This window comes from Serratia sp. PF-27 (genome assembly GCF_030053255.1).
Taxonomy (GTDB): Bacteria; Pseudomonadota; Gammaproteobacteria; order Enterobacterales; family Enterobacteriaceae; genus Serratia; species Serratia bockelmannii.
The window spans coordinates 428992-544334 of sequence record NZ_JASGBT010000022.1 but is presented as its reverse complement, the minus strand read 5'-3'; the positions used below and the strand labels follow the sequence as shown (position 1 = coordinate 544334).

99 protein-coding genes and 4 tRNA genes (1 of these 103 running past the window's edge) are annotated in these 115343 nt (G+C 59.9%); 33 read left to right on the top strand and 70 right to left on the bottom strand.

The window, feature by feature from the left end; genetic code table 11:
• Positions 1–1250 carry the 5' portion of a methyl-accepting chemotaxis protein gene (locus QMZ29_RS21975; RefSeq protein ID WP_282981000.1) on the bottom strand. The gene continues 304 nt to the left of window position 1, outside the view, so the window shows 1250 of its 1554 coding nt (coding positions 1–1250); the start codon lies at positions 1248–1250; its stop codon lies beyond the left edge, outside the window.
• Between the two features lie 261 nt (positions 1251–1511).
• Between QMZ29_RS21975 and ppa the strand changes: the two genes are divergently transcribed.
• Positions 1512–2042: an inorganic diphosphatase gene (gene ppa / locus QMZ29_RS21970; protein WP_004933594.1), complete on the top strand. Its 531-nt coding sequence runs from the start codon at positions 1512–1514 to the stop codon at positions 2040–2042.
• Positions 2043–2095: 53 nt separating this feature from the next.
• Here the strand turns inward: ppa and QMZ29_RS21965 are convergent, their stop codons facing one another.
• From QMZ29_RS21965 to tamA, 3 genes are read right to left on the bottom strand one after another with little or no spacing between them, the layout of a single operon-like run.
• Positions 2096–2443 (bottom strand): gamma-glutamylcyclotransferase family protein, encoded by a 348-nt coding sequence (locus QMZ29_RS21965; RefSeq protein WP_025159589.1) that lies wholly within the window; start codon positions 2441–2443, stop codon positions 2096–2098.
• A 2-nt stretch (positions 2444–2445) separates the two neighbouring features.
• On the bottom strand, positions 2446–6264 hold the full coding sequence (gene tamB / locus QMZ29_RS21960) for an autotransporter assembly complex protein TamB (protein WP_099817058.1): 3819 nt from the start codon (positions 6262–6264) through the stop codon (positions 2446–2448).
• Positions 6261–7979, bottom strand: coding sequence for an autotransporter assembly complex protein TamA (gene tamA / locus QMZ29_RS21955; RefSeq protein ID WP_169540592.1), 1719 nt, complete (start codon positions 7977–7979; stop codon positions 6261–6263). Before tamA ends, tamB begins: the two co-directional genes overlap by 4 nt.
• A gap of 304 nt (positions 7980–8283) precedes the next feature.
• On the opposite strand from tamA, the gene msrA reads away from it, so the two are divergent.
• Together msrA and paeA are read left to right on the top strand one after the other, a co-directional pair.
• Positions 8284–8925 (top strand): peptide-methionine (S)-S-oxide reductase MsrA, encoded by a 642-nt coding sequence (gene msrA, locus QMZ29_RS21950; RefSeq protein WP_043139288.1) that lies wholly within the window; start codon positions 8284–8286, stop codon positions 8923–8925.
• Between the two features lie 180 nt (positions 8926–9105).
• Positions 9106–10437, top strand: a complete 1332-nt coding sequence (gene paeA, locus QMZ29_RS21945; protein ID WP_004933603.1) for a polyamine export protein PaeA — start codon at positions 9106–9108, stop codon at positions 10435–10437.
• 69 nt (positions 10438–10506) lie between these two features.
• On the opposite strand, the gene QMZ29_RS21940 is transcribed toward paeA, so the two are convergent.
• Positions 10507–10713 (bottom strand): DUF1107 domain-containing protein, encoded by a 207-nt coding sequence (locus QMZ29_RS21940; protein ID WP_004933604.1) that lies wholly within the window; start codon positions 10711–10713, stop codon positions 10507–10509.
• Between the two features lie 330 nt (positions 10714–11043).
• Here QMZ29_RS21940 and QMZ29_RS21935 point away from each other — a divergent pair, with 330 nt between their 5' ends.
• Positions 11044–11601, top strand: a complete 558-nt coding sequence (locus tag QMZ29_RS21935; protein WP_025305036.1) for a YtfJ family protein — start codon at positions 11044–11046, stop codon at positions 11599–11601.
• A 1-nt stretch (position 11602) separates the two neighbouring features.
• Here QMZ29_RS21935 and cysQ read toward each other — a convergent pair whose 3' ends face one another.
• The gene (gene cysQ / locus QMZ29_RS21930; protein ID WP_033644177.1) at positions 11603–12343 is read right to left on the bottom strand and encodes a 3'(2'),5'-bisphosphate nucleotidase CysQ; all 741 of its coding nucleotides are present in this window, start codon (positions 12341–12343) and stop codon (positions 11603–11605) included.
• A gap of 255 nt (positions 12344–12598) precedes the next feature.
• Between cysQ and QMZ29_RS21925 the strand changes: the two genes are divergently transcribed.
• Entirely contained in the window at positions 12599–14551 is a 1953-nt protein-coding gene (locus tag QMZ29_RS21925; RefSeq protein ID WP_147823154.1) for a bifunctional 2',3'-cyclic-nucleotide 2'-phosphodiesterase/3'-nucleotidase, read from the top strand.
• Positions 14552–14664: 113 nt separating this feature from the next.
• Positions 14665–15330: an iron-sulfur cluster repair protein YtfE gene (gene ytfE, locus QMZ29_RS21920; RefSeq protein ID WP_025305034.1), complete on the top strand. Its 666-nt coding sequence runs from the start codon at positions 14665–14667 to the stop codon at positions 15328–15330.
• A 43-nt stretch (positions 15331–15373) separates the two neighbouring features.
• Here ytfE and bamJ read toward each other — a convergent pair whose 3' ends face one another.
• Positions 15374–15994 carry a BamJ family beta-barrel-assembly machinery protein gene (gene bamJ / locus QMZ29_RS21915; RefSeq protein WP_004933618.1) on the bottom strand — a complete coding sequence of 207 codons (621 nt, stop codon included), beginning with the start codon at positions 15992–15994 and terminating at the stop codon, positions 15374–15376.
• Positions 15995–16261: 267 nt separating this feature from the next.
• Here bamJ and QMZ29_RS21910 point away from each other — a divergent pair, with 267 nt between their 5' ends.
• On the top strand, positions 16262–16933 hold the full coding sequence (locus tag QMZ29_RS21910) for an OapA family protein (RefSeq protein ID WP_060433981.1): 672 nt from the start codon (positions 16262–16264) through the stop codon (positions 16931–16933).
• Positions 16934–16936: 3 nt separating this feature from the next.
• On the opposite strand, the gene QMZ29_RS21905 is transcribed toward QMZ29_RS21910, so the two are convergent.
• The 5 genes from QMZ29_RS21905 to rpsF all read right to left on the bottom strand — a co-directional run bounded on the left by QMZ29_RS21905 (position 16937) and on the right by rpsF (position 18850).
• Positions 16937–17290, bottom strand: coding sequence for a DUF488 domain-containing protein (locus QMZ29_RS21905; protein ID WP_025305032.1), 354 nt, complete (start codon positions 17288–17290; stop codon positions 16937–16939).
• A gap of 111 nt (positions 17291–17401) precedes the next feature.
• Positions 17402–17854 (bottom strand): 50S ribosomal protein L9, encoded by a 453-nt coding sequence (gene rplI, locus QMZ29_RS21900; protein ID WP_004933629.1) that lies wholly within the window; start codon positions 17852–17854, stop codon positions 17402–17404.
• A gap of 39 nt (positions 17855–17893) precedes the next feature.
• Positions 17894–18121: a 30S ribosomal protein S18 gene (gene rpsR, locus QMZ29_RS21895; RefSeq protein WP_000135199.1), complete on the bottom strand. Its 228-nt coding sequence runs from the start codon at positions 18119–18121 to the stop codon at positions 17894–17896.
• Positions 18122–18125: 4 nt separating this feature from the next.
• A complete protein-coding gene (gene priB, locus QMZ29_RS21890) occupies positions 18126–18443 on the bottom strand; it encodes a primosomal replication protein N (protein ID WP_049233092.1) in 318 nt (105 codons plus the stop codon).
• A gap of 8 nt (positions 18444–18451) precedes the next feature.
• Positions 18452–18850, bottom strand: a complete 399-nt coding sequence (gene rpsF, locus QMZ29_RS21885) for a 30S ribosomal protein S6 (protein ID WP_004933634.1) — start codon at positions 18848–18850, stop codon at positions 18452–18454.
• Positions 18851–19304: 454 nt separating this feature from the next.
• Between rpsF and QMZ29_RS21880 the strand changes: the two genes are divergently transcribed.
• Positions 19305–19571, top strand: coding sequence for a YdgH/BhsA/McbA family protein (locus QMZ29_RS21880; RefSeq protein WP_043139300.1), 267 nt, complete (start codon positions 19305–19307; stop codon positions 19569–19571).
• A 99-nt stretch (positions 19572–19670) separates the two neighbouring features.
• On the opposite strand, the gene QMZ29_RS21875 is transcribed toward QMZ29_RS21880, so the two are convergent.
• Positions 19671–20045 carry a hypothetical protein gene (locus QMZ29_RS21875; RefSeq protein ID WP_197769220.1) on the bottom strand — a complete coding sequence of 125 codons (375 nt, stop codon included), beginning with the start codon at positions 20043–20045 and terminating at the stop codon, positions 19671–19673.
• A 123-nt stretch (positions 20046–20168) separates the two neighbouring features.
• On the bottom strand, positions 20169–20921 hold the full coding sequence (gene yjfP, locus QMZ29_RS21870; RefSeq protein ID WP_261425383.1) for an esterase: 753 nt from the start codon (positions 20919–20921) through the stop codon (positions 20169–20171).
• 127 nt (positions 20922–21048) lie between these two features.
• Here yjfP and bsmA point away from each other — a divergent pair, with 127 nt between their 5' ends.
• Together bsmA and QMZ29_RS21860 are read left to right on the top strand one after the other, a co-directional pair.
• Positions 21049–21357, top strand: coding sequence for a biofilm peroxide resistance protein BsmA (bsmA, locus tag QMZ29_RS21865; RefSeq protein WP_164068210.1), 309 nt, complete (start codon positions 21049–21051; stop codon positions 21355–21357).
• A gap of 123 nt (positions 21358–21480) precedes the next feature.
• Entirely contained in the window at positions 21481–21756 is a 276-nt protein-coding gene (locus QMZ29_RS21860) for a YdgH/BhsA/McbA family protein (RefSeq protein WP_025305027.1), read from the top strand.
• Here the strand turns inward: QMZ29_RS21860 and QMZ29_RS21855 are convergent.
• From QMZ29_RS21855 to nnr, 16 genes are all read right to left on the bottom strand, one after another.
• Positions 21753–22151, bottom strand: a complete 399-nt coding sequence (locus tag QMZ29_RS21855) for a DUF350 domain-containing protein (protein WP_015376394.1) — start codon at positions 22149–22151, stop codon at positions 21753–21755. The genes QMZ29_RS21860 and QMZ29_RS21855 overlap by 4 nt on opposite strands.
• Before the next feature lie 66 nt (positions 22152–22217).
• Complete coding sequence (locus QMZ29_RS21850) at positions 22218–23846, bottom strand: isovaleryl-CoA dehydrogenase (protein ID WP_261425387.1); 1629 nt, start codon at positions 23844–23846, stop codon at positions 22218–22220.
• 116 nt (positions 23847–23962) lie between these two features.
• Positions 23963–24694, bottom strand: a complete 732-nt coding sequence (gene rlmB, locus QMZ29_RS21845) for a 23S rRNA (guanosine(2251)-2'-O)-methyltransferase RlmB (RefSeq protein ID WP_025305025.1) — start codon at positions 24692–24694, stop codon at positions 23963–23965.
• Positions 24695–24755: 61 nt separating this feature from the next.
• Positions 24756–27230 carry a ribonuclease R gene (gene rnr, locus QMZ29_RS21840; protein WP_282981122.1) on the bottom strand — a complete coding sequence of 825 codons (2475 nt, stop codon included), beginning with the start codon at positions 27228–27230 and terminating at the stop codon, positions 24756–24758.
• A 59-nt stretch (positions 27231–27289) separates the two neighbouring features.
• The gene (nsrR, locus tag QMZ29_RS21835; RefSeq protein ID WP_025305023.1) at positions 27290–27715 is read right to left on the bottom strand and encodes a nitric oxide-sensing transcriptional repressor NsrR; all 426 of its coding nucleotides are present in this window, start codon (positions 27713–27715) and stop codon (positions 27290–27292) included.
• Positions 27716–27948: 233 nt separating this feature from the next.
• Positions 27949–29247 carry an adenylosuccinate synthase gene (locus QMZ29_RS21830; protein WP_025305022.1) on the bottom strand — a complete coding sequence of 433 codons (1299 nt, stop codon included), beginning with the start codon at positions 29245–29247 and terminating at the stop codon, positions 27949–27951.
• 98 nt (positions 29248–29345) lie between these two features.
• A complete protein-coding gene (locus QMZ29_RS21825; protein ID WP_004933666.1) occupies positions 29346–29546 on the bottom strand; it encodes a DUF2065 domain-containing protein in 201 nt (66 codons plus the stop codon).
• Between the two features lie 63 nt (positions 29547–29609).
• On the bottom strand, positions 29610–30614 hold the full coding sequence (hflC, locus tag QMZ29_RS21820) for a protease modulator HflC (RefSeq protein WP_004933669.1): 1005 nt from the start codon (positions 30612–30614) through the stop codon (positions 29610–29612).
• A gap of 3 nt (positions 30615–30617) precedes the next feature.
• Complete coding sequence (hflK, locus tag QMZ29_RS21815; protein ID WP_025305021.1) at positions 30618–31868, bottom strand: FtsH protease activity modulator HflK; 1251 nt, start codon at positions 31866–31868, stop codon at positions 30618–30620.
• Between the two features lie 68 nt (positions 31869–31936).
• On the bottom strand, positions 31937–33217 hold the full coding sequence (gene hflX, locus QMZ29_RS21810; RefSeq protein ID WP_004933675.1) for a ribosome rescue GTPase HflX: 1281 nt from the start codon (positions 33215–33217) through the stop codon (positions 31937–31939).
• 98 nt (positions 33218–33315) lie between these two features.
• Positions 33316–33624 (bottom strand): RNA chaperone Hfq, encoded by a 309-nt coding sequence (gene hfq, locus QMZ29_RS21805; protein WP_004933678.1) that lies wholly within the window; start codon positions 33622–33624, stop codon positions 33316–33318.
• A gap of 114 nt (positions 33625–33738) precedes the next feature.
• On the bottom strand, positions 33739–34680 hold the full coding sequence (gene miaA / locus QMZ29_RS21800) for a tRNA (adenosine(37)-N6)-dimethylallyltransferase MiaA (RefSeq protein ID WP_261425391.1): 942 nt from the start codon (positions 34678–34680) through the stop codon (positions 33739–33741).
• The gene (mutL, locus tag QMZ29_RS21795) at positions 34673–36556 is read right to left on the bottom strand and encodes a DNA mismatch repair endonuclease MutL (protein ID WP_261425392.1); all 1884 of its coding nucleotides are present in this window, start codon (positions 36554–36556) and stop codon (positions 34673–34675) included. The genes miaA and mutL overlap by 8 nt, the downstream gene beginning before the upstream one ends.
• Positions 36557–36578: 22 nt before the next feature.
• A complete protein-coding gene (gene amiB, locus QMZ29_RS21790; RefSeq protein WP_261425393.1) occupies positions 36579–38390 on the bottom strand; it encodes an N-acetylmuramoyl-L-alanine amidase AmiB in 1812 nt (603 codons plus the stop codon).
• A gap of 7 nt (positions 38391–38397) precedes the next feature.
• Complete coding sequence (gene tsaE, locus QMZ29_RS21785) at positions 38398–38868, bottom strand: tRNA (adenosine(37)-N6)-threonylcarbamoyltransferase complex ATPase subunit type 1 TsaE (protein WP_025305017.1); 471 nt, start codon at positions 38866–38868, stop codon at positions 38398–38400.
• A 10-nt stretch (positions 38869–38878) separates the two neighbouring features.
• Positions 38879–40450 carry a bifunctional ADP-dependent NAD(P)H-hydrate dehydratase/NAD(P)H-hydrate epimerase gene (gene nnr, locus QMZ29_RS21780; RefSeq protein ID WP_282981140.1) on the bottom strand — a complete coding sequence of 524 codons (1572 nt, stop codon included), beginning with the start codon at positions 40448–40450 and terminating at the stop codon, positions 38879–38881.
• Here nnr and queG point away from each other — a divergent pair.
• The gene (gene queG, locus QMZ29_RS21775) at positions 40449–41588 is read left to right on the top strand and encodes a tRNA epoxyqueuosine(34) reductase QueG (RefSeq protein WP_025305015.1); all 1140 of its coding nucleotides are present in this window, start codon (positions 40449–40451) and stop codon (positions 41586–41588) included. The genes nnr and queG overlap by 2 nt on opposite strands.
• Before the next feature lie 311 nt (positions 41589–41899).
• On the opposite strand, the gene QMZ29_RS21770 is transcribed toward queG, so the two are convergent.
• The 4 genes from QMZ29_RS21770 to orn form a co-directional block, all read right to left on the bottom strand.
• Positions 41900–41975: transfer RNA gene (locus tag QMZ29_RS21770), tRNA-Gly, on the bottom strand.
• A 54-nt stretch (positions 41976–42029) separates the two neighbouring features.
• Positions 42030–42105, bottom strand: a tRNA-Gly gene (locus QMZ29_RS21765).
• Positions 42106–42171: 66 nt separating this feature from the next.
• Positions 42172–42247: transfer RNA gene (locus QMZ29_RS21760), tRNA-Gly, on the bottom strand.
• Positions 42248–42439: 192 nt separating this feature from the next.
• The gene (gene orn, locus QMZ29_RS21755; RefSeq protein WP_004929689.1) at positions 42440–42985 is read right to left on the bottom strand and encodes an oligoribonuclease; all 546 of its coding nucleotides are present in this window, start codon (positions 42983–42985) and stop codon (positions 42440–42442) included.
• Between the two features lie 245 nt (positions 42986–43230).
• On the opposite strand from orn, the gene rsgA reads away from it, so the two are divergent.
• The 3 genes from rsgA (at position 43231) to mscM (ending at position 48611) form a co-directional block, all read left to right on the top strand.
• Positions 43231–44280 (top strand): small ribosomal subunit biogenesis GTPase RsgA, encoded by a 1050-nt coding sequence (rsgA, locus tag QMZ29_RS21750; RefSeq protein ID WP_004929686.1) that lies wholly within the window; start codon positions 43231–43233, stop codon positions 44278–44280.
• A gap of 76 nt (positions 44281–44356) precedes the next feature.
• Entirely contained in the window at positions 44357–45250 is an 894-nt protein-coding gene (gene asd / locus QMZ29_RS21745) for an archaetidylserine decarboxylase (RefSeq protein WP_025305014.1), read from the top strand.
• A gap of 13 nt (positions 45251–45263) precedes the next feature.
• On the top strand, positions 45264–48611 hold the full coding sequence (mscM, locus tag QMZ29_RS21740; RefSeq protein WP_197769214.1) for a miniconductance mechanosensitive channel MscM: 3348 nt from the start codon (positions 45264–45266) through the stop codon (positions 48609–48611).
• A gap of 67 nt (positions 48612–48678) precedes the next feature.
• On the opposite strand, the gene epmA is transcribed toward mscM, so the two are convergent.
• On the bottom strand, positions 48679–49656 hold the full coding sequence (gene epmA, locus QMZ29_RS21735) for an elongation factor P--(R)-beta-lysine ligase (RefSeq protein ID WP_261425401.1): 978 nt from the start codon (positions 49654–49656) through the stop codon (positions 48679–48681).
• Positions 49657–50041: 385 nt separating this feature from the next.
• On the opposite strand from epmA, the gene frdA reads away from it, so the two are divergent.
• The 5 genes from frdA to blc all read left to right on the top strand — a co-directional run bounded on the left by frdA (position 50042) and on the right by blc (position 53962).
• Positions 50042–51838 (top strand): fumarate reductase (quinol) flavoprotein subunit, encoded by a 1797-nt coding sequence (frdA, locus tag QMZ29_RS21730; RefSeq protein WP_167324740.1) that lies wholly within the window; start codon positions 50042–50044, stop codon positions 51836–51838.
• On the top strand, positions 51831–52565 hold the full coding sequence (locus QMZ29_RS21725; protein ID WP_004929676.1) for a succinate dehydrogenase/fumarate reductase iron-sulfur subunit: 735 nt from the start codon (positions 51831–51833) through the stop codon (positions 52563–52565). Before frdA ends, QMZ29_RS21725 begins: the two co-directional genes overlap by 8 nt.
• A gap of 14 nt (positions 52566–52579) precedes the next feature.
• Positions 52580–52972, top strand: a complete 393-nt coding sequence (gene frdC / locus QMZ29_RS21720) for a fumarate reductase subunit FrdC (protein ID WP_025305010.1) — start codon at positions 52580–52582, stop codon at positions 52970–52972.
• Positions 52973–52984: 12 nt separating this feature from the next.
• On the top strand, positions 52985–53344 hold the full coding sequence (gene frdD, locus QMZ29_RS21715) for a fumarate reductase subunit FrdD (protein ID WP_004929672.1): 360 nt from the start codon (positions 52985–52987) through the stop codon (positions 53342–53344).
• A gap of 84 nt (positions 53345–53428) precedes the next feature.
• The gene (blc, locus tag QMZ29_RS21710; RefSeq protein ID WP_148123060.1) at positions 53429–53962 is read left to right on the top strand and encodes an outer membrane lipoprotein Blc; all 534 of its coding nucleotides are present in this window, start codon (positions 53429–53431) and stop codon (positions 53960–53962) included.
• On the opposite strand, the gene sugE is transcribed toward blc, so the two are convergent.
• The 4 genes from sugE to efp all read right to left on the bottom strand — a co-directional run bounded on the left by sugE (position 53956) and on the right by efp (position 55486).
• Positions 53956–54273: a quaternary ammonium compound efflux SMR transporter SugE gene (sugE, locus tag QMZ29_RS21705; RefSeq protein WP_004929669.1), complete on the bottom strand. Its 318-nt coding sequence runs from the start codon at positions 54271–54273 to the stop codon at positions 53956–53958. The two genes, blc and sugE, sit on opposite strands and share 7 nt — an antisense overlap.
• Before the next feature lie 192 nt (positions 54274–54465).
• The gene (locus QMZ29_RS21700) at positions 54466–54597 is read right to left on the bottom strand and encodes an entericidin A/B family lipoprotein (protein WP_004929668.1); all 132 of its coding nucleotides are present in this window, start codon (positions 54595–54597) and stop codon (positions 54466–54468) included.
• Positions 54598–54717: 120 nt separating this feature from the next.
• Positions 54718–54849, bottom strand: coding sequence for an entericidin A/B family lipoprotein (locus tag QMZ29_RS21695; protein WP_004929667.1), 132 nt, complete (start codon positions 54847–54849; stop codon positions 54718–54720).
• 70 nt (positions 54850–54919) lie between these two features.
• Complete coding sequence (gene efp / locus QMZ29_RS21690; protein ID WP_004929666.1) at positions 54920–55486, bottom strand: elongation factor P; 567 nt, start codon at positions 55484–55486, stop codon at positions 54920–54922.
• Positions 55487–55528: 42 nt separating this feature from the next.
• On the opposite strand from efp, the gene epmB reads away from it, so the two are divergent.
• Positions 55529–56557 (top strand): EF-P beta-lysylation protein EpmB, encoded by a 1029-nt coding sequence (gene epmB, locus QMZ29_RS21685; RefSeq protein ID WP_049205239.1) that lies wholly within the window; start codon positions 55529–55531, stop codon positions 56555–56557.
• Between the two features lie 86 nt (positions 56558–56643).
• Here epmB and QMZ29_RS21680 read toward each other — a convergent pair whose 3' ends face one another.
• The 5 genes from QMZ29_RS21680 to QMZ29_RS21660 all read right to left on the bottom strand — a co-directional run bounded on the left by QMZ29_RS21680 (position 56644) and on the right by QMZ29_RS21660 (position 61805).
• Positions 56644–56988 carry a DUF4156 domain-containing protein gene (locus QMZ29_RS21680; protein WP_025305007.1) on the bottom strand — a complete coding sequence of 115 codons (345 nt, stop codon included), beginning with the start codon at positions 56986–56988 and terminating at the stop codon, positions 56644–56646.
• Between the two features lie 303 nt (positions 56989–57291).
• Positions 57292–58917: a methyl-accepting chemotaxis protein gene (locus tag QMZ29_RS21675; protein WP_261425407.1), complete on the bottom strand. Its 1626-nt coding sequence runs from the start codon at positions 58915–58917 to the stop codon at positions 57292–57294.
• A 225-nt stretch (positions 58918–59142) separates the two neighbouring features.
• On the bottom strand, positions 59143–60789 hold the full coding sequence (gene groL, locus QMZ29_RS21670; RefSeq protein WP_004929662.1) for a chaperonin GroEL: 1647 nt from the start codon (positions 60787–60789) through the stop codon (positions 59143–59145).
• A gap of 44 nt (positions 60790–60833) precedes the next feature.
• Entirely contained in the window at positions 60834–61127 is a 294-nt protein-coding gene (locus tag QMZ29_RS21665) for a co-chaperone GroES (RefSeq protein ID WP_004929661.1), read from the bottom strand.
• A 189-nt stretch (positions 61128–61316) separates the two neighbouring features.
• Positions 61317–61805: an FxsA family protein gene (locus tag QMZ29_RS21660; RefSeq protein WP_004929660.1), complete on the bottom strand. Its 489-nt coding sequence runs from the start codon at positions 61803–61805 to the stop codon at positions 61317–61319.
• 370 nt (positions 61806–62175) lie between these two features.
• On the opposite strand from QMZ29_RS21660, the gene aspA reads away from it, so the two are divergent.
• The 6 genes from aspA to QMZ29_RS21630 all read left to right on the top strand — a co-directional run bounded on the left by aspA (position 62176) and on the right by QMZ29_RS21630 (position 68017).
• On the top strand, positions 62176–63612 hold the full coding sequence (gene aspA, locus QMZ29_RS21655; RefSeq protein WP_004929659.1) for an aspartate ammonia-lyase: 1437 nt from the start codon (positions 62176–62178) through the stop codon (positions 63610–63612).
• Between the two features lie 125 nt (positions 63613–63737).
• Entirely contained in the window at positions 63738–65039 is a 1302-nt protein-coding gene (locus QMZ29_RS21650) for an anaerobic C4-dicarboxylate transporter (RefSeq protein ID WP_016929379.1), read from the top strand.
• A 109-nt stretch (positions 65040–65148) separates the two neighbouring features.
• Positions 65149–65472, top strand: coding sequence for a divalent cation tolerance protein CutA (gene cutA, locus QMZ29_RS21645; RefSeq protein WP_004929657.1), 324 nt, complete (start codon positions 65149–65151; stop codon positions 65470–65472).
• Positions 65448–67163, top strand: a complete 1716-nt coding sequence (locus QMZ29_RS21640; RefSeq protein WP_261425408.1) for a protein-disulfide reductase DsbD — start codon at positions 65448–65450, stop codon at positions 67161–67163. Before cutA ends, QMZ29_RS21640 begins: the two co-directional genes overlap by 25 nt.
• 42 nt (positions 67164–67205) lie before the next feature.
• Positions 67206–67781: a division control transcriptional repressor DicD gene (gene dicD / locus QMZ29_RS21635; protein WP_004929655.1), complete on the top strand. Its 576-nt coding sequence runs from the start codon at positions 67206–67208 to the stop codon at positions 67779–67781.
• A gap of 160 nt (positions 67782–67941) precedes the next feature.
• Positions 67942–68017, top strand: a tRNA-Phe gene (locus tag QMZ29_RS21630).
• A gap of 995 nt (positions 68018–69012) precedes the next feature.
• Here the strand turns inward: QMZ29_RS21630 and QMZ29_RS21625 are convergent.
• The 10 genes from QMZ29_RS21625 to QMZ29_RS21580 all read right to left on the bottom strand — a co-directional run bounded on the left by QMZ29_RS21625 (position 69013) and on the right by QMZ29_RS21580 (position 77530).
• Positions 69013–69297 carry a hypothetical protein gene (locus tag QMZ29_RS21625; protein WP_043143788.1) on the bottom strand — a complete coding sequence of 95 codons (285 nt, stop codon included), beginning with the start codon at positions 69295–69297 and terminating at the stop codon, positions 69013–69015.
• A gap of 136 nt (positions 69298–69433) precedes the next feature.
• Positions 69434–69970, bottom strand: coding sequence for a helix-turn-helix transcriptional regulator (locus QMZ29_RS21620; protein ID WP_060433953.1), 537 nt, complete (start codon positions 69968–69970; stop codon positions 69434–69436).
• A 252-nt stretch (positions 69971–70222) separates the two neighbouring features.
• Positions 70223–71035: an MrpH family fimbial adhesin gene (locus tag QMZ29_RS21615; RefSeq protein WP_164068724.1), complete on the bottom strand. Its 813-nt coding sequence runs from the start codon at positions 71033–71035 to the stop codon at positions 70223–70225.
• Positions 71036–71205: 170 nt separating this feature from the next.
• Positions 71206–71718: a fimbrial protein gene (locus QMZ29_RS21610; protein WP_164068726.1), complete on the bottom strand. Its 513-nt coding sequence runs from the start codon at positions 71716–71718 to the stop codon at positions 71206–71208.
• Positions 71719–71728: 10 nt separating this feature from the next.
• Complete coding sequence (locus QMZ29_RS21605) at positions 71729–72301, bottom strand: fimbrial protein (protein WP_197811764.1); 573 nt, start codon at positions 72299–72301, stop codon at positions 71729–71731.
• 10 nt (positions 72302–72311) lie between these two features.
• Positions 72312–72926, bottom strand: a complete 615-nt coding sequence (locus QMZ29_RS21600; RefSeq protein ID WP_197781679.1) for a fimbrial protein — start codon at positions 72924–72926, stop codon at positions 72312–72314.
• A gap of 47 nt (positions 72927–72973) precedes the next feature.
• Complete coding sequence (locus QMZ29_RS21595; protein WP_147823585.1) at positions 72974–73723, bottom strand: fimbria/pilus periplasmic chaperone; 750 nt, start codon at positions 73721–73723, stop codon at positions 72974–72976.
• Positions 73724–73753: 30 nt separating this feature from the next.
• On the bottom strand, positions 73754–76309 hold the full coding sequence (locus QMZ29_RS21590; protein ID WP_173890587.1) for an outer membrane usher protein: 2556 nt from the start codon (positions 76307–76309) through the stop codon (positions 73754–73756).
• A gap of 29 nt (positions 76310–76338) precedes the next feature.
• Positions 76339–76884 carry a fimbrial protein gene (locus tag QMZ29_RS21585; protein WP_147823587.1) on the bottom strand — a complete coding sequence of 182 codons (546 nt, stop codon included), beginning with the start codon at positions 76882–76884 and terminating at the stop codon, positions 76339–76341.
• Between the two features lie 85 nt (positions 76885–76969).
• Complete coding sequence (locus QMZ29_RS21580) at positions 76970–77530, bottom strand: fimbrial protein (protein ID WP_147823588.1); 561 nt, start codon at positions 77528–77530, stop codon at positions 76970–76972.
• Positions 77531–77955: 425 nt separating this feature from the next.
• On the opposite strand from QMZ29_RS21580, the gene QMZ29_RS21575 reads away from it, so the two are divergent.
• Entirely contained in the window at positions 77956–78714 is a 759-nt protein-coding gene (locus QMZ29_RS21575) for a winged helix-turn-helix domain-containing protein (protein ID WP_060433939.1), read from the top strand.
• A gap of 66 nt (positions 78715–78780) precedes the next feature.
• Here the strand turns inward: QMZ29_RS21575 and QMZ29_RS21570 are convergent, their stop codons facing one another.
• The 11 genes from QMZ29_RS21570 to fes all read right to left on the bottom strand — a co-directional run bounded on the left by QMZ29_RS21570 (position 78781) and on the right by fes (position 93070).
• The gene (locus QMZ29_RS21570) at positions 78781–79272 is read right to left on the bottom strand and encodes a FidL-like protein (protein ID WP_197781681.1); all 492 of its coding nucleotides are present in this window, start codon (positions 79270–79272) and stop codon (positions 78781–78783) included.
• Entirely contained in the window at positions 79253–79987 is a 735-nt protein-coding gene (locus QMZ29_RS21565; RefSeq protein ID WP_230201419.1) for a winged helix-turn-helix domain-containing protein, read from the bottom strand. Before QMZ29_RS21565 ends, QMZ29_RS21570 begins: the two co-directional genes overlap by 20 nt.
• A 325-nt stretch (positions 79988–80312) precedes the next feature.
• Positions 80313–80933 (bottom strand): DUF2238 domain-containing protein, encoded by a 621-nt coding sequence (locus QMZ29_RS21560; RefSeq protein ID WP_049204134.1) that lies wholly within the window; start codon positions 80931–80933, stop codon positions 80313–80315.
• A 122-nt stretch (positions 80934–81055) separates the two neighbouring features.
• Positions 81056–82120 (bottom strand): 7-bladed beta-propeller protein YncE, encoded by a 1065-nt coding sequence (yncE, locus tag QMZ29_RS21555; RefSeq protein WP_261425414.1) that lies wholly within the window; start codon positions 82118–82120, stop codon positions 81056–81058.
• Between the two features lie 61 nt (positions 82121–82181).
• A complete protein-coding gene (locus QMZ29_RS21550; RefSeq protein ID WP_004930014.1) occupies positions 82182–83042 on the bottom strand; it encodes an isochorismatase in 861 nt (286 codons plus the stop codon).
• A 3-nt stretch (positions 83043–83045) separates the two neighbouring features.
• Entirely contained in the window at positions 83046–84674 is a 1629-nt protein-coding gene (locus QMZ29_RS21545; protein ID WP_197781682.1) for a (2,3-dihydroxybenzoyl)adenylate synthase, read from the bottom strand.
• 7 nt (positions 84675–84681) lie between these two features.
• Positions 84682–85887 carry an isochorismate synthase gene (locus QMZ29_RS21540; protein WP_261425415.1) on the bottom strand — a complete coding sequence of 402 codons (1206 nt, stop codon included), beginning with the start codon at positions 85885–85887 and terminating at the stop codon, positions 84682–84684.
• A 212-nt stretch (positions 85888–86099) separates the two neighbouring features.
• Positions 86100–87356 carry an enterobactin transporter EntS gene (gene entS / locus QMZ29_RS21535; RefSeq protein ID WP_173890395.1) on the bottom strand — a complete coding sequence of 419 codons (1257 nt, stop codon included), beginning with the start codon at positions 87354–87356 and terminating at the stop codon, positions 86100–86102.
• 176 nt (positions 87357–87532) lie between these two features.
• On the bottom strand, positions 87533–91477 hold the full coding sequence (locus tag QMZ29_RS21530; protein WP_261425416.1) for an enterobactin synthase subunit F: 3945 nt from the start codon (positions 91475–91477) through the stop codon (positions 87533–87535).
• 32 nt (positions 91478–91509) lie between these two features.
• Complete coding sequence (locus tag QMZ29_RS21525) at positions 91510–91716, bottom strand: MbtH family protein (protein WP_048325765.1); 207 nt, start codon at positions 91714–91716, stop codon at positions 91510–91512.
• Complete coding sequence (fes, locus tag QMZ29_RS21520) at positions 91691–93070, bottom strand: enterochelin esterase (RefSeq protein ID WP_141971567.1); 1380 nt, start codon at positions 93068–93070, stop codon at positions 91691–91693. The genes QMZ29_RS21525 and fes overlap by 26 nt, the downstream gene beginning before the upstream one ends.
• A 284-nt stretch (positions 93071–93354) precedes the next feature.
• Between fes and QMZ29_RS21515 the strand changes: the two genes are divergently transcribed.
• Positions 93355–95637, top strand: coding sequence for a TonB-dependent siderophore receptor (locus QMZ29_RS21515; RefSeq protein WP_141971570.1), 2283 nt, complete (start codon positions 93355–93357; stop codon positions 95635–95637).
• A 58-nt stretch (positions 95638–95695) separates the two neighbouring features.
• Here the strand turns inward: QMZ29_RS21515 and QMZ29_RS21510 are convergent, their stop codons facing one another.
• The 3 genes from QMZ29_RS21510 to QMZ29_RS21500 all read right to left on the bottom strand — a co-directional run bounded on the left by QMZ29_RS21510 (position 95696) and on the right by QMZ29_RS21500 (position 102058).
• Positions 95696–96928: a YncE family protein gene (locus QMZ29_RS21510; protein WP_025304962.1), complete on the bottom strand. Its 1233-nt coding sequence runs from the start codon at positions 96926–96928 to the stop codon at positions 95696–95698.
• Between the two features lie 47 nt (positions 96929–96975).
• Positions 96976–99885: a condensation domain-containing protein gene (locus QMZ29_RS21505; protein ID WP_261425418.1), complete on the bottom strand. Its 2910-nt coding sequence runs from the start codon at positions 99883–99885 to the stop codon at positions 96976–96978.
• 79 nt (positions 99886–99964) lie between these two features.
• Positions 99965–102058, bottom strand: a complete 2094-nt coding sequence (locus tag QMZ29_RS21500; protein WP_033638948.1) for a TonB-dependent receptor — start codon at positions 102056–102058, stop codon at positions 99965–99967.
• Positions 102059–102593: 535 nt separating this feature from the next.
• Here QMZ29_RS21500 and QMZ29_RS21495 point away from each other — a divergent pair.
• Entirely contained in the window at positions 102594–104204 is a 1611-nt protein-coding gene (locus tag QMZ29_RS21495; RefSeq protein ID WP_261425420.1) for a condensation domain-containing protein, read from the top strand.
• 33 nt (positions 104205–104237) lie between these two features.
• On the top strand, positions 104238–107333 hold the full coding sequence (locus tag QMZ29_RS21490) for an amino acid adenylation domain-containing protein (protein ID WP_261425422.1): 3096 nt from the start codon (positions 104238–104240) through the stop codon (positions 107331–107333).
• Positions 107334–107375: 42 nt separating this feature from the next.
• Here QMZ29_RS21490 and QMZ29_RS21485 read toward each other — a convergent pair whose 3' ends face one another.
• Together QMZ29_RS21485 and gltP are read right to left on the bottom strand one after the other, a co-directional pair.
• Positions 107376–108719 (bottom strand): condensation domain-containing protein, encoded by a 1344-nt coding sequence (locus tag QMZ29_RS21485; RefSeq protein ID WP_025304957.1) that lies wholly within the window; start codon positions 108717–108719, stop codon positions 107376–107378.
• Between the two features lie 273 nt (positions 108720–108992).
• On the bottom strand, positions 108993–110309 hold the full coding sequence (gene gltP, locus QMZ29_RS21480; RefSeq protein ID WP_043142347.1) for a glutamate/aspartate:proton symporter GltP: 1317 nt from the start codon (positions 110307–110309) through the stop codon (positions 108993–108995).
• A 901-nt stretch (positions 110310–111210) separates the two neighbouring features.
• Here gltP and acs point away from each other — a divergent pair.
• The 3 genes from acs (at position 111211) to actP (ending at position 115222) form a co-directional block, all read left to right on the top strand.
• On the top strand, positions 111211–113169 hold the full coding sequence (gene acs, locus QMZ29_RS21475; protein WP_282994210.1) for an acetate--CoA ligase: 1959 nt from the start codon (positions 111211–111213) through the stop codon (positions 113167–113169).
• Between the two features lie 92 nt (positions 113170–113261).
• Positions 113262–113573: a DUF485 domain-containing protein gene (locus tag QMZ29_RS21470; protein ID WP_004930047.1), complete on the top strand. Its 312-nt coding sequence runs from the start codon at positions 113262–113264 to the stop codon at positions 113571–113573.
• Positions 113570–115222: a cation/acetate symporter ActP gene (gene actP, locus QMZ29_RS21465; protein ID WP_089181546.1), complete on the top strand. Its 1653-nt coding sequence runs from the start codon at positions 113570–113572 to the stop codon at positions 115220–115222. Before QMZ29_RS21470 ends, actP begins: the two co-directional genes overlap by 4 nt.
• Positions 115223–115343: the final 121 nt, after the last annotated feature.

The window sequence follows — 115343 nt, the reverse complement described above, 5'->3', positions numbered from 1 at the left end:
ATCTCTTTCGCCGACTGGGCGCTACGCTGCGCCAGACTGCGCACTTCACCGGCCACCACCGCGAAACCGCGGCCTTGCTCGCCGGCACGCGCCGCTTCCACCGCCGCGTTCAGCGCCAGGATATTGGTCTGGAAGGCGATGCCGTCCATCACGCTGATGATGTCGGCGATGCGGCGCGAACTGTCGGTGATCGCCTGCATCTTGCTCATCACCTGGCTGACCACGTCACTGCCCTGGTTGGCGATATCGGACACGCTCAGCGCCAGTTGGTTGGCCTGCTCGCAGTTCTCGGCGTTCATTTTCACCGTCGAAGTCAGCTGTTCCATGCTGGCGGCGGTCTCTTCCAGCGAAGCGGCCGACTCTTCGGTACGCTGCGCCAGATGCAGGTTACCGGCCGCCAGTTCGCGTGAACCGGTGTCGATCTGGCTGCTGGCATCGCGCACTTTGCTGACCGAACTGGCCAACGCCTGCTGCATACGCTGCATCGCCCGCACCAAGCGGCCCATCTCGGTATCACCCTCACCGCGGATCTCATGGGTCAGATCGCCGCCGGCGATGTGTTCCAACTGCGCGATGGACTCGTCCAACGGGCGCAAAATGATCACGCGCAGCGCGAACCAGGCCAGCACCGCCAGCAGCACGCTGAGCAGGCCCGCCACCACGATCAACGAGATCTTGGTGCTGGCGTTGTTTTCCGCGTCATACACCTGCTTTTCGCCGAGCTTCATGGCAAAGCTGCGGAAATCGCTGAGATCCTTTTCAAACGCGATGCTCAGCGCAGAGATGCGGGTCTCCTGAATATGGTAATACTCATCGATTTTGCCGGCCTTGATGGCGGCAGTCATCGGCTTCACGCCCTGCTCGAGGTAGGCGCGATAGCTGTTTTGCAGACGATTGGAGAGTTCGCGGCCACGATCGGTCACGGTGCCGACGCCGACAAAGCGCGCCATTTCCTTGTTTGACTGATCGAGGTAACCGTAGATGCGGCCCACGGTGGCGTCGGACACATCGATCTGGCCGATCTCCCGTTGGCGCACCGCCAACGAAGCGGCGGTTCGGGCGCGCAGCGTCAGGTTGGAGCTGTTGGCCAGCGAGCCCAGCTCTTCACCGAGGATCTGGTTCAAGGTATGGATCGATCGCGATCCTTCGTTAATCGCGTTGACGCCAATAACGCTGACCATGATCAGCAACATGGTCATCAGGCTCAGCAGGGCGATCAGCCCAGCCTTCACCGTAATCTTTTTTAGCATGAGTTCTTCCCGGCTTCAGAAATTGTGAGATCAGACGTAGTAGGGGTGGCAAAACGCGGAGCCAGCTTTGCTAGCTCATTATTGTTTGTTGAAGTTATCGGCAGGCGAAGGCAAAACTTCATGCCGCGGCGGGATTAATCTGGAAATTATCCCTGCGCCGGCACACTGGGTTTTCGACGATGAAAAGGGCAGGAAATCGCAAAAGAGTCCGCTATAATAGCCGCCACTCCATTTCTGGTTTGATGATTAAAGGAAACCGACATGAGCTTGAATCTGGTCCCTGCTGGCAAAGACCTGCCGGAAGACATCTACGTAGTAATCGAAATCCCGGCCAACGCCGATCCAATCAAATACGAAATCGACAAAGAAACCGGCGCGCTGTTCGTTGACCGTTTCATGTCCACCGCGATGTTCTACCCGTGCAACTACGGCTACATCAACCACACCCTGTCTCTGGACGGTGACCCGGTTGACGTGCTGGTCCCAACCCCATACCCGCTGCAGCCGGGCTCCGTGATCCGCTGCCGCCCGGTTGGCGTACTGAAGATGACCGACGAAGCCGGTGAAGACGCCAAGCTGGTTGCGGTACCGCACAGCAAGCTGACCAAAGAGTACGATCACGTGAAAGACGTGAACGACCTGCCGGAACTGCTGAAAGCCCAGATCGCTCACTTCTTCGAGCACTACAAAGATCTGGAAAAAGGCAAATGGGTGAAAGTGGAAGGCTGGGCAGACGCTGCCGCGGCTAAAGCGGAAATCATCGCCTCCTTCGAACGCGCTGCCAAGAAGTAATTCCAGCCGCCGTCCGATGAAAAAACACCGCTCATTGAGCGGTGTTTTTTTTCTTACTGTTCTTCGAGACGTTTCAGCCAGTCGCCGCTGGTTATTCGCGGGTAACCGTCCACGCTGTGTTTGTACAGGTAGATCCACGCACTCCCATAAGGCGTCTGAATCAGCTCGCGCTTATAGTCCTTGGTGTTGCTTTTCAGTTCGTCCAGCTCTGCCAGAATCGATGAGTTAATACGATACACCTCGCAATGTATCGTGCCCTCTCCAGGGATCGCCGCCGGGTAATGGCCCAGATTATAAATCTGATAGCCTTCGAGCTCGTGCTCGCCGAGCCATTGGGCGTTGGTCATCCAATGGCTGTTTCCCTGTTTGCGCCGTAAACTGCCGTAGACAATTATTCGCATCGCTAAAACTCAAACTGATAGAGCAAATCTAATGCCTGGTCGAGACCAGACACCGCTTCAAGATACAACTTAGGCATCAGGCGATAACGCAACGTCAGCGTGGCCAGCGAGTCGAAAATGCCCACCCCATATTTTACTTGTAAGCCTGGGAGGACATAGCCGCTCACGACAACCTGGGAATTGTCGCCAACCCCTTGAGTGTCCAGAGCCAAATTACTCACGCCGAATGCCTCGCCGATTTTACCCACAAGTTGACCACTTTGTGCAACCCCCATGCCGATTAACATCGACGTCATGGCGTTGCCGTCGGCGCCGGAGCTGCTCAAGCCCTGGCCGCGCAGCAGATAAGACAAGGCTTCCTGTTGCGATTTGGCCGGATCGGAGAACACTTCCAGCTTCGGTGCATCCGCCAGGCCGGTCACGCGCACGCCGGCAGTCACGTCGTCCTCGGTGGATTCCGGGTTGCGGATCGCTTCAATATTGAGCAGCGGCTGATCCGGCGGGCCGGAGAACATCAGCTGCCCTTTACGCACGATCAAATCCTGACCATAAGCATGGAAGCGACCGGAAGGGATGTCAATCTGGCCGTTGAGGCCCAGCCCTTTCTTGTCCTGTACCACTTTCAAATCGCCCTTCAAGCGGGCTTTCAGGCCGAAGGCGTCCAGCCGCACGTCATTGCCGACGTGGATCATCAGGTTGCTGTTGATCGGGATCGAAGCGGTCTTCGGCTGAATCGGCTTCAGCTGATCGTCCAGCATCACCTCGTCGGAAGAGACGCCCACCGCGCTTTCCGGCAGCTCCTGCACCGTAATGCGCGCCCAAGGGATATCGACCTTGCCGTTGAGCGAGAACAGCTGCGGCGTGGCTTCGAACACCAGATCCGGCGACACGTCGATGCGGATCATCGGCGGCACCGTCACCCGCAGCTTGTCGCCCTTGGCGGCAATGCGCGCACGCCAGGCGTTGATGTCACGCCAGTCTGCATCGCCCGCCAGATTCAGCTGGCCGCGGGTGGTGCTGAGCAGCCCCTCCAGCGTCGAGGTCATGCCGTTGAAATTCACCGCCAGCCGCGCGTCGGTCATATCGAACGGCATCCAGTGCCCCTGCACCTTCGCCCGATCCAACGCCAGACGCCCGAACACCAGCGGCTTCTGCGCGCTGCCGCCCAGACGCAGGTTGGCGTTCAGCATGCCCGCTGCACTTTCGCCCTTCATCAGCGCCGGGTTGATCAGCGCCAGCGAGATGTTGGTGATATTGACGTTGCCGCTGATGGTGCGCCGCACCTGCGGATCCACCACCTGGATATTGCCGTCAAACTGGCCGTTGTTGGTCAGTTTGATCCGCCAGTCGGCCTGCGCGCGACCGTTGTTCAGGCCGGCGTTGAGGGTCAGCGTATCGAAAGCGATAGGCAGCGCGTTGCCCTGCACCTGCTGTACCACCTTGACGCCGTTGCCGGCCAGCGTGACTTTCGCCTCCGGCAGCGCGCCGCCCGGTTTCCAGCTGACGTCGGCCCGGCCGGTGAACACGCCGCTCAGGGCGGTTTCCGGGCCGAGAAACGGCTTGATCATCGCCAGGTCGAACCGATTGAGCACCACGCTAGCCTGGCCGCTCTGGCCGGCTTCAATGGTCTTCGGCACGCACAGCTCGGCGTTCGGGTTCTGCCAACAGTGCGGCCCGATGCTGATTTTCTGCGCGGTGTTCAGGTAATCCAGCGCGATGGCGCGCGTCAGGCGCCACTCCCCTACCGGCGTATCGAAGCGGGTATTGTTCAGATTGCCGCGCCAGCGCTGCTGCTGACGATCGAAGCTGCCCTGCAGCGCCAGCTGGCCGGAGACCGGTTTGCCGTCGATCTTCAACTGCAGCTGATGCTGCTTCTCGCTGCCTTTGGCGTCGAGGGTCAGCAGGCTGACTTCCAGCGCGTCCTGCTTCAGCTGCTCGACGCGTACCGCCAACTGCCCCTGGATCTGATCCGTGGAGCGCACGTCGCCGTCTATTTTCACGCGGTTGATGCGCAGCGCCTGCCACTGCAAGCCGGAGGCGGTCAAATCCGCCAGCAGCTGCGGCGCCTGCAGATTGCCGCGCAGTTTCAACAGCCCTTTGGCGGTGCCGCCCAGGCCCGGCAGCGCGCCGTCCAGACGCGGCGCGTCGATGTTGGCGTCCAGGTTCCAGCTTTTCTCATCCAGCTGCCCTTTGACGTTCAGCTGGTTGCGCCCCAGCGTCAGATCGATGCCGGGGATTTTCCACTGCCCGGCGGCGTTGCCGCTCAGCGTACCGCGCGCCGTGACCTTGTTCTGCTTCACGTTGCCGTCCAGCTGCAGCACCGGCACCTGCAGCTGCCAGCTGCCGCCGTGCAGGCTGCCGCGCGTGGTGATCTTGCCATCCAGCTTCGCCGGCCATTCCGGCCACTGCTTGGCGGTATTGATGCCGCTCAGCGTCAATTGCGAGTTCCAGCTGATGGCCTTGCTCCAGTCCACCAGCGCAGTGAGATCGGTATTGCCCTGCAGCGCCGCCAGCCGCAGGCGCTCCAGCTTGAACTGCTCAACGTTGCCTTTGCCGTCCAGCGTCAGCACCGCCGGCGGCAGATCCTGGCCTTTCAGATTGGCGCGTGTCGACAGCGCATAGTCGGTCGCCTTGCCGTTAAAGCGCAGGCGAAAATCGTTGACCTGGTACTGCGCCTCGCCGCTCAGCGGCCATTTCAGCTGTTTGCTCTGCAACGTCAGCGCCAGCGGCAGGCCGGCTTCGGCCAGCCGGGTTTGCACATCGAGCTGGGCGCCGACCGGGCCGGACAGGTTCAGCGCGACCTTCAGCTCATCACGCAGCCCGCCACCGATGTTCAGCTTCACCTTCTCGCCCTTCAGCGGTTCGATGTTCAGCGCGCTGTTGGCGGTCAGGGCCACCGGCCAGTCGCCGGTCAGGGTCGCCTGCCCCTGCACCGACAGCGTGCCCTGCGGCGACTTCACGTCGAAGTTGTCCAGTTGGATATGCTGATCCTGCGTGCTGGCCTGCAGCAACAGACTCGTGATCAGCACGTCGGTATCGCCGGTCAAGCGCAGCTGTTCGCCGCTGATCTCTTTGACGGTGATATCCAGCGGCAGGCGGATGTCCGGCAGATCCGGCAACAGCGGTTTGGCGAACAGTTCCTTCAGCGTTTCGCCGAGCGGCTTCTCTTCCGGCTGCGGCGCCGGTTTCGCCGCGTCGGTAACCTGCTCACCGACCTTTTTCGCTACCTCAACCGCCGGTTGCACCGCTTCCGGCAACGGATTTTGCGGCGTTTTCGGCAAGGCGATCAGCAACGAGCCGATCTTGGTTGGCATCAGCGTCAGCGCGCGCTCTTGCCACTGTGCGCCGGTGCGGAACTCGGCCAGAGAAATGGCGGTGTCGTCGACGGTGACCTTGACGTTGTTCAGCGCCAACAGGCGCAGGGTGATCGGATAAGGGGTGCTGAGATTGGTGGTCGGCTCACTGCTCTCCTCCACCGGCGTGGAGGGCGCCATCTCTTTGGTGTTCACCGCCACGTCCACGTCCTGAGCGGTCAAGGCGTTGACGCACAGCGAGCTGCGTTTAAAGCAGGAGAGATCGAGGGACAGATGGAATTGCCCAGCGTTGACCGTCACGCCCGGCATCTGATACTTCACGCCCTTCAGCGTCAGATCGCGCCAGCCGCCGCTGACGCCGGCGATCTCCAGCCCCGGCACCCAACGCGCCGCGCCGTTGATGACCATATGCAAACCGGTGGTAGTGCCCACCAGAAAGGCCAGCCCGCCGATCAGCAACAGCAGGACGACCAGAAATCCGAGACAAATCTTTTTAACCAGGCTCATAGTTCAGGCCCCAAACCGATGTAGAACTGCATCCCGTGAGTGTCCTTGTCCCCCACGGGCGCGGCGATATCCAACTTCACCGGCCCCACCGGCGACTGCCAGCGCACGCCGACACCGGCGCCGGTCTTGAAGTTGCTTTTCTTGATATCGTTCACCGCTTCACCGGAATCGACGAACATTGCCCCCCACCATTTGCCGGTCACGTTGTATTGATACTCCAGCGAGCCGGTCAGCATCTTGGAGGCGCCGGTCAGCTTGCCATCGTCGCCGCGCGGCGAAATGTCTTTGTACTTGTAGCCGCGAATGCTGCGGTCACCGCCGGCGAAGAAGCGCAAATCCGGCGGCACCTTGTCGAAGTCGTTGGTTTCTATCCATCCCACCTGCCCGCGCGCCACGAAACGATGCTTGTCGGCAAGCGTGCGGATCCAGACGTTTTGCGCCTGCATCAGCGCGAAGTCCACGCCGGAGCCCCAGGTGGTGTCGGACACGTCGATGGAGTAGCGTTGGCTGTCGCCCCAGGTCGGCATCAGGCCACCGCGTGAGCGGGTGCGGTTGAAGCTGACGCCGGGGTACAACAGCATGGTAGTGTTGCTGACGTTGCCCTGGGTAAAGTTATCCCAGCGCCAGGTCAGGTTGATCGCCCGCTGCCAGCCGCTGGAGAGATCCCAGTTGCGCGAGGCCACCACTTTGGAGGTCACGGATTTGGTGTCGTTAAGATCGACGTTCTTGAGCCCGCCCTGCAGCAGGTAATACTGCTCCAGCGGATTCTTCAGCAGCGGGATCTTATAGGTCAGATCCAGTTGCTGCTCCGGCGCCGACACGCTGGCGCTGGTTTCCAGGCTGTGGCCGCGATCGTTGAGCCAGGGCTTTTTCCAGGTGCCTTTCACCCGCGGGCCGACGTCGGTGGAGTAACCGATACCGGTTTCGATGGTATTGCGCGTACGCGGCGTTACCAGCGCGTCCAACGGCAAAATCTTGTTCTCTTTGGCATCGTTGAAATCAGGGGACACCACCACCGAGTTGAACCAGTTGGTAGCGGACAAACGGCGGTTCAGCTCGGCCAAATCCTCCGAACTGTAGTAATCCCCCTGATGAAAGGGCACCAGATTTTGCAGATAGTCTTCGCGGATTTGCGAACCGGTGAATTTCACCTTGCCGAAGCGGTAACGTTCGCCGCTGTTGAAATCGATGTCCCAAAACGCCTTGTGCAGATCTTCGGCCACGCCGAGCTGGCTTTTGGTCATGTCGGCGTCGAAATAGCCTTTGCGCAGCGCCAGGCCGGTGAGCGAGCCTTTGAAACTGTCATACTTGCCGTGGTTGAGGATCTCGCCGATGGTCGGCCGCCCCTTCTTTACCAGCGTCAGGTAGTCTTCATCGGTCTTCGCGCCGCCCTCCAGCACGATATTGGCGCCGGCGATACGCACCGGCTCGCCCGGATTGACCTTGGCATGCAGCACCGGGCGCGACATTCCCGGTCGGTCGTCCAGCGTAAACTCGATGGTCGGCTGGTAATAGCCGAGCGCGCGCAGCCCCTGGCGCACCGCCTCATCCACCCGCGCGCGGAAGCGGCCGTCGGTGCCGACCTCTTCAGGCGTGATCGACGACAGGCGCACCCGGACGTTTTTTTCCAACTCTCCGCTTAACCCCTCCACCTGCAGCCGCACGTTCGCCGCATAGGCCGCAGGTGCCGCAAGCAACACAGATATCAAGCACATGACCGGGTACTTTGGCACGTGTTCTCCTTATTGATTTTACTTTCCTGTTATGGTGTTTGCTCCGGGGCCAGGGCAGACTCCGCGCTATCATGACGGCAGCCCTCTTCAACCTTATTCCGGACGCCGCCCGCCGCGCTTTGCCACCGCCGCGCAACAGGCGAATTCTTCACTTTTGGCGCTCAAAATACTGCGTTAAGCTTATACAAAATCCAACTTGCCACTTATTGTGGGCAAAGACGCGGTGAGATACAACCGAACCGCCGCCATGTAGGGTCAATTCTTACTGTGACAACAGGAGTCAACCGTGGTGCCATTTTTTGATAAATCACAAACCGTCGATAAGGCAAGCGCGCTGCCTGGCCGCACCACGCCAATGCCTGTCGCAACGCTCAACGTGGTCACCGAACACTCGATGACCCAGGTGCCGGCAGGCATGGAAGTGGCGATCTTCGCCATGGGCTGTTTCTGGGGCGTTGAGCGTCTGTTCTGGCAGCAGCCGGGCGTCTACAGCACCGCCGCCGGCTACAGCGGCGGCTATACGCCGAACCCGACCTACCGCGAAGTGTGCAGCGGCCAGACCGGCCACGCCGAAGTGGTGCGCGTGGTGTTCGATCCGCAGGTCGTCAGCTACAAACAGCTGCTGCAGGTATTCTGGGAAAATCACGATCCGGCGCAGGGCATGCGCCAGGGCGGCGACGTCGGCACGCAGTACCGCTCGGCGATTTATACGCTGAGCCCAGAGCAGCAGGCCGAGGCGGAAAGCAGCCTGCAACGCTTCCAGCAGGCGATGGACGCGGCGGGCGACAAGCGCGTCATCACCACCGAGATCGCGCCGGCGCTGCCGTTCTATTATGCGGAAGACGATCATCAGCAGTACCTGTTCAAAAACCCGGAAGGCTACTGCGGGCTGGGCGGCATCGGCGTTTGCCTGCCGCCGCAGGGCTGATCCGATGCTAGCCGGCGGCACTTTTTTAACCGCTGGCGGCCCCTGTGGGGCAACTGCTATACTATGCGGGCCGCTTCTGCGGCCCGATAGCTTCCCTTCTGGTTGTTATCGCTGCTTTTTTTACTATGTACTACCCTTCCTCAAGAGCGCCGTCATCCCGTCGGCACGTATGGATAGATTATGTTAAACAGTATTTTACTGATTCTTTTTCTGATCGCGGTGAGTGCGTTCTTCTCACTGTCGGAAATCTCTCTGGCCGCCTCGCGCAAGATCAAACTGAAGCTGATGGCCGACGAAGGTAACGTCAACGCCGCCAGAGTGCTCAAGCTGCAAGAAACCCCAGGCATCTTCTTCACCGTGGTGCAGATCGGCCTGAACGCCGTGGCCATCCTCGGCGGTATCGTCGGCGACGCGGCTTTCTCTCCCACCTTCAAGGTGTTGTTCGATCGCTTCCTGTCGCCTGAACTGGCAGAACAGGTCAGCTTCATCTGCTCCTTCGTGCTGGTGACCAGCCTGTTTATCCTGTTCGCCGATTTGACCCCGAAGCGCATCGGTATGATTGCACCAGAGACGGTCGCCGTCCGGATCATCAACCCGATGCGTTTCTCCATCATGATCTTCCGCCCGCTGGTGTGGTTCTTCAACGGCATGGCCAACCTGATCTTCCGCATGTTCAAGCTGCCGATGGTGCGTAAGGACGATATCACCTCCGATGACATCTACGCGGTGGTGGAAGCCGGCGCCCTGGCGGGCGTGCTGCGCAAGCAGGAGCACGAACTGATTGAAAACGTGTTCGAGCTGGAATCGCGCACCGTGCCGTCTTCGATGACCTCACGCGAAAGCGTGGTGTACTTCGATCTGCGCGAAAGCGAAGAAAGCATCAAGGAGAAGGTCTCGACCCATCCGCACTCCAAGTTCCTGGTGTGCGACGGCCATATCGATCAGGTGGTGGGTTACGTCGATTCCAAAGACCTGCTGAACCGCGTGCTGGGCAACCAGAGCCTGGTGCTGAGCAGCGGCGTGCAGATCCGCTCAGCGCTGATCGTGCCGGATACGCTGACGCTGTCCGAAGCGCTGGAAAGCTTCAAAACCGCCGGCGAAGACTTCGCGGTGATCCTCAATGAATATGCGTTGGTGGTGGGCATCATCACCCTTAACGACGTGATGACCACGCTGATGGGCGATCTGGTCGGCCAGGGCCAGGAAGAACAGATCGTGGCGCGCGACGAAAGCTCATGGTTGATTGAAGGCGGCACGCCGATCGACGACGTGATGCGCGTGCTGGACATCGACGAATTCCCGCAGGCGGGCAACTACGAGACCATCGGCGGCTTTATGATGTATATGCTGCGCAAGATCCCGAAACGCACCGACTTCGTCAAATACGCCGGCTACAAGTTCGAGGTGGTGGATATCGACAGCTACAAGATAGACCAGTTGCTGGTCACCCGGCTGAGCGACAAACCGGCGGCGGTGCTGCCGAAAGCGCCAGACGACACCCCGGCGGCCTGACGGCGCGAAGGACAGAAACATCAGCGGCCCCATCGGGGCCGCATTTTTTTACCGCTGTCAGCGAGGTGTTCACCCCATCTCGGTCTGCAACAGCAGCACCTGACGGTTCACTTCAGACATCACGCTGAAATGGCGCTTGTCGCGAATCTTCGGCGGCAGGATTTTCCCTTCGTCGAATTCAAATGCGCCTACGTCCTTGATATACAGCCTTCCACGAAACAGGGTCTTAACGTACTTTGCCACTTTCAAAGGGTTATAACGCTGGAAGATTCTCATTCTTTTACGCTCCTCCCGTTGATCCATGCGCTCAGCGAGCCGCCAAAGGTGGCAGCCTCGAAATTCAGAACGCAACTTGATTGCATGTAGTAGACCCAGTAAAGACCAGAACGTTCACTTCTGCCTGGTTATCTACGCTGGATTTACACTTTTTGACAGAATTGTATATGATAATTTATAACGTTTTCAGGATATCCCTTCAAAATCTGATGATTAGCGAACCAAGGGAAAATCTGCGATCCGGTTAACAGGACAGACCTCTTATCACATCCTATGCTTTAGGCTGTCGAAGTGCTGTCGCACAAATTCCCCCCATTACAAGGAGAAAGCATGAAAACAAGTCGCATGCTGATGGTATCCCTGCTGCTCGCCCCACTTTTCGCTTCCGCGCACAACTTCCAGCTCCAGCAGCGCGTAGCGCCGGTTGGCGTCAGCGACAAAGGAGAGCTCAACTACGCTGACGGTAATTTTAGCTACCAAAACTGGAACAGCGCGCAGCTCAGTGGAAAAGTGCGAGTGATACAACATATTGCCGGCCGCAGCTCCGCCAAAGACATGAACGACCCACTGATTGAAGCGATCAAGAAAGCGAAGCTACCACACGATCGTTACCAAACGACGACAATCGTCAACACCGACGATGCCCTGATGGGCACCGCGATGTTCGTGCGCAGCAGCATTGAAGACAGCAAGAAGGAGTTCCCGTGGTCGCAGTTTATCGTCGACAGCGACGGTAACGTGCGCAAGGCCTGGGATTTGCAGCCGAAAGGCTCAGCCATCGTGGTGCTGGATAAGCAAGGGCGCATTCAGTTTGCTAAAGACGGCGCGCTGACGCCGGAAGAGGTGCAGCAGGTGATATCCAAACTGCACCAGCTGTTGGCGAACTAACTCAGAACAGCGACACCCGGAAGCCGGGGTTGAGGAAAGATTCACGCGGGGTATAGAGCAACGGCTTGCCCTGCCAATCGTGAATTTGCGCCCCGGCAGCCACCGCCACCGCATGCCCTGCGGCGGTATCCCAAATGTTGGTCGGCCCAAAGCGCGGATAAAGCTGCGCCTTGCCTTCCGCCACCAGGCAAAACTTCAGCGAGGAACCGACGGACACGGTCTGGTGCTCGCCCAGTTGCTGAAGGTAATCTTTCAGCTCGTCGTCGATATGCGAGCGGCTCACCACCACCAGCGGCGGATGCGCGTTGCTGACGCCGATCGCCTGCCGCACGCCCTTCTCTTCTTTCCAGGCCTTGCCGCGCTCCGCCAGATACAGCACGTCGATCGCCGGGGCATACACCACGCCCATCACCGCCTGCCCGTCTTCAATCAGGGCGATATTGACCGTGAACTCGCCGTTGCGGTGCAAAAACTCTTTGGTGCCGTCCAACGGATCGACCAACCAGTAGCGCGTCCAGTTGCGGCGCTCTTCCCACGCCGGCGGATCCTCTTCCGACAGCAGCGGCACCTCCGGCGTCAGGGCCGCCAGGCCGCGCTTGATGATGTGATGCGCCGCCAGATCGGCCGCCGTCACCGGTGAGTCATCTTTTTTCTGTGCGACATCAAGCGGTTGTTCACCGTCGTACACCGCCATGATCGCCGCCCCCGCCTCGCGGGACAGTTGGCAAATTCGCTCTAACATCATGCACCTCAACTCTGCATCTCCGTGGGAAATTTCCCTCTGTCTCTGCTAGCAGACTAGTTTTTTTTACGCCGAATATCCATCTCAACCGGCTAAGCCACGGGAAATCCTCAGATCTTGTTGGGCACAACTGTGAACTTCCCCGCGTTACCTGCTCCCGTTTTCTGCCACACTTCACAGTTTACTGTGGCAAGCAGTGTTAATTACATTTCCCTCTGCGATAACACTCGAATAATGGAATGGAGAGAACCCCAAATGATGAAGCATCCACTGACGCTGTCCGCGCTTGCGCTGCTGGTGTGCGCCTCGGCGCAGGCGGCGACCGTCGATCTGCGCGTGCTGGAAACCACCGATCTGCACAGCAACATGATGGACTTCGATTACTACAAGGACACGCCGACCGACAAATTCGGCCTGGTGCGCACCGCCAGCCTGATCCAACAGGCGCGCCAGCAGGCCGCCAACGCGGTGTTGGTGGACAACGGCGACATCATTCAGGGCAGCCCGCTCGGCGACTACATGGCAGCCAAGGGGCTGAAACCGGGTGACGTGCACCCGGTCTATAAGGCGATGAACACGCTGGACTACGTCGTCGGCAACATCGGCAACCATGAGTTCAACTACGGGCTGGACTATCTGAAGAACGCCATCGCCGGCGCCAAATTCCCGTACATCAACGCCAACGTCATCGACGCCAAAACGCAAAAACCGCTGTTCACGCCGTACATCATCGTCGATACGCCGGTGAAAGACCGCGACGGCAAGGCGCATACGCTGCGCATCGGCTATATCGGCTTCGTGCCGCCGCAGATCCTGGTGTGGGACAAAGCCAACCTGCAGGGCAAAGTGACAGTGGACGACATCACCGCCACCGCCAAGCGCTACGTGCCGCAAATGCGTAAACAGGGCGCCGATCTGGTGGTGGCGATCCCGCATTCCGGGCTGTCCAGCGAGCCTTACAAGGCAATGGCGGAGAACTCAGTCTACTACCTCAGCCAGGTGCCGGGCATCGACGCCATCATGTTCGGTCACGCCCATGCGGTGTTCCCGAGCAAAGACTTCGCCAACATCAAAGGCGCGGATATCGACAAAGGCCTGCTGAACGGCGTACCGGCGGTGATGCCGGGCCAATGGGGCGATCATCTCGGCGTGGTCGATCTGCAGCTCAACAACGATAACGGCAGTTGGAAAGTGACCGCCGCCAAAGCGGAAGCACGGCCGATCTACGATAAAGAGAACAAGACATCGCTGGCGGCGGAAGATGCCGCGCTGGTGAAGGTGTTGGCGGACGATCACAAAGGCACGCGCGAGTTCGTCAGCCAGCCGATCGGTAAATCCGACGGCAACATGTACAGCTACCTGGCGCTGGTGCAGGACGATCCGACGGTGCAGATCGTCAACAATGCGCAGAAGGCCTACGTCGAACATTACATCCAGGGCGATCCGGACCTGGCCGCTCTGCCGGTGCTGTCGGCGGCGGCGCCGTTCAAGGTCGGCGGCCGCAAGAACGATCCCGCCAGCTTCGTCGAAGTGGAAAAAGGCCAGCTCACCTTCCGCAACGCCGCCGATCTCTATCTCTACCCCAATACGCTGGTGGTGGTGAAGGCCAGCGGCAAAGAGGTGAAAGAGTGGCTGGAGTGCTCCGCCGGCCAGTTCAACCAGATCGACGTCAACAGCGCCAAGCCGCAGGGCTTGATCAACTGGGACGGCTTCCGCACCTATAACTTCGACGTGATCGACGGCGTCAACTACCAGATCGACGTCAGCCAGCCGGCGCGTTACGACGGCGAATGCCAGCTGATCAACGAGAAGGCGGAGCGTATCAAACAGCTGACCTTTAACGGCAAGCCTATCGATCCGAACGCCACCTTCCTGGTTGCCACCAACAACTATCGCGCCTACGGCGGCAAGTTTGCCGGCACCGGCGACAAACATATCGCCTTCGCTTCGCCGGATGAAAACCGCTCGGTGCTGGCGACCTACATCAGCGCCGAAACCCAGCGGCATGGCGCGGTGCGCCCGCAGGCGGACAACAATTGGCGTTTGGCTAACTTCAGCAGCAAGCAGCCGCTGGATATTCGCTTCGAGACCTCGCCTTCGGACAAAGCGACGGCGTTTATCAAAGAGCACGCCCAATACCCGATGACCACCGAAGGCAATGACCGTATCGGTTTCGCGGTCTATCGCATCGATTTAAGCGCGAAATAATCACCAGGCCGGGGCACTCCCCCGGCCATCACCTCTATTTTCCCGCTGGCGCGCCCTTTAAATTGCATTTAAAATGCATGTTATAAAATCCCTTCGTTTAAAGAGGCACTACCATGGATTACCGCAATCAATCCCTTGGCGCGCTCGCTATCGCCATTCCCCGGGCATCCCGCCTGTTTCGCCAGCATCAGCTGGATTTCTGCTGCGGAGGCCGGCAATCGCTGGCACGCGCCGCCGAGCGCAAAGGGCTGGATATCGACACACTGGAAAACGAACTGGCCGCCTTGGCCGCCACACCGGAGCAGAGTCGGGACTGGCGCACGGCGCCGCTCGGTGAAGTAATTGATTACATTCTGCCGCGCTTTCATCAGCGGCACCGCGAGCAGCTGGCCGAACTGGTGCTGATGGCGGAAAAAGTCGAACGTGTGCACGGTGACAAACCCACCTGCCCGCGCGGACTGGCGAAGCAGCTGAACCTGATCCGCCTGGATCTGGAGAATCACATGATGAAAGAGGAACAGATCCTGTTCCCGCTGATCAAACAAGGCATGGGGCCGCAGGCCGCCGGACCGATCTCAGTGATGGAACATGAGCATGACGAGGCGGGTGAACAACTGGAGGTGGTGAAGTTCCTCACCGATAACGTGACGCCACCGGAGGGCGCCTGCACCACCTGGCGGGCGCTGTACAACGGCCTCGACGAGTTCATCGGCGATCTGATGGAGCACATCAGCCTGGAAAACAATCTGCTGTTCCCGCGCGCGCTGAGCGGCGCATAAAACAAGGGCGCCATAAAGGCGCCCAGAGCAATCTTCGGTAGGATTACAGGATTTCCAGCAGCTCGACGTCGAACACCAGCGCGCTGAACGGCGGGATGGACGCGCCTGCGCCACGTTCGCCGTAGGCCAGGTTGTGCGGGATATACAGCTGCCATTTGGAACCGACCGGCATCAGGGTCAGCGCTTCAATCCAGCCTGGGATCACGCCGCTGACCGGGAATTCTGCCGGCTGGCCACGCTCGACCGAGCTGTCGAACACGTCGCCGTTGATCAGACGACCGGTGTAGTGCACACGCACGCGATCCTGACGGGACGGGATTGGGCCGTTGCCCTGCTCCAGTACGGAGAACTGCAGGCCAGACTCGGTCAGCGTCACGTCGTCGCGCTTAGCGTTGTCGTCCAGGAATTTCTGGCCTTCAACGGCCATCGCCTGCTGGCGCTCGCGGCGCACCGCATCCGCACGCTCGTGGATTTCACGCAGCGCACGGTGCACCACGTCTACCGGAACCGCCGGGGCATTCCCTTCCAGCGCGTCGCGCAGACCCGCCAGCAAAGCTTCCGGTTGCAAACCTTCCAGCCCGGACTCTTGCAGCTGCTGGCCGACCTGTAAACCAATCCCGTAACTTGCTTGCGCTTCAACGCTGTCAAAAGAAGGGGTTGTCATGGGGTTTTCCTTAAGTCTGTAAAAAGTCGAAAGCGCAGCATAACAGCGCGTCAATGCCGGGTAAAATCTTGTGTGGAGAATGATGACTTTTGTCGTAGAAAAAGAAACAATAACCTTCTGTTAACGCCCGCAGCCGCAAACGCCGGCCCTGCCGCTCAGCCGCCTTTCACTTCAATCAGTTAGCGGACTATACTGAAAGCAGGATATCGGGCAGGCAACGCGCTTGCCGCGCCGCGCTCATTATTACGCCGTCGAAGAGAGGTCACCATGGGCAGAATCGCGCCCAGGAGAAGGAAAACCACCCGCATCTACCAGCCGCTGCTGCGCACCTGGCTGAACGTCAGCCAGCGCCTGAAACCGGGCGCCGCACCCACGTCTGAAGGCGCGGAACCGCCATCGGAGCCACCGCCGGCCAACGACAAAATGCAGCAGGTCAAAGCGCTGCTGGCCAAAGTCTGGCATCTGCCGGACGGTTTCCATTGGATGGAGCCGCTGCCCTACTTTCACCGCCGCTGGGTGCTGATCTTCGGCATCATCCTACTGTTGGCGTTGCTGTGGCCCTATTCGCCCGAAAGACAGCCGTTCCCGGTCTCCCACCAAGAAACCAGCGTGCCACTGCAGGCCGATCTGCAAAACGACGGCGGTACCACTTCAGCCAACGAACCGACGCCGGCAGGCAACTGGCAGCGTTACCAAATCCAGCCAGGCCAGACCCTGGCCCAGCTGTTTCGCGATAACAATCTGCCGGTAAATGAAGTGTTTGCCATGGCGCAGGTGGAAGGCGGCGACAAGCCGCTGAGCAACATGAAAGCCGGCCAGGAAGTGCGTATCGAACGCGACGCTAACGGCGTGATTAACGCGCTGTCAGTCACCACCGTGGACAACAGCCAGGCGCTGTTCCGCCGCCAGGCCGACGGCAGCTACCGCCGGGAACGCTAATCCCTACAGCTGCGCCAGCAAAAACTCGCGCAGCACCACGCCCTGGTTGTGCTCGGTGTCCTTGCTGCCATACAGCAGCGTCAGCGTTTTCCCCTGCCGTAAGAGCGCCACCAGCGGCTGCCAGGCGTCGTTGGTAGCCAGCTGTTGGCGGTAACGCTCTTCGAAGACTGTCCACTGGTCGGTATGCTGATGGAACCACTTGCGCAGTTCGTCATCCGGCGCCACCTGTTTCAGCCACTGCACGCCCGTCAGCCGCTCCTTGCTGATACCGCGCGGCCATAGCCGGTCTATCAGATAACAGTGTTCCGGCGCCGGCGCGCTGAAGTCATAAACCCGCTGCAGCATAATCTTTGCCATCGCTCGCTCTCCTTTTCATCCCGTCTTCAAGCGTAGCGCGTTTTGCCGGGCGCAGAAAAGCAAAACGCCAGCGCGAGGCTGGCGTTTTAACCGGGTTAACAGCAGCGTAAATTACGCTTCTGCAACCACAACTACATTCAGCTGTGCGAACACGTCGCTGTGTACCTGGAAGTGCACTTCGTGCTCACCAGTGGTACGCAGAACGCCGTTCGGCAGACGAACTTCGCTCTTGGCAACTTCAACGCCTGCCGCAGTCACTGCGTCAGCGATGTCGCGGGTGCCGATAGAGCCGAACAGTTTACCTTCGTCGCCAGATTTGGAAGCGATGGTCACTGAACCCAGTTCGTTGATCTTGGTTGCGCGAGCTTCAGCAGCAGCCAGAACGTCAGCCAGTTTGGCTTCCAGTTCAGCACGGCGTGCTTCGAAGAACTCAACGTTTTTCTTGGTAGCAGGAACAGCTTTGCCCTGTGGTACCAGGAAGTTACGAGCGTAGCCCGCTTTAACGTTAACTTGATCACCCAGGCTGCCCAGGTTTGCTACTTTATCAAGCAGAATAACTTGCATTACCTTATCCTCTCAAAGTCGTTAATGGACAGTGGCCGATTACTGATGACGATCAGTGTACGGCAACAAAGACAGGTAGCGCGCGCGCTTGATAGCACGGGCCAGCTGGCGCTGATATTTTGCACGAGTACCGGTGATACGGCTCGGTACAATTTTACCACTTTCGGTGATGTAGTTTTTCAGCGTAGCGATGTCTTTATAGTCAATCTCTTGAACGCCTTCCGCGGTGAAACGGCAGAACTTGCGACGACGGAAATAACGTGCCATTTGGCTAGTCTCCAGAATCTATCAATTCAATCTGCTCGGCATGCAGAACCAATTTGCTCAGCCCGTTGCGCCCTTGATGGCAGCTTACAAAGCCTTGCACGGTAATCTGACTGCCGACCGTTAATCTTTGAGTTAGTGCTTGTGACTGTTGTCCGCTGACAACCACGGGCATTCGGCACCATGCTTGTCTGCTGAATCCGGCTTCCATCTGCTGCGAACGGTGCTCTAGCACAAATTGGCAGTGCGGTATCCCGGAAGGACTCACTTTTCGAACCGGCGCCTTGCACACAGTGCCCGACAAGACCAGACGATTAGCCGTCACGACGGCAATTACTCTTCAGAATCCCCAGCATCTGCATCATCTGCGGTTTCGTTAGCGAAGTCTTCGCGGCGATCGCCACGACGTTCGTCTTTCGCTTTAACCATCGGAGATGCTTCAGTTACCGCGTGCTTAACGCGCATAACCATGCTGCGGATAACGGCGTCGTTGAAGCGGAAGTTAGTTTCCAGCTCATCGATCGCTTCCTGCGGCGCTTCAACGTTCAGCAGAACGTAGTGAGCTTTGTGCAGTTTGTTGATCGGATAAGCCAGCTGACGGCGGCCCCAGTCTTCCAGACGGTGAATCTGACCTTGCGCGTTAGTGATGGTAGCACTGTAACGCTCGATCATGCCCGGAACCTGTTCGCTTTGGTCAGGATGGACCATAAAAACGATTTCGTAATGACGCATCGAATTGCTCCTTACGGATTATTCAGCCTCCTGTCAGGGTCAACCGCGGCCCATGGAAGCAAGGAACGTGTTTAGTGTGCGGCTGAAAAATGACGCGTAATCATACTGACGCAGGGCGGGAAACTCAAGGACTGCGTGGGTTTTATTCGCGTTAATGCGAGGCGCTATGGGAAATAGCACGATTTGCTCGTGGGTGAACCTATGTACGCCGATCCATGGGTTTCAAAAATCTTTCAATGAAATCAGCGCTGAGTCACAAATCTATTTCATTTTTTTTGAAAGAGGTCATCAAAACACCCCACTTTTTAATCCGCAGTAACGGACTAAAATTAACCATATCCGCCGCAGACAGCGCGACGAAAAAGATTTCAGGTTATTCAATGCAGATAAATGACTTTTTGCCGCAGCGACACTCGCTGTCAGGCCGTAACGGCAAAGGGTTAAGAGAGGCACTATGAAACGCATTATTCTCGCGACGGCGCTGGCCGCCCTGTTCTCCGCCAACGTGATGGCCGCGACGGAGATTAGCTCGCACCAGGCCGATCAACGCCAGAGCGTTGGCTTCGTCACCCTGAACCAGAACGTGGTTTCGCCGGATGACGCCAGCAGCCAGGTCAGTAAAATCGCCGATCAACGCGGCGCGACCTCTTATCGCATCATCGCCCTGCACGAACCGGGCGACAACAGCACGATGCACGTCAGCGCCGAGCTGTACCGCTAAAAAGACGCGCCACGCCAGGGAAATCCCCAGGGCTTCATCAGAAAGCCCGCTCAATCTTCGCCGGAGCGCCGCTTGTCGGGCGCTCCACTTTCTCACCTGTCACAGCTTGAGCAACGCCGGCGCGCTGAACGCTTTGCCCGGATTGTGCAATTGCAGCGCCATCCGCAGATAGTTTGTCCGCGTTTGCAGCAGCTCGGCGCTTTGCGTCAGCGTCACCCGCTGCTCGAAGGAGAGCGTACCGGCCGCCGCGGTGTGAGTGGCCGCCGCTTTCGGCGCGGAGGCAAACAGCGCCGTCATGTTTTGCACCGTCTGCGCGGTGATGCGCGACAGCGGATCCGCCTTGTTTTGCCGCACCTTGCCGTCGGCTGCCCCCAACATCTCGCTGAAGGCCGCTGAGTTAAGATCGGCGCGCACTTTCATCGTTCCCACCAGCCCGCGCGCTGTCTCGGCCGTATTGCTGATACCCTTTATCATGCTCTCCGCTCCTTGCTGCCCTGAAAGAATTCACGCTGACATTCTCCTCCGCCATGCGTCAAACAATGACCGAAACAGCCCGCAGAGAGCGGCGCAATTCCACGCATCGCGCCCGGATGCGTATTACAGCTCGCGGAGGAAGAAATCGGTGGTAGCGGACAGCGCCAGCGGCGTGATGCGGTGCTTCACGCCCGGCTCGACGAACGACGTCAAGCGGCCATCTGCGCCTTGCTGCCGCAGTTCAGCCGCCAAACGCAGGCTGTCCGCCGCCGGCACCACGTCGTCCGTCTCGCCGTGCCACAGCAGCAGCGGCCGCCCGGCGATCGTCTCCAAACGCCCTTCCAGCTCATACTCCGCCAACACAGCGGTGCGCGCCGCAAACGCCGCCGGCGAGAGCGCCTCGCCCTCTTCACCCAACGGCGGATACAGCGTTTGCGCCAGCGAACGGTAATAGCCGGACCCCATCAGGCTGGCCGCCGCCCGGATCCACGGGAAGCGCGCGAAGGCGCCCAGCGCGGTCATGCCGCCCATAGAGGCGCCGGCGACGCCGATACGCCCGTCGGCAATCAGGCCGAGCCGCTCGAAATGCGCCTTGATCTGCGGCAGTTCGTCGATATTGCTGCGCAGGATCGCCCAAAACGAGGCCAGACGCCGTGCCTCATCGCCGTCGAACCGCTCGCCGTGCCGATCGGCATCCGGCAATACCACCCGAAAACCAACGCGCGCCAGCGCATAGGCGAAGTAGGCGTACACCTCTTTCGACGAGGTATAGCCATGGCAGAAGAACACCGTCGGCAAGGGCCGGTGATAGTGCCCGGCGGGAACGGCATGGATCACCGCAATATCGCCCACCCGCTCGTCATGAATTTCGATCATCCGTTCATCCTCAACCCACCTGTTGGCATTCATCATGACAAACTTGCGCCAGCCAGCGTTAGCTCAATCTGTTCCAGCTTATATTGCGTTACACTGAAGCCATCGTACCGGCACTTTCGAGGTCACCATGACGCTAGTCCGCACACTCATCGCCCTGACGCTGGCCGCACAGCTTTCCGCCTGCGGCATCATGACCACCACGCCGAAACCGCCGCCGCCGCCCACCGCACAGGCGCAGGAGATCGTCCGCGCGCAGACCGCCGAGCTGGTGAAAATCGGTACCATCACCGCCGTGGTGCGCGGCAGTCCGATGGACGTGGAAGCGGAGATCCAACGCAAGGCCACCGCCGCCGGCGCCCGTTATTACGTGATCATCATGAACAGCGAAACCGTCGTGCCGGGCCAATGGTATTCCCAGGCGATCCTGTATCGTTAAGGCGGGGATTTTTTAAGCAGATTTACACTGGCTTTGCACTGGCTGAAGAAGGGTGTTGCACACTGAGGGACAGCATGCCGCATGTTGCGGGTGTCGATTCAGGATCTGACGAAGGGGAACGCCATGAAACGCTCCACCGCACTCACCTCCCTCTTGCTTTCCATGGGATTGCTCAGCACCGGCGCACAGTCCGCCGAGCTGGCGCCCGCCGATCGTGTGACGCCGCTCAGTGAAATCGCCGAGATCACTTTCAACGATCTGCCCGGTTCGCCGCAGGAAGCGGAACTGGCCATTGCCCGCACCGCCGACCAACACGGCGCCAGCTATTACCGCATCCTGCGGATGGAAGAACAGGCGCACCCGCTTGGCTGGCGCGCCTCCGCCATCTTATACCTTTAATAGCTCATGCAAGCCGCATTCAACACGCCGCCGCTGACGGAGACGCCCCCCAGGAAAATCCCGGCGGCCAGGTGATTCGCTTCTATCTTGTCGCTGATGCGCGGCATGTAGATCTTCACGGCGGCGAACAGCAGCAGTTGCACCACCAGCGCCACCACGCCCCACAGCAGGTAATCCAGCAGGCTGATCGAGTTGATCGCCGCGCTGGCCAACGGGATCACATACCCCAGGCAGGCGCCGATGAAAGCAAAGGCGGCGGATTGATTATCGGCCTTGATCAGCGCCCATTCATCGTGCGGGGTGATACGGGTATAGACGAACAGAAACACCAAAATCATGGCGAAGCCGCTGAAGAAGTAAGAGGCAAACGCCGCCAACGCGCTGAGAATATCCATGTGCATTTTCCTGTCAGAGTGAGGCTGAATTAAAAAGGTTTTCGCCGCCGGGCGCCACCCTTTTCCCTAACCGCCGATGGCGCGACTCAGCAGCAGTTCGCACACCTCGGCCGACAGCAGGCTCTCGCCACGGTGATCCAGCGTCAGATGACACCAGGCGTCGGCGATCTGCGGGCTGGCGTGCTGCAGCAGCTGCGCGGCGCAGCACAGGTCGAACAGCTGCTGGGTCAGCAGCCGCCCCATCTCTTCACGCGGTTGCCGGGCACGCTGCTGCCACTGCCGCCAGGCGCGCTCGAACAACCGATTCTGGCCGCGCACCGGCTGCAGCTCGAACTGCAACATCTCGAGCGCGCCCGGCAGTTTGTGCAGGCTGCGCAACACGTCCAGACACATGATGTTGCCAGAGCCCTCCCAGATGCTGTTCACCGGCATTTCACGGTACAGGCGCGGCAGTTCACTCTCCTCGCAGTAACCGATGCCGCCCAGCACCTCCATCGCCTCGGCGATGAACGGCATGCCCTGGCGGCAAATGCTGTATTTGGCCGCCGGCGTCAGCAGACGGCTGTAGATCAGTTCGCCTTCATTGCTGCGGCTTTCCCAGGCACGAGCCAGCCGGAACAGCAACGCGGTATGCCCTTCCAGCCGCAGCGCCATGCGCGCCAAGACCTGGCGCATCAGCGGTTGTTCTATCAACAGCTTGCCGAACGCCTGCCGCTGCAGAGCATGATACAGCGCCACCGACAGCCCGCGGCGCATCAGGCCGTGGCTGCCCAGCGAACAGTCGAAACGAGTCAGGCCGCCCATCTTCAGGATATGCCGCACGCCGTCGCCCTCATCGCCCAGCAGCCAGGCCGTGGCGTCCTGAAACTCCACCTCGCTGCTGGCGTTGGAGCGGTTGCCCAGCTTGTCTTTCAACCGCTCAAGGCGAATGGCGTTGCGGCTGCCGTCCGGCAAAATGCGCGGCAGGAAGAAGCAGGACAGCCCGCCTTCGGCCTGCGCCAGCACCAGGTGCGCATCGCTCTGCGGCACCGAGAAGAACCACTTGTGCCCCACCAGCCGGTAGGCTTCGCCCGGCCCGCGCGCGCCGAGCGGCGTGGCGGTGGTGGTATTGCTCAAGACATCGGAGCCGCCCTGTTTCTCCGTCATGCCCATGCCGATCAGCAGGCCGCGCTTTTGCCCGCCCGGCAGCAGGTGAGCGTCATAACGGTCCGACAGCAGCGGCGTCAGCCAGGAGCGAAACTCGGCCGGTAACGCCTGCAGCAACAGCGGCGTGGCGCCGAAGGTCATGGTCACCGGGCACAGCGTGCCGGCCTCGACCTGCGCATGCAGCATAAAGCGCGCGGCGCGCGCCACGAAGGAACCGATGCGCGCATCCTCCTGCCAGGGCAGGTTGTGCACCCGATTGGCGATCAGGCCCTGCATCAGAATATGCCAGGCGGGGTGAAAGCGAACGTCGTCCAGCCGCTGGCCAGTGGCGTCGTAGCGCAACAGTTCCGGCGGGTTGGCGTTAGCCAGCCGCCCCAGCTCCAGCGACTCCTGGGTACCGAGCTGCTGGCCCAGCGAGGCCAATACCTCGGCGTCCCAACCGCCTTGTTCACGCTGCAACGCTTCGCGCAGCGGCGTATCGGAGAGAAACAGGTTGCTGTTGCCCAGCGGCTTGGGTTGGTTAAAAACGGTGTGCGTAGTCCAGACCATGAGAGTGCTCCCTGAAAAAAGCGTCAGGGATAAGTATGGTCGGCGCAGAGATTTCTGCCGCAGGCGGGATCACAAGAGGGGGAATTAACGGGGGCACGGGGCCCCCGTCAGAAGAATCAGCCGCGCTGACGCACCGCTTCGAACAGGCAGATGCCGGTGGCGACCGACACGTTCAGCGAAGAGACGGTGCCGGCCATCGGGATGCTGATCAGCTCGTCGCAGTGTTCGCGAGTCAGGCGACGCATGCCTTCGCCTTCCGCGCCCATCACCAGCGCCATCGGGCCGGTCATTTTGCTCTGATACAGCGTATGGTCGGCTTCGCCGGCGGTGCCCACCACCCAGACATTCATCTCTTGCAGCAGACGCAGCGTACGTGCCAGGTTGGTCACGCGGATCAACGGCACGTTTTCGGCGGCACCACAGGCCACTTTCTTGGCGGTGGCGTTCAGCTGGGCGGAACGGTCGCGCGGCACGATCACCGCGTGCACGCCGGCTGCGTCGGCGCTGCGCAGGCAGGCACCGAGATTGTGCGGGTCGGTCACGCCGTCCAGCACCAGCAGGAACGGGGTCGCCACGCTTTCCAGCAGGCCCGGCAGATCGTTCTCCTGATACTGACGCCCTTCGCGCACCCGGGCGATGATCCCCTGGTGCACCGCGCCTTCAACCTTGTCATCCAGCCATTGGCGGTTCGCCACCTGGATCACGATGCCGGTCGCTTCCAGCTCGGCGATCAGCGGTTGCAGACGGCGATCTTCGCGGCCTTTCAGGATAAACACTTCCAGGAAGCGTTGCGGATCGCGCTCTAACAGGGCTTTGACGGCGTGGATGCCGTAAATAATTTCGCTCATGATGCTCTTTTAAATTCGTGCGGCCGGCGATAACCGGCCGATGATAACGATGTGCGGCAGGTTAAGCCTGCTCGGCACCTTTCTTCTTGGCTGTGCGTTTGGCTTTGGTCGCCGCCGCGATTTTCCGCGTTTTGTCGGACGCTTTCTTGGCTTTCTTTTTCGCCTTCTTCACGTTGTCCGCGGGCTTGGCGTCATCCTGCTTACGGAAGGCGCTGTCCGGCTCGAAGTTGGCCGGCGGTTTGCCGCCGCGGCGTTTGCCGCGCCCCGCATTGCCACTGTCGCGCAGCGTGCGTTGGCCGCCCTTCTTGGCGCGATCGCGCTCGGTTTTGCCTTCACCGCGTGCTTTGCGGGTGCTGGACACCAGCGCGAAGTCGATCTTGCGCTCGTCCATATGCACCGCATCCACGCGGATCTCCACCGTATCCCCCAGGCGATAGACCGTGCCGGAAGACTCGCCGATCAGGCGCTGGCCGATATTATCGTAGCGATAGTAATCATTATCCAGCGTTGATACGTGCACCAGCCCGTCGATGAACAGATCGTTCAGGCGCACGAAGAAGCCGAAGCCGGTCACGCTGGAGATGATGCCGCTGAACACTTCACCGACGTGATCCTGCATGAAGTCGCACTTCAGCCAGTCGGCGACGTTGCGCGTCGCTTCATCCGCACGGCGCTCGGTCATCGAACAGTGCTCGCCCAGCTGCAGCATCTCTTCGAATTCGCTGTGCCAGCCGCCGGTCGGCGTCCAGCGCTCTTTCGGCTCGCCGTGTTCTTTGGCCAGCTGGTATTTGATCGCGCGGTGCAGCGCCAGATCCGGATAACGACGGATAGGCGAGGTGAAGTGGCCGTAAGACGCCAGCGCCAGACCGAAGTGGCCGCGGTTTTCCGGATCGTAAATCGCCTGCTTCATCGAACGCAGCAACATGGTTTGCAGCATTTCGTGGTCAGGGCGCTCGGACACTTCATCCATCAGCACCGCATAGTCCTTCGGCTGCGGCTTGTTGCCGCCGCCCAGCGTCAGCCCCAGCTCGCTCAGCACGCTGCGCAGCGCGGAGATGTGGTCATCGCTCGGACGATCGTGCACGCGGTACAGCGCCGGCTCGTTGCGTTTCTCGACAAAGCGCGCGGCCGCCACGTTGGCCATGATCATGCACTCTTCGATCAGCTTGTGGGCGTCGTTGCGCACCGTCGGCTCCACGCGCTCGATGCGGCGTTCGGCGTTGAAGATGAACTTGGCTTCTTCGGTTTCAAACGCGATGCCGCCGCGCTCGGCGCGCGCCTTATCCAGCACCTTATACATCGCGTGCAGCTCTTCCAGGTGCTTGACCAGCGGGTGGTAATGCTCGCGCAGCTCCTGATCGCCCTGCAGAATGTGCCACACCTTGTTATAGGTCAGGCGGGCGTGCGAGCTCATCACCGCCTCGTAGAATTTGGCCGTGGACAGGCGCCCCTGGGCAGAGATGGTCATCTCGCATACCATGCACAGGCGATCGACCTGTGGGTTCAGGGAGCACAGTCCGTTGGACAGCACTTCCGGCAGCATCGGGATCACCTGCGACGGGAAGTAGACCGAGTTGCCACGGCTGCGCGCTTCGTCATCCAGCGCGGTGCGTGGACGCACATAGTAGCTGACGTCGGCTATCGCGACCCACAGGCGCCAGCCGCCGCCGCGTTTTTTCTCGCAGTACACGGCGTCGTCGAAGTCGCGCGCGTCTTCACCGTCGATGGTGACCAACGGCAGTTTGCGCAGATCGACGCGGCCCTTCTTGGCCGCTTCCGGCACCTGCTCGCTGAGATCGGCCACCTGCTTTTCCACCTGCGGCGGCCAGGTATGCGGGATCTCATGGGTGCGCAGCGCGATGTCCACCGCCATGCTGGTGCCCATTTTGTCGCCGAGGATCTCGACGATCTTGCCGACCGCCTTAGTACGGCGGGTCGGGCGCTGAGTCAGCTCCACCACCACCATAAAGCCCATGCGCGCGCCGCTGACGCTGTCGGCTGGGATCAGAATATCGAAGCTCAGACGGCTGTCGTCCGGCACCACGAAGCCGGTACCGGCGTCCATGAAGAAGCGGCCGACAATCTGGCTGGTTTTCGGCACCAGCACGCGCACGATGCGCGCTTCGCGGCGCCCTTTACGGTCCGCACCCAGCGCCTGCGCCAGCACCACATCACCGTGGATCGCCATTTTCATCTGTTCGGCAGACAGGTACAGATCGTCTTTGCTGCCTTCAACGCGCAGGAAGCCGTAGCCGTCGCGGTGGCCGATCACCGTGCCGCGCAGCAGATCCAAACGCTCCGGCAGCGCATAGCACTGGCGGCGGGTAAACACTAACTGGCCATCGCGCTCCATGGCGCGCAGGCGGCGACGCAGCGCTTCCAGCTGCTCTTCACCGCTGAGGCCCAATTCGTTGCCCAGTTCTTCGCGACTGGCCGGCGTTTCTCGTTTCGCCAAATGGGCCAGGATATATTCACGGCTGGGGATAGGGGATTCGTATTTTTCTGCTTCTCGTTCCAGGAATGGATCTTGTGACATTGCGGTTCCTCCGTTGTCATCAGCAGGATGACGTTGAGCCTTGTCTTCTCAACGTCGTTTTATTCGACAAGCAATAGCTTGTAGAGCGGCGGATTGTCTTCGACCATGTCGGCCAACGTATGCTTATCCAGCTCTTCAAGGAAATTCTGTACGCCCTGTTGGAGCACCTGCTTCAATCGGCAGGCAGGGGTGATGTGGCAAAAATCACTGCTGCAGTTAACCAGCGCAAGCGGCTCCAGCGCCCGCACGACGTCACCGAGGCGAATGCTCTCGGCCGGTTTACCCAAACGAATGCCGCCATGCTTGCCGCGCACCGCCGTGACAAAACCGACCCGGCTCAACTGATTGATGATCTTCACCATATGGTTGCGGGACACGCCATAAACCTCAGTCACTTCCGAGATGTTGGTCATCTTGTCCTGCGGCAACGAGGCCATGTAGATCAACGCCCGCAGGCCATAATCAGTAAAACTTGTTAACTGCACATCTTACCTCTGGGTATCACTTTACCCGTCTGATACGCCGCTTTTCGGCGCTATTCAAAAGATTACTCATTGGATAATAAACCAGCCGGAGAGTTCGTCGCTAATTATTTAGCGGATCCCGCGCCCTAAGGCGAGTTTATGAAAGGATTTTTTGACGTGAAACCGCAATCGGAGGGAGTCAGGATAAAAACAAACCGGGACGCGCCCGGTTTGTTTAATGCCGCAAAGCCTGATTATGCGTCGAACGGGTCGCGCAGGATCATGGTTTCGCTGCGGTCCGGGCCAGTAGAGATGATGTCTACCGGTACGCCGGTCACTTCTTCGATGCGCTTGATGTAGTTCAGCGCAGCCTGAGGCAACTTGCTGTGCTCTTTCACGCCAAAGGTCGTTTCGCTCCAGCCCGGCATGATTTCGTAGATAGGCTCGATGCCTTCCCAACCTTCAGCCGCCAGCGGAGTGGTGTCCACTTCGCGGCCGTCCGGCATGCGGTAGCCCACGCAGATCTTCACTTCTTTCAGGCCGTCCAGGACGTCCAGTTTGGTCAGGCAGAAGCCGGACAGGGAGTTGATCTGCACGGCACGACGCACCGCTACCGCGTCCAACCAGCCGGTACGACGACGACGGCCGGTAGTGGCGCCGAACTCGTTACCCTGCTTGCACAGGTACTCGCCGGTTTCATCGAACAGTTCGGTTGGGAACGGGCCTGCACCCACGCGAGTGGAGTAGGCTTTCACGATGCCCAGCACGTAGTCCACATAACGTGGGCCGATGCCGGAACCGGTAGCCACGCCGCCGGCAGTGGTGTTGGAAGAGGTCACGTACGGATAAGTACCGTGGTCGATATCCAGCAGGGTGCCCTGAGCGCCTTCGAACATGATCAGGTCGCCACGCTTGCGTGCGCCGTCCAGCAGTTCGGAAACGTCAACCACCATGGCGGTCAGGATGTCGGCGATAGACAGTACGTAGTCCAGCGTCGCCTGATAATCGACGGCTTCAACTTTGTAGTAGTTGACCAGCTGGAAGTTGTGGTAATCGACGATCTCTTTCAGCTTAACGGCGAAGGTTTCTTTATTGAACAGGTCGCTGACGCGCAGGCCGCGACGAGCCACTTTATCTTCGTAAGCCGGGCCAATGCCGCGACCGGTGGTGCCGATCGCTTTCGCGCCGCGCGCTTTCTCACGCGCGTTGTCCAACGCAACGTGGTAAGGCAGGATCAGCGGGCAAGCTTCAGAGAGTAACAGACGTTCGCGTACCGGGATGCCACGCGCTTCGAGTTCACCCATTTCTTTCATCAACGCGTCCGGCGCCAGAACAACACCGTTGCCGATGATGCTGGTGACGTTTTCACGCAGAATACCTGAAGGAATTAAATGAAGGACGGTTTTTTCACCGTTGATTACCAGAGTGTGGCCAGCGTTATGGCCACCTTGGTAGCGCACAACATATTGAGCCCGTTCAGTCAGCAGGTCTACAACCTTGCCTTTACCTTCGTCACCCCATTGGGTGCCCAGTACGACGACGTTCTTACCCATTTTTCAAAATCACCGATTGCTTAAAAATGGATTCTACCACCGTAATTTTCGATTTTCAGCACTTTTAGCATACGATTGCATAAATTTTGGGCTAGACTTTAAAGACCCGTGCGGCCGCTCAACATGTAGTAGATCACGCAGCCCGCAACCACTATTCCACCACCAAATCGCCGCAGCGTCGCGTCCGGCAGCTGCGACATCGCCACAATCATTTTGCGCCAGGCCTGCGGAAACAGCATCGGCCCTAACCCTTCCAGCACCAGGACCAGCCCGAGCGCCAGCCAAATCGTTGAGTTCATGCATCCCCCAAAAACGAGAAAGGGCCCGCGTAAACGGGCCCTCGGTCAGATTGCCTGCCGCGCTTATTTGCGCAGGGTATCAGGCGACTTCATGTAGCGGAAGAAATCGCTGTCCGGGCTCAGTACCAGCACGTCCTGGTTGTCCTTGAAGCTGGCCTCATAGGCACGCAGGCTGCGGATAAAGGCATAGAAGTCCGGATCCTGGCTGAACGCGTTGGCGAACAGTTTAGCCGCTTCGGCATCGCCTTCACCGCGGGTGATACGCGCCTGACGCTCGGCTTCCGCCAAGGTACGGGTCACTTCGTAGTCCGCGCTGGCGCGCAGTTTCTCAGCTTCTTCCTGGCCCTGCGAGCGCAGACGACGGGCTACCGCTTCACGCTCGGCGCGCATACGCTGGTAGATGGCGTCGGACACTTCGGCCGGCAGGTTGATCTGCTTGATACGCACGTCGATCACCTCGATGCCCAACGCCGCCATGCTGTTCGGGTTAACCTGCGGCTGTTTGCCGGTGGTTTCCCGTTCAACGCGCGCCGCCGCAGAGGCGATAGCGTCATCGGCTTCGGTGGTCGCCACTTCTTCGCCGTCACCCACGGTGCCGGTGTTCAGCGCGTCACGCACGTCAGACATCAGCTTGCCGCGCGAGTCGGTCACGATGTCTTTCACGTCCAGGCGGCCGATTTCGGAACGCAGACGGTCGCTGAACTTGCGTTTCAGCAGCACTTCGGCCTGGGAGACGTCGCCGCCGCCGGTCGCCAGATAGTAGCGGCTGAAGTCGCTGATGCGCCACTTCAGATAGGAATCGACGATCAGGTCTTTCTTCTCGCTGGTCACGAAGCGATCGGCCTGGTTGTCCATGGTCTGAATACGCGCATCCAGGTTCTTCACGGTCTCAATGAACGGGATCTTGAGGTGCAGACCCGGCGCATACACCAGCGGCTTGTTTTCGCCGTCGCGCAGAACCTTGCCGAAGCGCAGCACGATGCCGCGCTGGCCTTCCTGCACCACGAACAGCGAAGCGTACAGCACCACCAGCACCGCGAGGACAATAACTACAAAAGACTTACGCATTGATTACTCTCTCCCTACGCGAGTGGTGTCGTCACGCTGCGCATTCGCCCGGCGCTGATCCATAATCGAACCGCCGCTGGTACGCGGAGCGCTGCTGTTGGCAGCCGGCGCAGGATTCGGATTGAGGCGAATCAGGCTGGTATCCTTGTTGCCGCTCTCCGTTGCCGCGCCTTGACCGCGCAGCATCTGATCCAGCGGCAGCACCATCAGGTTGTTGCCTTTGTCGCTCACCAACACCTTACGGGTATGGCCCAGCACTTTTTCCATGGTTTCGATATACAGACGCTCGCGAGTAATCTGCGGTGCGGACTTGTATTCCGGCAACAGCTTGGCAAAGCGCGCCACCTCACCCTGAGCTTCCAGGACGGTACGGTCTTTATAAGCCTTGGAGTCTTCCAGCAGACGCTGCGCCTGGCCGTTCGCACGCGGCTGAACTTCGTTGGCGTAAGCTTCCGCTTCACGGATGTATTGCTGCTCGTTCTCACGCGCAGCGATCGCATCGTCGAACGACGCCTTCACCTCTTCCGGTGGACGCGCCGCCTGGAAGTTGACGTCCAGCAACGTGATACCCATGTTGTAAGGACGAATAGTCTCTTCCAACATGCGCTGCGTATCGTTACGCACCACGGTACGGCCTTCGGTCAGGATGCGGTCCATCGAGTATTTGCCGATCACGCCGCGCAGGGCGCTGTCGGTCGCCTGGCTCAGGCTGTCGTCGGCATTGACGACGCTGAACAGGTACGCTTCCGGGTTGGTCACGCGGTACTGCACGTTCATTTCCACGCGCACCACGTTTTCATCGGAGGTCAGCATCACGCCGGACGCCGCCAGCTCGCGCACGGACTCCACGTTCACCGGACGCACGTCATCGATGAAGGTCGGCTTCCAGTTCAGGCCCGGCTGCACCAGGTGGCTGAACTTACCGAAACGCGTCACAACGCCGCGTTCGGCTTCCTTGATGGTGTAGAAGCCGCTGGCGGCCCAGATCACCACCACGGCAACCGCCGCGATACCGATAATGCGGCCGCTGAAGCCCGGACCAGAGGTGCCGGTACCGCCGCTATTGCTGTTGGAGCCTTTGCCCCCGCCGAAACCGCTCAATTTCTTGCTCAGTTTGCGGAAGATATCGTCCAAATCAGGTGGCCCTTGATCACGACCGCCTTTGTTGTTACCGCCAGAGTTGCCGCCATTATTATTGCTGCTCCCCCACGGGTCGCGGTCCTGTCCGTTATTACCGGGCTGATTCCACGCCATGTTTTAGCTCCATATTCTGTGATTGGGTACTTCAGGCTTTCGCGAAGCATAAATGTAACAGGATATGATCATACGATAAAGTCAATCAGGTCCTGTTCTTGCTTGCAGAGACGACGCCATTCGACGATCGGCATTCGCACCACCACGCCAATGCTGCCGTCCTCTTCGTTCCACTCTTTTTCAATCGCCTGAAGCTGGTAAAAACGGCTGCGAAGACGGCCTGCCCGTGGCGGTAAGCGCAATTCGTAATGCGCGATCTCCCCCGATAAGCGCTCCGTCAACGCCTGATACAGCAACGGAATACCCTCTCCGCTGGCGGCGGACAGCCACACCCGGATCGGCAGGTTTTCGTCGTTGCGGTCGATACGCGGCACAAAATCGTCCAGCATATCTATTTTGTTCATCACTAACAGTGTAGGAATTTCATCCGAGTCTATCTCCGCCAGCACGGTGTTCACCGCTTCGATGTTCTCATCGACGCGCGGATCTGCGGCATCGATGACGTGCAGTAGCAAAGACGCCTGGCGCGTTTCCTGCAGCGTCGCCTTGAAGGCGGCCACCAGATCGTGCGGCAGGTGCCGGATAAAGCCTACGGTATCCGCCAACACGGTATCCCCCACGTCCGGCACGTCAATGCGCCGCAACGTAGGATCCAGGGTGGCAAATAGCTGGTCCGCCGCATACACCTCGGCAGACGTTATTCGGTTAAACAGGGTGGATTTGCCGGCGTTGGTGTAGCCCACCAGCGATACGGTCGGCACATCGGCACGGGTCCGCGCGCGTCGGCCTTGTTCACGCTGCTTTTCTACCCGCTCGAGGCGGCGCAGAATCAAGCTGATGCGATCGCGCAACAGGCGACGGTCGGTCTCAAGCTGGGTTTCCCCCGGCCCGCGCAGGCCAATCCCCCCTTTTTGCCGCTCCAGGTGCGTCCAACCGCGTACCAGACGCGTGGCGATGTGACGCAACTGCGCCAGCTCCACCTGCAGCTTACCTTCATGGGTGCGGGCACGCTGGGCGAAGATGTCTAAAATCAGCCCGGTGCGATCGATCACCCGGCATTCGCACAGGCGCTCGAGGTTTCTTTCCTGCGCCGGGGAAAGGGAATGATCAAACAGGACAACAGACGCGCCGCTGGCTTTCACCGCATCTGCAATTTCTTCGGCCTTTCCTTCGCCGACAAAGTACTTCGGATGCGGGGCTTTGCGGCTACCAGTCACCACTTGCAAAGCTTCGACACCGGCTGAGGAAACCAACGATTCGAACTCGTTGAGGTCTTCCGTATCTTTGTCTTGCGAGAAATAGATATGAACCAGTACGGCCTGCTCACCGGCTTCATAACGGTCAAACAAGCGTGCAACCTCTCAAACGGACACTCACCGTGAGTTTGGGGGACATAAACAGCCCGCGGCTGCTTATGCTCCCCGTCATGGTTGACTTGCAACGCGCTTTATTCAGCGTCATCGCTTTCCTGCTGCGGCTGTTGCTGCGCAGACGGATTGTTGCCATGGTGATAGTTGCTTGAACCGCCGCTCGGGTTGTTGCTGTGATGCGAAACCGGGCGTGACGGGACGACGGTAGAGATAGCGTGCTTGTACACCATCTGGCTAACCGTGTTCTTCAACAGGATGACAAACTGGTCAAAAGACTCAATCTGGCCTTGCAGCTTAATACCATTCACCAAATAAATAGAAACCGGAACACGTTCACGACGCAATGCGTTCAGGAACGGATCTTGCAAAGATTGCCCCTTAGCCATTCTATCTTTTCCTTATTTGCTTGTTGTTTGTAACTAAGAACCTGTCGGCTCTAAAATAAACGACGTAAAAAATTTGCGCGCTGAATACTCAGCAATTGTACACAATCACCCAACCTATGCACTAACAACCTGTGTCACCGAGTCCAAAGCCTCTCCCGGCTTTTCACTGTCCAACCAATGGACCGACTCCCAACCCCGTAACCAGGTCATCTGACGTTTAGCCAACTGACGTGTTGCGCAAATACCACGATAAACCATCTCATCGTAACTAATTTCACCAGACAAGTATGACCACATCTGGCGGTAACCGACACAGCGAATGGAGGGCAAGTCCGTATGCAAATCACCCCGTGCGAAAAGTGCACGCGCTTCCGTCTCAAAACCCGCCGCCAACATTTGATGGTACCGCAGCTCGATGCGTTGATGGATCAACTCACGGCTGGTCGGCGCTATCGCAAATTGGTGAACTTGATACGGTAACGATTCACCCGAAATTTGAGTCAGTTCCGTTAAAGTTTTACCCGAAATAAAAAAAACTTCCAGTGCTCTGGACAGTCTCTGCGGATCATTCGGATGAATTCTCACTGCCGCGACCGGATCGATCGCCTGCAACTGACGGTGCAGCGCCTCCCAGCCCTGCACCGCCGCTTGGCGTTCGATGCGCTCGCGCACCGCGGGATCGGCGGAGGGCAGCGGCGACAATCCTTCCAGCAACGCCTTGAAATACAACATGGTGCCGCCGACCAGCAGCGGAATGCGCCCGGCGGCGGTGATATCGGCCATCTCCTTCAGCGCGTCGGCGCGGAACTCCGCGGCCGAGTAAGCTTCGGCGGGATCGCGAATATCGATCAGCCGATGCGGCGCCTGCGCCAATTCTTCGGCGCTCGGCTTGGCGGTGCCGATATCCATGCCGCGGTAAATCAGCGCGGAATCGACGCTGATCAGTTCCACCGGCAGGCGTTCGCGCAGCGCGATCGCCAGCGCGGTCTTGCCTGAGGCGGTCGGCCCCATGATGAAAATAGCCGGGGGACGTGGTGTCATTTCAGTGTTAGTCATGCTTGAGGGCCGCCAGTGCGGCCTGTAAATCAACGGGTTGTAAAAGTCCGCTCGGTGGCGATTTGACCAGCTGCGGGCAAAGTCGTTCAACGTCGGTCAGCAATTGTATCGCTTGCGAGGTGTTCCACTGTTCATGTTCGCTGCCAAGACGGCGAGCGAGCCAGGTGGCCAGCACCGCGGGCGACATCTCCTGATGTTCGGCCAGATAGCCTAACAGTTCGGGTATCAGTTTTTGTAAATTTTGTTGGCGTAATGGTAAAGGCACTGCGCGCAGCGTCACACGGCCGTGATCCGTCTGCAGATCCAGCCCCATCATCGTCAGCAGCGCCTGATGCCGTGCAATGGCCGCCGCTTCGTTCTTATCCAACGTCAGCTTGATCGGTATCAGCAGCGGTTGCGGCCGCAGCCCTTCCGTCGGCGGATTGAGCTGCGCCTGGCGCAGCCAGCGTTCGGCCACCGTCAGATTGAGCAACGCCGGCTGCTGGCGCTGTTCAATCAGCGCGTAGCACGGCGGATGGATCATCAGCACCCGGCCAAAGCTGTGTTGTCCGCTCGCCAACGGCGTTTCCACGGCGGCTTTCGCCGGCGGGAACAGCGGCGGCTTGCTCGAAACTTCCGGCGCCGCATCGGCCGGTGGCTCGGTGGCGGGCTTCATCAGTTTGCCGTACAGCTCGCCTTCGCGTTTCTGGTAACCGCCCGCCGTTTGCCAACCGGGCTGCGGCGCGCGCTCGCGGACGGCGCCGGCCGATGACGGCGTTTCGCGACGCGGCGCCGGCTGAGAAAAATGGTTGCCGCCGGCGGCGACGCGGTTTTCCTGCTGCCAGACCGGCGCGGGCGCTTCGTCGGGCGTTTCCGCCAGCGGCAGCGACGGTGTCTGACTGGCCTGTTGCAGCACGGTGGTCACCGCCTGGTAGATAAAATCGTGTACCAGCCGCGCCTGATGGAAACGCACCTCGTGTTTGGCGGGATGAACGTTGACGTCCACCTGGTGCGGGTCGACTTCCAGATACAGCACGTAAGCGGGCTGCTGATCGTCTTTTAGCTGATCCTGATAGGCCTGACGAATCGCGTGATTGATCAAGCGATCGCGCATCATGCGGCAATTGACGTAGCAGTATTGCATCTCACCCAGCTGGCGCGCCCCCGCCGGATCCGCCACCCAGCCGCGGATGCTCAGATCGCCGTGTTGCCAGTCGATGTTCAGCGCATGCTGTAAAAACGCCGGGCCGCAGATGCTGCCCAAACGGCGTTCGTGCTGGCTCTCTTCTTTCGCCGCCCGGTATTGGCGGATCAGTTTGCCGTTGTGGCTGAGGTTGATCGCCACATCGAAACGCGCCAGCGCGATGCGCCGCACCACTTCATCGATATGGCCGAATTCGGTTTTCTCGGTACGCATGAACTTGCGGCGCGCCGGCGTGTTGTAAAACAGATCCAGCACTTCCAGCGTGCTGCCGACCGGGTGCGCGGCGGGTTTGACCGTCACCGCCTGCTCGCGCCCTTCGGCATAGGCTTGCCACGCCTCGCTTTGTTCGGCGGTGCGCGACGTCAGGGTCAAACGGGAAACCGAGCTGATACTGGCCAGCGCTTCGCCGCGAAAACCGAGGCTGACGATCGCTTCCAGGTCATCGAGCGTGCTGATTTTACTGGTAGCGTGCCGCGCCAGCGCCAGCGCCAAATCGTCCTTGCCGATGCCGCAGCCGTTATCGCGAATGCGGATCAGCTTGGCACCGCCGCGTTCGATATCGATATCGATGCGCGTCGCACCGGCGTCCAGACTGTTTTCCACCAGCTCTTTGACGACCGACGCGGGGCGTTCAACCACCTCTCCGGCGGCGATCTGGTTGGCGAGCTGTGGCGGTAACACCTGGATAGGCATGCTGACTCCTGTAGCGGTGGCGCTAGGCCTGCGGAATGGTCAGCGTCCGGTCCAGCGGCGCGACGTCCGACTTCAGATTATTGACCCGTTTCAGATCGCCGACGCTGACCCCATAACGAGAAGCGATAGAGGACAGCGTGTCCCCGCGGGCCACTTTATGTTTAGACGGCTTCTTCGCCGGCGTTTTCGCCTTGGCGACGGCGGTGACGGCGGCGGTTTTCCCCGCCGGCACCTTCAGACGTTGCCCGACCCACACGCCGTCTTTTTTCAGTTTGTTCAGATCCCGCAGCGCCGCCATGGTCGTGCCGTAGCTGTCGGCGATGCCGGACAGCGTCTCCGCCCGTTTCACCACATGGATCTGAGTCTTGCCGCTTACGCTGCGGCTCGCGCCGGCCGAGCTCACGATAGGCTCCGGCTGGCGCACGTCTGGTGTTGAGGTGTTAACCGCCGCTGCGACGTCCAGCGGTCGGTTTTCCACCTTTGGGTCGGCTTGCAGCGGATGCGCCAGGAAGTAGCTGCGCAGGCCGTTATGAATAGCCTTGGCAATCTTCTCCTGATACGCGCTACTGCCCAGCAGCCGCTCCTCCGTGCTATTACTGATAAATCCGGTTTCCACCAGCAGCGAGGGAATATCCGGCGAACGCAATACACCCAGGCTGGCGTGTTCCGGCCGGCGTTTATGCAACGATCCGACGCTCTGCAGCTGCTGCAGCACCTTCACCGCCACATCGTACCCGACGCGCTGCGAGTGGCCGAACTGCAGGTCCAGCACCGCCTGGCTCAGATAAGGATCGGCCTGGCTGTTGGCCAGCAAATCGCCGGCGCCGCCGAGCAACTCAGACTGCTTCTCATGCTGTTCGAGCCAGCCGGCCATTTCGCTGTTGGCGCGGCGATTGGACAGCACCCAGACGGAAGCCCCGCTGGCGCTGCGGTTTGGCGCGGCGTCGGCGTGGATGGAGACCAGTACGTTGGCGCCCTGTTTACGCGCAACGTCGGAACGTCCCATCACCGAAATAAAATAGTCACCGTTACGCGTCAGCACCGGTTTAAACTGCGGATCGGCGTCCAGCATCGCCTGCAGGCGGCGCGCGATGGCGATGGTGACGTTCTTTTCTTTCAGTCCGCTCGGGCCAATGGCGCCCGGATCCTGGCCGCCGTGGCCGGCGTCGATCGCTACCACCACCCGATCGCCGGAACCGGCGGAAACGCGGCTACTGCGCGGCGTCACCTCGGTGGCGGTGCCTGCAACCACGGTCTGTTTATGGGTAAAGGGATTCGATCCCGTCGGCGCTTTGCGCAGCGGCGGCTCCGGCGCTTCACGCACCGCCACCGGCGCCTGGCGCGGTGGCTGGCTGACCGTGACGGGTGCCTGACGCGGCGGTGGATTGACCGCAACCGGCGCTTTACGCACTACGGTATTGGCACTGCCTTCGGCCGTGATAGTGAACACTACGGTGTGCACGCCGCCGTTCTGGCGGGTGGCGACGCGGGTTTTGGCGTGCTGCGTCAGATCAAACACCAAACGCACGCTCTGAGCGTCTTTCGGCGCGCTGGAGCGAATGCTCTTCACCAGGTTTTGGCCGCTGAAATTGAGCGGCAGGCCGCCGACCTTGCCTTTCTGGTTGACGTCAAGCACCACGCGCTCCGGGCCGTGAAGCGGGAAAAACGCGTAGTCCGGTGGACCATTGAAGCTCACCGACACCGTCGCTTCGCGTTGGGCGTTGGACACTTTGATATCGGACAGCGAGGACGCCGCCAGCACGTTCAACGCGCCGAGCGGCCCCAGCACGGCGATCAGCATGATGACCGCAAATTTTTTCAACACATGCGTCATTGCAGCATCATCCCTGTGATCCATGAATGCGGTCTAACAGCTGGCTGCCGTATGCGGAAATCGCCTCGATCTTCGCCTCTCGCCCCTCGCCCTGATAGCTGAGGTGCAGCGCCAGATCCGGCTCCGGCAGCACGCCAGTGCCCTGCTGCGGCCATTCGACCAGGCAGATGGCGTCTTGCGCGAAGTAATCGCGAATGCCCATAAATTCAAGCTCTTCCGGATCGGCCAGGCGATACAGATCGAAGTGATACACCGCCAGCGGCTGCAAGGCATAGGGTTCCACCAGCGTGTAGGTTGGGCTTTTGACGTTGCCCTGATGCCCCAACGCCTGCAGGAAACCACGGCTGAAGGTGGTTTTACCGGCGCCCAGGTCGCCGTAGAGATAGATGACGCTGGCGCGATCGCAGGCCTTGGCCAAAGTGGTGCCCAAAGCGACAGTCGCTGCCTCGTCCGGCAGAGGTAAAACGAGTTCTTTCATTCGATAAAGTCTATTTTGCCCACTCAGGGTTAACGAAATGAAGGATGTCCGGCAGTAAATCGGTCGCCAACATGCCTCTTGTTCCTTGTCTTTCCGCTACGCGATCGCCGGCCGCGCCGTGTACGACGCAGCCCGCACAGGCGGCATCATACAGCGAGAGCTTTTGCGCCAGCAAACCGCCGATGATGCCCGACAGCACATCGCCCATGCCGCCGGAGGCCATGCCGGCGTTGCCGACGTCGGCGATCGCCATCTGCCCCTGCTCATCGGCGATCAGCGTACCGGCGCCTTTTAGCACCGCCACGCCGCCGTAGCGTGCCGTCAGCTTACGCACGGCAAGTAAGCGATCACTCTCGATGTCGACAGTGCTGCAGCTCAACAGCCGCGCAGCCTCTCCAGGATGCGGAGTCATCACGCGATTCTGCCGTTTCTCGGGATTTAATGCCAGCAAGTTCAGCGCATCGGCGTCCCACAAGGCCGGTTTATCGCTGGTTTGCAGCACGTTCAAGGCATTTTTGCCCCACTCAGCCTGGCCAAGCCCCGGACCGATCACCAGCACATCCGCCCATTGCATCGCCTGCCGAAGCGTCGTCTCGTCCAGCGCCTGCGCCATTAACTCCGGCCTGGCCGCCAGCAGCGGCGCGACGTGCTCAATGTGAGTAAGCACTCGCACCAATCCAGCCCCGCTGCGCAGCGCCGCTTCCGCCGCCATGCGAATGGCGCCGCCGAATCCGCGGTCGCCGCCCACCAGCAGCAGACGGCCATGCTCGCCCTTATGGGCGCAGGGGCGCCGCGGATGCAGCCAGCGCGGCAACGCCTCGGCGGTAAGCCGCTGAATCTGTTCCGGTTGCTTCGCCAGCCAATCCGATAAGCCTAGCGTATTCTGATGAAGTTGCCCGACCCAGTCGCGCGCCTGCCCGGTCAGCAAACCCGGCTTGAGGCCAATGAACGTGATGGTGTGCGCGGCACGCACGACCGGACCCGGCGTCGCGCCACTTTCCGCCAGCAGGCCGGACGGGATATCGAGCGCCACCACCGGCGCCGAATGGCGGTTGACGGCCTCGATCAGCGCGTCGTAGGGCGCACGCGGCGCGCTGCCCAGGCCGGTGCCTAGCAGGCCATCAATGATGAGCGAAACAGACGCCGGCCAGCGGCTGTTCGCCGGCAGAATGTCGCCGCCGGCAGCCAGCCAGGCCTCGCGGGCCGCTGCGGCCTCCGGCGGCAAAGGGCGTGCGCCTTCGCAGGCGGAGGCCTCGCGGGCCGCTGCGGCCTCCGGCGGCAAAGGGCGTGCGCCTTCGCAGGCGATCACCGTCACCTGCACGCCCGCCGCCTTCGCCAAACGCGCCACCACATAGCCGTCGCCGCCGTTGTTGCCGTGGCCACAGAGCACCAGCCAGTGGTTGCAGGAGGGATAAGTGTCGCGCGCCAGAACGTAGGCCGCCTGACCGGCGCGCAGCATTAAATCGTAAAGAGAAAGACCGAGCGAGGCCGCCGCCGCGGGTTCCGAGCGACGGATCCAATCCGCAGGCCAGACAGAGTGTGGTAAACTGTCAGCGTATGCTTTTTCACTGTGGCCCGTCATGACGCACCCCCTCGATCTCCATCAACTCGCCCAACATATCAAGCAATGGGGGCAATCGCTAGGATTCCAGCAGGTTGGCATCTGCGATACCGATCTGAGCCTGGAAGAGCCGAAGCTGCAGGCCTGGCTCGACAAGCAGTACCACGGCGAGATGGAATGGATGGCGCGCCACGGCATGTTGCGCGCGCGCCCTCACGAGCTGTTGCCGGGCACGCTGCGGGTGATCAGCGTGCGCATGAACTACCTGCCGGCCAAGGCGGCGTTTGCCAGCACCCTGCAGAACCCGCAACTGGGCTACGTCAGCCGCTACGCGCTGGGGCGCGACTATCACAAGCTGTTGCGCCAGCGTCTGAAAAAGCTGGGCGATCAGATCCAGGAATACTGCGGCGAGTTGAATTTTCGCCCCTTTGTCGATTCTGCGCCGGTGATGGAGCGCGCGCTGGCCGCCAAAGCGGGCATTGGCTGGGTTGGTAAACACTCACTAATTCTCAACCGTGAAGCCGGGTCGTGGTTTTTCCTCGGCGAACTGCTGATCGACCTGCCATTGCCGGTGGATCAGCCGCAGGAAGAGCAGTGCGGCCGCTGCGTTGCCTGCATCACCACCTGCCCGACCGGCGCCATCGTCGCGCCCTACACCGTCGATGCCCGGCGCTGCATCTCCTACCTGACCATCGAGCTGGAAGGCGCGATCCCGGAAGAATTCCGTCCGCTGCTCGGCAACCGCATCTACGGCTGCGACGACTGCCAGCTGATTTGCCCGTGGAACCGCTTTTCTCAGCTCACCGACGAAGACGATTTCAGCCCCCGCGCCGCGCTGCATGCGCCGCAGCTGCTCGATCTGTTCAACTGGACGGAAGAAAAATTCCTGCGCATCACCGAAGGCTCGGCGATACGCCGCATCGGCCACCTGCGCTGGCTGCGCAATATCGCCGTGGCGCTGGGCAATGCGCCCTACGAAGACAGCATCGTGCTCGCACTGCGCACGCGTTTGGGCCAAGACGCCATGCTGGATGAACATATCCACTGGGCGCTGGCGCAACAGCTCGCTCGCCGCGAAGCGCAGGGTATCGAGGTGCAGACGGCGCAGAAAAAGCGGCTGATACGGGCTGTGGAAAAAGGTTTGCCAAGGGACGCCTGACGGCGTGCGCCATTCGGGCCTATCGCCGGAAGACTCACTCTGTGGATTTGTGCATAAAAATAAAAACACGTTGTCTTTCAAATGCAACAAAAAGAGCAAGTGATCGGCATAACGTTTTGGGATAAATAAATAAACATATAAATCAAATAGATAAATATTTAATTTGTATGACGTTGATTTTTCAGGCAGGCGAGTTTATGTACAGAGGCTGTGGATAACTCTGTTTACAACATTTTTACCTGGCGTGTAAAACGGGACAAAAACCCGCGCCGAATAAGGCGTTGGATTTGAGTTTAAAACGAAGAGAAAATTGGAGCGGGAAACGAGACTCGAACTCGCGACCCCGACCTTGGCAAGGTCGTGCTCTACCAACTGAGCTATTCCCGCATTGAGATGCTTTTGGCATCCGGCCACCAAACACTGGCGTGACCTTTGAATTTTTGGAGCGGGAAACGAGGCTCGAACTCGCGACCTCAACCTTGGCAAGGTTGCGCTCTACCAACTGAGCTATTCCCGCGTCGCATAGGTACTGCTTGATACTGCTTTATTTATTCATCATGCCGCATCGCGACATTGTTGAATTTGGAGCGGGAAACGAGACTCGAACTCGCGACCCCGACCTTGGCAAGGTCGTGCTCTACCAACTGAGCTATTCCCGCCCGGCGTATCGATGGTGGAACGTTACGAAATTCTTCATCGGTACGGGGTGCGCATTATACGAGAAATCCTTTTTGTCGCAAGCCCCTGAAAGCAAAAAAACGCGATTTTTGTTTGATTGCCGATTAAAGCGCCAGATTGGCGAATTAAGCGGCTAAAAACGGCGTTTTTTCCCCGCAGGGGCCGTCATCGCCTTAAAGCTGAATGAAATGTTCGCGGTAATAAGCCAGTTCGGCCACCGATTCGCGGATGTCATCCAGCGCCTGATGGGTGCCCTGCTTCTTAAAGCCGCCGAGAATTTCAGGCTTCCAACGGCGCGCCAGCTCCTTCAGCGTGCTGACGTCCAGATAGCGGTAATGGAAGTAGGCCTCCAGCTCCGGCATATAACGGAACAAGAAACGGCGATCCTGGCCCACGCTGTTGCCGCAGATCGGCGATTTGCCGGCCGGTACCCACTGCTGCAGGAAGGCTATCGTTTCCAGCTCAGCGGCGCGATCGTCCTGGCGGCTGGCTTTCACCCGCTCCACCAGCCCGCTGCCGGTATGGGTGCGCACGTTCCACTCGTCCATCAAGGCCAGCTGCTCGTCGGATTGGTGCACGGCGATCACCGGCCCTTCCGCCAGGATGTTCAGGTTGGCGTCGGTGACCAGCGTGGCGATCTCAATAATGCGGTCACGCTCGGGATCCAGCCCGGTCATCTCCAAATCGATCCAAATCAGGTTATTTTCGTTTCCTGTCATGATGTTTCCTGCCTAAAAGCCGAGAGAAAAACGCTGTGCGGACGAGACGACGGGCGCCGCCGGTGGCAACGCGCCGCAGCCGGCGGCTAACAACGGTTATTTAATATAAAATAGCGTGTATCATAGTCTTTTTGGTCGCCATCGGCGACATATACCCTGACGGGTTCAAGGCTGCGCCCGGGGCTAGTCCCTCGCCGCAGCTGTGCGTATACGTAAAGGTATAAAACCGATTCAAGTGAGGCGCAGTGAGTAAGAACAAACTGTCCAAAGGTCAGCAACGCCGCGTGCAGGCGAACCATCAGCGCCGTCTGAAACGCGCTGATAACAAACCGGAACCGGATGATTCCCAGCTGGGCGAGCCGCAGGAAGGCGTCGTCATCAGCCGTTTCGGCATGCACGCCGACGTTGAGGCGCCGGATGGCACTCAGCACCGCTGCAATATCCGCCGCACGCTGCGTTCGCTGGTCACCGGCGATCGCGTGGTGTGGCGCCCCGGCCTGGGCACCCATGAAGGGGTAAAAGGCATTGTGGAAGCGGTGCACGAGCGCACCTCGGTGCTGACGCGCCCGGACTTCTACGACGGCGTGAAACCGATCGCCGCCAATATCAATCAGATCGTCATCGTGTCAGCGATCCTGCCCGAGCTGTCGCTGAACATCATCGACCGCTATCTGGTGGCCTGCGAAACGCTCGAAGTCGAGCCGCTGATCGTGCTCAACAAAATTGACCTGCTGGACGCCGAAGCGCGCAAGCTGGTCGACGGCATGATGGATATCTATCGCAAGATTGGCTACCGGGTGCTGGAAGTCTCCAGCCAGACGCGGGAAGGCATGGCGGAATTCGAACAGGCGCTCGCCGGGCGCATCAGCATCTTCGCCGGCCAGTCGGGAGTCGGCAAGTCCAGCCTGCTGAACGCGCTGCTGCCGCCGTCTGAAGAGCAAATTCTGGTAAATCAGGTTTCCGACGTCTCGGGCCTCGGGCAACATACCACCACCGCCGCGCGGCTGTACCATTTCCAGCACGGTGGCGACGTGATCGACTCCCCGGGGGTGCGCGAGTTTGGCCTGTGGCACCTGGAGCCGGAACAAATCACCCGCGGCTTTGTCGAATTCCGTGATTATTTAGGCGGTTGCAAATTCCGCGACTGCCGCCACGATACCGATCCCGGCTGCGCCATCCGCGCGGCGATGGAGAAAGGCGATATCGCGGAAGAGCGTTTCGACAACTATCACCGCATTCTGGAAAGCATGGCTCAGGTGAAGGTTCGCAAGAACTTCACGGACGCCGCAGACTGACACTGACGGGCGAGCATTGACGACGGCGAGGCCCTCGTTACAATGCGCGCCCTTTACCCTGATTCACGAGGTTAACGTGCTGGATAGCATCAAGATTAAACTGCAATATTGGCTACCGAAGCTGGCGCTGACCCGCCTGGCGGGCTGGGGCGCCGACAAACAGGCAGGCTGGCTGACCCAACTGGTGGTCAAAACCTTCGCCCGCTACTACCGCGTGGACATGCAGGAAGCGCAAAACCCGGACCTGACGTCTTACGCCACCTTCAACGACTTCTTCGTGCGCCCGCTGCGCGATGGCGCGCGCCCGATCATCGCCGACGCCAACTGGCTGGCGCTGCCTGCCGATGGCGCCATCAGCCAGCTCGGCCCGATCCGCGAGGATCAAATCTTCCAGGCCAAAGGCCACCACTACAGCCTGGAAGCACTGCTGGCCGGCAACTACCTGTTGGCCGAGCCGTTCCGCAACGGCCTGTTCGCCACTACCTACCTGGCACCGCGCGACTATCACCGCGTACACATGCCGTGCGCCGGCGTACTGCGCGAAATGATCTATGTGCCGGGCGATCTGTTCTCGGTCAACCCGCTCACCGCCGCCAACGTGCCTAACCTGTTCGCTCGCAACGAGCGCGTGATCTGCGTATTCGACACTGACATCGGGCCGATGGTGCAAATCCTGGTCGGCGCCACCATCGTCGGCAGCATCGAAACCATCTGGGCCGGCACCGTCACGCCGCCGCGCGAAGGCATCATCAAACGCTGGACCTACCCGGCCGCCGGCGAAGAAGGCGCCATCGCGCTGGAAAAAGGCGCCGAGATGGGCCGTTTCAAACTCGGCTCCACGGTGATCAACCTGTTTACCGCAGGCAGCGTGCAGTTTGCGCCGCAGCTGCATAACGGCACCGTCACCCGCATGGGTGAGGCCTTCGCCGAAATCCCGGCCGCCGCTGAAACACCACAGACCCCGCTCTAAAGGAATCGACGCCGTGCGCCTGATCATCACGCTTTTGCTCGGTTGCCTGCTGTGGCAACCGGCGCTGGCCGCCCCCGTGCCGACCGAGAACCAGCTCAAACAGGAGCTGAAGCAGGCGGAAAGCAGCAAAAACGCGCCGAATCAGGCGGAAACCACCGAGGCGCTGCAAAGCGCCCTCAACTGGCTGACGGAGCGTAAAGAGTCGCAGACTCGCTCCGAGCAGTATCAGAGGGTGATCGACGATTTCCCGAAGATGACGCAGGAGCTGCGCCGTCAGCTGGTGCTGGAAAGCAACAAGATCCTGCCGAACGGCGACGATCTGCCGGCCGCCGAGCTGGAACAGCAGATTCTGCAAACCAGCAGCCTGCTGCTGGAACAGGCGCGCCTGCTGCAGCAAGAGCAGGATCGCACGCGGGAAATCAGCGATTCGCTCGGCCAGTTGCCGCAGCAGCAGACCGACGCCCGCCGCGCGCTGACCGAAGTGCAGCGCCGTCTGCAGGCGCAGCCCGCCAACCCGACCACCCCGTACGCGCAGGCCGCCCTGGCCCTGCTGCAGACCGAAGCCGCGGCGCGCAAAGCCAAAGTGGACGAGCTGGAGCTGGCGCAGCTGTCGGCCAACAACCGTCAGGAGCTGGCGCGCATGCGCGCCGAGGTCTATAAAAAGCGCCACGAGAAAATAGACGTTCAGCTGCAGGCGCTGCGCAACAACCTCAACGCCCAGCGCCAACGCGAAGCGGAACTGGCGCTGGAAAAAACCGAGCAGCTGGCCGAGCAGAACGGCGACTTGCCAAAAAGCCTCAGCCAACAGCTGCAGATCAACCGCGAACTGTCCGCCGCGCTGAACAGCCAGGCGCAGCGCATGGATCTGATTTCATCGCAGCAGCGGCAGGCGGCGGCGCAGACGCTGCAGGTGCGCCAGGCGCTGAGCACCATTATCGAACAGGCCCAGTGGCTCGGCTCGTCGTCGGCGTTAGGGGAAACCCTGCGCGCCCAGGTGGCAACGCTGCCGGAAATGCCCAAGCCGCAACAGCTGGACGGCGACATGGCCCAGCTGCGCGTGCAGCGCCTGCAGTTTGAAAATCAACTGGAAAAACTGTCGCAGCGCGAATTCAAACGCGACGACGGCAGCGCGCTGACCAACCAGGAGCAGCGCATCGTCGATGCTCAGCTGCGCACCCAGCGCGAACTGCTCAACTCGTTGCTGTCCGGTTGCGACACCCAAATCCTCGAGCTGACCAAGCTGAAGGTGGCCAACACCCAGCTGATCGAAGCGTTGAACGAGATCCGCGACGCCACCCACCGCTATCTGTTCTGGGTGCCGGACGTTAATCCGATCAACTTTTCCTACCCGCTCAACGTGGCGCACGATCTGACCCGCGTCCTGTCGCTGGACACGCTGTCGCAGCTCGGCGGCGCCTTCATGATGATGGTGACCAGCCGCGAAACGCTGATCCCGATCTTCGGCGCCCTGCTGCTGGTGATTTTCAGCATCAGTTCGCGCAAGCACTATCACGCCTTCCTCGAGCGCGCCAGCAGCCGCGTCGGCAAGGTGACGCAGGACGAATTCTTCCTGACGGTGCGCACCGTATTCTGGTCGATTCTGGTGGCGATGCCGCTGCCAGTGCTGTGGGCCGCGCTCGGTTACGGCCTGCAGAGCGCCTGGAACTACCCGGTGGCGGAAGCGATCGGCAAAGGGGTGACCGCCACGCTGCCGATCCTGTGGATCTGCATGATCTGCGCCGCCTTCGCCCACCCTCAGGGGCTGTTCATCGTGCACTTCCGCTGGCCGGCGAAGCAGGTTTCGCGCGCCATGCGCTACTACAAGATGTCGATCTGGCTGATCGTGCCGCTGATCATGGCGCTGATCACTTTCGATAGCCTGAAAGAACGCGAGTTCGCCAACACGCTGGGACGGCTGTGCTTCATCCTGCTGTGTCTGGCGCTAGCGCTGGTCACCCACAGCCTGAAGCGCGCCGGTATCCCGCTGTATCTGGATAAAAACGGCTCCGGCGACAACATGCTCAACAGCGCCTTCTGGGGGCTGCTGCTGTCGGCGCCGCTGTTGGCGGCACTGGCCTCGACCGTCGGTTACCTCACCACCGCGCAGGCGCTGTTGGCGCGCCTGGAAACCTCGGTGGCGATCTGGTTCCTGCTGCTGGTCATCTACCACATCATCCGCCGCTGGATGCTGATCCAACGGCGGCGCATCGCCTTCGATCGCGCCAAACAGCGCCGCGCCGACATCCTGGCCCAGCGCGCCCGCGGCGAAGACGAAACCTCGCATACCCCGAACAGCACTGAAGGCGCCATCGATCCGGACGATTCGGACTTCGATCTGGACACCATCAGCGCCCAGTCGCTGCGGCTGGTGCGCTCGATCCTGACGCTGATCGCGCTGGTGTCGGTGATCGTGCTGTGGTCGGAGATCCACTCCGCGTTCGCCTTCCTGGAAAACATCTCGCTGTGGGACGTGACCTCGACGGTGAACGGCGTGGAAACCGCCCATCCAATCACTCTCGGCGCGGTTCTGATCGCCATTCTGGTGTTGATCATCACCATGCAGCTGGTGCGCAACCTGCCGGCGCTGCTGGAGTTGGCAGTGCTGCAGCACCTGGATCTGACGCCGGGCACCGGCTACGCCATTACCACCATCACCAAGTACCTGCTGCTGGTGTTCGGCGCGGTGCTCAGCTTCGCCTGGATCGGCATCGAATGGTCGAAACTGCAGTGGGTAGTTACCGCGCTCAGTCTGGGATTGGGCTTCGGCATGCAGGAGATCTTCTCCAACTTCATCTCCGGCCTGATCATCCTGTTCGAGAAACCGATCCGCATCGGCGACACCGTGACGATCCGCAACCTGACCGGCACCGTCACCAAGATCAACACCCGCGCCACCACCATCTCGGACTGGGACCGCAAAGAGATCATCGTGCCGAACAAAGCCTTCATCACCGAGCAATTCGTCAACTGGTCGTTGTCGGATAACCTGACCCGTGTGGTGCTGACCGTACCGGCGCCGGGTGAAGCCAACAGCGAAGAGGTGACCAAGATCCTGATGAACGCCGCCGAGCGCTGCGCGCTGGTGCTGGATAATCCGGCGCCGGAGGTTTACCTGGTCGATCTGCAGCAAGGTATCCAGATCTTCGAGATGCGTATTTACGCTGCCGAGATGGGCCACCGTATGCCGCTGCGCCACGAGATCCACCAGCTGATCCTGGCGGGCTACCGCGAGCACGGCATTACGCTGCCGTACCCGCCGTTCCAGGTGCGCACCGAGACGCTGTCGCGGCTGACCAATAACGGCCGCACGCCGCCGTCCACGCCGGCACCGAACACCAAGCGCGACGCCGGGGGCCTGTAAGCGGTTCTCGCGATAAAAAAAGGGTCGGCAAATGCCGACCCTTTTTGCTTTTCTCACCGCCTGAAACTCAGGCGATCCCGACCGGGAAGGCCAACACGTCGCTCAGGCTCTTGGCGCCCAGCGCCAGCATCACCAGGCGATCCACGCCCAGCGCCACGCCGGAACATTCCGGCATGCCGTGCTGCAACGCCGCCAACAGGTTGTAGTCGATCGGCTGCTGCGGCAGGCCGCGCTCCGCGCGCTTGCGGTTGTCCTGCTCGAAACGCTGCTGCTGTTCACGGCCGTCGGTCAGCTCGCGGAAACCGTTCGCCAGCTCGATGCCCTTGAAGTACACCTCAAAACGCTCCGCCACGCGATGGTCTTCGGTGCTGATCTCCGCCAGCGCCGCCTGGCTGGCCGGGAAGTGGTACACGAACGCCGGCTTTTCACGGCCGATATGCGGCTCCACGCCCACGGTAAACAGCAGCTGCAGCAGCGTATCGCGATCTTCTTCGGTATCGGCGATGTTGCTCAGATCGAGTTTGGCTGCCGCTTCACGCAGCTGCGCCTTCTCCGCCGACAGCGGATCGATGTCCAGATGGCGCAGGAACGCCTGCTGATAGGACAGGGTCTCCGCGCTCTCGCAGTCCAGCACCTGTTGCAGCAGATCGTCCACCTCGTTCATCAGGCGGTACATGTCGTAGTGCGGACGGTACCACTCCAGCATGGTGAATTCCGGGTTGTGATGCCGCCCGGCTTCTTCATTGCGGAAGCTGCGCCCCATTTGGTAGATCGGGCCGCTGCCCGCCGCCAACAGGCGCTTCATGTGATATTCCGGGCTGGTCATCATGTATAGCGTCAGGCCCTCTGCCGCCCCCGGCCCGACGAAACGCGTCTCGAACGGGAACAGGTGAACGTCGGTGACCGTCGCCTGGCTCATAGTGGGCGTCTCAACTTCCAGCACGCCACGATCGGCGAAGAAACGCCGGATCTCAGCCAGAATCGCTGCGCGTTTCAACAAATTGGCGATGGGTGCACTAGGCTGCCAGCTTGCCGTTTCGCTCATGGTAATTAACTCCGAAATCAAACAGGGGATGCAGTCTACTCGCATCCTTGCAGCCAAACAAATTCTTCACGATACATAACCGGCCATAACGCCAATTTCCGATAAATAGGCGGCAAAAGCGCGTTAAAAAGGGTAAAGCACGCCGAACACGCGAAAAGGCAGGCAAGCCTGTTGGTCGAGCGTTAATCGACAAAACAATCGATCACATCAAATTTCGACTACTTAACTTTAGGTATAGTTAATTCCCCATTATTGGTGGGAGATATCTATCCTTAACCTTTAAGCAACATTAATCGGTTCAATTAGTTAGCACCCGAAGAGTTCGCTAAATTTTAAGCATAGATATTTAACTTGCCGTTCTTAATAAGAACATTGGAGGAATGCAGTGCAAACCTTTAACGCCGATCTTGCCATTATTGGGGCCGGGGGCGCTGGTTTACGTGCAGCAATAGCCGCAGCGGAAGCCAATCCCCAACTGAAAATCGCGCTGATCTCTAAGGTCTACCCGATGCGCAGCCACACGGTCGCCGCCGAGGGGGGCTCCGCCGCCGTCACCCAGGATCACGATACCTTCGACTACCATTTCCACGACACCGTCGCCGGCGGCGACTGGCTGTGCGAACAGGACGTGGTCGATCACTTCGTGCATCAGTGCCCGCGCGAGATGACCCAGCTTGAGCAATGGGGCTGCCCGTGGAGCCGCAAACCGGACGGGTCGGTCAACGTGCGGCGCTTCGGCGGCATGAAGATCGAACGCACCTGGTTCGCCGCCGACAAGACCGGCTTCCACATGCTGCACACCCTGTTCCAAACCTCGCTGAAATACCCGCAGATCCAACGCTTCGACGAGCACTTCGTGCTGGATATCCTGGTGGATGACGGCCAGGCGCGCGGCCTGGTGGCGCTCAACATGATGGAAGGCACCCGCGTGCAGATCCGCGCCAACGCGGTGGTGATGGCCACCGGCGGCGCCGGGCGCGTTTATCGCTACAACACCAACGGGGGCATCGTTACCGGCGACGGCATGGGCATGGCGTTCCACCACGGCGTACCGCTGCGCGACATGGAGTTCGTGCAGTATCATCCGACCGGCCTGCCCGGTTCCGGCATCCTGATGACCGAGGGCTGTCGCGGCGAAGGTGGCATCCTGGTGAACAAAGACGGCTACCGTTACCTGCAAGACTACGGCATGGGTCCGGAAACCCCGCTGGGCGAGCCGAAGAACAAATACATGGAGCTGGGCCCGCGCGATAAAGTGTCCCAGGCCTTCTGGCATGAATGGCGCGCCGGCCGCACCATCGCCACCCCACGCGGCGACGTGGTCTACCTCGATCTGCGCCACCTGGGCGAGAAAAAGCTGCTGGAGCGGCTGCCGTTCATCTGCGAACTGGCCAAGGCCTACGTCGGCGTCGATCCGGTGAAAGATCCGATCCCGGTGCGCCCTACCGCGCACTACACCATGGGCGGCATTGAAACCGACCAGAACTGTGAAACCCGCATCAAGGGGCTGTTCGCGGTCGGCGAGTGCTCCTCCGTCGGCCTGCACGGCGCCAACCGCCTCGGCTCCAACTCGCTGGCGGAACTGGTGGTGTTCGGCCGCGTCGCCGGTGAACACGCCGCGCGCCGCGCGCTCGAGACCGCGCCGGCCAACGGCAGCGCGCTGGATGCGCAAACCCGCGACGTCGAAACCCGCCTGAGCAACCTGATGAAGCAGGAAGGCAACGAAAACTGGGCGAAGATCCGCGACGAAATGGGGCTGTCGATGGAAGAAGGCTGCGGCATTTACCGCACGCCGGAGCTGATGCAAAAAACCATCGATAAGCTGGCCGAGCTGAAAGAGCGTTTCAAGCGCGTCAACATCACCGACAACACCAGCGTCTTCAATACCGATCTGCTGTACACCATCGAGCTGGGCTATGGCCTGGACGTCGCCGAATGCATGGCGCACTCCGCGTTTAACCGCAAAGAGTCGCGCGGCGCCCACCAGCGCCTGGACGAAGGCTGCACCGAGCGTGACGACGTCAACTTCCTCAAGCATACGCTGGCGTTCCATAACCCGCAGGGCGCGCCGCGTCTCGAATACAGCGACGTGAAAATTACCAAGCTGCCGCCGGCCAAACGCGTCTACGGCGCAGAAGCCGAAGCGCAGGAGAAAAAGAATAAGGAGCAGGCAAATGGCTGAGATGCAAACCCTGAAGATCGACGTCATGCGCTATAACCCGGAAAGCGACGCCGAGCCGCATTTCGTCACTTACGCCGTGCCTTACGACGAACAGACCTCGTTGCTCGATGCACTGGGCTACATCAAGGATAACCTGGCGCCGGACCTCTCCTACCGCTGGTCTTGCCGCATGGCGATCTGCGGCTCCTGCGGCATGATGGTCAACCGCGTGCCGAAGTTGGCGTGCAAAACCTTCCTGCGCGACTACGTCGGCGGCATGAAGGTTGAAGCGCTGGGCAACTTCCCGATCGAGCGCGATCTGGTGGTCGACATGACCCACTTCATCGAAAGCCTGGAGGCGATCAAACCGTACATCATCGGCAACGATCGCAAACCGGAGGATGGCCCAAACGTGCAGACGCCGGCGCAGATGGCCAAATACCACCAGTTCTCCGGCTGCATCAACTGCGGCCTGTGCTACGCGGCATGCCCGCAGTTCGGCCTCAACCCCGAGTTTATCGGCCCGGCGGCGATCACGCTGGCGCACCGTTATAACCTGGACAACCGCGACCACGGCAAGAAACAGCGCATGCCGCAGCTCAACGGCCAAAACGGCGTCTGGAGCTGCACCTTCGTCGGCTATTGCTCCGAAGTCTGTCCGAAACACGTCGATCCCGCCGCCGCTATCCAGCAAGGCAAGGTGGAGAGCGCCAAGGACTTCATGATCGCCATGCTGAAGCCGCAATAAGGGAGAAAATTGCCATGACAACTCAACGTAAGCCCTATGTGCGCACCATGACGCCCACCTGGTGGCAAAAGCTCGGCTTCTACCGTTTCTACATGCTGCGCGAAGGCACCTCGGTGCTGGCGGTCTGGTTCAGCATCGTGCTGCTCTACGGCGTGTTCGCGCTGAAGGGCGGCGCCGAGAGCTGGGCCGGCTTCGTCGGTTTCTTGCAGAATCCGCTGGTGCTGTTAATCAACGTCGTCGCATTGCTGGCGGCGGCGCTGCACACCAAAACCTGGTTCGATCTGGCGCCGAAGGCCGCCAATATTGTGGTCAACAGCGAGAAAATGGGACCGGGCCCCATCGTGAAAGGGCTGTGGGCCGTCACGATCGTCGTCAGCGTGGTCATCCTGGCCGTGGCCCTGTTCTAATCCGGAGGAAACATGATAAATCAAGCACCTAAACGCTCCGATGAGCCGGTTTTCTGGGGATTGTTCGGCGCTGGCGGCATGTGGGGCGCGATCGTCGCGCCGGCTATCGTGCTGCTGGTCGGCATTCTGCTGCCGCTGGGGCTGTTCCCCGGTGAAGCGCTGGGTTACGAGCGCGTGCTGGCGTTCTGCCAGAGCCTGATCGGCCGCCTGTTCCTGCTGCTGATGATCATTCTGCCGCTGTGGTGCGGCCTGCACCGCATCCACCATGCGATGCACGATCTGAAGATCCACGTGCCGGCCGGCAAGTGGGTGTTCTACGGTCTGGCGGCAATCCTCAGCGTCGTCACCGTCATCGGCGTCGTCACTCTGTAAACCGCTCGGGTGGCCAACGCCCGTTGGCCGCCCTTTTCTCATCGGCTACACTGTCTACTCGCCCCCGGTAAACAGGAGCCACCGATGCGTTTATGGTCAAAGCTTTGCGTCATGCTTTCCGCCCTGCTCTCCGTCGCCTGCAGCGTCTCCCCGCCTAAAGACATCAAGGTCGTGAACAATTTCGACAGCCAGCGCTATCTCGGCACCTGGTATGAGATCGCTCGTCTGGATCATCGTTTTGAACGCGGTTTGCAGCAGGTGACCGCCCATTACAGCCCGCGCGCCGACGGCGGGCTGAAAGTCATCAATCGCGGCTTCAATGCGCAAAAACAGCAATGGCAAGAAAGCGAAGGCAAAGCCTACTTTATCGGTTCACCGCAGGTCGCGGCGCTGAAAGTGTCGTTCTTCGGCCCCTTCTACGGCGGCTATAACGTGATTGCCCTGGACCCGGCGTATCGCTACGCGCTGGTTTGCGGCCCTAACCGCGACTATCTGTGGATCCTGTCGCGCACGCCGACGCTTGACGCCAGCGTACGCGACAGCTTATTGCAGACGGCCAAAGGCTACGGTTTCGCCACCGACAAGCTGATCTGGGTGCAACAGTCCGCCGATCAGTGACTGCTGAACTTCAGCCCGAGTATGCCGACCACGATCAGGCACAGGCTGATGATGCGCGCGATATTGGTCGATTCGCCCAACAGCACCATGCCCATGATGGCCGCGCCCACCGCGCCGATGCCGGTCCACACCGCATAGGCGGTGCCGGCGGGCAGCGTTTTCATGGCGTTGGCCAACAGCAACATGCTGACCACCATCGCAGCAATGGTGATGATGCTCGGCGTCAGCCGGGTAAAACCGTGGGTGTATTTCAGACCGATAGCCCAAACCACTTCGAGCAAACCGGCGATAAGCAGAATAATCCAGGCCATGAGACGGCCTCCCTACCACTGGGGTCGTCCCCGATAAAATGACGCGTAAACGGGTCGTCCCGTTTAGCGAGGTGACGCATGACGGGTAACCTCACCCGCACTGCGGCAGGATAGCAGCAGCGTTAACGCTCAGGCAAGGGATAGAAATGTGGCGGCTCTCCGCAGCCGGAACGCCGCCGGGTAGAGAACGGATTATTCCGCGCTGCGCTGAATAGCCTTGCCGCCGGCCTGAATGTCTTCACCCACACCGCGGGTGGTATTGCAGGCGGTCAGCGAGCTCAAAATCATCAAAGAGAAGATCGCGATAATACTTTTCTTCAGCATAAGAAAGTCCTTATTTGTCGTTGATGAAAAAGTACGGCTTTCTAAGCGTAGTCAAAATTGACGGAGGGTGTGGGATCGTGACCGGCTTTGTGGCGCAAATACATCGGGTTAAAGGCGGGATCAGCTGGCCGTGCGGGAGATGGCGCCGCCGAGATGCTGAACGTCTTCGCCGAAACCGCGAAACGTATTGCAACTGCTGAGGGAGAAAAGGAACAACAGGGAGAGCACGGCCAACAACGTTTTCTTGAACATGCGGATTTTCTGCCAACGAACGGGGATAGGATAAAACAGAGGAACCGCGGGGGTTCCTCTGTTTTGAAACTTACTTGACGCGAGAGACGTATTCGCCAGAGCGAGTGTCAACCTTGATCACTTCGCCGATCTGGACGAACAACGGCACTTTTACCACGGCGCCGGTGCTCAGGGTAGCCGGCTTGCCGCCAGTCCCTGCGGTATCGCCTTTCAGGCCAGGATCGGTATCGGTGATTTCCGCTTCGATGAAGTTCGGCGGCTGAACGGCGATTGGACGGCCATCCCACAGGGTGATGATGCACTCTGCGTTATCCTGCAGCCATTTGGCCGCGTCGCCGACGGTTTTGCCGTCAACCTGATGCTGTTCGAAAGACTCAGGGTGCATGAAGTGGTAGAACTCACCGTCGCTGTACAGGTAGTTCATGTTGGTGTCCATCACGTCTGCGCCTTCGCAAGAATCGGTAGACTTGAAGGTTTTTTCCACGCGGGTGCCGGTCAGCAGACGACGCATTTTCACGCGCGCGAACGCCTGGCCTTTGCCCGGCTTAACGAACTCACTGGCTTCGACGGCGTAAGGTTCGCCCTCGAACATGATTTTAAGACCCGGACGGAAATCGTTGCTAGAATAAGTCGCCATGATGGCCCTCTGAATATTTGAACTGGTAGCTTAGCCAAAAAAATGGCACACATTATAACCCAAAGTACGGCACATAGAGAAGATTGGTTGCATCAACTCGCCGATGTTATTACCGATCCTGATGAATTACTGCAGCTTTTGTCACTGAATACGCACCCGGAACTGCCGCAGGGGCGCGATGCCCGCCGGCTGTTTGCCCTGCGCGTGCCGCGCGCCTTCGCTGCGCGCATGCGCCCCGGCGATGCCAACGACCCGCTGCTGCGCCAGGTGCTGACCGCCAGAGAGGAGTTCATCAACGCCCCAGGGTTCACCACTGATCCGCTCGATGAGCAACGCAGCGTGGTGCCGGGCCTGCTGCACAAATACCGCAATCGTGCACTGCTGCTGGTCAAGGGCGGCTGTGCGGTCAACTGCCGTTACTGCTTCCGCCGCCACTTCCCCTATCAGGATAATCAGGGCAACAAGAACAACTGGCGGCAGGCGCTGGATTATATCCGCCAACATCCGGAACTGGACGAGATCATTTTTTCCGGCGGCGATCCGCTGATGGCCAAGGACAGCGAGCTGGAATGGCTGGTCGGCGAGCTGGAGGCCATCCCGCACCTGAAACGCCTGCGCATTCACACCCGTCTGCCGGTGGTGATCCCGGCTCGCATCACGCCGGCGCTGTGCCGACTGCTGTCGGCCTCGCGCCTGCAGGTGCTGATGGTCACGCACATCAACCACGCCAACGAAATTGACCGCGACCTGCAAAGCGCCATGGCGCAGCTGCGCCTCGCCGGCGTCACGCTGCTCAACCAAAGCGTGCTGCTGCGCGACGTCAACGACGATGCCGATACGCTGGCGGCGCTCAGCAACGCGCTGTTCGACGCCGGCATCCTGCCCTATTACATCCACGTGCTGGACAAGGTGCAGGGCGCGGCGCACTTCATGGTCAGCGACGATGAAGCGCGCGTCATCATGCAGGCGCTGCTGAGCAAGGTGTCCGGTTATCTGGTGCCGCGCCTGACGCGTGAAGTGGGCGGCGAACCGAGCAAAACGCCGATCGACCTGCGCCTGATGCAGGAGTGACGCGCGCCACATGGCCCGATGGAACGAAAAGAGGAATGCCGTGGCATTCCTCTTTTTTATTTCTTTGCGGCTGCGGCCTCAGCGCCTTACGGGCACTTGTAAACCTGGCCGACCATTTTGCTGTCCAGCGGTGCGAAGCTGGAGAGCAGATTCTGGCTCGGGCTGTTGGCGCCGTAGATCACGTTGCCGCCCATGGCCGCCGCCTTGTTGCGCAGATCGTTGGCCGCACCGCGCATGGAGCTGCCTTCACCGCCGTTGCCGGACAGCCAGTTGCTCTGGGTGCCGGTCACTTCCCCCAGCAGCTGGCATTCCGCCGCCGGCTTGCTGTCGGTGAACTTGATCTGCTGACCCGCAGCGGTCAGTTCATGAGTGGTGCTGCAACCCGCCAGCAGCATCGCTGCCGAAAGACCCAGTAAGGCTTTAATCCGCATCTTGTTCCCCATTCGATGTTGAGAATTACGCAAAATCTTCTACCCGTCGCCTTTCAAGCTGTAGCGTTGTTGACTGCACTCGCTCACCCCAGTTACTTACTCAAGTAAGCGCCTGGGGACTCACGAGCTGGCCGCCTAGCTACAACTTGAAATTCATAGGGTATATCAGAAAGCGATGCCATCTCTTAAGCATCCGTTGCCGCGCGAGCGGGCCAACGTCTTGAGCGACAGCTGATGACTTACCAGTTTACCAGCTAAATCGCCCCGGGCGGCAAAAATATCATCAAATACAGTGCGGCGGCGTTATACCCAACCGGCAACGGTCGCCGATGCCTGCGCCTCCACGTCGCCCTGGCGCGATTCCCCCTCCGCCAGTTTGAATACCGCCACCGCCTGCGCCAGCAGGGCCGCCTGTTCCTCCACGCCGACGGCGGTGGTCGCCACCTCCTCCACCAGCGCGGCGTTCTGCTGGGTCACCTGATCCATCTGGGTCACCGCCACCCCGACCTGCTCGACGCCTTTGCTTTGCTCTTCCGACGCATAGGAGATGTTATCCATCAGCGACGTCACCTGGTTCACCGAGCCGACGATGGCATTCATCGTCTCGCCCGCCTGTTCCACCAGCCGCACGCCGGCGGCGATATCGCCGGTTACGCCGTCGACCAGACCGCTGATCTCCTTGGCCGAAGTCGCGCAGCGCTGCGCCAGATTGCGCACTTCGCCGGCTACCACCGCAAAACCCCGCCCCTGCTCCCCGGCGCGGGCGGCCTCGACGGCGGCGTTCAGCGCCAGAATGTTGGTCTGGAAGGCGATGCCGTCGATCACGCTGGTAATATCCCCCACCTGACGCGCGCTGTCGTTGATCGCCCGCATCTTGTCGATCGCGCTGGCCATCAGCGTTTCGCCGTTGCGGGCAATGCCGGCGGTCTGATTGACCATGCCGGCGGCCTGAGTGGCGTTATCGGCGTTTTGCCGCACCGTGGCGGTAATCTGCTCCATGCTGGCGGCGGTTTCCGTCAGCGCGCTGGCTTGTTCTTCGGTGCGGCTGGAGAGATCGGCGTTGCCGACGGCGATCTCGTGCGTACCGTGGTTGATCGACTCCACGCCGTCACGCACCTGCTGCACGGTCGCACTCAGCTCCTGCTGCATCGTCCGTAGGCTGGCGAACAGCATGCCGATCTCATCGTTGTTGCGTACCGCGATCTCGCTGCGTAGATCGCCGCGCCCAACCTTTTGCAAGTGTTCGGCGATCTGGCGCAGCGGCAGAATCAAGCGCCGGCGGAAATCACGCTGCACGGCGACCAGCAGCAGCAGGATCGCCGCCAGGGTGCCACTCAGCAGGCGGGCGAAGACTTTTTGGGTCTGCTCCGCCTCTTCCACTGCCAGACGGTGGGCGGCCACCGTGGCCCGCATGTAGTCGGCAAACTGGTTATCCAACCGCTGGCGCACCTGGCGCTTCTCTGCCGCCATGGCGTGCAGCCGCTCGATCAGCGCCGTCTGTGGCGTGTCGGCCAACAGCGTCAGTTCTTGCTTCAGCACCGCCTGCTGCGCCAGGTAAACCTTTTTCATCGCCTCGCCCAGATCCGGGCGCGATACCGTCAGGCCCGGCGTCTCCCAAAACAGGTTGAACGCGACGTCGGCGCTGCGCAGCTCACCTCGCGCCTCATCGATACCCTGCTGAATATCGGCTCTGCTGGTCTGCGCCCAGCGCTCGAACGCCATGTTGTCGATCAGCGTCTGCGTTTGCAGCAAAGCACGCCAACTGCGGTTCAGCGCCGCTTCCTCGTCGGAGAAGGTGCTCATCCTGTCGATACTGTGGCCGTTTTGCTGCATGAAATAGAAGGCAATGGCGCCGGTTCCCATGGGCATCAAGCCCAGCAGCAACAGCATCATCATCAGCCAGGTGGCTATTTTCATATTTTTCAGCATAAGTCGTCTCCGTTGACAGTCACACCGGCGAGGGGAAATTCCCCGCCTGGTAGGGGCTATATCGGTACGAAACGACAACGGTTTAGGGTAAAAACAAAATAATGCAATTATTCATTCACCAAACTAATAACAAGCTAACAAAACATCCTTTTAATTGATTTTTAAGCTAAAAAAAACCCCGGTCAGTTGACCGGGGTTCTCAGCACACAAGCGTGTGGGGGATGATTACATCATGCCGCCCATGCCGCCCATGCCACCCATGCCGCCTGCTGCGCCCAGATCCGGTGCGTCAGCCTTCGGCAGGTCGGTGACCATGCATTCGGTGGTGATCATCAGGCCAGCCACGGAAGCCGCGTACTGCAGAGCAGAACGGGTCACTTTGGTTGGATCCAGGATACCCATCGCGATCATGTCGCCGTATTCTTCAGAGTAAGCGTTGTAGCCGTAGCTGCCTTCGCCCGCTTTCACCTGGTTGGCGATAACGGAAGCTTCTTCACCGGCGTTGACCACGATCTGACGCAGAGGGGCTTCCATTGCGCGCAGCGCAACTTTGATACCCACGTTCTGGTCTTCGTTGTCGCCTTTCAGCGCGGCGATTTTGCCTGCAACGCGGATCAGCGCGACGCCACCGCCGGCAACCACGCCTTCTTCCACTGCGGCGCGGGTCGCGTGCAGGGCGTCTTCAACGCGGGCTTTCTTCTCTTTCATTTCAACTTCAGTGGCTGCGCCAACTTTGATAACGGCAACGCCGCCGGCCAGTTTCGCTACGCGCTCCTGCAGTTTTTCACGATCGTAGTCAGAGGTCGCTTCTTCGATCTGCTGACGAATTTGAGCAACGCGGCCCTGGATGGTCGCTTCGTCGCCCACGCCATCGATGATGATGGTGGTGTCTTTGTTGATCACAACGCGTTTTGCCTGACCCAGGTCTTCCAGAGTGGCTTTTTCCAGCTCCAGACCGATCTCTTCAGAGATAACGGTACCGGCAGTCAGGGTCGCGATATCCTGCAGCATGGCTTTACGACGGTCGCCGAAGCCAGGTGCCTTAACGGCAGCCACTTTCACGATGCCGCGCATGGTGTTGACCACCAGAGTCGCCAGCGCTTCGCCTTCTACGTCTTCAGCGATGATCAGCAGCGGTTTGCCTGCTTTGGCAACGGCTTCCAGCACCGGCAGCATTTCGCGGATGTTGGAGATCTTCTTGTCAGCCAGCAGGATGAACGGGCTTTCCAGCTCAACAGAACCGGTTTCCGGCTTGTTGATGAAGTATGGGGACAGGTAACCGCGGTCGAACTGCATACCTTCAACCACGTCCAGCTCGTCTTGCAGGCCGGTGCCTTCTTCAACGGTGATAACGCCTTCTTTGCCCACTTTCTCCATCGCTTCCGCGATCAGTTTACCCACGGTTTCGTCGGAGTTGGCGGAGATGGTGCCGACCTGAGCGATAGCTTTGGAATCGGAGCAAGGTACGGACAGTTTTTTCAGTTCTTCAACCGCAGCGACAACCGCTTTGTCGATGCCGCGCTTCAGATCCATCGGGTTCATGCCTGCAGCAACCGCTTTCAGGCCTTCGGTGATGATGGATTGAGCCAGTACGGTTGCAGTGGTGGTGCCGTCGCCCGCCGCGTCGTTCGCTTTGGAGGCCACTTCTTTCACCATCTGTGCGCCCATGTTCTCGAACTTGTCTTCCAGTTCGATTTCACGCGCAACGGAAACGCCGTCTTTGGTGATGGTCGGTGCGCCGAAAGATTTATCCAGCACTACGTTGCGGCCTTTCGGGCCCAGGGTCACTTTTACTGCATCAGCGAGAACATTCACGCCGCGGAGCATTTTCACGCGAGCGTCATTGCCGAATTTTACGTCTTTAGCTGCCATTGGTATTTCCCTTCAACTCGTTCAGTTCAGAAGATAAAGCGCAATTACGCTTCAACAATTGCCAGAATGTCGCTTTCGGACATGATCAACACTTCTTCATTGTCGATCTTCTCTGCTTTCACGCCGTAGCCGTCGTTGAAAATCACGATATCGCCAACTTTCACATCCAGCGGTTGGATGTTGCCGTTTTCCAGCACACGCCCTTTACCCACTGCAACCACTTCACCGCGAGTGGATTTACCCGCAGCAGAGCCAGTCAGGACGATGCCGCCAGCAGATTTTGATTCAACTTCTTTGCGCTTGACGATAACGCGGTCATGCAATGGACGAATACTCATTGAACGCTCTCCTGTAAGAAGGTCTCTATCAGATTTAGGGTTGTACACCGGATGGTTGTTATTACCGGCCTCGTGGCATTTGAGATGGGGGCGTTCCAGCCCCCTTCAAGGGGGCGAACAAAAAAAATTTCGCATTTTCGGTTCGGCGAGTGCCGCAGAGATGAAAAACGCGGCCTGAGCCGCGTTTGCTTAACGATCGTGAGGTTTGCGATCCTCGTCCGGGCGGTGTTCCAGCACCGGGCGTTCGTCGTCCTTGCGCTGGAATTCGCCGTCGAAGGTATTGCCGTTGGCGGCGTCGCCGCCCGTCCAACCGCCGGGGCGATACACCGACAGGTGCGGCATCAGCTTCAGCGTCAGCGATTTTTGCACCGGCGGCAGCAGCAGCAACAGGCCGAGGAAGTCGGTGAAGAAGCCCGGTATCAGCAGCAGGAAGCCCGCCAGCACCAGCGAAACGCTTTTCACCATTTCCGCCGCCGGGCTTTCGCCGGCCGCCAGTTTTTGCTGCATCTGCACGAAGGTTTTCATGCCCTGATTGCGCACCAGCGAAATGCCGACGCAGGAGCTGAACACCACCAGCAGCAGGGTGACAGCCACGCCGAGCACGGCGGCGACTTTGATAAAGATGGATATTTCTATGTAAGCCAGCAGAAATATCAGCAGTAGCGGTAACCAGCGCACCTGGTTCTCCTATCGGTAGGTAAAGCACGGCCGCCATGGGGGCGACAGCGCGAAAAAAGAGGCCGTAAACGGCCGACACCATTACAATGAGGGCATCCCCCCACCATTTCAACCGAGAGCCGGTTTTTATTGCTAAAGTTCACAAACGTGAAAGAAGTCACAGAACCGGAAAAGGGCATATCCTTAAACACCATAAGGTGATCTGGGTTCAGTCATTTCTTACCAACCAGCATATGATCTGGGCAGCAACGGGCGATTTGGTTAATCGTTTCACGCCCCAAGCCTTCGGCAACATTAATTTAGGCTGTGCCCTTACTAGCCTTGACCTGACAAATTATTAATTCGGCAGCAACACATAGAGAAGGTTCTCATGTCAAACAACATTCGTATCGAAGAAGACCTGTTAGGAACACGTGAAGTCCCCGCAGACGCTTACTACGGAGTTCACACTCTGCGTGCGATTGAAAACTTCTACATCAGCAACAGCAAAATCAGCGATGTCCCCGAGTTCGTTCGCGGCATGGTGATGGTGAAAAAGGCCGCGGCGATGGCCAACAAAGAACTCAAAACCATCCCACGCAAAATCGCCGACGTGATCATCCAGGCCTGCGACGAGGTGTTGGATAAAGGCAAGTGCATGGATCAGTTCCCGGTGGACGTGTTCCAGGGCGGCGCAGGCACCTCGCTGAACATGAACACCAACGAAGTGCTGGCGAACATCGGCCTGGAGCTGATGGGCCATCAAAAAGGCGAATACCAGTACCTGAACCCGAACGATCACCTCAATAAGTGCCAGTCCACCAACGACGCCTACCCGACCGGGTTCCGCATCGCGGTGTACGCCTCCAACCAGAAACTGATCGACGCCATCAACCAGCTGCGTGAAGGCTTCGATCGCAAGGCGAAAGAGTTCGAAACCATCCTGAAAATGGGCCGCACCCAGCTGCAGGACGCAGTGCCGATGACCCTCGGCCAGGAATTCCACGCCTTCAGCGTGCTGCTGAACGAAGAGACCCGCAACCTGCACCGCACCGCGGAGCTGCTGCTGGAAGTTAACCTGGGCGCCACCGCCATCGGCACCGCGCTCAACACCCCGGAAGGCTATCAGCCGCTGGCGGTGCAAAAACTGGCGGAAGTCAGCGGCCTGCCGGTGGTACCGGCGGAAGACCTGATCGAAGCCACCTCCGACTGCGGCGCCTACGTGATGGTGCACAGCGCACTCAAACGCCTGGCGGTGAAACTGTCCAAAATCTGTAACGACCTGCGCCTGCTCTCCTCCGGCCCGCGCGCTGGCCTGAACGAAATCAACCTGCCGGAGCTGCAGGCGGGGTCGTCCATCATGCCGGCCAAAGTGAACCCGGTGGTGCCGGAAGTGGTCAATCAGGTGTGTTTCAAGGTGATTGGCAACGACACTTGCGTTACCATGGCGGCCGAAGCGGGCCAGCTGCAGCTGAACGTGATGGAGCCGGTGATCGGCCAGGCGATGTTCGAGTCGATCCACATCCTGACCAACGCCTGCTACAACCTGCTGGAAAAATGCATTAACGGCATCACCGCGAATAAAGAAGTCTGCGAACACTACGTCTTCAACTCGATCGGTATCGTCACCTATCTGAACCCGTTCATTGGCCACCACAACGGTGACATCGTCGGGAAGATCTGCGCCGAAACCGGCAAGAGCGTGCGCGAAGTGGTGCTGGAACGCGGCCTGCTGACCGAAGCCGAGCTGGATGACATCTTCTCCGTGGAGAACCTGATGCACCCGGCTTATAAAGCTAAACGCTATACGGATGAAAATGAACAATAACAGACCTACCCGGTAGCCCTGAAAGGCACGCTAAATCCTCTGGATAGCGTGCCTTTTTACTTTCCGGCGCCCACAAAATTTTAACGTTTGATTTTCAATTTCTCTCATTTTAAGGAGTAAACACTATGCTAGCCGTAGAATTGGTTATCGTTCTGCTGGCCATCTTTTTAGGGGCCAGGTTGGGCGGTATCGGTATCGGGTTCGCGGGGGGGTTGGGCGTTCTGGTCCTGGCGCTGATCGGCGTCAAGCCAGGCAGCATTCCCTTCGACGTGATTTCCATCATCATGGCGGTGATCGCGGCGATCTCCGCGATGCAGGTCGCCGGGGGGATGGACTATCTGGTGCAGCAGACCGAAAAACTGCTGCGCAAGAACCCCAAACACATCACCATTCTCGCCCCTATCGTCACTTACTTCCTGACCATCTTCGCCGGCACCGGCAACATCTCGCTCTCGGCGCTGCCGGTGATCGCCGAGGTGGCGAAAGAGCAGGGCATCAAGCCTTGCCGCCCGCTGTCGACCGCCGTCGTCTCCGCCCAGATCGCCATCACCGCCTCGCCGATCTCCGCCGCGGTGGTGTACATGTCTTCGGTGATGGAAGGCCACGGCGTCAGCTACCTGCACCTGTTGATGGTGGTGATCCCATCCACCTTCTGCGCCGTGCTGGTGATGTCGCTGCTGGTGACCTGGCTGTTCGACTCCAAGCTGTCTAACGATCCGGTGTACCTGAAACGCCTGGAAGAAGGCCTGATCACCCTGCGCGGCAACAACGCGCTGGCGATCAAACCGCGCGCCAAAACCTCGGTGCTGCTGTTCCTGCTGGGCGTGCTGTGCGTGGTCGCCTACGCCATCATCAACAGCCCGGGCCTGGGCCTGGTGGCCAAGCCGCTGATGAACACCACCAACGCCATCCTGATCATCATGCTGAGCGTCGCCACGCTGACCACCCTGCTGTGCCGCGTCGACACCGACATGGTGCTGAACTCCAGCACCTTCAAGGCCGGCATGAGCGCCTGTATCTGTATCCTCGGCGTCGCCTGGCTGGGCGACACCTTCGTGCAGGCCAACATCGACTGGATCAAAGAGACGGCCGGCAGCGTCATTCAGGCGCACCCGTGGCTGCTGGCGGTGATCTTCTTCTTCTGCTCGGCGCTGCTGTACTCGCAGGCCGCCACCGCCAAGGCGCTGATGCCAATGGCGCTGGCGCTGAACGTGTCGCCGCTGACCGCCGTCGCCTCCTTCGCGGCCGTTTCCGGCCTGTTCATCCTGCCGACCTACCCGACGCTGGTCGCCGCGGTGCAGATGGACGATACCGGCACCACGCGCATCGGCCGCTTCGTGTTCAACCATCCGTTCTTCATTCCCGGCACCATGGGCGTGATTTTCGCGGTGGTATTCGGCTTCCTGCTCGGCAGCGTCATGCTGTAAGGCTTAGACCGGGGCTGCGGCCCCGGTTTTCCTTCTGGCGATAAACTCGCCTTCTAGCCAATCCGCCTTCAGGGTATAGTGCCCATTCAAACCGATGAGAGGGCTGAAGATGTCTGATTGCGAAGCTGTCGTCATACTCTGTACCGCACCCGATGAAGCCAGCGCCCAGGAACTGGCGGCGCGGGTCTTGGGCGATAAGCTGGCGGCCTGCGCCACGCTGCTGCCCGGCGCCACCTCGCTGTATTACTGGGAAGGGAAACTGGAACAGGAATACGAAGTGCAGATGCTGTTCAAAAGCGATCGCCGCCGTCAGCAAGCCCTGCTCGACACCCTGAAACAACATCACCCTTACCAGACGCCCGAGCTGCTGGTCTTGCCGGTGATGGCCGGAGATAAAGACTACCTGTTATGGATCAACGCTTCCTTAAACTGATTTTGCTGCTGTGCAGCCTGTGCTTCCTGCCGCAGGCGGCGCAGGCTTCGCTGTTCGCGCCGAAGGGCGGCAGCCAGTTCGTGCCTGTCGATCAGGCCTTCACTTTCGATTTCAAACAGCAAGGCAACCAGGTAACGCTGAACTGGCAGATCCGCCCCGGCTACTACCTGTATCGTCAGCAGATCAAACTGGTGCCGCAGCAGGCGACGCTCGGCGCGTTTACCCTGCCCGAAGGACTGAGCCACAAGGATGAATTCTTCGGCGAAGTGGCGATTTTCAAACAGCAGCTGAATCTGCAGGTGCCGCTGCAACAGGCGGCGGCCAACGCCAGCCTCAGCGTCACCTATCAGGGCTGCGCCGAGGCCGGCTTCTGCTATCCGCCGGAAACCCGAACCATCCCGCTGGACGCGGTCAGCGCCACCGCCGCCGCGCCGCTCTCGGCCTCTGCGCCGGCTGAAGCCCCTGCCGCACCGGCCAGCCTGCCGTTCTCGCCGCTGTGGGCATTGCTGATCGGCATCGGTATCGCCTTCACCCCGTGCGTACTGCCGATGTACCCGCTGATCTCCGGCATCATCCTCGGCCGCGACCGGCCGCAAAGCAGCGGCCGCATTCTGGCGCTGGCGGTGGTTTACGTGCAGGGCATGGCGCTCACCTACACCCTGCTGGGCTTGGTGGTGGCCGCCGCCGGATTGCAGTTCCAGGCGGCGCTGCAGCATCCTTACGTCCTGATTGGCCTGTCGGCGCTGTTCATCGCGCTGGCGCTGTCGATGTTCGGCCTCTATTCCCTGCAGTTACCCTCGGCGCTGCAAACCCGGCTGGCAAACTGGAGCAACACCCAGCGCGGCGGCTCACTGACCGGCGTGTTCCTGATGGGCGCCCTGGCCGGGCTGATCTGTTCCCCCTGCACCACCGCGCCGCTCAGCGCCATCCTGCTGTATATCGCCCAGAGCGGTAATCTGTGGGCCGGCGGCGGCACGCTGTACCTGTACGCGCTGGGAATGGGCATTCCGCTGGTGATCGTCACCCTGTTCGGCAATCGCCTGCTGCCGCGCAGCGGCCCGTGGATGCAGTACGTGAAAGAGGCCTTCGGCTTCGTCATTCTGGCGCTGCCGGTGTTCCTGCTGGAGCGGGTGATCGGCGACCTGTGGGGCATGCGCCTATGGAGCCTGCTCGGCCTGGCGTTCTTCAGCTGGGCCTTCGCCCTGAGCCTAAGAAGCGCACGCGGCTGGGCGCGTGCCCTGCAATTGCTGTTGCTGGCGGCGGCGGTGATCGCCGCGCGGCCGCTGCAAGACTGGGCTTTCGGCACCGACCAGGCGCAGCAGGCGGCTCAACCGCATCTGGCCTTTACCCGCATCAACAACGTCGAACAGCTCGATCTCGCGCTACAACAGGCGCGGGGCAAGCCGGTGATGCTGGATCTGTACGCCGACTGGTGCGTGGCCTGTAAAGAGTTCGAAAAATACACCTTCAGCGACGCCGCGGTGCAGGCAAGCCTGGCCAACGCGGTGCTGCTGCAGGCGGACGTCACCGCTAACAGCGCGGAACAGGCGGCGCTGCTGAAGCACCTGAAGGTGCTGGGGCTGCCGACGATCCTGTTCTTCGATCCGGCGGGCCAGGAACTGACAGCACAGCGGGTCACCGGTTTTATGAAGGCGGAAGCCTTCAACGCGCATTTGCAGAAAGTGATGTGATAAATAACACTGAGGTTCTGAACCGAAGAGGAGGAAGCACAAGTGCAACGTGAACACGTCCTTGATACCGCGCTGGGCCTGTTGGAACAACAGGGCCTGGCGACCGCCACATTAGAGATGCTGGCGGAAAAACTCGACGTTCAGCCCGGCGATCTCAAGCGGTTCTGGCCAGATCGCGAAGCGCTGCTGTACGACTGCCTGCGCTACCACGGCCAACAGATCGACACCTGGCGCCGCCAGCTGCTGCTGGACGAGAGCCTGAGCCCGCAGCAAAAGCTGCTGGCGCGCTATGACGTGCTGGCGGAATACGTGCAGCAAGACCGCTACCCCGGCTGCCTGTTTATCGCCGCCTGCAGCTTCTTCCCGGAAACGGATCATCCGATCCACCAACTGGCGGAGCAGCAAAAGCTGACCTCGCTGGAGCTGACCCGCGAACTGCTGCGCGACATGGATGCCGACGACGCCGACATGGTGGCGCAGCAAATGGAATTGATTCAGGAAGGCTGCCTGAGCAAACTGCTGGTAAAACGCCAGCTCCAGGACGTATCGGTCGCCAAACGGCTGGCGGAAGACATCTTGCAGGTGGCGCAGTGCCGCCGCAACGGGGCGTTAAGCTGAATCGGCAGGGTTGGCGGCACAGCCAACCCAAGGTGATAGCCAGAACAGGCGCATTTTTTGCGCCCTTTGCCTGAAAAGCCAGCAACCGGAGGCATTTTAACGTCTTTCACGCATAAAGCCATTGACGGCTTTCGGCCAATACGGTTTAATGCTGCGCGTTGCCCGGATAGCTCAGTCGGTAGAGCAGGGGATTGAAAATCCCCGTGTCCTTGGTTCGATTCCGAGTCCGGGCACCATATTCAGAAGAACCCGCCTATGGCGGGTTTTTCGCTTTCTGGGGTACGGACTCTCCATCGAACTGCGTTCGATTATTCGGCCAAAGGCCTCACCCTGCGGGCCAGCGCTGAAGCGCTGTTCAACGCGGCGCCAGCGCCGGTTGTCCGAGTCCGGTCGCCCTATTCAGAAGAACCCGCCTATGGCTGGGTTTTTGCTTTTCAGGAACAGGACTCTCCATCGAACTGCGTTCGATTATTCGGCCAAGGGCCTCACCCTGCGGGCCAGCGCTAAAGCGCTATTCAACACGGCACCAGCGCCGGTTGTCCGAGTCCGGTCGCCCTATTTAGAAGAACCCGCCTATGGCGGGTTTTTCGCTTTCTGGGGTACGGACTCTCCATCGAACTGCGTTCGATTATTCGGCCAAAGGCCTCACCCTGCGGGCCAGCGCTGAAGCGCTGTTCAACGCGGCGCCAGCGCCGGTTGTCCGAGTCCGGGCACCCTATTTAGAAGAACCCGCCTATGGCGGGTTTTTCGCTTTCTGGGGTACGGACTCTCCATCGAACTGCGTTCGATTATTCGGCCAAAGGCCTCACCCTGCGGGCCAGCGCCGGTTGTCCGAGTCCGGGCACCCTCTTTCGTTGAGGCGGATACTACTCTCTGGTAAAAAACGCTACGTCATACAATACGTAGCAGCGTCAATGATGACGTCGCAATGCCAACCAACGGGAAGAATGGCCGAGTTCTTGAATAGATAGCTGCCTTTTCTTCATCCGCTGCGCATGTTTGTAGAATGAATAGATGCTTAAACACAACAAGAATATCGCGAAATAAAACAAATCCACTTAACCTTTCCCTTGGTGTAGATAATACCCCACGTAAATTACGTACAGCTACCATCACTGCCAACGATAATAATTCACCGAACTTATATTTTTAGTCGGAACAACAGGATATTTAATCAATAGCCACAAAAAAAGCAGGGAGGATGACCCTGCTTGTCATTTAAAAATCAATATTACTGGCATAGCGGCGAGTATTTTTTCATAAACGGCGATTCACAAATCGCATTCATGACTTCGCCTTTATCTTTTTCTTTAGGCTTGACGCCTGTGTTGGTATTGCCCGCACATTGCCCACCATTTTTCCCTTGACCATTAATGCATTGACCAAAATCGCTATTGCCGGCGCCGCTGGCGTTGCCATTATTGCCCTGCACGTTATGATTGCCGTTAAAACCGGCATGTGCATAAGATGCCATCATGATGCAAGCGCCAATAAGTAAAGCCGCTGTCTTTTTCATAACTTTCCCTTTTGCTATCTAACAAATGAATAAAACAAGAATTAACATTCTCCCGGTAAATGTTAATCAAAATAAGCTATCCTTTAGCGATATAAAGATAACAGATGGGAATAATTAAAATCATTCCCCATCACGGTTAGGAATACTCTGCCTCTGGAGATAGTAACCAATACATAAAGTCATGGCTGCGGTTTAACATCAGCTTACCCATTACCGAACGTTTATGGCTGTGCACCGTTTTAACGCTCACACCCATTATTCTGGCGGTTTGCGATTGATCCAACCCACGCCGCATATAGCCGATAACCTGCCGCTCACGGCGGGTCAGCGCCTGACCGGAAAAATGGCATACCGGGCCGGGATTGGCCAGGGCATCGGTCAGCAGCGTAAACAGGTATTGCTGATCGTCAGTGCGGTACAACACCCGGCTTGTACGCCTGGCGACAAGGGTCTGCCTTTCTTTAATGGTGACGACGTGTGCCCTTGAATAGGCAGCCCAGCATCGGGTACGTCGGATCTGCGAGGTCAACACGATGTCAGGCCGCTCATCGCTGCCTGGCGGCAGGAAATGCGCGACTTTGTTATACTGCTGCGCATATTTCGCAATGCTTAACCGCAAGCCGGCGGCAAAATAGCGGTTTTCGTCATCAATCACAATATTGATTGGTTTCATTGTCTGAGCCTCCTGTAGGCCTATTTTCCCTTGTTTGCCAAACGAGAAACTATTCCTGAGAAACAGCCCGGTAGATTCTGCCTCCACCGTTATTCATTTTACGCAGCCTTCCGCTTAAAATACTTTCAGTGGAAGGGCCAAGAGTAACAGCGCCTAATGAAACGTATCGCTGATAATCACATTCCTAACGGGGTAACACATTCATAACGCCAGCACCCCATTAAAAAGAGGGGGCGGGCCGTTTAGTCACTGTTATATGATTTCTATTATCGCTACCACAGGCACAGAAAACGGGCCGGTATGTGACGTATTATTATTCCTGAGATCACCGTCGATAAAGATTTCTCTATTGCCGCCTGGCACTTTTATATAATCCTCGCCCACGCCGGTGATCAGGTCTCTAAACTTCAGGCTGGCGGTCATCCGCCCGTCCTGGCTTAACGACATGTTGGTGACATTGGAATTAAACTTAACGCGTAAGTAAGCCTCGCTGGCACAATTTATCTTGATGCTTCCCGTGGCCTGCCGGGCCGTAACGTCGCTGCTGAATGAGCCAAAGTCAACGATGGCGTTCGTGTCAAGAATATCGCAGCTGTTTGTCCTGGGTATCTCTGGGGAGCAGCCGAAAGGGCCACTCCATTTACCGTTAATTGACACACCGAAGCAGAGTCTAAGAGGCCAGTTGTTAATCTGATTTATATCTCTGGTCGAGTTCGTTCCATTGCGCCCTAAATACCTGACTAACGGCGCGAGCTCCCCCATGGTTTTGGCCGTTTTCGTGCTGGTCTTGCAATCCGCCGTGTTGCAGCTGCTGTTGGTCTCAACCAATGCCACACCTACACGTGGGGAGCTCGATAAGGTCATCACCACAGATAAATTGCAGTCTCTTTGCCCATAACAGGGGTTGGGTTCCTGCGAATCCGGTAAAATACGGAGAAACGTAAAAGAGAGGAAAGCATTGTAAGGGGTTATATACTCTATACGAGGAATAGCCTCAAAATTAGCGGAGCTGGCCACATTCGTGCCGCCGAAAAATACGATTAACACTAAAAAAATCTTTTTCATCTGGTTACCCTGCCGGCAAAATAGATTATCCGACCTCGCCAATGGCGAAAATATTCCGCCGGTTAAGTGCCGTCGGTGCGCCTCTTTCCACCGCGCTTATAATGCAGTGGCTTTAATTGATGCCGCAACCCAGCACCGAAGCAGTGCAGCTTCGGTGCTGGGATAATGCTTTACTCATACATAGCGGTCATGGTAGCCGACGCGGTGAAAGCCCCCTCAGGTAAACCTGCGCTCGGTTTACCAATCGGCACGGCATAAAGCTTGGTCGGGTTATTTATATCGGCGATCACCAGCTTAGTCTTGGGCACATAGGTGGTATCTCCGGTGCCCTGAACAATGCGTAACCCGAAATTATTAAATTGTGGGGTAGGTTGGGCCTGGATCGCGTTGTAGTCGCCCCATGGTACGGTCGTATATTCCAGCATTACCTTAAGCTGACCACTATTTGGTGAACCGCCGGAGCAGGAAATGGTGTAGGGGATCTCCATTTTTTTGTAGCCGACGCCATCCACTTTATTGCTCACTACTTCCTGAAAATCAACGCTGATATCTTTACCCGTGTTGAGGACGCAGTCTGGCGCCGTCACCAGCTTACCGGTAAAGTTCACATTTATCGCCTGCGCCGCGCCGCTGGCCAGCAACCCCATGCAGGCCAAGGCGGCCAACCCTGGAATATATTTCATCTTCATCTCCTTATTGAACCTCGACTAATAATGTGGCAGAACTGGAAAAGTCCCCGCCACTCAACCTGGCGCCGCCGCGCTTGACCGGTACGGCATAGAGCAGTGGATAATTGGGATAAAAAAAGTTATGCCACTCGTTCAGCTTCAGCTGCTGGCCATTTTCGAACAGCAGCTTGATCGCCAAATCTTCCTTCTCGCGGGTGCGCAGCAAACCGACGCCAAAATTTGAGTTCTCGCCCTGCAATGACACTTTCATATTTCCGTTCGAGCCGGAGGTATCGCCGCTGCAGCTCACGCTATAGGGGATCTTTTTCTTGCCGTAGTTAACGCCGTCAATGTCTGCGATATTCAGTTCGCCGAAGGGCACATCGATGTCATTGCCGCCGTTGATTTCACACTTTGGTTTCGCGAGCACTTCGCCTTTCACCGTGACATTCACCGTCGCAGCCTGCGCCAGCTGGCCAAAACTCAGCACCGCCAGCAGCGTGAGCGCCGAAGCGGCAGCGGTGCTGGCCGCCAGCGCGCAGCCCAGAAGGAGATATTCACCGCCAATGGCCAGCGTACGTCGCCCTGTATCGCCCATACCGTCCACCTCAGTCATAGTTCAGCCGGAAATCGATCGCCGCGCGGTAGGCGCCCGCCAACAGCGGCGCACGCGTGCGCTCCGCCATCACATAAAACTGCAGCCCGTTATCGCCCAGCGCCAGCAGCTGCGGCCGGCTGCGGCTGCCCAGCCGCACATCGCGGTTATCCGCATCCAACAGCCGCAGCCCCAGGCCTTCGGCGCCCTGCACCTGCACCAGCTGCGGGTTATCCGCATCGGCCGGGGCGGTGAAGCTCACCGTGACCGCCGGCTGGTAGGCATCCCACAGCCGGTAACCGAGGCGAGTGTCTCTGATGGCCGCCCCCATGCGCGTGCAGTCACGCAACCGCAGTTGGAAGGCCACCGGCTGCGTGCGGTTGCCGGGCACTGCCAGGCTGCTCGTGGTGGTTTCACCCAACCAGATATCCTGGTGGGCCGAAGACATCTCCAGCCGGCAGGCGCCTTCGGTCAGCGCGCCATGCACAAACAACATGCCGTGGTTACCAGGCTCTGCCCGGCTCCCCTGGCTCGTCAGCAAAACCAGCGCCAATAACGCCGCCTGGCCTGCCCGTCGGGTTAAAGCGCCTCTCTCCTGGCTGTTGCAGCCGCTATCGATTATTTGCATGAGTTTCCCTGCCGCTTCAACTGATGGAGCGCCGCTGCCGGCGCCGATTATCCTTGCTTTTCAGGCACCACCTGACAATCGCCGGCGCCACACTTGAAGGTCAGATCCGGGCGGCCGCCGTAGTCATTGATATAAGTCAGCACCGGTGCATTGCCCAGGCCAGTGGCGCCTAACATGACGCTACCTTTCGGCGGCACCATCAGCGGTTCAAAACCGGCGGCAGTTTTACCGCTCTTGCTGCTGCGGGCATCAACCAGCGTGATGTAATACGGGGTCGGGTTATTGGCCTTAAAGCCCGCACCCTGGCGGGTCAGCGTCAGCTGTTCTTGCCACGGGCTGTACGCGGCGTTTTTGTTCGGCACGATCGCCGCCGGGCGGTAAAACAGCTTGATGCGGGTCTGCAGCGCGATCTGCAGCGTGTTGGCCTTGGTGCTCTTCGGCGGGATCTCGCGCAGGTTGAAGTAGAACAGGCTCTCGCGATCCTGCGGCAGTGCCTTGGTGGCCGGCAGCGCCTGCACCTTGACCTGGCTTTGTGCGCCCGGCTCCACCCGCTGCACCGGCGGCAACACGATCAGCGGGCTGTTGATTTTTTCACCCTGCTCATTCTCCAGCCAGCCCTGGGCCAGATAAGGCAGCTGGGTGTTTTTATTGGTGATGTTCATGCTGGCCGAGTTATCGCCGCCGTTTAAAATCACGCGGGTGCGATCCAGCGCGATGGCGGCCTGCGCCTGGCCGCTCAGCAAGGTGGTGGTCAGCAGGCCGGCTACCGACAGCGTTTTTACAGTGTTGTTTCGCATAATAAGCTTCCATTTGGTCAAAAATTGCATTTACGGGTTTTCCGGGGCATCTGCCTGGCCTTCACTGCCTGCGGCCACGCGCCGGCACGGCAGCAGCAGATCGCTCAGAGCGACATCCGTGCGCAACGCCGGCAGATCGATTTCACATTGCGCCTTCCCTTCCCAATGCACCGTCATTTGTTCACCGGCGCGGATACCGCTGAGGTAAACGCTGCCGCCGTCATTCACAATCCCGGTTTGCTGCCTGCGGCGGTTGAACACCTCGGCGCCAAACGGCGGCGTGCTGCCGTCCGCCAGGCGGATCACCGCCATGGCTTTCTGGCCGGAAATCACGTTGAAGCGCCGGTAGCCAATCGCCCCTTCGGTGAGCGTCGCCTGCACCACCGACTGCGTCGCTTCAGCCTCGTCCGATAAGTTGGTCAGATCGATGCTCGCCCGGCTGCGGTAAAAGTTGCCGACGTCCGTCACCACCGCTTTGCCAAACATGTTGGTGCGGCTCGTGGCGCCATAGCCGCGTACCGGTACCCCGGCCACGCCATCGGTGTCCAACAGCAGACGGGTGCCACCAAAGTTCCCACTGCGGTGCAGCGCCGCCCCCTGGGCGGTCAGCGTGGCGCCCCCTTGCAGACTCATGCCTAACGAGGAATACTGGCCGCTCTGATAACTCACGTTGGTATCGATACGCGCCGCGTCGCCGTCGTGGCTGTAAAACGCGCTGGCGGATTCACCGCTGCGCGAGGTGCCGGCGGTCAACTGGTAGTTGTTGTGTTCATCCAGCCGTTGGTAGTAACCCACCCGCTGGTTGTTATTGTTACGGTTCCACGAGCTGCTGTAGCTGAGGTTGGCATCCCCTCCCCACGGCACCGTCAGGCTCAGATACATACCGTCGTCGTTGGTCCCTCTGGACTTATTGCGATAGGCCGAGAGTGAGGCGCTCAGATTTTTCCACGCTCCCAGGTTGAAATAGCGCGACAGCGCCAGGCTGTAGCGTTCGTCGGTCGGCTTATCCCAGTAAGTCTGGTGGTCGTAGTTGAGATAGGTACTGATCCCCAGATCGCGGAACTGTTTGTTGAACGTAATGGTGTACATTTCCCGGCTTTTGCCGTTCCGCAGGCCGTGATAGCGCGCGTCCAGGTATTCGCTCATGGTCATAAAATTTTCTTCCGAGAAGCGATAACCGGCGAAGGTGATTTGGCTGTCGTATTCATCAAAGCTTTTCGAATAGCTCAAGCGGTACGAGCCGCCTTTTTTGGTGCCGTCGTCGATCGGCAATCTGGCCCGCGAATACGTGGTATCAAACGACAGCGCGCCGAGCACCAACAGATCGCGCCCCAGCCCCAGCGACAGCGCGTTATAATCGCCACCGGCGATGGCCCCGCCGAACAGCGACCAACCATTGCTGATCCCCCAGGAGAATTCACTAGCGGCGAAGGTTGGCCCTTGCACCTGGTGCTCCCAGTTCGACGGTCGGCCGCCGGCAAACTTGAAGCGCACCATGCCGGGGCGCGTCAGGTAAGGAATGCTGGCGGTGTCCACCTGAAACTGCTGCACGCTGCCGTCTTGTTCCTCAACCTTGACGTCCAGCTTGCCCATCACCGAATCGCTCAGATCCTGGATGCGGAACGGCCCGGCGGCGACCTGCGCCTCATACAGCACGCGGCCCTGCTGACTGATGGTGACTTTGGCGTTGGTTTTGGCGATGCCGGTCACCTCTGGCGCATAGCCGCGCAGGTTAGGCGGCAGCATGTTGTCGTCCGACATCAGGCTGAAGCCGGTAAAGCGGAAGCTGTCGAACAGGTTGCTCTGCAGCGAATCCTCCCCCAGCGCCAGGCGCGCGCCCCACTGCGGCAACGCGCGGAAAGCGTAATAGCGGCTCCAGTCAAACGTTCTCTGGCTCGATTCCCCTGAGCCGGTCTGGTGATTGAGGCTGGTCTGCCAGTCGGCCCGCAGCCGCCAGGCGCCCAGGTTGGCACCCACTGCACCGTTGCCGCCCAGGCGCTGCGTCTGGCCGCCACCGTTGCGGTTCTTCTGCACCTGGCCGTTCAGGTTATAGTCCAGCAGCAGGCCGGGAATGCCGTTATCCCAGCGCGCCGGCGGATCCCAATCCGGTGTGGAGTACTCTAAATAGGCCTGGGGAATGTTCAGATACAACGCCGACACCGCCAGATCGCCCCTGGCCTCAATGCCCTTGAGGCTGGTCAGATCCAGGCACTGCTCGTTATGCCACCAGCGCAGCTGCTTGAGAAACTCGGTTTTAAGGCCCAGTTTTTCAACCAGCTGCGGCGAGACGCAGGCCGCACTGTCATCGGGATCGTTTTCCGGCGGATAAAAAGCCACCGGCTGCTCATCCAATGACTGCTTGTTCACCAATACCGTCATGCTGTACTTGCCCGGCATAATGTAGGCGCCTTTGGAAAAGCGGCCGAGATCGATATTTTTACGATCGTTGATATCCAGGATGTCGGTGTTGAACTGAATTGCATCATCCGCCCGCCCCTGAAAGGCCAGGCTGCAGAGAGCCAGAGAAATACATATCCCTAATAAACTTAACGGGAGTGCCCCCGATTTAAATTTTCTCGCATCCATGATCCCGCCAACCTTTAACTTATTTATAATCAGTAGTAATCCAATTTAAAACGAATGGCGGAGCGGTAATCCCCTGCGCGCAATACCTGGCTGTTAGCTACCAGCTGCATTGAATAATTCAAGCGATAATCTTTTGTCAGGGTATTTTCTATTGACATCGGCACCCCAGGGTAAATATCTGTGCCGATACTGTCGGCAATGCGTAACGCCACGCCACGGGCATCGCCGATGACGCCGAAGTTTTTTCCTTCCGCATTACCGTCAAATATCATCCGGAAATGCTGGCGCCCAGAATTAGCGGAATTATCACCCGACAACCCACAGTTCACTAATTTCAGCGTAAAGGAACGGGTTAGCCCGTGCCCATCGCGGGTAATTTGTTCCACCGGCAAAGTTTTCATGTCGATGGTTTGATCACGGCTGGCCGACTCAATGGCGCAGGCCGCGTTGACAATAGCGCCTTCCATATTGACTCTTCCCCAGCCAATAACCGAAGCCGTTGCCGGCATCGCCTGGGCCGTAAAAATCGCGACCAATAGGGAAGGCGCCACTACATTTTTGCCAATCAGGGCCATAGAGATTATCCCTTGCAAACAGGAATCCATTCTGGGGAAAAGCATGCGGGCTACCCCGCATGCTGGCATTATTCAGATAAAGCGCTTATTGATAGTTCAGCGCGAAGTTAACCACGCTGGTGAATGCACCCGGAACGATAGTATCCAAAGCGCCACCATTACCTTTCAGGAAGGCGGTGAATTTCAGATCTGCTGTTTCCTGGCCCGCTTTAATACCCTGACCTGCGGTCGCCTTGCCCAACTCAATCACGGCATTACCGTTTTCGTCATCGGTCATAACGATACTCGCCCCTTTAGCAGTGCTGCCGCTGCCAAACCCGATCATTTTATTATCGTTACCGGCCGCGCCACCAGGCTGACCGGTGAAGGTGGTCTGCACTGTCTTCTGTGTGGCGCTGGTGCAGTCTTGCAGCTTAATGGTAACCGGCTGTTTTAATTGAGACTCACGGCCGTCCTTCAGGCTCAGGTTGGAGATTTGCCCCATTTCAACAGTTTGATCGATATCGCCCGGAGCGATAGAGCATGGTGCATCGATGATTTCACCGTTGAAAGTGACGGTACCGCTACCCTGATTCGCAGCCTGGGCCATCATAGAAGAAGCGCCGAAGGCCAATACCGCTGCAATCATAATTTTGTTCAGTTTCATAGAGATTCCTTACATTCCTTAGTAAGTAGTGGAGAAGAATTAAATCCTTAAGTCACGCATGCAATGCAGCAGTTTTATTCCTGAGATTTCTGAGCATTGTCTCCGTGGCTAATACGCTGCGTTTCCGCGCCCCGTATCAGTGGAAACAAATTTACACTTAGCGCCTTCCATTTGAAACGTTATGTCGCAAAAATACAAAAACACAGGATTATTATCGATAAAATAATAATTAAATAGATTAAAATCCCGATAAATAGGATTTAATTATCAGTATTTATATTAAAAAACTTGTAAGCAGATAAACATTTCATTTCAATTACACGAATAAAGAGAAAAATCCTATTGCCCTGCAACTCAAGGGATTGAAAAAAGTACACAGAGGTCTCAGAATAATCTCTCGACAGGAAAGTTGACGGGTAAATAAAATGATTTTCATTATAAATGAGAGCATCCTCTATAACGAGGAGGAAGGCACATTGATGCATGTCGATAATGCCAGCAATAAAATAGCTTTACTGAAGCCGACCAGCAGACTGCTTTCGTTGTTCATCAAGAATAATAATAAGCTGTTGTTGCGAGAGAGGTTGCTTAATGATGTTTGGGTCGATTATGGGCTGAAAGCCTCCAACAATAACTTAAACAATTACGTTTCCGGGTTACGTAAATCACTGGCGCAGTTTGGCGCCGAGGAGATTATCGTCACCTATCCACGTCAGGGGTTTAAATTTATTGCTCGAAACATTCATGAAGCGAATGAAAATAAGGTGGAAATATATAGAGAAGAAAAGCACCGTGAAACGGAAATAGCGTCTACGCCGCCCCCCGGGACTTCTCCCCCCGGCATCCGACGAGCATTACAACGCTTAATAATGATTGCCGCTGCCTGTCTGGTGCCTTTTGCCATCATTGTGCTGTATCAAAACAGCACGCGTATCAGCGTTTATCCACTTGGGAATTACCAAAGCTGCCAGGTGTACAGTATGACTTTAGGTGGAGGAAGCCTGGAGAACATCAAGCAGGTGATACAACAGGCGGGCTTCAATTGCCGTACGCGGGCCGACGTCTATTATTACGCTAACATTCTTAATGAGAGCACTAACCAGGATGAACAGCAGGTCACCTACTGCCCGCGTACCGGTAACAGCCCTTGCATCAATAATTATATAGCCGGCAATCAACCTTAATCTTTTCGCTCTTGATACCCAGGGTCAGAGACAACATCGGCCCCCCGGTAATTCTGGGGGGGACCGTTATGCGCCAGTCACGCAGACAAAAAGCGGCGAATGGTTATCAGTAAACAGATAGTGATGCCGATCGATACGCTCGATGCGCATATGCAACTGCTGCCCGGCGATAGGCAACCGGCGATTCATATCCTCGCGAACGACAGAGTCCTGCGGCTTGCGGGTATTTTTCGTTACCCACATGGTGTAGTTGCTGCCGCGACGCTGGTAACTCATTTCCACGGAGCGATCGACCACATAACGTGTATCACCATCAAAAAAACTGCCGCTCATCAACATAGTGAGCTGTCGCGCGCCCTCAGGCACGATGCTCACCAGCAGCACACGCTCCATCGCCGCATCTTTATCCTGATTATGCACCCGCATCGACGCCCGGCATTCCGGCACCTGCGGCATAGCGAACAGCACATAAGCGGCGACGCAACAGCAGGCCAGCGCCGCAAAGACTAACAGCGCGTAACGGTAATGCCATATCCGGTTATTTTTCCAGACTTTCATAGTAGTTCTCGCATTGCGCTTTGCCCGCCGCCATCGCCGTCTGCGGACAATAAAAGAAGTAAGAAGATCGCACGCGTTCTGCGCTGCCTGGTACCACCGACTGGCTGTCGTAATAAAGCAGCGTCGCCGGTTCACTACAGTGAATATGATTTCGTTTATCCAGCAACGTTTGCAAGTGCGCCAAATCCGCCTTGCCGGAACCGGTCTTATGATAAGAAGCGATGAACTTCACCTCACAGCTGCCGATGTTGCCTACGCTTACCGTGCTGATCGGCGCATAGCCGGCGTCCTGCCAGGCCCACAGACCGCTCCCCGCCGCCAACAGCAGCAACGCGGCCAACCCGAGGCGCTTAAATCGCTGCGCTCGCAGCGGCTTGGTCGGCAAGGCGCTTTCTGCAGCCGCCGGGATCGGCATCTCCGACGAACTCTCCGACAGGCTGTCCGTCGTCTTCAACGAAGTGGCGGTAAACATAAATCCCTGGCGCGGCAGCGTGACGATAATCTCGTCCTCGCCCAGGGCGGCGAACATCTTGCGCAGGATGGAAATGGTGTTATTGAGGTTATTGCCGGAGGCCACCTGGCCGTGCGCTTCCCATACCTGCGTCAGCAGGGTATCGCGGGAGAGCACCAGGTTATTGTTTCTGACCAATGTGGACAGCAGGCGGTTCAGGGTGGCGGTGAGCGGTTGAGGCGGTAGCTCAGCATTGATATCCACCAACTCTGATCTATCTTCATGATATTTAATCTTATTATTAATTATGTATCTCATTATTCCCCGCTCAAAAAACTAATTAATAATAATTAGCCCTTGTTAAACATGAGAATAGTAGCACACGGCGCGAGTTAAGAAAATTCCTAGAAAAACGCATAAAAAGCTAAATAATCATAAATATAAGAAATAACATTGTGCTGTATCACAGGGTGCCAAACATTTAACTGATGATTATCTATTTCTTATCATGTCGACATTAAAATGCCGCCCGGAAAATACTGGGCGGCACGAGAAGTCGCTATTTTCACTAGGCTTAACGCAACAAGGCTTACTCTTTTAAACGCCGCAGTTGCCTACCCTGCCAGCCACCGAACAGCCACTGGCCGGCTATCGCGCCGAGCAACGCGCAGAACATATCGGACTGCGTGTCCCACGGGTCGCCCTGGGTGCCGAGAAACTCGTCGGCGCCCTGGCCCAGCGCCAGTGCCGCCCACCACTCGATCAACTCATACACCGCGCTGATCGCCAGCGCGATGCAGCACACCACGAAGCCCAGCATCTTGCGGCCCTGCACATAACCGCCGCGCAGCAGGATCTCGCGCGCCGCCAGCGCCGGCACCAATCCCTGGAAGAAATGCCCCAGTTTGTCGTACGGGTTGCGGCCAAGATCCAGCCACTGCTGCACCTCAAAGCCCAGCGGCACGCGAGCATAGCTGTACATGCCGCCGAAAATCAGGATCAGCGCATGGAAGAAAATCAGCGTGTAGAGCAGCGGCGTCAGCGGATAACGGCGATGGGTCAGCCACAGCAACGGCAAAACAATCAATACCGGCGCCACCTCCATCAACCAGGTGGTGCGATCGTAGGGGCTGATGCCGCTGTGGATCAGCGCGGCCAGCAGCAGCAGGGTAATAACGGACAACAACAGCGGTGTGCGTGAGGCAGGCATAACCCACGTTCCTTCGGATCAATAAGGCAATCCACACTTTATACCGCAGATCGCACGGCGAAAAAAAAAACAGGCGGAGCGTCGCCGCTTCGCCTGTTCGAGGGGGTTTACCCTGCGCGGGATTATTTCAGCGCTACGCGGATCACGTCGTCCGGCGCGGTCGCTTCTTTCTCGCGGCTGGAAGCCTGCTTGACGCTAACGTACAGCGTCTGGCCGTCCGGCGACAGCGCCAGGCTGTTCGGGTGGGTCGGCGTCTTGATGGTGTTCAGCACCTTGTAGCTCTTGGCGTCGATCACGCTCACTTCACCCGCCTGGCGATGGGTCACGTAAACTTCATTGCGCGCCGGGTTGAACAGCACCGCCAGCGATTCCGGCACGTCGATCTTGCTCAGGATGTTGCCGCTGCGGGTATCCACCACCAGCACCTGCGGCTGCTTGGAATCGGTGATGAACGCGCGATGGGTAGCGGTATCCAGGCTGATGTTCAGGAAGAAGTGCTCTTTGGACTCATCCAGCTTCTTGCGCGACAGCACCTTGTTGCTCTGGGTATCGATGGTCACCAGTTCGCCGTCGGCGTTAGTGACGTACAGGCGTTTGGCGGCGGCATCCAGCGCCAGGCCGGTGCCGTATTTGCCGGTATCGGTCACGGTGGCGCGCAGGGTCAGATCCTTGCCGTCCACCACCCACACCACGCTGGATTCACCCAGCCCGGTGATGTACAGGGTATCGCTGTCGGCATCCGCCACCAGTTCGCGCGGCGCCAGCGGCTTGACGGTCTCGGAACGCTTGCGCGCGTCCAGCACCAGGCGGCCTTTCACGTCGCCGGTCTTGGCGTCGATGGCGGTCACCGAGTTATTGACCGTGTTGCCGAAGAACAGCGTGCCGGTCTTGGCGTTGACGGCGGCGCCGAACGGTTTGATGTCGTTATGAATAATCTGGGTCACGTCCAGCGTGGTCGGATCCAGACGGTAAACGATGCCGCCCTTGTCCAGCTTGCGGCTCTGCGACGTCGCCAGGTAGAGCGCGTTCTCGCTCGGGCTGTAGGCCATTTCATAGGCGCCCTTGCCGACCGGTTTGCGCAGCACTTCCGGCGCGGTCTGCGCCAGCAACGAGTTGGAGAACAGCAGTGTGGACAGCAGCATCAGCGGAAATGCCGCACGTTTTCCCTTGGTGATCAAAGCATTCATCGAAATCTCCTTATAGAGCCAACGGGGCAGCCGAGCGGCCGCCCTCTCATCGTTATTAAAATCAGGCTTTCTCTTCGGAAAGCAGCGCCCACCAGCTGTCGATGGTCGGGTTGCGCGCCAGCGCGATAAAGTCGATGTCGCCGCGGATCTTGCGCCAGCGGGTCGCCAGCTCCATGATGCGCACCGAATCCAGACCGTAATCGATCAGGTTCTCATCGTTGCCCATGTCTTCGCTGTCTTCGTCCAGCAGCGGCAGGATCTGCTGACGCAGCGCGTCGATGCTGGCGATGCCGGCCGCCGGCAGCAGAGACGCGGTGGTCACCACCCGGCCGCAGCGGCCGGCGGTATAGCGCAGCGCCATCAGGTGTTCGTCGCGCGAGAAGTCCGCCAGGCCGTCGGCCACCATGAACGGCTGGATGTTGCGCATGAAGGCGTCGATGGCGGTGGTCAGGCAGCCGATGTGCGCATACACGCCGCAGATGATCAGCTGATCGCGGCCGGACTCCTGCAGGATCTCCTGCAGCGGCGAGCGGTGGAAGGCGCTGTAGCGCCATTTCACCAGCACCGTGTCGTCTTCGTCCGGCGCCAGCGCGGCGGTCACCGCCTGCTGCTCGGGGTGTTTGTTCAGGCCCGGCCCCCACATGTCGTTCAACAGCGCACGGTCTTCATCGCTCTGCTGGTTCGGCTGCGCGGTATAGAACACCGGAATGCCCTGCTGTTTGCAGTAGCGGCGCAGGTTGGCGATGTTCTCCACCACCTGTTTGATCAGCGCGCTGTCTTCGCCCCAGAAATTGAGGAAATACTGCTGCATATCGTGGATCAGCAGCGCGGCGCGCTGCGGTTCTACCTGCCAGGTGACTTTATTTTGCGGCAGTTCGTCCGCCGTCGGCAGCGCGTAGTCATTAAGTTTTGGAATGGCCATCGATTAATCTCCCTGAGCCTGAGTCTGTAGTTGCTCGTCGAGCTGCTGACGCAGCCGTTTTTTGTCCACTTTGCCGACCGGAGTCAGCGGCAGGCTGTCCACCTGAATAAAGCGATCCGGCAGTTTGAAGTCCGCCACGCCCTGTTCGCGCAGGTGGCGGCGCAGCACCACCGGCTTCAGCGGCGCGTTGGCGATGATATAAGCGCAGCTCTTCTCCCCCATCAGCGCGTCCGGCATCGACACCAGCGCAGCGTTGATCACGTCCGGATGACGCAGCAGCAGGTTCTCGATTTCCTCGGCGGCGATCTTCTCCCCGCCGCGGTTGATCTGGTCTTTCTGCCGCCCCTGCACGGTGATGTAGCCGTCTTCGCTGATGCTGATCAGATCGCCGGAGCAGTAGAAACCGTCGGCGTCGAAGGCATCGGCGTTGTGCGCCGGGCTCTGGTAGTAACCGCGGAAGGTATAAGGCCCGCGCGTCATCAACCGACCGACCTCGCCCGCCGGCAATGAATTGCCGTCGTCGTCCGCCACCCACACTTCGTCATCCGGCGACATCGGCCGCCCTTGCGTCGTCAGGATGTGGCGCTCGTCGTCGTCCAGCCGGGTGTAGTTCACCAGCCCTTCCGCCATGCCGAACACCTGCTGCAGTTGGCAGCCGATTTCGTTCTGAATACGCGCCGCCAGCGTTTCGCCCAGCTTGGCGCCGCCCACCTGCAGCAGTTTCAGGCTGGCAAGTTGGGCATTGCCGCCCCACTCTTCGATCGCCTGCAGCCACAGCGTGACCGCCGGCGGCACCAGCGCCGTCACGTTGATTTGGTGCTGTTCGATCAGGCGGAAGCACTGCGCGGCGTCCGGATCGGCGGCGAACACCACCAGCCCGGCGCCATAAAACACACCCAACACGCCCGGCGAGCTCATCGGGTAGTTGTGCGCCACCGGCAGCGCGCACAGATAGCGGGTCTGCGCGTCGAAACGGCAGATCTCCACGCTGCGGCGAATGCTGTAGTAGTAGTCATTGTGGGTACGCGGGATCAGCTTCGGCGTACCGGTGCTGCCGCCGGAAAGCTGGAAGAACGCCACCTGATCGGCCGCAGAAGGCTGCGCGACGAAACCGTCGCTGGCTTCGTCCAGCCAGGCGGCCAGCGCCAGCTCACCCTCAGGCTGGCTGCGCAGTGCCACAACCCGCAGCGAAGGATGCGCATCGCGGAAGGCGTTCAGGAATTGATCGTCGGCAAACAGCCCGTGCTGGCGATCGGCGATCAGCAGCGCCGGTTTGATCTGCTCGGCATAGGCATTCAGCTCGCTGCGCTGATGGCTGAACAGCGCGTTGACCGGCGCCACGCCAATTTTCAGCAGCGCGAAGAACACGATATAGAACTCCGCCACGTTGCCCAGTTGGACCAACGCGGTGTCGCCGGATTTCACGCCGCGGCGCAGCAGAGCGGCCGCCAGACGATCGGAACGCAGCTGCAGCTCGCGGTAGGTCAGGCTGCCCTGGGCGTCGATAATCGCCGGGGCGTCGTTGTTGGCCTGGCGGTCGAGGATCTCGGTCAGCGGCTTGTCAGTCCAGTAGCCGCGTTCGCGATAGCGGCTGGCGAACTCCGCCGGCCAGGGGGTAAAGGCAATGCTCATCTTGTCGTTATCCTTGATTCATACCAAAGGCACGCAGAATGGTGCTGAGTTTGGTGCCTGTTTCATGCCATTCAGATTCGGGTGAAGAGTCTTCCACGATGCCGGCGCCGGCAAACAGCCGCACCCGGTTGCCGTCAACGGTGCCGCAGCGGATAGTCACTACCCACTCGCCGTTGCCTTCGTCGTCGCACCAGCCGACGATGCCGCCGAACAGGCCGCGATCGAACGGCTCCAGCTTGCCGATCAGGGCGTGCGCCTCGGCCGTCGGCATGCCGCACAGCGCCGGCGTCGGGTGCAGCAGGCAGGCCAGCGACAGGGCATTTTCGTCAGGAGACGCCGCCTCGCCGTCGATCGGCGTGGAGAGATGCCACAGCGTCGTGGTGGTCAGCAGTTCAGGGGTGTGCGGCACGTTCAGGTAGCGGCAGCGGCCGGCCAGCACGTCACGCATGCTTTCGGTGACGATGCGATGCTCGTGGCGATCTTTCGCCGAGGCCATCAGCCGCTCCCCCACTTCGCGATCGCGCTGCGGGTCGGCCTCGCGCCGGGCGGAACCGGCCAGCGGGTTGGAATAGAAACGGCCGCCGTCCTGGCGCAGCAGCAGCTCTGGGCTGGCGCCCAACAGCGCACCCTGCTCCAGCGGCACATGGAAATGGAAACCGTGCGGGTTCTGGGCAATCACGCGCGCCATCAGCGCATGGCGATCCACCGGCTGGCGCGTTTCGATCTCCAGCAGGCGCGACAAGACCACTTTATCCAGCTCACCGGCCTTCATCGCGTCGACGGCGTCGCTGACCATGTTCATAAACGGCTGCTGCGGCGGCAGCTCCGTCACGCCGGCCAGTTCAGGGCCGTTCGCCGGCGGCCGAACGCCGGCCATAAAGGCGGCGCGATCGAACCAGCGGCTCTGCTGCGGAATAAACAGCGCCGAAGGCTGCCGGGTATCGAACGGGATGGCACCGCACAGCAGCGGTTTTTTGATACCGGCCTGACGGGCCTCGGCAAACGCCTGCCGCACGCTGCGCTGGAACTCGCCGTTCAGGTCGGCGCCGTCTGCGGCCGGCAGGCGAATGCGGCTGAAACAACCGGTAGTGGTCAAGCTGCGGAAAGGAGAGGTAAAGAAGAAGCCCGACGCCGGAGAAAAATCAGCGGCGAACCGGTGTTCTTCGCACTCCTGCATTTCCTTTCGATTGATGTCGTTCACGGCAGTATCCATCGCTTCGCCCTCAAGGATTTGAAGTGATAACCAATATAATAATGATTATCATTTGAGTTAATTCCGCGCTAAATTACTCGCCGATATTTGCTATGTCAATAAACGTAAGCACTTCTTTCATTTCGAAATCATGACATAAACGCTGTGGGTTTTACGCATGCCGATGATAAGCATTGCTATTTGATCCCACAGCGTTGTCTTAACGCGTTCGACTACTTTTCTGTGGCGGGCTGCGGCTCCGGTTTGTGCAACGTCACCTGGCGCAAACCGGTCATGGCGAACAGCAACAGGATGCCGAGCAGCGCGGCGCCGAAGCCGAAACCGCTGGCGCTCATCGCCGGCAGCATGAAGGCGCCCATCGCCCCCAACAGCAACGCGCCCAGCGCATCGCCCACCACGTTTTGCGCCGTCCACAGGCCGTTGATGCGGCCGAGGAAATTGTCCGGCGTCAGGCTCTGGATCAGGCCGTATTGCAGCAGCGAGTTCAGCGCGCTCAGGTAGCCGAACGCCACCAGGCACAGCAACGCCAGGCTGTACCACGGCATCAGGCCGAACAGGCCAATGGCGGCGAACGCCGCGATCGCCGTCAGCAGCATCACCCAGCCGGGGCGCGCCACGTGCGCCACGCGCCCGCTGGTGAACGCGCCGATGGCCGCGCCGAGCGGCACGGCGGCGTACATATAACCGAGGTGGGCAGCGTCGATGTGCCAGCTTTCCGCCATCGCCGGGTACAGCACGCGCACCGCGCTGGCCATGGTCAGCAGCGCGCCGATCAGCGCCACCATGCCGATCACCTTGTTCTGGAACAGGAAGGCGAAGCCGCCCGCCAGCGCGCGCAGCGGGTGTTCACGCGGCTGCGGTGGCGGCATTAGCTGCGGCAGACTCAGCAGCGGCAACAGCGTCAGCAGGGTGCCGAACGCCGCCAGGCCGTAGTTCCAGGCAATGCCCATGTGGGCGATCACCAGGCCGCCAATCGCCGGGGAAAGAATCGAGCCGAAGCGCACCGTCAGCATGCTGATGGCGCCCGCCTGCACGATGTTTTCGCGGCCCACCAGCGCCGGCGTGGCCGCCAGCAGCGCCGTCACCCCCACCGCACCGAAGAAACCGTCCCACACCGCCAACAGATAAATGGCCGCCAGCGAAGGCGATTGCAACAGGGCATTGAGACACAGGCCGACGAAGCCGATGCCGCAGGTGGAGCGCGCGAACAGGATCAGCCGGCGCCGCTCATAGCGATCGGCCAATACGCCCCCCATCAGCAGCCCGGCGAACATGCCGCCGCCGGCCAGCGTCACCGCCAGCCCGACCTGCAGGGTGGAACCGGTCAGCGCCTGGATTTGCACCGGGATGGCGATCGCCATCAACCCCAGCGCCACAATGGAGATAAAGCGCGCGCAGAACACCGCGCGGAAAGCCCGGTTGGTTTTCAACAGGCTGAAATCAAGCAGGATGGAGGGTTTGCTACTCATCGGTTGTTCACCACATCTTTAAACGGGGATTCTGCAGTTGCGGAGCGCTATGCTAGCACAGATGACGAAATCAATAATGATAATAAAAATCATTGATATTCAATTGTGAGCAACCGCAAGAAACGCCGCCACACGCGGGGTAATCCCCGAGCCTGGCGGCGAGATGACGAGCGCGATTACAGCGTGCGCAAGATCCGGTTCAGCAGCGGCCCCAGCACTTTGAACGACGCCGGCGAAACGATATCGACATGCGCGCAGTCCAGCTCGTGCGCCTGCAGCGCATCGACGTACTGCGACCAGGTCTGCTGCACGTCCATCCCTTCCTGCAGCGTACGTTTGGCGACGAACAGCGTCGCCTGGCCATGGAAACGGGCGGTACGCGTGTGCGACAGCAACCGCACCGAATCGGCGTAGTTGGCTTCGATGTTGTCGAACATCGCCGTGCGCGTTTCGCCCAGCGCCGGATCGAGCGTATCCTGCGACACCGCCAGGAACTGCTCGCGCTCGCGCTGCACTTCCTTCAACACGTTGTCGTCCAGCATCACGTCCCAGTTTTGGGTCTCCGGCGGATAGGTATCCAGCAGACCGAGGAACGCCACCTGCTCGCCGCGCGCCTGCAGCCGGGCGGCGATGCCCTGGGCCAGCGTGCCGCCCAGCGAGTAGCCGATGAAGTGGTACGGCCCGTGCGGCTGGACCTGCAACACCGTCTGCAGGTGGGCATCCACCACCTGATCCATATCTTCGCTCAGCGCCAGCGGGCCGTCCGGCCGCGGTGACTGAATACCGACCAGCGACCAGTGCTGATCGAGATAGCGTGGCAATACGCTGAACTGCCAGGAGAAACCGGACGCCGGGTGCAGACAGAACAGCGTCGGCCCCTCGGTGACGCGCAGCGGCAATACGCTGTCGAAGCCGCTGCGATCGGCCTCTTCCTGCGTGCGATCTTCCGCCAGCAAGGCAGCCAGTTGCTCGACGCGCGACGCCACCATCACCTGGCCGACGGACACCGCCTTGCCCAGATCGCGGCGCAACTCCGCCGCCAGCCGCATCGCCAGCAGCGAATGGCCACCGCGCGCGAAGAAGTCGTCATCGGCGAACACCTGCTCGCGCTGCAGCAAACGGGCGAACACCGCCGCGATCTCGCTTTCCAGCCCGGCCTGCGGCGGCCGTCCTGCCTTGCGCTCACCGCCCTGCGGCTGCGGCAAGGCCTTGCGATCCAGCTTGCCGTTGGCACTCAGCGGCAAATCACTCATTTCCACCAGCGCCACCGGCACCATGTGCGGTGGCAGACGGTCGGCCAGCGCCGCACGCAGGGCTTCCGCATCCCAGCTCGCGCCGGGCTGCATCACCAGATAACCCACCAGTTGGCGCGCATCGCCGCCGGCATCCACCGGCGTGCCCTGCAGCACCAGCGCGTGCGTCACCGCCTGGCGCACGCCCGGCAGCGACAGCAAGGCGTGGTCGATTTCGCTCAGCTCGATACGCTGCCCGCGGATCTTCAGCTGGTCATCACTGCGGCCCAAATATTCCACCGTGCCGTCCGGCAGCCAGCGCGCCACGTCGCCGGTGCGGTACATGCGCCCGCCCTCGCCGAACGGATCGGCGACAAAGCGGCTGGCGGTCAGATCCGGCCGGCCAAGGTAGCCGTGCGCCAGCTGCACGCCGGTCAGATACAGATCGCCCGCCACGCCCGGCGGCACCGGCCGCAGGCGCGCGTCAAGAATACGCAGCCCGGTGTTCCATACCGGCAGACCGATCGGCACGTTGGCGCCGGTCACTTTCGCCAGTGTGTCGCCGTAAGCCGGATGCCAGGTCACGTCCACCGCCGCTTCGGTCGGGCCGTAGAGGTTATGCAACGGCACCGCCGTGCGGCTTTGCCACAGGCGGCACAGCTCCGCCGGCAGCGCTTCGCCGCTGCAGAACACCTGGCGCAGCGCGGCGCAGTTCGCCACCGCCGCGTCGTCGTCCAGTGCGGCCACGAAAGCCGCCAGCATCGACGGCACGAAGTGCATCGTGGTAATGCGGTGTTGTGCGATCAGCTGTTGCAGCTGCTGCGGATCGCGATGCGCCTCCGGCGGCGCCATCACCAGCCGGGCGCCGACCATCAGCGGCCAGAAGAATTCCCACACCGAGACGTCGAAACTGCACGGCGTTTTCTGCAGCACCGCGTCGTCCGCCCCCAGCGGATACTGGTGTTGCATCCACAGTAGGCGGTTGACGATCGCCTGATGGCCGACCAGCACGCCTTTCGGGCGCCCGGTGGAGCCGGAGGTAAAGATGATATAGGCCGCATGGTCCGGCGTCGGGCCCGCGATCGCCACCCCGGCGGCGTGATCGGCCGCCAGCGGCGCGTCATACAGCAAGATTTCGCCCTTGTCGGCGAAACGCGCCTGCTGCGCCGGGTTAGTGATGACCAGCCGGGGCGCAGCGTCTTCCAGCATCATCGCCAGCCGCTCGTCCGGATAACCGGTGTCCAGCGGCAGATAGGCGGCGCCCGCTTCCACGATCGCCATCAACGCCAGCGACAGGAACACCGAACGCGGCAGCGCCACCGCCACGATGTCGCCCGGCCGCACGCCCTGCGCCACCAGCTCGCGCGCCAGCGCCATAACCTGCTCCCGCGTTTCGCGGTAGGTAAAGCTGAAATGCGCATCCGCCAGCGCCGGTGCGTCCGGCGTGGTTTGCGCCTGCTGCGCCAGCAACTGGCTCAGCGTGGTCGCCGGCACCGGGTGCGCCGTGTCGTTGACCCGCGCCAGCAGCGCGTGATCGTCGGCGGTCAGCATATCGGCTTCGCCGATCGGCAACGTTGCCTGCGCGGCGAACTGCGCCAGCAGCAGCGGCAACCGCTGCAGGTGCGCCTGCAGTTCCTGGCGGCTGTAACGCTCGGCGTTGGCCAGCAGCTCCACCTTCAGCTGATGGTGTTCGTCGATAAACAGCGCAATCTCCAGATCGCGCACCGGCCCGGAGGCCAGATCGTGGGTAATGCCTTCGATACCGGCGAAATCCAGCTGGTAATCGAACATTTTGAAGTTGAAGACCGTGCCGTACAGCGGTTCGCCGTCGCCGATGCGGCCCAGATCGCGCTGCACCTGTTCGGCGTCGTAGCGCTGATGGCGGCGCACCGTTTTCAGCTCGCGGCTGATGCGGGTGGCAGCCTCATACAGCGTGGCCTGCGGCTCGAGGTGCATCTCCATCGGCAACACGTTGATCACCGGGCCGGCAGCGCACAGGGCGGCCGATCCGGTGCGGCGCATAAAGATAAAACCGGCGCTGAAGCTCGGTTGGCCGCTCAGGCGCGATACCCACAGCGCCACCAGCGCCACCGCCATATCGGCGGCGTTCAGCTTCTGCTGTGCGCCACACTGCACCAGTTCGGCGAAGGCCTGCGGATCGCAGCGCTGTTCCAATCGATGGATGCGCGGCGTGGGCGTTTGCCCAGCCAGCGGCTGCGGGCAGAGCGTGGCCGGCGGCGGCAACTGCCGCGCTTTTTCGAGCCAGAAATCGGCGTCGCGTTGCCAGGCCGGCGCCTGCCGGTAAGCCTGGTATTCCGCCACCACGTCGCTGAACGCCGTAAATGGCGTCGGCTCTAGCGCGTCGCCGCGGCAAAGGTGGGTATAAATCGCCGCCACACGGCGAGCGATGGCGGTGAAGCTGAAACCGTCCACCAGCAGATGGTGATAGCGCTGATACCAGAACCAGCGATCGTCCGCCAGGCGCATCACCACATGGCGATACAGCGGTGCGCCGCTGCCGGCGCGCAGATCGCTCGCCAGATCGATGTCCATCAGCGCACGCGCGGCGGCTTCAGGGTCCGGCGACGTCGTCAGATCGACAAGTTCCGGCTCGTGCACCGCCAGCGCGTCGTCTAGCCATTGCACCGGCACGCCGTCGCGTTCCGCAAAACGCAGGCGCAGCATGTCCACCTCGTTCAGGCCCTGGATGATGGCCTGCAGCAGAGGCTCCACGGCAACAGGGCCGTTGAGTTCGATGGCATGTGCGACCGCGTAGGCATTGCGATGCGGGGAGATTTGATCGGCGACCCAGATGCCGGGTTGCGCCGCGACCAGCGGCCATTCGCCCGCAAGCGCCGGGCCGCTGAGAGAGTTAGGGGTGTGTGACACTGCTTATTGCTCCCGTGATTACCTGGCGCCGGTCACGCCTCGCGTGCTGCGACCGGCAGAATGTCTTGCCAATGCTGCTCCAGCCATTCGGCGCACGCGGTGCGCGCCGCCGGGCCGAAGACGATCGTCCATTCGGACGGAATGGCGCGGAAATCCGGCCACAAACTGTATTGTTGTTGTACGTTGCGCAGCACCAGGCTGCGCTGCTGTTGATCATCGAACGGATTCAGGCTTTCCACCATGTGTTCCTCGTGCCGTTGCCGTCGCCGATGCCGGATAAGCGGTGGCGAAAGCGGAAGCCCAGACCGCCTGCAGCCCATCGGTCAGGCCGCTGCGCCAACACAGCGCGTCGTGCCCGCCTTCCACCACCCGGTAGTGCACCCGATGGCCGGCGTCGCTCAGGCGTGCCGCCATTTCACCGCTGACCCGATGCACCAGTTTTTCCTGCGAACCGGCTTCCATAAATACCTTCAGCGCGCCGTGATTGCCCAAGCCGTGCCGTTCTACCTGTTGCAGCAACCAGCAGGCGTCGTCGGGAATGCTCGGCAGCTGCAGCATGTCGCGCCGCGGCCACCAGTAGGAACCGGACTGGGTGATCACCGCGCCGAAGCGCTGCGGCCAGCGCAGCCCGGCATACAGGGAGGCCAGGCCGCCAAAACTTTGCCCCGCCACCACCGTGTCAGCCGGTTTGTCGCTGTGCGGCGCCCAGTCGGCCAGCTGTGGCATCAGTTCTTCCTGCACCGCCAGCCAGAAGTCGTCCTTGCAGGTCAGTTCGCGCGACCGATGCGGCAGATCGATGATGTCGATCAGCACATACACCGCTTCCGGCAATGCCCCTTCGCGGGTCAGCTGCATCAGCGGCTCCCAAACCGGCATCTGCTTCGCCCAGAACTGGCCGTCGAGCAGGATCGCGAGCGGGCGCTCGGCCGGCTTGCTGTCGCCGGTGGTGTAGATCCAGACGTCGCGGCTGTTGCCCAGGCGCTCGCTCTGCCAGGTATGGCGCTGCAAACGCGCCGGCAGCGGCGGCGTGCAGCGCCCGCTGGCGATCTCATATTCGTCGAACGAGCGCCATACCGGCTGCGGCGGCGCATCCGGCATGTGCAGGCCGGAGACGCTGTGGCCGCTGGCGCTTTGCCAGGAGCGATAAGGGTTGAGCAGATCGGGCGTGGCGCTGGCAAACACCTGGTGCCACCAGTGGCGCAGGTTGTGCATGTTGGCGTGCGCATCGTCGCCGCTGAACGCCGGCGGCCGCTCGTCAAAGCAGGGGATAAAGCAGTAGCTGCCGCGCCAGGCGCCGCTCAGCTCGGTCTGCCAGTACCACACGTCGGTACCGGCCAAACGCTGCAGGCTTTGCGGCGGATTCGGCTGGTGATGGTCGGTCAGGCAGTTAATGTTGATCCACACGCGACGGTAGGCGGAGGTCAATTCGCATCCCTGAGGATCGCGCCAGAAAAAGGTGGTTCGCCACCGGCCGTTACCCGCCGGTTCTACCCATGGCGTACCGCGCCGTGCCACCGTCAACCACCACCCTGGACTGCCCGCATTGCTGCTGGCCAATAATCTGCTGCTTTCTGACTGTAGTTCTGTATTCACAACGCCTACCCATTTTGTAGTTGGCGGCACCGGGAACGTCGACTTTTCCCTATCGCCGGCCACCGCCCGAACGCACTGTACGCCAAATACTATTGATAATAATTTGCATTTGCAATAGTGTGTAAGGCTTGGAGATCGTGCTGGTATTGCGCGCAACGGACAGGGATCGGGGATACATCAATGGCATCCCTTGCCGCAGCCGATTTTCTATTTCCGACTACACAAAAACTACAACCGCCCTTCCCCCCGTTCGGCGAGGGATGGCAGCAAGGTAGGACACTCAAATGAAAAGCAAGCTATCACGTTATTCTTTAGCCACTCTTATCGGCTTGGGATTGGGCGCGTCCGCGTTCGCCAACGCCGCGCAGCAGACCGACACCCCCACCACGGAAGAAAACAGCGGCACAGCGGATAAAAAGCCGCGCGGCGAAGACACCATCGTCGTGACCGCCGCCCGGCAGAACCTGCAGGCGCCGGGGGTGTCCACCATCACCGCCGAAGAGATCAAAAAACGCCCGCCGGCGCGCGACATCAGCGAACTGATCCGCACCATGCCCGGGGTTAACCTGACCGGCAACTCCACCAGCGGCCAGCGCGGCAACAATCGCCAGATCGATATCCGCGGCATGGGCCCGGAAAACACCCTGATTCTGATCGACGGCAAACCGGCCTCCAGCCGCAACTCAGTGCGTCAGGGCTGGCGCGGCGAGCGCGACTCGCGCGGCGATACCGCCTGGGTGCCGCCAGAAATGATCGAGCGCATCGAAGTGCTGCGCGGCCCTGCCGCCGCGCGCTACGGCAACGGCGCCGCGGGCGGCGTGGTCAACATCATCACCAAGAAGGCCGGCGATGCGCTGCACGGCTCGCTGAACGGCTACTTCAACGTGCCGCAGCACAAGCAGGAAGGCGCCACCAAGCGCACCGACTTCAGCCTGTCCGGCCCGCTGAGCGATTCCCTGAGCTTCCGCCTGTTCGGCGGCTACAGCAAAACGCAGGCCGACGCCTGGGACATTAACGAATCACACAAGTCCGAACGCGTAGGCGCCTACGCCAACAGCCTGCCCGCCGGGCGCGAAGGGGTGGTCGATAAAAACATCGACGCCTTGTTGCACTGGGATTTCGCCCATCTGCAGTCGTTGGAGTTCGAGTATGCCTATGGCCGCCAGGGCAACCTGTATTCCGGCGATACCCAGAACACCAACACCAATGCCCTGGTGCAGAGCAACTACGGCAAAGAGACCAACCGCATCTACCGTGAAACCTTCGGCCTGACCCACCGCGGCGCCTGGGACAACGGCGTGAGCACCAACAACTACGTGCAGTTCGAGCGCACCCGCAACACCCGCCTGAACGAGGGCTTGGCCGGCGGCACCGAAGGCATCTTCGACACCAAAAATACCGGTTTCGGCACCACCAAGCTGGACGACTTCCTGGCGCACAGCGAAGTCAGCGTGCCGTTTGAGCTGGGCGTTTCACAGACCGCCACGCTGGGTACCGAGTGGACCCAACAGCGGATGAAAGACGGCACGTCCACCAGCCAAACGCTGATGGGCGGCACTATTCCCGGCATGGGCAACGGCACGCGCAGCCCTTACGCTTCCGCGCATATCTTCTCGCTGTTCGCCGAAGACAACATCGAGCTGACCGACACCACCATGCTGACGCCGGGTCTGCGTTACGATCTGCATTCAGAATCCGGCAACAACTGGAGCCCGGCGCTGAACCTGTCGCAGGAACTGGGCGACTACTTCACGCTGAAAATGGGCATCGCCCGTTCTTACAAGGCGCCGACCCTGTACCAGACCAACGGCAACTACCTGCTGTACAGCAAAGGCCAAGGGTGTGCGGGCAGCGATGTCAGAAACGGCTGCTACCTGCTCGGTAACGACGATCTGAAGGCGGAAACCAGCGTCAACAAAGAGATCGGGCTGGAGTTCCATAACGAAGGCTGGCTGGCCGGCGTGACCTACTTCCGCAACGATTACCACAACAAGATTGAAGCGGGTAACTCGCGCATCGCCACCAGCAGTACCGGCACGGCGGTCTATCAGTGGGAGAACGTACCGAAAGCGGTCGTACAAGGGCTGGAAGGCTCGTTGAACGTGCCGGTCAGCGAGACTGTCACCTGGAGCAACAACGCCACCTACATGATCGAGAACAAGAACAAGACCACCGGCGATTACCTGTCGGTGATCCCGAAGTTCACCGTCAACTCGACCCTCAGCTGGCAGGCTACGCAGGATCTGTCGATGCAGTCCACCCTGACCTGGTACGGCCGTCAGAAGCCGAAGAAGTACAACTACCAGGGTAAACCGGCCACCGGCGGCGAAACCCGCGAGGTCAGCCCTTATGCCGTCGTCGGCGCCAGCGCGACCTATGACCTGACCAAAAACGTCAGCGTCACCGCCGGCATCGACAACCTGTTCGACAAACGCCAGTTCCGCGCCGGCAACGCGCAGAACGTGGGCGACCCGATTACCGGCGCGATCAACATCGCCGGCGCGGGCGCGGCCACCTACAACGAACCGGGCCGTACCTACTACATGAGCATCAACACCCACTTCTGATGACATGACCCAACGAAAAAGGGGCGCCGCGGCGCCCCTTTTTACTTTCGCTCTCTCGTTACCTGGTGTGCAGCTGAATGCGCACCACGCTTTCCGGCTTGCCGGCCTTGGTGGAAGCGCCGTCGTTTTTCACCGTCACGAACAGCGCGTCGCCTTTCGGATCCAACGCCAGGCTGTTAGGGTGCGGCGGCAGGTCTACGGTTTGCAGGCGCTTGAGCGTCTTGGCGTCGAACACCGTCAGCGTCCCGGCGCCGTGATCCACGCGCACGCCTTTGCGGTTGGCGACATACAGCCGCTGGCTGCGCTCGTCGAGCAGCAGACCGATCGGCACCTCATCCGTCAGCTCGCTGGCCAGCACTTTGCCGCTGTCCGCATCCAGCGCAAACACCCGGTGGCCACTGCTGCGCTTCACGTAGTCGTGCCCCAGATGATGGTTGCGGTAGTCGTCGCGATCGATACCCTGATCGACGCCCAGCAGGCGATTGCTCGCCGGGTCATACACCAGGTTCAGCAGCTGATCGGCCTGCACTTCGTGCGTGGCGGTGATCGCCAGCGTGTCGGCGTTCAGGGTGATCACCTGCCCCTGCATGTTGGAAACGAATACCCGACGGCCCTTCTCATCCAGCGTGATGCCCACCGCGTTGTAGCCGAAGCCCGGGATCACTTTCTCCAGCTTGCCGGCCTTGGTATCGACCACGTACAGCACGCTGTCGACGCCGAAGCCCAGGCCCGGCAGGAACAGACGGCCGCTTTGCGCGTCATACTTGAGCTCGCGGAGGCGGTACAGGTAGTCCTCGGTGATTTTGAATTTCTTCAGCTCCGCCAACAGGAAATCCAGGCGCTTGCCGCTGATGCCCGCCTGCTTGTAAGCCTGCTCCAGCACCGCTTTGTCCAGCAGCTTGATGCTGCCCAACGCGTGGTTGGTGGTGGTGTCCACCACCCCGACTTCGCCGTTGAAGGCCTGCGTCAGGTACAGGCGATTGCCCGCGTCGTTCAACGCCACGCCGAAGCCTTTCACCTGCAGCGGGATCTCTGCCTTGATCGCCAGGGTGTTGGGATCCAGCCGCAGCACGCGGGAACGCGCCTCTTCCTTCCAGTCCGGCGCGCTGACGAACAGCGCCTGTTGCGAGGTGCTGTAGGCCATCTCCACCACCGTCGACGACAGCGCCTCGCGCTTGATGTCCTGCGGTTTGATGCCGACATCGTCCGCCTGCGCGGCGCCGGCGACCACCAAAGAGGCCGCCACCAGCAGCGACAGTAGCGCGCGCGGGGTTGCTAGGGTTCCAGACATCCTTTTATCTCCTTGAAAATCATGCTTTCGGTTAGAGTGAAACAACGTCATGCCTGCGGCCCGGGCGGCAGCGCCGCCAGAGCGATATCGCCAGCGATGTGCTGCGCAAACTGGGTAAAGACGTGCTGAACGCCGTCGGCGATCAGATTGGCCTGCTCCCGGCTGTAGTGATCCTGACGGTAGGTCATCATCACCCGCAGGGATTTCTTCCCGGCCAGATCGTCTTCCATCACCTCAAACTGCAGGCCGAGCAACGATTCGGCTTTCTCCGGCTCCACCTGACGGTAGGCGATCGCGCTGCCGTCCTGCAGCCGGAACTCGCCGTTCAGCTTGATGCGGCTGTGGATCTGGATGAACACTTCGAACATGTGGTTCTTGCGGTCGGCGTCCACGCCGAACAGCCCTTCCTCCACCAGATCGATCGGAATGTCGGTGTACGGCAGCGAGCCATTGATGGTGTTTTTCACCTGGCTGACCAACCCGGCCACCGTCAGCCCCTCGTCGAAGCGCACGCGGTGCACCACCACGGTGGTGAAATAGCCGACGGTATCGAAGAACTCGGCGTCGTTACGGCCAGAGGTTGAGGTGCCCACCAGCAGATCCGCCGGGCCGCCCAGCAGACGCAGCGCCGAGGTAATCCCGGCATACACCACGTTGAACAGCGAAGCGTTGTTGCGGCGGGCAAGCTGATACAGGCCTTCCGCCACGGCAGGATCGACCTCGAACTCCAGCCAGCCGCCGTTGACGTCCGCCGGTGCCGGCACCGCCGGATGGGTGGACGCTTCTTGCCGGAAGATCGGCTGGCCGACCGGCGCGCCGCGCAGCGCATCGAGCCAGTAGTCCAGATGTTGCTGCTGCACCCCGGAGGCCCGCTGCTGCCGGGCGAAAGTGTGGAACTGCGGCGGCTGCCCGCTCCACTGCGGCGCCTGGCCGACGACGCGATGGCGATAGGCGACGCCCAGCTCATCCATCATCAGATTGAGCGACCATTCATCCAGCACCACATGGTGGAACAGCAACGACAGCAGCTGTTGGCCGTTGTCCGCATCGCGCAGCAGCGTGGCGCGCAGCGGCAGCTCGGCGGCCAGATCGAACCGGTGCTGGCCGGCGTCGGCCAACAGGGCGGCGGCATTACCCGCCGGCGTCTCGTGAGAGAAGCGGAACCACTGATAATCCGGCAGTTCTGCGGCCGGCACCACCACCTGCACCACCTCCCCCTGCTGCTCGACGAAGCGTGAACGCAGCACGGTATGGCGAGTCATGACGTCGATAAACGCCTGGTGCAGCGCCGTTTCGTCTACCGCATCGAAGAAGCGAAGAGAGAACGGCAGGTTGAAAATCTCGTCATGGCCGAAGGCTTCATACACCTTCCACAGCGATTCCTGCGCCAGCGACAGCGGCGCCTGCGCCCCCTCATGATCGTCGGCGATCGCTAGCGCGGCATTCGGCTGCGCAACGTTCAGGCGTTTGGCGTAGCCCGCCAACCCGCGCGCCGTCGGATGACTGAACAGATCGTTAATGTTGATTTCGATCTGATGCAGGCTCAGCAAGCGGCCGATCACCCGGGTAGCGACCAGCGAATGGCCGCCGCGATCGAAGAAGTCTTCATCCAGGGTCATTTCCGGCGCCACCAGCGCCTCACGGAACTCCTGCAAAATCAGCGGCGCAACGCTTTCGTCGGCGTCGCCGTTCGCCGCCGGCGCGGCCATCGCCGGGGAAACGGCCTCAGCCGCCGGCAATGCGACGGCAATTCGCTGCCCGGCCAGGAACGCGCTGAACTGCTCCAGCAGGAAAGGCGCCGCGTGCGGAGACAGGCGCGGGTCGGTGACCAGCTCCAGCGTTAACGCTTCCGCTTCGGGCAAGCCCAATAGCAGCGCCAGTTCAAACGGCGTATGCAGCGGCGGCAGCAACAGGCGTTCGGCGTGAACGCCTTCCAGCCGCCACTCTGCGGCCAGATCGTCACGCCAGGCCACCAGCAACTGCGCCCGCTGCGGATCCGGCTGTTCAGCCACGGCCTGCGCCAGCAGCCGCTGCCCGACGTCGCCCTCGCCATGCTGCACGGTCAGGCGCATCAGCGGCGCCGCCGTCAGGCCCAGCTCCAGACCGACGCACTCTGCCGTTTCTGCGGCCGGCACGCACAGCTGCACCGCTTGGCCGCCGGCCTGCGCGGCGACGAACTCGGCAAACCGTGCCGCCACCGCCGCCAGCAAGGCCCGCGGCGTGTCGTTGGCGGGCAACAGCGAGCGATCAATGCGTGTGACCACGCGCGCGCCCACCGGCGGCAAGGCTTCAGTACGCTGCGCCGGGCTGCGGTAATCCTGCAGCGAGACCGCCTGGCGCGCCCAGGGCAGCTGTGGCGCAGGGATTTCCGGCAGCTCGACCGGCGCCGCCGCGAAAGGCAGAGGCATCGCATCTCCGTTATAGCGGGCGGACAGCATCGCCGGCAGATGGCGCCACGGCAGCGCTTCCGCCAGGATGTCATGCAATACCACGCCCAAAATCACGTCATCGGCAGGCGTGAGCAACAGCAGGCAGCGCAGCGGCGCTTCGCTTTCCAGTTCAAATGGCGCCGCCTGCACTTGCAGCAGACGACAAATGGCGTGTTGTTCATCCGCCACCTGACGCAGGCTCACCGGCAACGGCGCCGAATCGGCAGCGCGTTTAACCAAACCGTTTTCGTCATCAAAAACGTAACGCACGTTCACGCCCGGCGTTTCCCGCACCAGCGCTTGCAGCGCCGCCGTCAGTTGGGCGATATCCACCTCTCCCGTCAGGCGCCAGGCCATCGCCCGCTGCCCGCGTGCGTCACCCTGCTGCAGATGGGCAAACCATGCCCGCTCTTCGGCTTCGCTCACCGGCCGATCGCCGTTCGCCGACGCCGCGCCCAGCGCCTGAAACGCGCTCTCCAGCCGCTGGGCCTCTTCATCGCTCAGAATGCTGTCAAAATCACCGATCACTGCGTTATCTCCTTTGCCCGGCCGTGCCGGGATAGCGCATAAAACGGGGGACATTCGTCCCCCCATCATCGCGATAGCGTTAGAAATTCAGTTCAACCGCCGCGCCGACCATGCGCGGGCGCTGCTGCGTCGCGGTGTAGATATCGTTGCCGCCAACCATGATGCGACGCTCGGAGTCGAACAGGTTTTGCGCAAACAGCGTGGCGCGCCCATAGGCGAAGGTGTAGGCCAGCTGGGCGTTAGCCGACCAGTAAGAACCTATACGCCCGCGCGAATCGTTGTCATACGCCGAGTAATAGGAGTCCGAGAACGCCACGTTAGTACTCACTTCCCACCCTTTCAGGAACTGATATTTGGCGCCCATGTTGGCGGTGTAAGCCGGCGCGCGTCCCAATTCATGCCCTTCCACGCCGCTGCCCGAGAACTTTTTGATCTTGGTTTTCAGCAGGCCAACGTTACCGAACAGCTCGAAGTCCCAACGCGGCTGCCAGGTGGCGCCGATTTCCGCGCCGTAGGTTTCCACCTTGTCGGCGTTGCGGATCACGCTGGAATTTTCACCCAGGTAATAAGGCAGCTGCATGTCTTTGTAATCGTTGTAGAACACGTTGCTGGTCAGCACCACGTTGGCGTCTTTCAGGTGATGGCGGGTGTACAACTCATAGTTCCAGACATACTCGGAACCGTAGGTGTAACTGACGATCGGGCTGCTGAGAGTAATGCCTGCACCGCCAGCGTTATAACCGCGAGCGATCTTGGCACCGTAGGTTTGGGTGTCCGTCGGTTTCCAGGCCACGTCCAGTTTCGGCAGGAACACCGTGTAGGTTTCGTCGAAGTCGATGCGCACCGCCTTGCTGCCGCCATTGCGTTGGCGATGTTCGCGTTCCAGGCGGCTGGCGGCAGTCACGTCCACCTGCGGCGTCAGCGCATAGGTCAGCTCAGCGAAGGCCGAGTTAGTGTCGGTTTTATCTTTAAAAGTCGCGCCGCCGAAGATATTGACGAACTCATCCTGCTTGGCGTGGAAATAACGCAGCCCCGCCAGCCCGTGCAGGCGGCTGTCCGCGCCGCCGAAGCGTACCACCGGTTCTACGTGCACCTCTTTACCGCCGATGTCGGCGTACGGCAGCTGATAAGCCGTGGCGCGGTTAATGTTGAAATCGGTATAGATAACGCGGTTTTCCAACGCCAGGCCATCGGAGGCCTCCCAGGCCAGATCCCAGATCCCGCTGTTCACATTGCTTTTGAACACCGGCCGACGGATGTCGTGACGCGCACTCGCAGGATGCGGCTGCGGGTTGAGGCTTTCGTTCTGCGGTGCGGTGCTGCCAAAGTGGTTAAAGGTCAACTTGGTGGTCAGATCGCGCAAACCGGCCGGGTTGAACAGCAGCTTGGCACGGGCGGTGGTGGCCTCCACTTCACGCGGATCGCCCACCGGCTCATAGGCCGGCAGGTCAGCATCGCTGCGGCGACGCTGGCGATCGACGCTGACACGGAACGCCAACTGGTCTTCCACCAGCGGGCCGGACGCCATGGCGGCTAGTTGAGAGGAGTGCTGATTGCCGGCCCCGCCCTTGAAGGCGCTTTCCCATTCGAAGGTCGGGTCTTTACTGGCCATGACGATGGCGCCGGCGATGGCGTTGCGCCCCTGAATGTAACTTTGCGGGCCGCGGAACACTTCAACGCGATCCAGATCCCACAACGATTGCGGTCCGTAGGCTTGTTCGTTATAGGTCAGCGAACGGCCGTCCAACGACAGATTGAGGCGCGGCCTGGTGCCGCTGAGGAAAGCGCCGGCACCGGTGGTCGGGCCGGAGCCGTCAACGCCACGCACGGTTGGCAGATCGTTGCCGATGCCGACATCCACCACGTTGGGGGTCATGCGCAGCAAATCGGGAACCTGTGTCGCATTAGGCATAGAGGAGATGCGGTTGCTGTCGAACACTTCGACGCTGGAGCCGGTGTCGAAAATGGAACGTTTGACCTTCTCACCGGTAACCAGCAGCGTTTCCGCGTCCTGGTAGGTTTCGTTGCTCTTGGTTTCCGCCGCGTTGACGTTACCGATCGCCAGTGAACAAACCCCTAAAAATACGGAGGAAAACGCCCCAATGGCTTTCAACCCCGCCTTTTCCCCGTTTCCTACGCTTTCATGCCGTTGAGCCGCAAAATGCTTGCCCATAGATGTCTTCTCCTTTCATCCCAGAGGTGCACAAAATTTGATTTTTTTTTACACAACCTACATCGACACTCACACAGACCATGACGCTGCGGCCTTCCCGGCCTTGCTGTTGCTTATCCCTGCGGCAAACCCATGCCTTTCGCGGCCGGACGGGCGCGGCCCCGTCCACGGCTAAGCCGCCGGCGGAGCGGCCGGCAGCTTGTATAAAAACGTAAAATAATGTTAAGAATGATAATATTTTGCATTTTCTAATGCAAATCATTATCAACAAAGATGTGAGACCTGACAAGATAACTGCCAGAAACCCTTATACTTTCGCAGGGAAAACGAGCGCTGCAATAACAAGCAATCATTTCAATGCTAAGAATAATATAGATAAATTATTCACACCCAATGCCCTCACTGCCCGGCGTCGCTAAAACGCCTTATAGATAGCACCCGATCGCCAAATGGATCAAATAATAATAATTTTCATTCCTATTAACATTTGGATATATTCTTGCAGTCTCGTTGGCTGAATCAAAATGGATACCCGATGAAAGCTTTGACCACGATGCAGGCCGCCTATTGGGTAGGCCGACAGTCCGCTCCTCCCCTCGGCGGCATGGCCGCCCACCTGTATGCGGAATTCGACGGCGGCGAGCTGGATACCGCTCGGCTGCGCCAGGCCGTCGAGGCGCTGTACCTGCACCATCCGCTGTTACGTCTGCGCATTACCGACGATGGCCGGCAGACGATCGCGCCTCCCGGCCCTCGGCACGCCTTGCATCTCGACGATTGGCAGCACGCCGATGAAGCAACGCTGGCAGCCGCGCTCGCCGCCAAACGCCAGGCAAAAAGCACCCAGCTGCTGCCGCTGGAACAGGGCGTGCCCTGCGATATCAGCCTGAGCCTGTTGCCGGAAGGGCGCAGCCGCCTGCATGTCGATCTCGACATGATCGCCGGCGATGCCATGAGCTTTCGCCTGTTGATGGAGGATCTGACGGCGTTTTATCACCGGTGTCCGCCGCCCCCCTCCGATGACGCACCAGCGGCCTACTTTGATCACCTCGAACGACGCGACGCCGACGAGGCGCTACGCCAGCGGCGCGAACGCGGCCAGCGTTGGTGGCGTGAACGCCTGGCGCAGGTGCCCCCGGCGCCGCGCCTGCTGCGCACGCCGGACCGCTGCCGCAGCGATCGCCTGGCCGTACAGCTGAATGCAGAAGAAAGCCGCGCGCTGGAGAATGTCGCCAAGCGGCACCACACCTCTCTCTCTACGCTGTTTTTAGCGCTGTTCGCACTGGCCGTCGGCCAGGGTTGGAATATGACGCGCTTCCGGCTCAACGTGCCGCTGTTCCACCGCGAAAGCGAACGGGAGGACGCGCATCGTCTTATCGGCGATTTCTCTAACCTGGTGCTGCTCGGCGTGGAGCTGAACCCGACGGAAAACCTGAGCGCTTTCTGCCGGCGCCTGATGGCACAGCTGGCAGAGCTTATCGAACATGCGGATTACCCCGGCGTGAGCGTGATGCGCGATCTGTCGCGCCTGCACGGCAGCCTGCAGCCTTCGCCGGTGGTGTTTACCGCTGGTTTCGGCATCCGCGGCAAGACGCTGTTTTCCGAACGGGTCACCGACACCTTCGGCCGTCTCGGCTGGGTCATCTCTCAAGGACCGCAGGTTGCGCTGGATGCGCAGGTCGCCCACGTCGACGACGGCATTCTGATTAACTGGGACGTGCGGCTGGACGCATTCCCCGAGCACGCGCTGCCGCGCCTGCTGGCCTGTTATCGTGCGCTGCTGCACCTGGCCGCACGGCAAACGGAGGCGTTCGATCGCCCGCTGTCACAGCTGTTGGCGCAATGCACACCCGACGCGCTGGCGCAGCAGGCACCGGTGCGCCAGGTGCTGCACCGGCTGCTGGCGCGGGTGGCTCCCGAGGCTAGCTTGCACGACCACGACGATATCCACCGCTTGGCCCTGCCGGATGCTGGGGTGAACGCGCTGCTGACGGTGCTCAACAAATATCTGGCGGCGGCGCTGACGGCGCAGGATCTGGCGGCGCATCCCTCTCCGGCGGCGCTGGCGGCATTGATCTGCCAACGCTCGCCCGAGGCAGGACGGAATGCGAAAACGCTGCTCGCCTCGCTGGCGCCGCAGCACTGAGATTTAATCGGTTAGCGACTATAGGGAAGTACCATGGAGACACCATTAACCGCACTGCAGCAGGCCTATCTTCTGGGCCGCAGCGATCGATGGCCGCTGGGCGGCGTGGCGATGCACGACTTTCGCGAATATCGCGCCCGGCAGCTGGACGTACCGCGCCTTGAAGCGCGCCTGACCGAGCTGGTTCAACACTACCCGGCACTGCGCACCTGCATCGATGTGCCGCGCGGCACGCAGCACGTACGCCCGGAAACCACGCTGCATCTGGATCGCCACGATCTGCGCGCCCTTGATGGTGAAGCGGCGCAGCGCCAGGTCGAACAACTGCGCGCGCGTTACTCCCACCAGCGCCACGATCCGAGCCAACCGCTGTGGCGCATCGCCGTGATCCAACTTGCCGAACAGCAGGATCCGACGGGATCGCCGTACGATACGCTGATCTTTACCAGCTTCGATGCCTTGATCTTAGACGGCCAGGGGATCTCCACCGTGATCGCGCGCCTGTTCGACGATCGCCCTCTGGCGCCGACCGCCGCCGCCTTGCCGCCCCCCGCCGCATCGGCGGCGCAACGCCAGGCCGATGCCGCCTACTGGCGCGAAAAGCTGCAGGATGTCACCACCCCGTCGGCGTTGCCGTGGCGCGCCCCGCTCGCCAATCTCACCTCATCACGCTATCGCCGCGCCAGCCTGACGTTGCCGCACGACACGGTTAAACAGCTTGGCCGTCTGGGATCGCCGCATGCGCTGCTGCGCAACAGCCTGCTGTCGGCGCTGATCCTCGATACGCTGGCCCACTGGACCACCGACGGCGAGCTGTGCGTCGGGGTGCCGGTGGCGTTCCCCGCCGCCGACGGCGCCCTGGGCAACGCCTCCAGCTTCGTGGCGGTGCGCTATTCGCGCTACGGCGAAGACTTTATCCAGCGCGCGCAAGCCTTGCAGGACGACGTGCTCGGCGCGCTCGATCACCTGGCGTTTTCCGGCGTCGATCTGGCGCGGCAGTTGCTCGGCCAAAGCCAGGGCGGCCCGGCGCTGCCGGTGATCCTGACCAATTGCCTGGGTTGGGAAACGCTGCCAGCCGAGGCGCCGGTGCGCTTTCACGACGGCCTGACCCAAACGCCGCAGGTCGCCATCGATATCCGCCTGACGTTGGACAGCGAAAAAAATCTGCAGCTGTGCGTGGACTACGCCGAGCAGGCGCTGCATGGCGAACAGGTAGAAGCGATGCTGGCGGCGTTGCAGCGACGCATCCTGCACAGTTGCCAACGGGCCGACCTGGCGATCGCGCCGCGCGACTTCATCGATCTGGCGCATTACCGCCACAACGACAGCGAAGCGAATTACGCGCCTTATCCTTATCTGGCGCAGCTGGCCGAGCGGCTGTTCGGCGCGCAAGACGGCGGCAATGCGCTGATCTGCGGCGAGCAGACGCTAACCTACCGCGAGCTGGGCCAGCGGATCGCCACGGCGATCGCCAACCTGCAGAGCCGCGGCGTGCAGCCGGGCAACGTGGTGGCACTGTATCTGCCGCGCAGCCCGGAACAGATCATCTTCAGCCTCGCCTGCGCCCTGCAGGGCGTGATCTGGGTGCCTATCGATATCAACTCGCCGCCGGAACGGACCGCCTACCTGCTGGAGAATTGCCGGCCGACGCTGGTAGTGCACGGCGGCGATCTCGAAACGCCGATCGGCGTGACGCCGGCGACCCTGCTGGCGCAGGCGGATCGCGCACCCGCGCTGCCGGATGAACGGACGCTGGTTGAACGCAGCGCCAGCCAGGCCGCGAGCTACTACCTGTATACCTCCGGCACCACCGGTAAGCCTAAATGCGTGGTGCTTAACAACCGCGCCACCGCCAACGTCGTGCACCAAACCCAACAGCGCTGGAGAGTCACCGCCGACGATGTCTTCATTTCCGTTACGCCGCCGCACCATGACATGTCGATGTTCGATCTGTTCGGTTCGCTGTGCGCCGGCGCCACGCTGGTGCTGCCGGCGCCACATCAGGAAAAGGATGCCATCAGCTGGAACCAACTGGTGAAAAAACATCGGGTCACCCTGTGGTGTTCGGTACCCGCCATTCTGGAGATGCTGCTCACCTGCAAAACGGCCGACAGCCTGCGCTCGCTGCGCCTGGTGGCGCAAGGCGGCGACTATATCAAGCCGGCGACGGTACAAACCCTGCGTACCCTGCGCCAGGATCTCGCGCTGTTCTCACTCGGCGGGCCGACCGAAACCACCATCTGGAGCATCTGGCACCCGATCGCCCCACAGGAGAGCGGCACCGTGCCTTACGGCCGCCCGCTGCCGGCTAACCGCTACTTTATCTGCCATGACGACGGCAGCCACTGCCCGGCCGGCGTGGTCGGCCGCATTCACACCGCCGGGGTGAACCTGGCGTTAGGCTATCTGGAGCAGGGGGAGCTGAAGCAGCACGATTTCGTTACCCTCGAAGGACCGGACGGGCAACCGCTGCGCGCTTTCCGCACCGGCGATCAGGGCTATTACCGTGCGGACGGCAACATCATGTTCGCCACCCGGGTGAACGGCTATGTGAAGATCCGCGGCGTGCGCGTCTCGCTGCCGGAAATCGAAGACGTGCTGCGCCGCCATCCGGCGATCCTGGATATGGTAGTGGTGGATTATCCCAGCGGAGAGAACAACGAGGCAGCGCTCGGCGCCCTGTATCTGACCCGCGACGGCAAGCCGCTGCCGCTGTCCGAGATCCGCGCCTTCGCCACCGGCTATCTGCCCTGTACCCATATCCCCACGCGCTTTATCCATGCCGAGGCGCTGCCGCTGTCCGCCAACGGTAAAACCGATCGCCATCGCATCCGCGCCGACCTGAGCCACCAGCAAACCGCGCCGGCGTTGAACGCCTGCGCGGCCCCGCCGCCGAACGCACCGGTGGCGCGCAGCGCCGAGATCCTGACCATTTACTGGCAGGCGATTGGCGTAACGCCGCGCCCGGACTGGGGGGAAGAGACGGCGTTTATCGCCATGGGACTGAAGCTGCCGCATATCAAACAGGTGACGGCACGCCTCAATGACGCTTTCGGCACCCGTCTGGTAAGCAGTGCGCTCTTGCCATGCAAGAACGCACGCGAAGTGGCGGCGTTGCTGGCCAGCTGAAACCATACCACTCGGGCGGGGACATCCCCCGCCCGCATTTTCTCAGGCGGGTAACGCCGTCAGGGCCGCCAGCGGTTGCTCCCAGGCTTCCTGCTGCAGCGCACGCAACAGAAATTCTTGCAGCGCCTCGCCATAGTCCAACGCATCCTCCGTCGGGAACTGTTCCAGATAAATATCGATATCCACCTGCAGATCGCGGGCGTCGGTGCGGCCGCGATACGTCAGGTTAAAACCGTCGCCCGAGCCGCCGGCCAATACGCTGCGGGTACCGCGACAGCCAGTAAAACGAGGCGCATCGAAGGGTTGCACGTTGATGAAGGGGGAAATAAAGAAGCGCGAGCCCGGATCCACACCGCGATCGGCGGCCAATTGGCGCAGACGGTAGCCGGCGTGGCTGCGCAGCTCCCGCAGCTGCTGCGTCAGCGTGGTGAGAAAGCTCCCCAGCGTCTCCGCTTGCGGCGGTGACACCAGCAGCGGCAGCGTGTTGACCGCCAGCGAAGGCACGTTAGTGGCTGCCTGCCCACGGCGATTCATCGCCGGCATCCACATCGGCAGCGTATCGCCTTGCCGGGCACAGCGCGGCATCACCTGAAACAGCCAGGCCGCCGACAGCGCCACCAGCAAGTCGGGCCAATTGATGCCGCTACGCTCCGCCAACTGCGCCAGAGAGTGCGACACCGCCGCCGGCAGCCGGTGGTGGGTGCTCAGACGCCGTACGCCATAGGCCTCACCGCCCTTGCGCACCGTCGGCAGCACCTGCGACGGCGGCAGATAGGTCTGCCAAAAGCGCCGATCGCGCTCGCATCGCTCAGAATCAGCGTAGGCCAGCTCGGCCTGTTGAAAGACGTCGAAGGCGCCCAGAGGCATACCTGCGCTGCCCTCACCCAGATAGTGCGCATATAACGCGGCGCAGCGGTGTTCGATCAGGGCCATGCCGAAGCCATCAACCAGAATATGGTGCGCACGCACGTACCAGAGGTAGCGCTCCGGCCCCAGCTTGAGCAGCCAGGCTGCGGCTAACGGTTCGCTGTGCAGCGCCCGGCGCTGCGCGATATCTTCGCGCATCAGGTTTTGCGCCGCCTGCCAGGGATCGTCGTGCGTTTGCAGATCGATGCGTTGCAATGGCGGCGTGCGCTGTGGATCGTAACGTAACAGCGGGGGAGAGTCGCCATGCCGCTCACCAAAGCGCAAGGCAAACGCCTGCGTCTCGGCGAGAGTGGTGGCGATCGCCCGGCAGAGCGTCTCTTCCTCTACCGCGCCGCACAGTTCGGTGCAATGTGCGACGGTGGACAGAGTCTGCCCAGGGTGCAAGGTGTGTTCTTCCCAGAAATCAAGCTGCGCTGGCGCCAGCGGCAACCATTCAGAGGCCAAAGCGGTGTCCGACATGTTACCTACCTTTGATAAGCCCGAATAAAGACGTCGAGCGGGCGTAACCCCGCCGTTCAACGGCTTTTGCGTGTCTCCATACATCATCAAATGAAAATGATAATAACATCTATTATCATTTCTATTAATTTGGTAACACTTTAGATTTTGTTAAGCGGGGATGCAAGTCGCGCAGTTGGGCAGAGAAAAGAAAGTGGCAGGTTGAAGGGCCATAAAAACAAAACGCCCCGGCACAACTGCCTGGGGCGTTTTTAACGTCGGCGATACTCGTGATTAGGCCTGGTTGGCCGGCTTCACCTTCTGCGCCAGAAACTCCGTTTCGTAAGCCAGCGCCTTCTTGCGATCGAACTGGTGCTCCCACTTGGCGATCACCAGTACCGCCAGCGCGTTGCCCACCACGTTCAGCGCGGTACGCGCCATATCCAGGATACGGTCCACGCCGGCGATGAACGCCAGGCCTTCCAGCGGGATGCCGACGCTGCCCAACGTCGCCAGCAGCACCACGAACGAGACCCCCGGCACGCCGGCGATCCCTTTCGAGGTTACCATCAGCGTCAGCACCAGCACGATCTCCTGCCCCAACGACAGTTCGATGCCGTACAGCTGGGCGATAAAGATAGCGGCGATGCTCTGGTACAGCGTCGAGCCATCCAGGTTAAAGGAGTAGCCAGTCGGCACCACGAAGCTAGTGATCGACTTGGGCGCGCCGTAAGCCTCCATCTTTTCGATGATGCGCGGCAGCACCGTTTCCGAGCTGGCGGTGGAATAAGCCAGGATCAGTTCGTCTTTCAGGATGCGGATCAGCGTCCAGATGCGCAGATTGCACAGCCGGGCGACCGCCCCCAGCACCACCAGGGCGAAGAACGCGATGGCGAAGTATACCAGCAGCACCAGCTTGGCCAGCGGCAGCAGCGAAGCGAAACCGAAGTTGGCTACCGTGACCGAAATCAGACCGAATACCCCGATCGGCGCATAGCGCATGATCATGTGGGTGACTTTGAACATGCTCTCGGACACCGCCTTGAACACCTTCAGCAACGGCTCTTTGGTCTCTTTCGGCAACGACGACAGCCCCAGACCGAACAGCACCGAGAAGAAGATAATCGGCAGCATGTCGCCCTTGGCCATCGACGAGAAGACGTTCGATGGGATCAGCGACAGAATGGTCGCCACCAGACTGTGCGAACCGCTTTGCACCTGTTCGGTGGTTTTCTCATACTGCGAAATGTCCACCGTGGTCAACGTCGACATGTCGATGCCGTGGCCGGGTTGGAATACGTTGGCCAGCGTCAACCCCACCACGATGGCGATCGTGGTGATCACTTCGAAGTAAATAATGGTTTTCAATCCGATGCGGCCCAGCTTTTTCGCATCCCCCACGCCGGCAATACCGACGATCAGCGTGGAAATAACGATCGGCACCACAATCATCTTGATCAGACGAATAAAGATATCACCCGCCGGGCTGAGAATATTGCTGACCAGCCACTCACGAGATTCTGTCTGGTTGTGCAATACCGCGCCAACAATAATACCCAGTACCAACGCGATCAGGATTTGCCAAGCCAGGCTAATTTTTACACTTTTCATACCCAAAAAGTCCTCAAAGACTCTTTGCGCCGTACAAAGTCGCAACACGGCGAAAAGAATACTTAATCATTTATTACAGGCTTATGTTAATTCAGTGGAAGCGTTCACCTGCCCTGGGTGCGACGCAGTATAAATCTGTATCATCCGGGCGGCATGCTCTGCAAGCCTTGATTTGTCAGGGTTGAGCGCTGAATCGAATCACAAAAATTTCGCGTAACTATTTCAAATGGCATAATTGCTTGTTATTAAAAACATAATTTTTCAGATAATGAAGCACATAACCGCGCCGGTGACGTTTTTTTGAACGCGATTAAAATGCGTTATTTTTCGTCCATTCTGCATATTTAGTCCGCACCGAATGTTTATATTTTGTTACTCAAAAGTCAAATAAATGGGAATTGGCCGAGTGACATTTTCACCCATAAATGCAGCGCCATTTTATATTTAGATTAAAAATCGAACGATACCGCAGGATGAATGCCATAGGGTATTTCCCGATTTTTCATCAGGTATGAAGCATTAATAGAACGTTATTTCACGATGTGCCGTCCATCGTTATATCGCGTTAATACCAACTTCGAATATTAATAGCGAAAAATAATCAAAAAAGATTTATAGCGCGAAATAATGCTGGTCTCTCCCATCCTTATTAAGCGCGAGGCAAATACCCTCGCCTTTTTTTATTCTTTTTTGTTCTTTAGATAAGTGTTTTTGGTTAAAAACGTGGGTTTATGAGGATTTAAGCGCCAAATAGATAGATATGCCCTGCAAATGCGACAGAACGATTACAAATCAATATCTTTGTTGCGTGATCTGCCGCGCAAAAAAGAAACAAAGAATCGTAGCAAACTATACTTAACCTTCAGTTGACATATCATTAACAACTTCAAGGAGAAAAGCTATGAGCCAACTGCATAAACACGCTATTCCTTCTGCAATTGCAGAACGCGCCCTGATTAATCCGGCACAATACCAACAGTATTATCAACAGTCGGTTCAAGACCCAGAGGCTTTCTGGGGTGAGCATGGCAAAATCCTGGACTGGATCAAACCCTATACCAAAGTCAAAAACACCTCGTTCGATCCGGGCCACGTCAGCATCCGTTGGTTTGAAGACGGCACGTTGAACCTGGCGGCCAACTGTCTGGATCGTCATTTGGCCGAGCGCGGCGACCAGACCGCCATTATCTGGGAAGGCGACGACCCGACCCAATCCAAGAACGTGACTTACAAACAGCTGCACCATGACGTCTGCCAGTTCGCCAACGTGCTGAAAAAGCTCGGCGTGAAAAAAGGCGACGTGGTGGCTATCTATATGCCGATGGTGCCGGAAGCGGCGGTCGCGATGCTGGCCTGCGCGCGTATCGGCGCCGTACATTCGGTGATCTTCGGCGGCTTCTCACCGGAAGCGGTCGCCGGACGCATTATCGACTCCAACGCTAGGCTGGTGATCACCGCCGATGAAGGCCTGCGCGCCGGCCGTGCCGTGCCGCTGAAAAAGAACGTCGACGATGCGCTGAAAAATCCCGGCGTAGTCAGCGTGGCCAACGTCGTGGTGTTCCAACGCACCGGGAAACCGGGCTACTGGCAGGAAGGGCGCGATCTGTGGTGGCATGAGCTGACCCAGGGCGTCTCCGCCGACTGCCCGCCGGCAGAAGTGAACGCCGAAGATCCGCTGTTTATCCTGTACACCTCCGGCTCGACCGGCAAACCGAAAGGCGTACTGCACACCACCGGCGGCTACCTGGTCTACGCCGCGATGACCTTTAAGTATGTGTTCGACTACCACGACGGCGACATTTATTGGTGCACCGCCGACGTGGGCTGGGTCACCGGCCACAGCTATCTGCTGTACGGCCCGCTGGCCTGCGGCGCCACCACGCTGATGTTCGAAGGCGTGCCTAACTATCCGGGCGTTAATCGCCTGTCGCAAGTGATCGACAAGCACCAGGTCAACATTCTGTATACCGCACCGACCGCCATTCGCGCCCTGATGGCCGAAGGCGACAAGGCGATCGAGGGCACACGACGCGATTCGCTGCGTATCATGGGCTCGGTCGGCGAGCCGATCAACCCGGAAGCCTGGGAGTGGTACTACAACAAGATAGGCAATGCAAAGTGCCCGATCGTCGACACCTGGTGGCAAACCGAAACCGGCGGCTTCATGATTACCCCGCTGCCTGGCGCCACCGAGCTGAAAGCCGGGTCTGCTACGCGGCCTTTCTTCGGCATACAGCCGGCATTGGTCGATAACGTCGGCACACCGCAGGAAGGCGCCTGCGAAGGCAACCTGGTGATCGTCGATTCCTGGCCGGGCCAGGCGCGTACCCTGTTCGGCGATCATGACCGCTTCGAGCAAACCTACTTCTCGACTTTCAAAGGCATGTACTTCAGCGGTGACGGCGCACGCCGCGACGAAGACGGTTACTACTGGATCACCGGCCGCGTCGATGACGTGCTGAACGTCTCCGGCCACCGTCTGGGCACCGCCGAGATTGAGTCCGCGCTGGTATCGCACCCGAAAATCGCCGAAGCGGCAGTGGTCGGCATTCCTCATAACATCAAAGGCCAGGCGATCTACGCCTACATCACGCTGAACCACGGCGAAGAACCGACGCCGGAGCTCTATACCGAAGTGCGCAACTGGGTGCGCAAAGAGATAGGGCCGATCGCCACGCCGGACGTACTGCACTGGACAGATTCGCTGCCCAAAACGCGCTCCGGCAAGATCATGCGGCGTATCCTGCGCAAAATTGCCGCCGGCGACACCAGCAACCTGGGGGATACCTCTACGCTGGCGGATCCGGCCGTCGTCGACAAGCTGTTGGAAGAAAAACAATCAATGAAAGTGCCGTCATAATTTATGCCGCTTCAGGCCGCTCAATCCGGATCACGCACCGTTGAGCGGCCCTGGCGCGGCGTACTCTCTCAATACCGACTGGAGACACTCTGATGAATGACACCATTTATCAAGGGATTGAAGAAAACCCGCGCTTTAAAGAGCTGGTGAGAAAACGCGGCCGGTTCGCCTGGCTGCTTTCACTGATTACGCTGGCGCTGTACGTCGGCTTTATTCTGTTGATCGCCTTCGATCCGCAATGGCTCGGCACGCCGATCGCCGCCGGATCGACCATCACCCGCGGGATCCCGGTCGGCGTCGGGCTGATCGTGATCTCTTTCGTCTTGACCGGGATCTACGTGTTTCGCGCCAACGGCGAATTCGATCGCCTCACCGCAGAGATTCTGCGTGAGGTGAAACAATGAAGCGCTTATTGTCCGCCGCCGCGCTGCTGTTGCTGCCCGGTCTGGCCTGCGCCGACGCCATTGGCGGCGAGGTGCATCGCCAGCCGCTGAACATCCAGGCGATCGTGATGTTTATCCTGTTTGTCGGCGCCACGCTCTACATCACCTATTGGGCCTCCAAACGCACCCGTTCCCGTCAGGACTACTACACCGCGGGCGGGCGAATCACCGGTCTGCAAAACGGGCTGGCGATCGCCGGTGACTTCATGTCCGCCGCCTCGTTCCTCGGTATCTCCGCCCTGGTCTACACCTCGGGCTATGACGGACTGATTTACTCCATCGGCTTCCTCATCGGCTGGCCGATCATTCTGTTCCTGATCGCGGAGCGCTTGCGCAACCTCGGCCGTTATACCTTTGCCGATGTCGCCTCTTACCGTCTGCAGCAGAAACCAATCCGCACCCTCTCGGCCTGCGGCTCGTTGGTGGTGGTGGCGCTGTATCTGATCGCGCAGATGGTCGGCGCCGGCAAGCTGATCCAGCTGCTGTTCGGGCTCAACTACCATGTGGCGGTGATCCTGGTCGGCATCCTGATGGTGCTGTACGTGCTGTTCGGCGGCATGCTGGCCACCACCTGGGTGCAGATCATCAAGGCGGTGCTGCTGCTGGCCGGCGCCAGTTTTATGGCGCTGATGGTGATGAAGTCGGTTAACTTCGACTTCAATACCCTGTTCGCCGAAGCGGTGAAGGTGCATCCGAAAGGCATCGCCATCATGAGCCCCGGTGGTCTGGTCTCCGATCCGATTTCCGCGCTGTCGCTTGGCCTGGCGCTGATGTTCGGCACCGCCGGTCTGCCGCACATCCTGATGCGTTTCTTCACCGTGAGTGACGCCAAGGAAGCGCGCAAGAGCGTGTTCTACGCCACCGGCTTTATCGGTTACTTCTATATTCTGACCTTTATCATCGGCTTCGGCGCCATCTTGCTGGTCAGCGCCAATCCGGCGTTCAAAGACGCCACCGGCGCGCTGCTGGGCGGCACCAATATGGCGGCGGTGCACCTGGCCAATGCCGTTGGCGGCAACTTCTTCCTCGGCTTTATCTCGGCGGTGGCCTTCGCCACCATTCTGGCGGTCGTTGCAGGCCTGACGCTGGCCGGTGCCTCGGCGGTTTCCCACGATCTGTACGCCAGCGTGATGAAAAACGGCAAGGCGACCGAGCGTGACGAGCTGAAGGTCTCAAAGGTCACCGTCGTGGTATTGGGCCTGGTTGCTATTGCCCTGGGGATTTTGTTCGAGAAGCAGAATATCGCCTTTATGGTCGGGCTGGCGTTCTCTATCGCTGCCAGCTGTAACTTCCCTATCATCATCCTGTCGATGTACTGGTCGCGTTTGACGACCCGCGGCGCGATGATTGGCGGCTGGCTGGGTCTGTTAACGGCGGTGATTCTGATGATCCTCGGCCCGACGATCTGGGTGCAGATCCTCGGCCATGAAAAACCGATTTACCCGTATGAATACCCGGCGCTGTTCTCGATGATCGTGGCCTTTGTCGGCACCTGGCTGTTCTCGATCACCGACAGCTCGCTGGCCGGGCAGCAGGAGCGGGAACGCTTCCGGGCGCAGTTTGTCCGTTCGCAAACCGGGCTGGGTATCTCTCAGGGCAGCTCGCATTAATCGAATAATAAGTGAAAAAAAGCAAACACACCCTAATCAAAGGCCCTTCGGGGCCTTTTCTCTGGCTGTCTGTCGGAGATAAGCTGGGGAGAGCAGCGCAGCGTAGCTGCGCTTTTTTACG

Excerpts from the sequence above, each read along its gene's own strand:
- QMZ29_RS21495 (WP_261425420.1), top strand. The coding sequence starts at position 102,594 with ATGAAAGCTTTGACCACGATGCAGGCCGCCTATTGGGTAGGCCGACAG.
- QMZ29_RS21545 (WP_197781682.1), bottom strand. The coding sequence starts at position 84,674 with ATGAGCATTGCCTTTACCCCCTGGCCGGCGGAGTTCGCCAGCCGCTAT.
- QMZ29_RS21485 (WP_025304957.1), bottom strand. The coding sequence starts at position 108,719 with ATGTCGGACACCGCTTTGGCCTCTGAATGGTTGCCGCTGGCGCCAGCG.
- QMZ29_RS21825 (WP_004933666.1), bottom strand. The coding sequence starts at position 29,546 with ATGAACTCAACGATTTGGCTGGCGCTCGGGCTGGTCCTGGTGCTGGAA.
- queG (WP_025305015.1), top strand. The coding sequence starts at position 40,449 with ATGACGCACCCCCTCGATCTCCATCAACTCGCCCAACATATCAAGCAA.
- rpsF (WP_004933634.1), bottom strand. The coding sequence starts at position 18,850 with ATGCGTCATTACGAAATCGTTTTTATGGTCCATCCTGACCAAAGCGAA.
- nnr (WP_282981140.1), bottom strand. The coding sequence starts at position 40,450 with ATGACGGGCCACAGTGAAAAAGCATACGCTGACAGTTTACCACACTCT.
- rnr (WP_282981122.1), bottom strand. The coding sequence starts at position 27,230 with ATGTCACAAGATCCATTCCTGGAACGAGAAGCAGAAAAATACGAATCC.
- QMZ29_RS21605 (WP_197811764.1), bottom strand. The coding sequence starts at position 72,301 with ATGGGCGATACAGGGCGACGTACGCTGGCCATTGGCGGTGAATATCTC.
- QMZ29_RS21860 (WP_025305027.1), top strand. The coding sequence starts at position 21,481 with ATGAAACGCTCCACCGCACTCACCTCCCTCTTGCTTTCCATGGGATTG.
- QMZ29_RS21910 (WP_060433981.1), top strand. The coding sequence starts at position 16,262 with ATGGGCAGAATCGCGCCCAGGAGAAGGAAAACCACCCGCATCTACCAG.
- QMZ29_RS21580 (WP_147823588.1), bottom strand. The coding sequence starts at position 77,530 with ATGAAACTGAACAAAATTATGATTGCAGCGGTATTGGCCTTCGGCGCT.
- tsaE (WP_025305017.1), bottom strand. The coding sequence starts at position 38,868 with ATGAAAGAACTCGTTTTACCTCTGCCGGACGAGGCAGCGACTGTCGCT.
- QMZ29_RS21515 (WP_141971570.1), top strand. The coding sequence starts at position 93,355 with ATGAAAAGCAAGCTATCACGTTATTCTTTAGCCACTCTTATCGGCTTG.
- yjfP (WP_261425383.1), bottom strand. The coding sequence starts at position 20,921 with ATGATCGAAATTCATGACGAGCGGGTGGGCGATATTGCGGTGATCCAT.
- gltP (WP_043142347.1), bottom strand. The coding sequence starts at position 110,309 with ATGAAAAGTGTAAAAATTAGCCTGGCTTGGCAAATCCTGATCGCGTTG.
- miaA (WP_261425391.1), bottom strand. The coding sequence starts at position 34,680 with ATGACTAACACTGAAATGACACCACGTCCCCCGGCTATTTTCATCATG.
- QMZ29_RS21610 (WP_164068726.1), bottom strand. The coding sequence starts at position 71,718 with ATGAAATATATTCCAGGGTTGGCCGCCTTGGCCTGCATGGGGTTGCTG.
- QMZ29_RS21965 (WP_025159589.1), bottom strand. The coding sequence starts at position 2,443 with ATGCGAATAATTGTCTACGGCAGTTTACGGCGCAAACAGGGAAACAGC.
- rplI (WP_004933629.1), bottom strand. The coding sequence starts at position 17,854 with ATGCAAGTTATTCTGCTTGATAAAGTAGCAAACCTGGGCAGCCTGGGT.
- QMZ29_RS21570 (WP_197781681.1), bottom strand. The coding sequence starts at position 79,272 with ATGAAAGTCTGGAAAAATAACCGGATATGGCATTACCGTTACGCGCTG.
- groL (WP_004929662.1), bottom strand. The coding sequence starts at position 60,789 with ATGGCAGCTAAAGACGTAAAATTCGGCAATGACGCTCGCGTGAAAATG.
- bamJ (WP_004933618.1), bottom strand. The coding sequence starts at position 15,994 with ATGACAACCCCTTCTTTTGACAGCGTTGAAGCGCAAGCAAGTTACGGG.
- QMZ29_RS21700 (WP_004929668.1), bottom strand. The coding sequence starts at position 54,597 with ATGCTGAAGAAAAGTATTATCGCGATCTTCTCTTTGATGATTTTGAGC.
- mutL (WP_261425392.1), bottom strand. The coding sequence starts at position 36,556 with ATGCCTATCCAGGTGTTACCGCCACAGCTCGCCAACCAGATCGCCGCC.
- sugE (WP_004929669.1), bottom strand. The coding sequence starts at position 54,273 with ATGGCCTGGATTATTCTGCTTATCGCCGGTTTGCTCGAAGTGGTTTGG.
- cutA (WP_004929657.1), top strand. The coding sequence starts at position 65,149 with ATGTCTGATTGCGAAGCTGTCGTCATACTCTGTACCGCACCCGATGAA.
- QMZ29_RS21695 (WP_004929667.1), bottom strand. The coding sequence starts at position 54,849 with ATGTTCAAGAAAACGTTGTTGGCCGTGCTCTCCCTGTTGTTCCTTTTC.
- QMZ29_RS21935 (WP_025305036.1), top strand. The coding sequence starts at position 11,044 with ATGAAAACAAGTCGCATGCTGATGGTATCCCTGCTGCTCGCCCCACTT.
- QMZ29_RS21575 (WP_060433939.1), top strand. The coding sequence starts at position 77,956 with ATGATTTTCATTATAAATGAGAGCATCCTCTATAACGAGGAGGAAGGC.
- QMZ29_RS21620 (WP_060433953.1), bottom strand. The coding sequence starts at position 69,970 with ATGAAACCAATCAATATTGTGATTGATGACGAAAACCGCTATTTTGCC.
- paeA (WP_004933603.1), top strand. The coding sequence starts at position 9,106 with ATGTTAAACAGTATTTTACTGATTCTTTTTCTGATCGCGGTGAGTGCG.
- bsmA (WP_164068210.1), top strand. The coding sequence starts at position 21,049 with ATGACGCTAGTCCGCACACTCATCGCCCTGACGCTGGCCGCACAGCTT.
- QMZ29_RS21855 (WP_015376394.1), bottom strand. The coding sequence starts at position 22,151 with ATGGATATTCTCAGCGCGTTGGCGGCGTTTGCCTCTTACTTCTTCAGC.
- epmB (WP_049205239.1), top strand. The coding sequence starts at position 55,529 with ATGGCACACATTATAACCCAAAGTACGGCACATAGAGAAGATTGGTTG.
- QMZ29_RS21850 (WP_261425387.1), bottom strand. The coding sequence starts at position 23,846 with ATGGTCTGGACTACGCACACCGTTTTTAACCAACCCAAGCCGCTGGGC.
- frdC (WP_025305010.1), top strand. The coding sequence starts at position 52,580 with ATGACAACTCAACGTAAGCCCTATGTGCGCACCATGACGCCCACCTGG.
- QMZ29_RS21940 (WP_004933604.1), bottom strand. The coding sequence starts at position 10,713 with ATGAGAATCTTCCAGCGTTATAACCCTTTGAAAGTGGCAAAGTACGTT.
- QMZ29_RS21510 (WP_025304962.1), bottom strand. The coding sequence starts at position 96,928 with ATGTCTGGAACCCTAGCAACCCCGCGCGCGCTACTGTCGCTGCTGGTG.
- rpsR (WP_000135199.1), bottom strand. The coding sequence starts at position 18,121 with ATGGCACGTTATTTCCGTCGTCGCAAGTTCTGCCGTTTCACCGCGGAA.
- acs (WP_282994210.1), top strand. The coding sequence starts at position 111,211 with ATGAGCCAACTGCATAAACACGCTATTCCTTCTGCAATTGCAGAACGC.
- ppa (WP_004933594.1), top strand. The coding sequence starts at position 1,512 with ATGAGCTTGAATCTGGTCCCTGCTGGCAAAGACCTGCCGGAAGACATC.
- hfq (WP_004933678.1), bottom strand. The coding sequence starts at position 33,624 with ATGGCTAAGGGGCAATCTTTGCAAGATCCGTTCCTGAACGCATTGCGT.
- ytfE (WP_025305034.1), top strand. The coding sequence starts at position 14,665 with ATGGATTACCGCAATCAATCCCTTGGCGCGCTCGCTATCGCCATTCCC.
- QMZ29_RS21600 (WP_197781679.1), bottom strand. The coding sequence starts at position 72,926 with ATGCAAATAATCGATAGCGGCTGCAACAGCCAGGAGAGAGGCGCTTTA.
- QMZ29_RS21550 (WP_004930014.1), bottom strand. The coding sequence starts at position 83,042 with ATGGCCATTCCAAAACTTAATGACTACGCGCTGCCGACGGCGGACGAA.
- epmA (WP_261425401.1), bottom strand. The coding sequence starts at position 49,656 with ATGAGCGAAACGGCAAGCTGGCAGCCTAGTGCACCCATCGCCAATTTG.
- QMZ29_RS21470 (WP_004930047.1), top strand. The coding sequence starts at position 113,262 with ATGAATGACACCATTTATCAAGGGATTGAAGAAAACCCGCGCTTTAAA.
- QMZ29_RS21625 (WP_043143788.1), bottom strand. The coding sequence starts at position 69,297 with ATGAAAAAGACAGCGGCTTTACTTATTGGCGCTTGCATCATGATGGCA.
- hflC (WP_004933669.1), bottom strand. The coding sequence starts at position 30,614 with ATGCGTAAGTCTTTTGTAGTTATTGTCCTCGCGGTGCTGGTGGTGCTG.
- efp (WP_004929666.1), bottom strand. The coding sequence starts at position 55,486 with ATGGCGACTTATTCTAGCAACGATTTCCGTCCGGGTCTTAAAATCATG.
- QMZ29_RS21680 (WP_025305007.1), bottom strand. The coding sequence starts at position 56,988 with ATGCGGATTAAAGCCTTACTGGGTCTTTCGGCAGCGATGCTGCTGGCG.
- actP (WP_089181546.1), top strand. The coding sequence starts at position 113,570 with ATGAAGCGCTTATTGTCCGCCGCCGCGCTGCTGTTGCTGCCCGGTCTG.
- QMZ29_RS21830 (WP_025305022.1), bottom strand. The coding sequence starts at position 29,247 with ATGGGTAAGAACGTCGTCGTACTGGGCACCCAATGGGGTGACGAAGGT.
- QMZ29_RS21500 (WP_033638948.1), bottom strand. The coding sequence starts at position 102,058 with ATGGGCAAGCATTTTGCGGCTCAACGGCATGAAAGCGTAGGAAACGGG.
- QMZ29_RS21615 (WP_164068724.1), bottom strand. The coding sequence starts at position 71,035 with ATGAAAAAGATTTTTTTAGTGTTAATCGTATTTTTCGGCGGCACGAAT.
- aspA (WP_004929659.1), top strand. The coding sequence starts at position 62,176 with ATGTCAAACAACATTCGTATCGAAGAAGACCTGTTAGGAACACGTGAA.
- blc (WP_148123060.1), top strand. The coding sequence starts at position 53,429 with ATGCGTTTATGGTCAAAGCTTTGCGTCATGCTTTCCGCCCTGCTCTCC.
- QMZ29_RS21590 (WP_173890587.1), bottom strand. The coding sequence starts at position 76,309 with ATGGATGCGAGAAAATTTAAATCGGGGGCACTCCCGTTAAGTTTATTA.
- tamB (WP_099817058.1), bottom strand. The coding sequence starts at position 6,264 with ATGAGCCTGGTTAAAAAGATTTGTCTCGGATTTCTGGTCGTCCTGCTG.
- rlmB (WP_025305025.1), bottom strand. The coding sequence starts at position 24,694 with ATGAGCGAAATTATTTACGGCATCCACGCCGTCAAAGCCCTGTTAGAG.
- tamA (WP_169540592.1), bottom strand. The coding sequence starts at position 7,979 with ATGTGCTTGATATCTGTGTTGCTTGCGGCACCTGCGGCCTATGCGGCG.
- QMZ29_RS21585 (WP_147823587.1), bottom strand. The coding sequence starts at position 76,884 with ATGGCCCTGATTGGCAAAAATGTAGTGGCGCCTTCCCTATTGGTCGCG.
- QMZ29_RS21540 (WP_261425415.1), bottom strand. The coding sequence starts at position 85,887 with ATGGATACTGCCGTGAACGACATCAATCGAAAGGAAATGCAGGAGTGC.
- hflK (WP_025305021.1), bottom strand. The coding sequence starts at position 31,868 with ATGGCGTGGAATCAGCCCGGTAATAACGGACAGGACCGCGACCCGTGG.
- QMZ29_RS21880 (WP_043139300.1), top strand. The coding sequence starts at position 19,305 with ATGAAACGCATTATTCTCGCGACGGCGCTGGCCGCCCTGTTCTCCGCC.
- QMZ29_RS21595 (WP_147823585.1), bottom strand. The coding sequence starts at position 73,723 with ATGCGAAACAACACTGTAAAAACGCTGTCGGTAGCCGGCCTGCTGACC.
- cysQ (WP_033644177.1), bottom strand. The coding sequence starts at position 12,343 with ATGTTAGAGCGAATTTGCCAACTGTCCCGCGAGGCGGGGGCGGCGATC.
- QMZ29_RS21725 (WP_004929676.1), top strand. The coding sequence starts at position 51,831 with ATGGCTGAGATGCAAACCCTGAAGATCGACGTCATGCGCTATAACCCG.
- orn (WP_004929689.1), bottom strand. The coding sequence starts at position 42,985 with ATGACAGGAAACGAAAATAACCTGATTTGGATCGATTTGGAGATGACC.
- QMZ29_RS21665 (WP_004929661.1), bottom strand. The coding sequence starts at position 61,127 with ATGAGTATTCGTCCATTGCATGACCGCGTTATCGTCAAGCGCAAAGAA.
- QMZ29_RS21875 (WP_197769220.1), bottom strand. The coding sequence starts at position 20,045 with ATGATAAAGGGTATCAGCAATACGGCCGAGACAGCGCGCGGGCTGGTG.
- QMZ29_RS21905 (WP_025305032.1), bottom strand. The coding sequence starts at position 17,290 with ATGGCAAAGATTATGCTGCAGCGGGTTTATGACTTCAGCGCGCCGGCG.
- amiB (WP_261425393.1), bottom strand. The coding sequence starts at position 38,390 with ATGACGCATGTGTTGAAAAAATTTGCGGTCATCATGCTGATCGCCGTG.
- frdD (WP_004929672.1), top strand. The coding sequence starts at position 52,985 with ATGATAAATCAAGCACCTAAACGCTCCGATGAGCCGGTTTTCTGGGGA.
- yncE (WP_261425414.1), bottom strand. The coding sequence starts at position 82,120 with ATGAATGCTTTGATCACCAAGGGAAAACGTGCGGCATTTCCGCTGATG.
- QMZ29_RS21925 (WP_147823154.1), top strand. The coding sequence starts at position 12,599 with ATGATGAAGCATCCACTGACGCTGTCCGCGCTTGCGCTGCTGGTGTGC.
- entS (WP_173890395.1), bottom strand. The coding sequence starts at position 87,356 with ATGAGTAGCAAACCCTCCATCCTGCTTGATTTCAGCCTGTTGAAAACC.
- QMZ29_RS21650 (WP_016929379.1), top strand. The coding sequence starts at position 63,738 with ATGCTAGCCGTAGAATTGGTTATCGTTCTGCTGGCCATCTTTTTAGGG.
- QMZ29_RS21490 (WP_261425422.1), top strand. The coding sequence starts at position 104,238 with ATGGAGACACCATTAACCGCACTGCAGCAGGCCTATCTTCTGGGCCGC.
- QMZ29_RS21675 (WP_261425407.1), bottom strand. The coding sequence starts at position 58,917 with ATGCTGAAAAATATGAAAATAGCCACCTGGCTGATGATGATGCTGTTG.
- QMZ29_RS21560 (WP_049204134.1), bottom strand. The coding sequence starts at position 80,933 with ATGCCTGCCTCACGCACACCGCTGTTGTTGTCCGTTATTACCCTGCTG.
- QMZ29_RS21640 (WP_261425408.1), top strand. The coding sequence starts at position 65,448 with ATGGATCAACGCTTCCTTAAACTGATTTTGCTGCTGTGCAGCCTGTGC.